Annotated in this window: 102 protein-coding genes and 1 riboswitch (2 of these 103 running past the window's edge); of the genes, 38 read left to right on the top strand and 64 right to left on the bottom strand. The window is 62.3% G+C overall.

The window, feature by feature from the left end; genetic code table 11:
* Positions 1-172, bottom strand: the 5' portion of a protein-coding gene (locus ACX3P1_RS05270) for a CopG family ribbon-helix-helix protein (protein ID WP_459078496.1). Its footprint begins 89 nt before the window's first position; the window shows 172 of its 261 coding nt (coding positions 1-172); its start codon is at positions 170-172; the stop codon falls past the left edge of the window.
* Between the two features lie 155 nt (positions 173-327).
* Between ACX3P1_RS05270 and dnaE the strand changes: the two genes are divergently transcribed.
* Together dnaE and ACX3P1_RS05260 are read left to right on the top strand one after the other, a co-directional pair.
* The gene (dnaE, locus tag ACX3P1_RS05265) at positions 328-3,855 is read left to right on the top strand and encodes a DNA polymerase III subunit alpha (protein ID WP_459078495.1); all 3,528 of its coding nucleotides are present in this window, start codon (positions 328-330) and stop codon (positions 3,853-3,855) included.
* Between the two features lie 63 nt (positions 3,856-3,918).
* The gene (locus ACX3P1_RS05260) at positions 3,919-4,725 is read left to right on the top strand and encodes a potassium channel family protein (RefSeq protein ID WP_459078567.1); all 807 of its coding nucleotides are present in this window, start codon (positions 3,919-3,921) and stop codon (positions 4,723-4,725) included.
* Positions 4,726-4,772: 47 nt separating this feature from the next.
* On the opposite strand, the gene ACX3P1_RS05255 is transcribed toward ACX3P1_RS05260, so the two are convergent.
* Positions 4,773-5,648, bottom strand: a complete 876-nt coding sequence (locus tag ACX3P1_RS05255) for a DMT family transporter (protein ID WP_459078494.1) — start codon at positions 5,646-5,648, stop codon at positions 4,773-4,775.
* Positions 5,649-5,734: 86 nt separating this feature from the next.
* Entirely contained in the window at positions 5,735-7,087 is a 1,353-nt protein-coding gene (locus tag ACX3P1_RS05250; RefSeq protein ID WP_459078493.1) for a DNA polymerase IV, read from the bottom strand.
* 77 nt (positions 7,088-7,164) lie between these two features.
* Between ACX3P1_RS05250 and ACX3P1_RS05245 the strand changes: the two genes are divergently transcribed.
* A complete protein-coding gene (locus tag ACX3P1_RS05245; protein WP_459078492.1) occupies positions 7,165-7,740 on the top strand; it encodes a GNAT family N-acetyltransferase in 576 nt (191 codons plus the stop codon).
* A 4-nt stretch (positions 7,741-7,744) separates the two neighbouring features.
* Here ACX3P1_RS05245 and ACX3P1_RS05240 read toward each other — a convergent pair whose 3' ends face one another.
* Both ACX3P1_RS05240 and ACX3P1_RS05235 read right to left on the bottom strand, forming a co-directional pair.
* The gene (locus ACX3P1_RS05240) at positions 7,745-8,398 is read right to left on the bottom strand and encodes a hypothetical protein (RefSeq protein ID WP_459078491.1); all 654 of its coding nucleotides are present in this window, start codon (positions 8,396-8,398) and stop codon (positions 7,745-7,747) included.
* Positions 8,395-8,694 carry a DUF3572 domain-containing protein gene (locus ACX3P1_RS05235; protein WP_459078490.1) on the bottom strand — a complete coding sequence of 100 codons (300 nt, stop codon included), beginning with the start codon at positions 8,692-8,694 and terminating at the stop codon, positions 8,395-8,397. Before ACX3P1_RS05235 ends, ACX3P1_RS05240 begins: the two co-directional genes overlap by 4 nt.
* 238 nt (positions 8,695-8,932) lie before the next feature.
* Here ACX3P1_RS05235 and ACX3P1_RS05230 point away from each other — a divergent pair, with 238 nt between their 5' ends.
* Both ACX3P1_RS05230 and ACX3P1_RS05225 read left to right on the top strand, forming a co-directional pair.
* Positions 8,933-9,289, top strand: coding sequence for a response regulator (locus ACX3P1_RS05230; RefSeq protein ID WP_459078566.1), 357 nt, complete (start codon positions 8,933-8,935; stop codon positions 9,287-9,289).
* A 33-nt stretch (positions 9,290-9,322) separates the two neighbouring features.
* Entirely contained in the window at positions 9,323-10,696 is a 1,374-nt protein-coding gene (locus ACX3P1_RS05225; RefSeq protein WP_459078489.1) for a PleD family two-component system response regulator, read from the top strand.
* A 511-nt stretch (positions 10,697-11,207) separates the two neighbouring features.
* Here the strand turns inward: ACX3P1_RS05225 and rpmG are convergent.
* Both rpmG and ACX3P1_RS05215 read right to left on the bottom strand, forming a co-directional pair.
* Positions 11,208-11,375 (bottom strand): 50S ribosomal protein L33, encoded by a 168-nt coding sequence (rpmG, locus tag ACX3P1_RS05220; RefSeq protein ID WP_080919382.1) that lies wholly within the window; start codon positions 11,373-11,375, stop codon positions 11,208-11,210.
* A 137-nt stretch (positions 11,376-11,512) separates the two neighbouring features.
* A complete protein-coding gene (locus tag ACX3P1_RS05215; RefSeq protein ID WP_459078565.1) occupies positions 11,513-13,372 on the bottom strand; it encodes an LTA synthase family protein in 1,860 nt (619 codons plus the stop codon).
* A 308-nt stretch (positions 13,373-13,680) separates the two neighbouring features.
* Between ACX3P1_RS05215 and fabD the strand changes: the two genes are divergently transcribed.
* The 4 genes from fabD (at position 13,681) to fabF (ending at position 17,157) form a co-directional block, all read left to right on the top strand.
* Positions 13,681-14,622, top strand: a complete 942-nt coding sequence (gene fabD, locus ACX3P1_RS05210) for an ACP S-malonyltransferase (RefSeq protein WP_459078488.1) — start codon at positions 13,681-13,683, stop codon at positions 14,620-14,622.
* A gap of 54 nt (positions 14,623-14,676) precedes the next feature.
* Positions 14,677-15,414, top strand: a complete 738-nt coding sequence (fabG, locus tag ACX3P1_RS05205; protein WP_459078487.1) for a 3-oxoacyl-[acyl-carrier-protein] reductase — start codon at positions 14,677-14,679, stop codon at positions 15,412-15,414.
* A 213-nt stretch (positions 15,415-15,627) separates the two neighbouring features.
* Positions 15,628-15,864: an acyl carrier protein gene (locus ACX3P1_RS05200; RefSeq protein WP_378222279.1), complete on the top strand. Its 237-nt coding sequence runs from the start codon at positions 15,628-15,630 to the stop codon at positions 15,862-15,864.
* A 30-nt stretch (positions 15,865-15,894) separates the two neighbouring features.
* On the top strand, positions 15,895-17,157 hold the full coding sequence (gene fabF, locus ACX3P1_RS05195; protein ID WP_459078486.1) for a beta-ketoacyl-ACP synthase II: 1,263 nt from the start codon (positions 15,895-15,897) through the stop codon (positions 17,155-17,157).
* Here the strand turns inward: fabF and ACX3P1_RS05190 are convergent.
* Positions 17,145-17,429, bottom strand: coding sequence for a hypothetical protein (locus ACX3P1_RS05190; RefSeq protein WP_459078485.1), 285 nt, complete (start codon positions 17,427-17,429; stop codon positions 17,145-17,147). The two genes, fabF and ACX3P1_RS05190, sit on opposite strands and share 13 nt — an antisense overlap.
* Between ACX3P1_RS05190 and mltG the strand changes: the two genes are divergently transcribed.
* The 3 genes from mltG to gmk are packed head-to-tail and all read left to right on the top strand — an operon-like array spanning position 17,428 to position 20,012.
* The gene (mltG, locus tag ACX3P1_RS05185) at positions 17,428-18,465 is read left to right on the top strand and encodes an endolytic transglycosylase MltG (protein WP_459078484.1); all 1,038 of its coding nucleotides are present in this window, start codon (positions 17,428-17,430) and stop codon (positions 18,463-18,465) included. The genes ACX3P1_RS05190 and mltG overlap by 2 nt on opposite strands.
* Positions 18,462-19,352 (top strand): YicC/YloC family endoribonuclease, encoded by an 891-nt coding sequence (locus ACX3P1_RS05180; protein ID WP_459078483.1) that lies wholly within the window; start codon positions 18,462-18,464, stop codon positions 19,350-19,352. The genes mltG and ACX3P1_RS05180 overlap by 4 nt, the downstream gene beginning before the upstream one ends.
* A gap of 3 nt (positions 19,353-19,355) precedes the next feature.
* The gene (gene gmk / locus ACX3P1_RS05175; RefSeq protein WP_459078482.1) at positions 19,356-20,012 is read left to right on the top strand and encodes a guanylate kinase; all 657 of its coding nucleotides are present in this window, start codon (positions 19,356-19,358) and stop codon (positions 20,010-20,012) included.
* An 11-nt stretch (positions 20,013-20,023) separates the two neighbouring features.
* Here the strand turns inward: gmk and ACX3P1_RS05170 are convergent, their stop codons facing one another.
* The 6 genes from ACX3P1_RS05170 to ACX3P1_RS05145 all read right to left on the bottom strand — a co-directional run bounded on the left by ACX3P1_RS05170 (position 20,024) and on the right by ACX3P1_RS05145 (position 27,426).
* Positions 20,024-20,809: a TSUP family transporter gene (locus ACX3P1_RS05170; RefSeq protein ID WP_459078481.1), complete on the bottom strand. Its 786-nt coding sequence runs from the start codon at positions 20,807-20,809 to the stop codon at positions 20,024-20,026.
* Between the two features lie 86 nt (positions 20,810-20,895).
* Positions 20,896-22,518: an ABC transporter ATP-binding protein gene (locus ACX3P1_RS05165; protein WP_459078480.1), complete on the bottom strand. Its 1,623-nt coding sequence runs from the start codon at positions 22,516-22,518 to the stop codon at positions 20,896-20,898.
* A complete protein-coding gene (locus ACX3P1_RS05160; protein WP_459078479.1) occupies positions 22,515-23,384 on the bottom strand; it encodes an ABC transporter permease in 870 nt (289 codons plus the stop codon). Before ACX3P1_RS05160 ends, ACX3P1_RS05165 begins: the two co-directional genes overlap by 4 nt.
* Positions 23,381-24,328 (bottom strand): ABC transporter permease, encoded by a 948-nt coding sequence (locus ACX3P1_RS05155; protein ID WP_459078478.1) that lies wholly within the window; start codon positions 24,326-24,328, stop codon positions 23,381-23,383. The genes ACX3P1_RS05160 and ACX3P1_RS05155 overlap by 4 nt, the downstream gene beginning before the upstream one ends.
* A gap of 229 nt (positions 24,329-24,557) precedes the next feature.
* A complete protein-coding gene (locus ACX3P1_RS05150) occupies positions 24,558-26,036 on the bottom strand; it encodes an ABC transporter substrate-binding protein (protein ID WP_459078477.1) in 1,479 nt (492 codons plus the stop codon).
* A gap of 112 nt (positions 26,037-26,148) precedes the next feature.
* Positions 26,149-27,426: an acetylornithine deacetylase/succinyl-diaminopimelate desuccinylase family protein gene (locus ACX3P1_RS05145; protein WP_459078476.1), complete on the bottom strand. Its 1,278-nt coding sequence runs from the start codon at positions 27,424-27,426 to the stop codon at positions 26,149-26,151.
* Between the two features lie 213 nt (positions 27,427-27,639).
* On the opposite strand from ACX3P1_RS05145, the gene ACX3P1_RS05140 reads away from it, so the two are divergent.
* From ACX3P1_RS05140 to ACX3P1_RS05125, 4 genes are all read left to right on the top strand, one after another.
* On the top strand, positions 27,640-28,071 hold the full coding sequence (locus ACX3P1_RS05140; RefSeq protein ID WP_459078475.1) for a L,D-transpeptidase: 432 nt from the start codon (positions 27,640-27,642) through the stop codon (positions 28,069-28,071).
* A gap of 150 nt (positions 28,072-28,221) precedes the next feature.
* A complete protein-coding gene (locus ACX3P1_RS05135; protein ID WP_459078474.1) occupies positions 28,222-31,071 on the top strand; it encodes a molybdopterin oxidoreductase family protein in 2,850 nt (949 codons plus the stop codon).
* Positions 31,068-31,832, top strand: coding sequence for a 4Fe-4S dicluster domain-containing protein (locus ACX3P1_RS05130; RefSeq protein WP_459078473.1), 765 nt, complete (start codon positions 31,068-31,070; stop codon positions 31,830-31,832). Before ACX3P1_RS05135 ends, ACX3P1_RS05130 begins: the two co-directional genes overlap by 4 nt.
* A 2-nt stretch (positions 31,833-31,834) precedes the next feature.
* Entirely contained in the window at positions 31,835-32,761 is a 927-nt protein-coding gene (locus ACX3P1_RS05125; protein ID WP_459078472.1) for a dimethyl sulfoxide reductase anchor subunit family protein, read from the top strand.
* Here ACX3P1_RS05125 and ACX3P1_RS05120 read toward each other — a convergent pair.
* From ACX3P1_RS05120 to ACX3P1_RS05090, 7 genes are all read right to left on the bottom strand, one after another.
* The gene (locus ACX3P1_RS05120; RefSeq protein WP_459078471.1) at positions 32,758-32,943 is read right to left on the bottom strand and encodes a hypothetical protein; all 186 of its coding nucleotides are present in this window, start codon (positions 32,941-32,943) and stop codon (positions 32,758-32,760) included. The genes ACX3P1_RS05125 and ACX3P1_RS05120 overlap by 4 nt on opposite strands.
* A gap of 127 nt (positions 32,944-33,070) precedes the next feature.
* Positions 33,071-34,039 carry a lipid A biosynthesis lauroyl acyltransferase gene (locus ACX3P1_RS05115; RefSeq protein ID WP_459078470.1) on the bottom strand — a complete coding sequence of 323 codons (969 nt, stop codon included), beginning with the start codon at positions 34,037-34,039 and terminating at the stop codon, positions 33,071-33,073.
* Between the two features lie 11 nt (positions 34,040-34,050).
* Entirely contained in the window at positions 34,051-35,079 is a 1,029-nt protein-coding gene (locus ACX3P1_RS05110) for a zinc-binding dehydrogenase (RefSeq protein WP_459078469.1), read from the bottom strand.
* A 39-nt stretch (positions 35,080-35,118) separates the two neighbouring features.
* Positions 35,119-36,390 (bottom strand): beta-ketoacyl-ACP synthase, encoded by a 1,272-nt coding sequence (locus ACX3P1_RS05105; protein ID WP_459078468.1) that lies wholly within the window; start codon positions 36,388-36,390, stop codon positions 35,119-35,121.
* Positions 36,391-36,402: 12 nt separating this feature from the next.
* A complete protein-coding gene (locus ACX3P1_RS05100; RefSeq protein ID WP_459078467.1) occupies positions 36,403-37,587 on the bottom strand; it encodes a beta-ketoacyl-ACP synthase in 1,185 nt (394 codons plus the stop codon).
* A 58-nt stretch (positions 37,588-37,645) separates the two neighbouring features.
* Positions 37,646-37,927, bottom strand: coding sequence for an acyl carrier protein (locus tag ACX3P1_RS05095; RefSeq protein WP_459078466.1), 282 nt, complete (start codon positions 37,925-37,927; stop codon positions 37,646-37,648).
* Between the two features lie 155 nt (positions 37,928-38,082).
* The gene (locus ACX3P1_RS05090) at positions 38,083-38,631 is read right to left on the bottom strand and encodes a histidine phosphatase family protein (protein ID WP_459078465.1); all 549 of its coding nucleotides are present in this window, start codon (positions 38,629-38,631) and stop codon (positions 38,083-38,085) included.
* A gap of 293 nt (positions 38,632-38,924) precedes the next feature.
* Here ACX3P1_RS05090 and ACX3P1_RS05085 point away from each other — a divergent pair, with 293 nt between their 5' ends.
* Complete coding sequence (locus ACX3P1_RS05085; protein WP_459078464.1) at positions 38,925-40,382, top strand: NAD-dependent succinate-semialdehyde dehydrogenase; 1,458 nt, start codon at positions 38,925-38,927, stop codon at positions 40,380-40,382.
* A gap of 23 nt (positions 40,383-40,405) precedes the next feature.
* Complete coding sequence (locus ACX3P1_RS05080) at positions 40,406-41,422, top strand: aldose epimerase family protein (RefSeq protein ID WP_459078463.1); 1,017 nt, start codon at positions 40,406-40,408, stop codon at positions 41,420-41,422.
* 19 nt (positions 41,423-41,441) lie between these two features.
* On the opposite strand, the gene ACX3P1_RS05075 is transcribed toward ACX3P1_RS05080, so the two are convergent.
* Positions 41,442-42,362: a sugar kinase gene (locus tag ACX3P1_RS05075; protein ID WP_459078462.1), complete on the bottom strand. Its 921-nt coding sequence runs from the start codon at positions 42,360-42,362 to the stop codon at positions 41,442-41,444.
* 301 nt (positions 42,363-42,663) lie between these two features.
* Here ACX3P1_RS05075 and ACX3P1_RS05070 point away from each other — a divergent pair, with 301 nt between their 5' ends.
* Entirely contained in the window at positions 42,664-42,954 is a 291-nt protein-coding gene (locus ACX3P1_RS05070; RefSeq protein ID WP_459078564.1) for a FixH family protein, read from the top strand.
* 194 nt (positions 42,955-43,148) lie between these two features.
* Here ACX3P1_RS05070 and ACX3P1_RS05065 read toward each other — a convergent pair whose 3' ends face one another.
* Positions 43,149-43,601: an Lrp/AsnC ligand binding domain-containing protein gene (locus tag ACX3P1_RS05065; RefSeq protein ID WP_459078461.1), complete on the bottom strand. Its 453-nt coding sequence runs from the start codon at positions 43,599-43,601 to the stop codon at positions 43,149-43,151.
* A 158-nt stretch (positions 43,602-43,759) separates the two neighbouring features.
* On the opposite strand from ACX3P1_RS05065, the gene putA reads away from it, so the two are divergent.
* A complete protein-coding gene (gene putA / locus ACX3P1_RS05060; protein ID WP_459078460.1) occupies positions 43,760-47,371 on the top strand; it encodes a bifunctional proline dehydrogenase/L-glutamate gamma-semialdehyde dehydrogenase PutA in 3,612 nt (1,203 codons plus the stop codon).
* 32 nt (positions 47,372-47,403) lie between these two features.
* Here the strand turns inward: putA and ACX3P1_RS05055 are convergent, their stop codons facing one another.
* From ACX3P1_RS05055 to ACX3P1_RS05040, 4 genes are all read right to left on the bottom strand, one after another.
* Positions 47,404-48,207, bottom strand: a complete 804-nt coding sequence (locus ACX3P1_RS05055) for a DUF72 domain-containing protein (protein WP_459078459.1) — start codon at positions 48,205-48,207, stop codon at positions 47,404-47,406.
* A gap of 27 nt (positions 48,208-48,234) precedes the next feature.
* Complete coding sequence (locus ACX3P1_RS05050; protein WP_459078458.1) at positions 48,235-48,768, bottom strand: hypothetical protein; 534 nt, start codon at positions 48,766-48,768, stop codon at positions 48,235-48,237.
* A gap of 395 nt (positions 48,769-49,163) precedes the next feature.
* Entirely contained in the window at positions 49,164-52,085 is a 2,922-nt protein-coding gene (gene uvrA, locus ACX3P1_RS05045) for an excinuclease ABC subunit UvrA (protein ID WP_459078457.1), read from the bottom strand.
* Between the two features lie 704 nt (positions 52,086-52,789).
* Entirely contained in the window at positions 52,790-53,071 is a 282-nt protein-coding gene (locus ACX3P1_RS05040) for a hypothetical protein (protein WP_459078456.1), read from the bottom strand.
* A gap of 198 nt (positions 53,072-53,269) precedes the next feature.
* Between ACX3P1_RS05040 and ssb the strand changes: the two genes are divergently transcribed.
* Entirely contained in the window at positions 53,270-53,779 is a 510-nt protein-coding gene (gene ssb / locus ACX3P1_RS05035; protein ID WP_459078455.1) for a single-stranded DNA-binding protein, read from the top strand.
* Positions 53,780-54,275: 496 nt separating this feature from the next.
* Here ssb and ACX3P1_RS05030 read toward each other — a convergent pair whose 3' ends face one another.
* The 4 genes from ACX3P1_RS05030 to ACX3P1_RS05015 are packed head-to-tail and all read right to left on the bottom strand — an operon-like array spanning position 54,276 to position 60,999.
* On the bottom strand, positions 54,276-56,720 hold the full coding sequence (locus ACX3P1_RS05030) for a GcvT family protein (RefSeq protein WP_459078454.1): 2,445 nt from the start codon (positions 56,718-56,720) through the stop codon (positions 54,276-54,278).
* Between the two features lie 38 nt (positions 56,721-56,758).
* Complete coding sequence (locus tag ACX3P1_RS05025; protein ID WP_459078453.1) at positions 56,759-57,940, bottom strand: pyridoxal phosphate-dependent aminotransferase; 1,182 nt, start codon at positions 57,938-57,940, stop codon at positions 56,759-56,761.
* Positions 57,941-57,943: 3 nt separating this feature from the next.
* Positions 57,944-60,397 (bottom strand): GcvT family protein, encoded by a 2,454-nt coding sequence (locus ACX3P1_RS05020; protein ID WP_459078452.1) that lies wholly within the window; start codon positions 60,395-60,397, stop codon positions 57,944-57,946.
* A 20-nt stretch (positions 60,398-60,417) separates the two neighbouring features.
* Positions 60,418-60,999, bottom strand: a complete 582-nt coding sequence (locus tag ACX3P1_RS05015; protein ID WP_459078451.1) for a helix-turn-helix domain-containing protein — start codon at positions 60,997-60,999, stop codon at positions 60,418-60,420.
* A gap of 188 nt (positions 61,000-61,187) precedes the next feature.
* On the opposite strand from ACX3P1_RS05015, the gene ACX3P1_RS05010 reads away from it, so the two are divergent.
* Complete coding sequence (locus tag ACX3P1_RS05010) at positions 61,188-61,898, top strand: nitroreductase (protein WP_459078450.1); 711 nt, start codon at positions 61,188-61,190, stop codon at positions 61,896-61,898.
* 139 nt (positions 61,899-62,037) lie between these two features.
* Here ACX3P1_RS05010 and soxG read toward each other — a convergent pair whose 3' ends face one another.
* From soxG to ACX3P1_RS04985, 5 genes are read right to left on the bottom strand one after another with little or no spacing between them, the layout of a single operon-like run.
* On the bottom strand, positions 62,038-62,634 hold the full coding sequence (gene soxG, locus ACX3P1_RS05005) for a sarcosine oxidase subunit gamma family protein (protein WP_459078449.1): 597 nt from the start codon (positions 62,632-62,634) through the stop codon (positions 62,038-62,040).
* Positions 62,627-65,620: a sarcosine oxidase subunit alpha family protein gene (locus tag ACX3P1_RS05000; RefSeq protein WP_459078448.1), complete on the bottom strand. Its 2,994-nt coding sequence runs from the start codon at positions 65,618-65,620 to the stop codon at positions 62,627-62,629. The genes soxG and ACX3P1_RS05000 overlap by 8 nt, the downstream gene beginning before the upstream one ends.
* Positions 65,617-65,913 carry a sarcosine oxidase subunit delta family protein gene (locus ACX3P1_RS04995; RefSeq protein WP_459078447.1) on the bottom strand — a complete coding sequence of 99 codons (297 nt, stop codon included), beginning with the start codon at positions 65,911-65,913 and terminating at the stop codon, positions 65,617-65,619. The genes ACX3P1_RS05000 and ACX3P1_RS04995 overlap by 4 nt, the downstream gene beginning before the upstream one ends.
* 11 nt (positions 65,914-65,924) lie before the next feature.
* On the bottom strand, positions 65,925-67,184 hold the full coding sequence (locus ACX3P1_RS04990) for a sarcosine oxidase subunit beta family protein (protein ID WP_459078446.1): 1,260 nt from the start codon (positions 67,182-67,184) through the stop codon (positions 65,925-65,927).
* A 34-nt stretch (positions 67,185-67,218) separates the two neighbouring features.
* Positions 67,219-67,368 carry a hypothetical protein gene (locus ACX3P1_RS04985; protein ID WP_459078445.1) on the bottom strand — a complete coding sequence of 50 codons (150 nt, stop codon included), beginning with the start codon at positions 67,366-67,368 and terminating at the stop codon, positions 67,219-67,221.
* Here ACX3P1_RS04985 and ACX3P1_RS04980 point away from each other — a divergent pair.
* From ACX3P1_RS04980 to ACX3P1_RS04950, 7 genes are all read left to right on the top strand, one after another.
* The gene (locus ACX3P1_RS04980) at positions 67,367-69,856 is read left to right on the top strand and encodes a mechanosensitive ion channel domain-containing protein (RefSeq protein WP_459078444.1); all 2,490 of its coding nucleotides are present in this window, start codon (positions 67,367-67,369) and stop codon (positions 69,854-69,856) included. The two genes, ACX3P1_RS04985 and ACX3P1_RS04980, sit on opposite strands and share 2 nt — an antisense overlap.
* A gap of 165 nt (positions 69,857-70,021) precedes the next feature.
* Positions 70,022-70,285, top strand: a complete 264-nt coding sequence (locus ACX3P1_RS04975; RefSeq protein WP_459078443.1) for a hypothetical protein — start codon at positions 70,022-70,024, stop codon at positions 70,283-70,285.
* Positions 70,286-70,476: 191 nt separating this feature from the next.
* Complete coding sequence (locus tag ACX3P1_RS04970; protein ID WP_459078442.1) at positions 70,477-71,913, top strand: UbiA family prenyltransferase; 1,437 nt, start codon at positions 70,477-70,479, stop codon at positions 71,911-71,913.
* Positions 71,910-73,265 carry an FAD-binding oxidoreductase gene (locus ACX3P1_RS04965; protein WP_459078441.1) on the top strand — a complete coding sequence of 452 codons (1,356 nt, stop codon included), beginning with the start codon at positions 71,910-71,912 and terminating at the stop codon, positions 73,263-73,265. Before ACX3P1_RS04970 ends, ACX3P1_RS04965 begins: the two co-directional genes overlap by 4 nt.
* A 108-nt stretch (positions 73,266-73,373) precedes the next feature.
* A complete protein-coding gene (locus tag ACX3P1_RS04960; RefSeq protein WP_459078440.1) occupies positions 73,374-73,808 on the top strand; it encodes an EamA family transporter in 435 nt (144 codons plus the stop codon).
* Positions 73,805-74,812: an NAD-dependent epimerase/dehydratase family protein gene (locus tag ACX3P1_RS04955; RefSeq protein WP_459078439.1), complete on the top strand. Its 1,008-nt coding sequence runs from the start codon at positions 73,805-73,807 to the stop codon at positions 74,810-74,812. Before ACX3P1_RS04960 ends, ACX3P1_RS04955 begins: the two co-directional genes overlap by 4 nt.
* A gap of 82 nt (positions 74,813-74,894) precedes the next feature.
* A complete protein-coding gene (locus ACX3P1_RS04950) occupies positions 74,895-76,295 on the top strand; it encodes an aspartate aminotransferase family protein (RefSeq protein WP_459078563.1) in 1,401 nt (466 codons plus the stop codon).
* Between the two features lie 46 nt (positions 76,296-76,341).
* Here ACX3P1_RS04950 and ACX3P1_RS04945 read toward each other — a convergent pair whose 3' ends face one another.
* A complete protein-coding gene (locus ACX3P1_RS04945) occupies positions 76,342-78,105 on the bottom strand; it encodes a hypothetical protein (RefSeq protein WP_459078438.1) in 1,764 nt (587 codons plus the stop codon).
* A 212-nt stretch (positions 78,106-78,317) separates the two neighbouring features.
* Here ACX3P1_RS04945 and ACX3P1_RS04940 point away from each other — a divergent pair, with 212 nt between their 5' ends.
* Entirely contained in the window at positions 78,318-80,879 is a 2,562-nt protein-coding gene (locus tag ACX3P1_RS04940; RefSeq protein WP_459078437.1) for a GcvT family protein, read from the top strand.
* Between the two features lie 84 nt (positions 80,880-80,963).
* On the opposite strand, the gene ACX3P1_RS04935 is transcribed toward ACX3P1_RS04940, so the two are convergent.
* The 3 genes from ACX3P1_RS04935 to ACX3P1_RS04925 all read right to left on the bottom strand — a co-directional run bounded on the left by ACX3P1_RS04935 (position 80,964) and on the right by ACX3P1_RS04925 (position 82,808).
* A complete protein-coding gene (locus tag ACX3P1_RS04935; protein WP_459078562.1) occupies positions 80,964-81,902 on the bottom strand; it encodes a GlxA family transcriptional regulator in 939 nt (312 codons plus the stop codon).
* A 321-nt stretch (positions 81,903-82,223) separates the two neighbouring features.
* On the bottom strand, positions 82,224-82,358 hold the full coding sequence (locus ACX3P1_RS04930) for a hypothetical protein (protein ID WP_459078436.1): 135 nt from the start codon (positions 82,356-82,358) through the stop codon (positions 82,224-82,226).
* Between the two features lie 264 nt (positions 82,359-82,622).
* A complete protein-coding gene (locus ACX3P1_RS04925; protein ID WP_459078435.1) occupies positions 82,623-82,808 on the bottom strand; it encodes a hypothetical protein in 186 nt (61 codons plus the stop codon).
* Between the two features lie 150 nt (positions 82,809-82,958).
* On the opposite strand from ACX3P1_RS04925, the gene ACX3P1_RS04920 reads away from it, so the two are divergent.
* Complete coding sequence (locus ACX3P1_RS04920; protein WP_459078434.1) at positions 82,959-83,858, top strand: LysR substrate-binding domain-containing protein; 900 nt, start codon at positions 82,959-82,961, stop codon at positions 83,856-83,858.
* 44 nt (positions 83,859-83,902) lie between these two features.
* Here ACX3P1_RS04920 and ACX3P1_RS04915 read toward each other — a convergent pair whose 3' ends face one another.
* From ACX3P1_RS04915 to ACX3P1_RS04880, 8 genes are all read right to left on the bottom strand, one after another.
* Positions 83,903-85,984 carry an ASKHA domain-containing protein gene (locus tag ACX3P1_RS04915; RefSeq protein WP_459078433.1) on the bottom strand — a complete coding sequence of 694 codons (2,082 nt, stop codon included), beginning with the start codon at positions 85,982-85,984 and terminating at the stop codon, positions 83,903-83,905.
* Positions 85,985-86,075: 91 nt separating this feature from the next.
* Positions 86,076-87,044, bottom strand: a complete 969-nt coding sequence (locus ACX3P1_RS04910; RefSeq protein WP_459078432.1) for a methyltetrahydrofolate cobalamin methyltransferase — start codon at positions 87,042-87,044, stop codon at positions 86,076-86,078.
* A gap of 78 nt (positions 87,045-87,122) precedes the next feature.
* Positions 87,123-88,214 (bottom strand): methylenetetrahydrofolate reductase, encoded by a 1,092-nt coding sequence (locus tag ACX3P1_RS04905; protein WP_459078431.1) that lies wholly within the window; start codon positions 88,212-88,214, stop codon positions 87,123-87,125.
* Positions 88,211-88,816 carry a methylenetetrahydrofolate reductase C-terminal domain-containing protein gene (locus tag ACX3P1_RS04900; protein ID WP_459078561.1) on the bottom strand — a complete coding sequence of 202 codons (606 nt, stop codon included), beginning with the start codon at positions 88,814-88,816 and terminating at the stop codon, positions 88,211-88,213. Before ACX3P1_RS04900 ends, ACX3P1_RS04905 begins: the two co-directional genes overlap by 4 nt.
* Positions 88,817-88,868: 52 nt before the next feature.
* The gene (locus ACX3P1_RS04895) at positions 88,869-89,171 is read right to left on the bottom strand and encodes a virulence factor (protein WP_459078430.1); all 303 of its coding nucleotides are present in this window, start codon (positions 89,169-89,171) and stop codon (positions 88,869-88,871) included.
* A 131-nt stretch (positions 89,172-89,302) separates the two neighbouring features.
* Positions 89,303-90,085: a formyl transferase gene (locus tag ACX3P1_RS04890; RefSeq protein WP_459078429.1), complete on the bottom strand. Its 783-nt coding sequence runs from the start codon at positions 90,083-90,085 to the stop codon at positions 89,303-89,305.
* Between the two features lie 80 nt (positions 90,086-90,165).
* Positions 90,166-90,762 carry a DUF4893 domain-containing protein gene (locus ACX3P1_RS04885; protein WP_459078428.1) on the bottom strand — a complete coding sequence of 199 codons (597 nt, stop codon included), beginning with the start codon at positions 90,760-90,762 and terminating at the stop codon, positions 90,166-90,168.
* A 79-nt stretch (positions 90,763-90,841) separates the two neighbouring features.
* On the bottom strand, positions 90,842-91,495 hold the full coding sequence (locus ACX3P1_RS04880) for a DUF1638 domain-containing protein (RefSeq protein WP_459078427.1): 654 nt from the start codon (positions 91,493-91,495) through the stop codon (positions 90,842-90,844).
* A 63-nt stretch (positions 91,496-91,558) separates the two neighbouring features.
* Here ACX3P1_RS04880 and ACX3P1_RS04875 point away from each other — a divergent pair, with 63 nt between their 5' ends.
* Positions 91,559-91,714, top strand: a complete 156-nt coding sequence (locus tag ACX3P1_RS04875; protein ID WP_459078426.1) for an entericidin domain-containing protein — start codon at positions 91,559-91,561, stop codon at positions 91,712-91,714.
* 74 nt (positions 91,715-91,788) lie between these two features.
* Here the strand turns inward: ACX3P1_RS04875 and ACX3P1_RS04870 are convergent, their stop codons facing one another.
* Positions 91,789-92,487, bottom strand: a complete 699-nt coding sequence (locus tag ACX3P1_RS04870; protein WP_459078425.1) for a corrinoid protein — start codon at positions 92,485-92,487, stop codon at positions 91,789-91,791.
* A 256-nt stretch (positions 92,488-92,743) separates the two neighbouring features.
* On the opposite strand from ACX3P1_RS04870, the gene ACX3P1_RS04865 reads away from it, so the two are divergent.
* The 3 genes from ACX3P1_RS04865 (at position 92,744) to ACX3P1_RS04855 (ending at position 95,939) form a co-directional block, all read left to right on the top strand.
* Positions 92,744-94,318 carry a trimethylamine methyltransferase family protein gene (locus ACX3P1_RS04865; protein WP_459078424.1) on the top strand — a complete coding sequence of 525 codons (1,575 nt, stop codon included), beginning with the start codon at positions 92,744-92,746 and terminating at the stop codon, positions 94,316-94,318.
* A gap of 106 nt (positions 94,319-94,424) precedes the next feature.
* Positions 94,425-95,108 carry a hypothetical protein gene (locus ACX3P1_RS04860; RefSeq protein WP_459078423.1) on the top strand — a complete coding sequence of 228 codons (684 nt, stop codon included), beginning with the start codon at positions 94,425-94,427 and terminating at the stop codon, positions 95,106-95,108.
* Between the two features lie 93 nt (positions 95,109-95,201).
* Complete coding sequence (locus ACX3P1_RS04855) at positions 95,202-95,939, top strand: dienelactone hydrolase family protein (protein WP_459078422.1); 738 nt, start codon at positions 95,202-95,204, stop codon at positions 95,937-95,939.
* Here the strand turns inward: ACX3P1_RS04855 and cobT are convergent, their stop codons facing one another.
* Genes cobT through cbiE form a run of 7 tightly spaced genes read right to left on the bottom strand, consistent with a single transcriptional unit; the run spans position 95,940 to position 102,220 of the window.
* On the bottom strand, positions 95,940-96,950 hold the full coding sequence (gene cobT, locus ACX3P1_RS04850) for a nicotinate-nucleotide--dimethylbenzimidazole phosphoribosyltransferase (protein WP_459078421.1): 1,011 nt from the start codon (positions 96,948-96,950) through the stop codon (positions 95,940-95,942).
* Between the two features lie 24 nt (positions 96,951-96,974).
* Complete coding sequence (locus ACX3P1_RS04845; RefSeq protein WP_459078420.1) at positions 96,975-97,739, bottom strand: adenosylcobinamide-GDP ribazoletransferase; 765 nt, start codon at positions 97,737-97,739, stop codon at positions 96,975-96,977.
* 3 nt (positions 97,740-97,742) lie between these two features.
* Positions 97,743-99,056 carry a cobyrinate a,c-diamide synthase gene (locus tag ACX3P1_RS04840; protein ID WP_459078419.1) on the bottom strand — a complete coding sequence of 438 codons (1,314 nt, stop codon included), beginning with the start codon at positions 99,054-99,056 and terminating at the stop codon, positions 97,743-97,745.
* Entirely contained in the window at positions 99,053-99,850 is a 798-nt protein-coding gene (cobA, locus tag ACX3P1_RS04835; RefSeq protein ID WP_459078418.1) for a uroporphyrinogen-III C-methyltransferase, read from the bottom strand. Before cobA ends, ACX3P1_RS04840 begins: the two co-directional genes overlap by 4 nt.
* On the bottom strand, positions 99,847-100,611 hold the full coding sequence (gene cobM, locus ACX3P1_RS04830) for a precorrin-4 C(11)-methyltransferase (RefSeq protein WP_459078417.1): 765 nt from the start codon (positions 100,609-100,611) through the stop codon (positions 99,847-99,849). The genes cobA and cobM overlap by 4 nt, the downstream gene beginning before the upstream one ends.
* Positions 100,608-100,994 (bottom strand): cobalamin biosynthesis protein, encoded by a 387-nt coding sequence (locus ACX3P1_RS04825; protein WP_459078416.1) that lies wholly within the window; start codon positions 100,992-100,994, stop codon positions 100,608-100,610. The genes cobM and ACX3P1_RS04825 overlap by 4 nt, the downstream gene beginning before the upstream one ends.
* Positions 100,991-102,220 carry a precorrin-6y C5,15-methyltransferase (decarboxylating) subunit CbiE gene (gene cbiE, locus ACX3P1_RS04820; protein WP_459078415.1) on the bottom strand — a complete coding sequence of 410 codons (1,230 nt, stop codon included), beginning with the start codon at positions 102,218-102,220 and terminating at the stop codon, positions 100,991-100,993. Before cbiE ends, ACX3P1_RS04825 begins: the two co-directional genes overlap by 4 nt.
* A 1-nt stretch (position 102,221) precedes the next feature.
* On the opposite strand from cbiE, the gene ACX3P1_RS04815 reads away from it, so the two are divergent.
* On the top strand, positions 102,222-102,983 hold the full coding sequence (locus tag ACX3P1_RS04815) for a cobalt-precorrin-6A reductase (RefSeq protein WP_459078560.1): 762 nt from the start codon (positions 102,222-102,224) through the stop codon (positions 102,981-102,983).
* Here the strand turns inward: ACX3P1_RS04815 and ACX3P1_RS04810 are convergent.
* From ACX3P1_RS04810 to ACX3P1_RS04775, 8 genes are all read right to left on the bottom strand, one after another.
* On the bottom strand, positions 102,947-103,711 hold the full coding sequence (locus ACX3P1_RS04810) for a precorrin-3B C(17)-methyltransferase (RefSeq protein ID WP_459078414.1): 765 nt from the start codon (positions 103,709-103,711) through the stop codon (positions 102,947-102,949). The two genes, ACX3P1_RS04815 and ACX3P1_RS04810, sit on opposite strands and share 37 nt — an antisense overlap.
* Positions 103,708-104,472 carry a precorrin-2 C(20)-methyltransferase gene (locus ACX3P1_RS04805; protein ID WP_459078413.1) on the bottom strand — a complete coding sequence of 255 codons (765 nt, stop codon included), beginning with the start codon at positions 104,470-104,472 and terminating at the stop codon, positions 103,708-103,710. Before ACX3P1_RS04805 ends, ACX3P1_RS04810 begins: the two co-directional genes overlap by 4 nt.
* Positions 104,469-105,101 (bottom strand): precorrin-8X methylmutase, encoded by a 633-nt coding sequence (locus ACX3P1_RS04800; protein WP_459078412.1) that lies wholly within the window; start codon positions 105,099-105,101, stop codon positions 104,469-104,471. Before ACX3P1_RS04800 ends, ACX3P1_RS04805 begins: the two co-directional genes overlap by 4 nt.
* Before the next feature lie 2 nt (positions 105,102-105,103).
* On the bottom strand, positions 105,104-106,405 hold the full coding sequence (gene cobG, locus ACX3P1_RS04795; protein WP_459078411.1) for a precorrin-3B synthase: 1,302 nt from the start codon (positions 106,403-106,405) through the stop codon (positions 105,104-105,106).
* Entirely contained in the window at positions 106,402-109,749 is a 3,348-nt protein-coding gene (gene cobN / locus ACX3P1_RS04790; protein ID WP_459078410.1) for a cobaltochelatase subunit CobN, read from the bottom strand. The genes cobG and cobN overlap by 4 nt, the downstream gene beginning before the upstream one ends.
* A gap of 18 nt (positions 109,750-109,767) precedes the next feature.
* The gene (gene cobW / locus ACX3P1_RS04785) at positions 109,768-110,799 is read right to left on the bottom strand and encodes a cobalamin biosynthesis protein CobW (RefSeq protein WP_459078409.1); all 1,032 of its coding nucleotides are present in this window, start codon (positions 110,797-110,799) and stop codon (positions 109,768-109,770) included.
* A 2-nt stretch (positions 110,800-110,801) separates the two neighbouring features.
* The gene (locus tag ACX3P1_RS04780) at positions 110,802-111,227 is read right to left on the bottom strand and encodes a DUF1636 family protein (RefSeq protein ID WP_459078408.1); all 426 of its coding nucleotides are present in this window, start codon (positions 111,225-111,227) and stop codon (positions 110,802-110,804) included.
* Positions 111,228-111,251: 24 nt separating this feature from the next.
* Positions 111,252-111,453: riboswitch (cobalamin riboswitch) on the bottom strand.
* Between the two features lie 2 nt (positions 111,454-111,455).
* Positions 111,456-112,682: a winged helix-turn-helix domain-containing protein gene (locus tag ACX3P1_RS04775; RefSeq protein ID WP_459078407.1), complete on the bottom strand. Its 1,227-nt coding sequence runs from the start codon at positions 112,680-112,682 to the stop codon at positions 111,456-111,458.
* 320 nt (positions 112,683-113,002) lie between these two features.
* Here ACX3P1_RS04775 and ACX3P1_RS04770 point away from each other — a divergent pair, with 320 nt between their 5' ends.
* A complete protein-coding gene (locus ACX3P1_RS04770; protein WP_459078406.1) occupies positions 113,003-113,368 on the top strand; it encodes an NADH-quinone oxidoreductase subunit A in 366 nt (121 codons plus the stop codon).
* On the top strand, positions 113,359-113,476 hold the 5' portion of the coding sequence (locus tag ACX3P1_RS04765; protein WP_459078405.1) for a NuoB/complex I 20 kDa subunit family protein. 464 nt of this gene lie beyond the right edge of the window; the window shows 118 of its 582 coding nt (coding positions 1-118); the start codon lies at positions 113,359-113,361; the stop codon falls past the right edge of the window. Before ACX3P1_RS04770 ends, ACX3P1_RS04765 begins: the two co-directional genes overlap by 10 nt.

Here is a 113,476-nt window from a genome sequence, read left to right as displayed (position 1 = left end):
CTTGCAAACCTCGCTTGATGCCTTCAATGATTTCGAGTTCGCGCTCGACATAGGCGGAAACGGCCTCGGCCGCGAGGAAGGATTTGCTGCGCCTTGTACCATACGCCAACTGGCCGAGCTTTTCATTGAGTTCGGTACTGACGCGGATGGTGACGGTGGTGCTTGCGGCCATGGTGACGCCTTGTGTTGGTTTGTGTACATGTTAACACATCGGGTGTTGATCTAAAAGCCTGTGGTTGCGTGTGGTTTTCGACTGGACTGGCAAGGTCCGGTCCGGGACAGTACATTCGATCAATCCACGAGTCCTTTTCGAACGGCGCGCACATCATGGCAGACCAGAAACTTCCGCGCGACCCGCTCCGGCGCGAGGCGATGCAACAGGCGGCCCGGCCGGAAGCGCCGGCGCGCCCGTTCATCCACCTGCGCGTCCATTCGGCCTATTCGCTGCTTGAAGGCGCGCTTCAACTTCCCAAGGTCGTCGCCCATGCGGTGAAAGACGAGGCCCCGGCCATCGCCGTCACCGACACCAATAATTTGTTCGGCGCGCTGGAATTCGCGCAGAAGGCGGTCAAGGAAGGCATCCAGCCGCTTATCGGATGCCAGGTCGATCTCGCCTTTTCAGGCGAAAACAGCGATGGCCAGCGCGACCGGCGCAGGCAGGGGCCGGAGATGCGTCCTGTCGTCCTGATCGCGGCAACCGGAACGGGGTATGCCAATCTGGTGCGCATGGTCAGCCGGGTTTATCTGGAGACACCGCCGGGCGAGCCGGTGCATCTGACCACCGAGATGATGGCCGGGAATTGCGACGGGCTGATCTGCCTGACCGGCGGGCCGCGCGGGCCTATCGGCAACGCAATCCGGGAGGATCGCCGCGATCTTGCGGAAGCCCGGCTCCTTGCCCTGAAGGAACTGTTCGGCGACGGGCTCTATGTCGAACTGGAACGGGTCGGCGTTTACGACCGCAGCATCGAACAGGTTTCGATCGATCTTGCCTATGCCCATGAGCTGCCGCTGGTCGCCACCAATGAAGCGTTTTTCTCCGCGCGCGAAGATTATGAGGCGCATGATGCTCTGATCGCCATTGCCGAAGGCTCGGTTGTCGCCGCCGACAACCGCCGCCGCCTGTCGCCGGATAATTTTTTGAAAAGCCAGGCGGAAATGGCGAAACTGTTCGCCGATCTGCCGGAAGCCATCGACAACACGGTCGAGATTGCGCTGCGCTGTTCCTATTATCCGCAAACCCGTGCGCCGATCCTGCCGCGCTTTACCGGCGGCGACATTGCCGACGCGGATGCTGCGCTGAAGGCCGAGGCCGAGGAGCTTTCCCGGCAGGCGTGGGAAGGGTTGGAGGCGCGACTTGCCGTGCACGGACCGACCGCCGGCCATACGGTCGAGCAATATAAAGAGCGGCTTGCCTTCGAACTCGGCATCATCGAGCGCATGCAGTTCCCCGGCTACTTTCTCATCGTCGCCGACTTCATCAAATGGGCCAAGGCGCAGGGGATTCCCGTGGGACCGGGGCGTGGTTCGGGCGCGGGTTCGCTGGTCGCCTATGCGCTGACCATCACCGACATCGATCCGCTGCGTTTCTCGCTGCTGTTCGAGCGCTTCCTCAATCCCGAGCGCGTGTCGATGCCCGACTTCGACATCGATTTCTGCCAGGACCGGCGTGAAGAAGTGATCCGCTACGTGCAGGGGCGCTACGGGCGCGACCAGGTCGGCCAGATCATAACCTTCGGTACGCTGCAGGCGCGCGCGGTGCTGCGCGACGTCGGCCGAGTGTTGCAAATGCCCTACGGCCAGGTCGACCGGCTGTGCAAGATGGTGCCGCAGAACCCGGCGCATCCGGTGTCGCTAGGCCAGGCCATCGAGGGCGAGCCGCGCTTTGCCGAGGAAGCCGAGAAAGAGCCGATCGTGCAGACGCTGCTCGACATGGCGCAGAAGCTGGAAGGGCTCTACCGCCACGCTTCCACGCACGCGGCCGGCATCGTCATCGGCGACCGGCCATTGTCCGATCTGGTGCCGATGTATCGCGACCAGCGCTCGGACATGCCGGTCACGCAGTTCAACATGAAATATGTCGAGCAGGCCGGGCTGGTTAAATTCGACTTTCTCGGCCTGAAGACGCTTACCGTTCTGGACAAGGCGGTGAAATTGATCGCCCGGCGCGGCATCGAGATCGACCTGGCGCACATTCCGCTGGATGACGAGAAGACCTACGCCATGCTGTCGCGCGGCGAAGTGGTCGGCGTGTTCCAAGTGGAAAGTGCGGGCATGCGCAAGGCGCTGCTCGGCATGAAGCCCGACTGCATCGAGGACATCATCGCGCTGGTCGCGCTCTACCGGCCGGGGCCGATGGAGAATATTCCCACCTACAACGCCAGAAAACACGGCGAGGAGGAACTGGCCTCCATCCACCCCAAGATCGATCATCTGGTGAAGGAGACGCAGGGCGTCATCGTCTATCAGGAACAGGTGATGCAGATCGCGCAGGAGCTTTCCGGCTATTCGCTGGGCGAGGCCGATCTCCTGCGCCGCGCCATGGGCAAGAAGATCCGCGCCGAGATGGACAAGCAGCGCGAGCGCTTTGTCACCGGTGCGGTGGAGCGCGGCGTCGGCAAGCCGCAGGCCGATTTCATCTTCGACCTTCTGGCGAAGTTCGCCGACTACGGCTTCAACAAGTCGCATGCCGCCGCCTATGCGGTCGTTTCCTACCAGACGGCGTATCTGAAGGCGCATTACCCGGTCGAATTCCTGGCGGCGTCGATGACGCTCGACATGGGCAACACCGACAAGCTGGCCGATTTCCGCCAGGATGCATTACGCCTCGGCATCGACGTGGTCGCGCCGTCGGTAACGAGCAGTTTTCGCGCCTTTGAGGTCGGCGAGAACCGTATTTTCTACTCGTTGGCCGCCCTCAAGGGTGTCGGCGATGCGGCGGTCGAGCATATTGTTGAAAAGCGCAAGGACGGGCCGTTCAAGAGCCTGGCGGATTTCTGTGAACGGATCGATCCGAAGATTGTCGGAAAGCGCGTCTTCGAAAGCCTGATTACGGCCGGCGCGCTCGATTGCTTCGGCCATGATCGCGCATCGATGATGGCGGGCGTCGAACGGATGATGGGGCTTGGCGCGCTGGCGCAGCAGAACGCGGCTTCCGGGCAGGCGGACATTTTCGGCTCGTCGCTCGGCAGCCAATCGCAGGCGCTCAACCTGCCGGCGGTCGATGCGTGGCTGGCCGCGGACCGCCTGCACCGCGAGTTTCAGGTCGTCGGCTTCTATCTTTCGGCGCATCCGCTCGATGAATACAAGGACGCGCTCCAGAAGATGCGGGTGCAGAACTGGGGCGAGTTTTCCGCCGCCGTCAAGCGCGGCGCTTCGGCCGGCCGGTTGGCAGGAACAGTGACTTCGAAGCAGGAGCGCAAGACGCGTACCGGCAACAAGATGGGCGTCGTGACGTTTTCCGACACGACCGGTCAGTACGAGGCGGTGCTGTTTTCCGAAGCGCTTGCCCAGTATCGCGACCTGCTCGAAGCAGGCAGGTCCGTGGTCATCACCGTGGCGGCAGAAGATCGGCCGGAAGGCGTCAATCTGCGCATCAACGGCGTGCAGTCTCTGGAAGAGGAGGCAAGCCGGATACAGACTGCGTTGCGCATTTTCGTGCGCGATGCAGCCCCGCTCGGCACGCTTTCGGGGCAGTTGGCGGCAAAGGGCGAGGGGCAGGTAAGCATCATCGTGCTCAAGGACGCCAATCAGGGCGAGGTGGAGATCGAATTGCCCAACCGCTACCGCATCTCGCCGCAGATCGCCTCGGCCATGCGCGCGGTGCCGGGGGTCGTGGAAGTGGAACTGGTGTGACCGGGCTTGCCGCCTGCATCGGTTCCACTGGACGGCAGCCGTCGCGAACGCTATCGCCATGACATGAAGGCAGACAAAAAGAGCGACGAACAGCAGGATATTTCAGCCATTGCGCGGCTGCGCGATAGACTGCGCAAGCTCTATCACGGCAACAGCCCGGCTGCGTTTCGGTTTCGGCTGGCGATGGTCGCCATCGATATCGCCATCATCGCCTTCTTCATCGCCACCCCGATGCTTCAGGAAACACGGACATTCCTGTGGCTGGATTATTCCGTCGCCGCCCTCGTCGCGGCCGACATGATCGCCCGGCTTCTCGCTTCGACCGATATGCCCCGCTTGACGCGGCAGCCGACCTTTCTCGTCGATTTCTTCATCTTGCTGACGCTTTTGTTTCCGACCGCGCTCGCCAATTTCGGCTTCCTGCGCATTTTGCGGCTATGGTCGTTGTCGCGCAGCGGCGCCTTGTGGCGGCATCTGGAAATGCGCTCCTTGAAGGCATGGCGCGAGACAAGCCATGCTGTCGTAAACCTGTTGACCTTCCTGTTGGTCATCACCGGTTTTGTCTACACGTTCTTCTTCCGCGACGGTTCCGGCCTGGCGGGCTATGTCGACGCCTTTTACTTCACCGTGGCGACAGTTACGACGACCGGTTTCGGCGACATCGTCCTGCCGGGGATCGCCGGCAAGCTGACGGCGATCGTCACCATGATTATCGGCATTTCGCTGTTCGTGCGGCTGGCGCAGTCCATTTTCCGGCCGGTAAAGGTGTTTTTTCCGTGCCCGGAGTGCGGGCTGCAGCGGCATGAACCGGATGCGGTTCACTGCAAGGCCTGCGGCCACCTTCTGAACATACCCGACAACAACGACTGATTTTTTTCCCTTATCCGAAAACCGGCATCCACTTTTCGGTCCGACGCTTAAACCGCTTCCACCGCAGCGCGCTTGCGCCGCTGGATGTTGAGAAGATTGCCCATGAGAATAAGCATGGCGCCAGCGGCGGTCAGCATATCGACCTGTTCGCTGTAGACGAGCCAGCCAAGCAGCGCCGACAGCGGCACGCGCAGGAAATCCATGGGCGAAATCAATGTCGCATCGGCATAGGTCAACGCCCTGGCCAGGCAGAAATGCGATGACATGCCGGTAAAGGCGATCACGAAAATCCACGGCCAAAGTTCAAGCGGCGGATTGCGCCATTCGTAGAGCGCGGGAACAAGGCCAAGCAACGACTGGATGACCAGCATCCAGAAGATGATGCGCACCACGCTCTCGGTGCGCGTCATCGATTTTACCATGACCATCGAAATGCCGAAGCAGACGGCGGCGGCCAGCACCATGAACTCGCCGGAACTCAATCCGGCGGCGCCGGGCCGTACGATGACGATGACGCCGACCAGGCCCAGCATGATCGATGCCAGCCGCGCCCGGCTCAGTTTTTCGCCGAGGAAGCCGACAGCCAGCACGGCGGTCCAGATCGGTGTCGTGAATTCGATGGAAATCAGCACCGCCAGCGGTATCAGGGTGAGTGCATAAAGCCACAGACCTTGCCCTATGTAATGCGCGACGTTGCGCCCGACATGCATCCACGGGCGGGCCGAGCGCATGGCGGACAAGCCGCCGCTGGCCAGTACCAGCGGCATGAGGATGACGAGGCCGATCAGCGAACGCAGTTCCAGCACCTGGAAGACGTTCAGCACGTCGGTCGTTTCACGGCCGGCGACGGTCATCGTTAGAAACGAGGCGATCGAAAGCGCCATCCAGAAGGCGGCTTTGAGCATGGAGGGGGTAGGTGTCATGAGCGCTATCTCGCAGGCGCGGCCACGCCCGGCAATCGCTAGACGCTTCAATCGACTGGACCACGGATGAAACCTGTGGAGAGGGCCTAGTTCCGCTCCCAGGGATGCTGGATTTCGGGGCCATCCTCTTCGTCGGGGCGGGAAGGGCGGCCGCGATGGCCCTTGCCGAACGTATAGCCGGTTTCCACCGCCTTGCCGCCGAACTTGCCCCGCAGCACGTCGATCGCGCCTTCGGCCATGGCCCGCTTGCGCGCCTGCACGTCGACCAGATCGGGCGGATCGGCTTTTTCGGAGTCCGACAGGTCGCTGACGCCGATGCCGAGGAGACGGTACTTGGTCCCGTCGAGTTCCTTGCCCATCAGGTGCAGGCCGGTCTGGAAAATGCGATCCGCAAGGCGGGTGGGATCGTCCAGTTGGCGATTACGGGTGCGCGTCTTGAAATCCTGCGTTTTCAGTTTCAGCACGACAGTGCGCCCGGCGAGGCCGGCTTTCTTCAACCGGGCCGAGACCTTTTCCGAGAGCGCCCGCAGCACAGGCACGAGGTCATCCGCGCTGGCCAGATCGGTGTCGAACGTGGTTTCGGCCGAGACGCTTTTGGAATCGCGCTCGGAAATGACGCGGCGATTGTCCTGGCCGCGTGACAGGCTATAAAGCCGCTCGCCCATCGTACCGTAGCACCGCAGCAGATCGCTACGCTCCATGCGCTGCAATTGGCCGATGCTGCGGATGCCATCGCGTTCGAGCGTGGCGGAAAATGCTTTGCCCACGCCCCAGATCATGGTCACCGGCTGTTCCGCCAGAAAGCCCACCGCTTCGGCTTCGCCAATGACGGAAAAGCCGCGCGGCTTGCGAAAATCCGACGCGATCTTGGCCAGGAATTTGCAATAGGAAAGGCCGGCCGACACGGTGATGCCGATTTCCTTCTCCACGGCGATCACGAAGCGGGCCAGCACCAGCGCCGGCGGCAGGCCATGCAACCGCTCGGTGCCGGCTAGGTCCAGGAAGGCTTCGTCGATGGAGATCGGCTCGACCAGTGGGGTCAGCGCCTGCATCATGGCGCGCACTTCGCGCCCGACACGGACGTATTTTTCCATGTCCGGCTTGATGACGATGGCTTCCGGGCAGGCTTCGAGCGCCTTGAACATCGGCATGGCCGAACGCACGCCCTGGATGCGGGCGATATAGCAGGCGGTCGAAACCACGCCGCGCTTGCCGCCGCCGATGATGACGGGCTTGTCCTTCAGCGCCGGGTTGTCGCGCTTTTCCACGGCGGCATAAAAGGCGTCGCAGTCGATATGGGCGATGTGCAACCGGTAAAGTTCGGGGTGCCTTGTCAGACGCGGGCTGCCGCACCGGTCGCAACGCCCGACCACGCCGCGCTGAAGGGTCAGGCAGTCGCGGCAAAAACCGTGATCGGGAGCGTTGACAGGCGCGGCCATAATCTGCGAACATAAAGAGAACGATGGCAATCCTACGTTAGTTCGTGTCGGGCGACAAGGCGGGGCAGGAGGAACCTGTGACCATAACGATCGCGCCGGTGACGGGCGGGCTATGGCCCGATTTCGAGGATTTGTTCGGCAAGCAGGGGGCTTGCTATGGCTGCTGGTGCACGCATTTCAGGCTGCCTCCGGCGGTGCGCCGCGAAAATGATCGTCAGCGCAACAGGGACCACATCAAGGCGCGTATCGAATCCGGCCCGCCGCCCGGCCTGCTTGCCTTCGACGACGAGAATGCCGTCGGATGGATGCAGATCGGCCCGCGCGCGGACGTGCCCGAATGGAACAATGCGGGCAGGGGTTCAGCACCTCTCGATGCAGCCGAGGCGCTGGATCCGGCCGTGTGGGCGATTTCGTGCTTTTTCATCCGCTCGAAGGCGCGGGGCAAGGGGTTGACGCATCGCCTGGTCGAGGGCGGCGTCGCATTCGCGCGCGAAAATGGCGCGCGATTTGTCGAGGCCTGCCCCATGGATTTATCCAGGGATTCGCGCTCGATCGGCTTGTTCGTCGGCTCCTCGCGGGTGTTTGAACGGGCCGGCTTCGAGCGGATGGTGGAGCGCAAGGCAGGCCGGCCGCTGATGCGGCTGGTGCTTTGACGACTCAGACGCCGAGCGCCTGCGCGATCTTGGGTGCGGCCTCGCGCCAGTCGTGGACGGAAACGATGTCGTCGGGAAGCGGCGGCAGGAACTGGCGCAGCGAATTGTCCGCCATCAGGTGGAAGAGGTGCGCATCTTCGACAGACTGGCGTGCCGAGATGAGGTTTGAGGGCTGGTCGTCGACAAAGGCGACGGGCCGCCCCTTGCTGCCGCGCAGTTTCGCGACCGCCGGTCCCTTGGCCATCTCGGTGGTCAGCAGGGGGTAGTTGAGGCCGAGGGCGTCGAGATGGGCGCGGCGCGTGGCGCGGTGGCGGTGGAACATCGCCGTCAAAAGCACGATCTCGACATGCTCGCCAAGCTTGGCCAATGCGTCGGCGGCACCATCCGTTATGTCTTGCCATTCGGCCTGCCCATCGAAAAACTCGTCGAGCAAGGCCCCTACCTCTTTCTGCTCGATCAGCCTTCGGCTTTCCTGTTCGGCGATGTTGCCGGTGAGGCGAAACGAATTGATCGTCAGGCAGAAGCCGCGGGCCTGAAGAAACCGCGGAAACGGGCGGATGAACTCCAGCACGACGTCATCGACGTCGAGCACGAGCAGCGGGCGGTCGTCCGCCGCCAGTTCCTCGATCTGGCGGGCTGTCTCGGGATCGTCGCTCATGTCGAGTACTCGTTGTTGTCGTCGCCGGTGGGCAGCGCGCGCAGCGCCTTGCCGACGGCGGCTGGGGGGGTGCCGGTCTCCTCGGCGAAGCGCATCAGCGTCGGCTCATGGGCGAGGATGAATTGCAGGACGCCGGCCAGAAAGCCGGGTTCGCGGGCTGCCTGTCTTATCGAACCGGCCTCGATGCCGGTAATCGCCAGGAAGCGCGGCAGCAATTCCGGGTCGGACGCGACAAATCCGAGCGCGTTGACGGCGAGCGCCTCGGCTTCTTCACGCATTGACGTTGTGTTTGCCATTGTTACCTTTGGGAGAGGCCATCGAATTCGGTCCCGGAGTAGCGCCAAGCACGGCGGGCGGCAAGCCAAGTCTGTCGTCAATTTGTCGATACGCCGCTTTCGACCATAGGGGTTTCCGTTTCGTCAATCATCTTGACGTATGGTTACAACCGGGTTTGGTCCGCTCTGGAAGGAAATTCATGGCGGCTGCGGTCCACACGTAGCGGGCCGGAACGGGAAGATAATGCCAAAAAAGGTTATGATCGTCGAAGACAACGAGCTTAACATGAAGCTCTTTCGCGACCTCATAGAGGCCAGCGGGTATGAAACCGTGCGTACGCGCAACGGCCTCGAGGCGCTCGATCTGGCGCGCCTGCACAAGCCCGACCTCATTCTCATGGACATTCAGCTTCCGGAGGTCTCTGGGCTCGAGGTGACGAAATGGCTGAAGGAGGACGACGAACTCCGTGTCATCCCGGTCATCGCCGTGACCGCCTTTGCCATGAAAGGCGACGAGGAGCGCATTCGTCAGGGCGGCTGCGAGGCCTATATCTCCAAGCCGATCTCCGTGCCGCGCTTTATCGAAACCATCAAGTCCTATCTGGGCGACGCATGATGCCTGCGCGATGCCGCTCTGGAGATTGTTGACATGACAGCCCGCATTCTTGTCGTGGATGATATTCCTGCCAATGTGAGGCTGCTCGAAGCCCGGCTGCTGTCGGAGTATTTCGAGGTGCTGACCGCTTCCAACGGGCCGGATGCCATCGAAACCTGCGAGAACGGCAAGGTCGATGTCGTGCTGCTCGACGTCATGATGCCCGGCATGGATGGGTTCGAGGTCTGCAAGCGCCTCAAGAGCGATCCGGCCACGTCGCATATTCCCGTGGTGATGATTACCGCGCTCGACCAGGTTTCGGACCGGGTGCGTGGCCTTGAAGCAGGCGCAGACGATTTTTTGACAAAGCCTGTCAACGATTTGCAACTGATGACGCGGGTCAAGAGCCTGGTCCGGCTGAAAATGCTGACCGACGAGTTGCGCCTGCGTGCCTCGACCACGCGCGATATCGGCATCGAGGAACTGCTGAGCCGGACTTTCACGTCGGCGGACACCATTCCGAAAGTGCTTTTGATCGACGAGCGGCGCTCTTCGTTCGAGCGCGTTCAGAAAATGCTGCGCACCATTGCGGAGATTGATGTCTGCACGGACCCGCATGTGGGCTTTTTCCAGGCGGCGGAAACGCCGTATGATTGCATCATCGTGTCGACGGCATTCGCGGAGTTCGATCCGCTCCGGCTTTGCTCTCAACTACGGTCGCTGGACCGCACCCGCTTCCTGCCGATCATTCTGCTGGCCGATGTGGGCGAGGACCAGCGCATCATCCGCGGCCTCGAACTCGGTATCAACGACTATCTCACCCGGCCTATCGACCAGCACGAACTGACGGCCAGGCTGCGCACGCAGGTCCGCCGCAAGCGCTACAACGACCAATTGCGCGCCAGCGTCACGCAAACCATCGAGATGGCGGTGACGGACGGGCTGACCGGCCTTCACAACCGCCGCTATCTGGACAGCCATCTGCAGACGCTGTTCGACCGCGCCATGACGCGGCGGCGTCCCTTGTCGATCATGATAACGGATCTGGACCGCTTCAAGTCCGTCAACGACACGCACGGCCATGATGGCGGTGACGACGTGCTGCGCGAATTCGCCCGGCGGCTGCGCAAGAACGTGCGCGGCATCGATCTCGCCTGCCGCTTCGGCGGCGAGGAATTCGTCGTCGTGATGCCCGACACCGAGGGTTTAGTGGCCGAGAAAGTGGCCGAACGCATCCGCGCCGAGATCGCGCAACTGCCCTTTGCCATCGGCCATGATGGAAAGACGGTGGAGGTCACGGTCAGCGTCGGCGTGTCGTCGATCCTGAAGGGGCCGGACACGGTCGAAGCGCTGATGAAGCGCGCCGACCTCGCGCTCTACGAGGCCAAGAGCGGCGGCCGCAACCGGGTTGTCGCCAAGGCAGCCTGATCGGTGTCGAGACCGGCGACAGTCGCGGCTCGAACTCAAAACCGGGCTTTGCACCGGTTCAAATGCTCCATGAAAGCCACGCCGTGCATCGCCAAGCCTGTGGGCCTGACGGCGCCCGGGACGAATTCTCCTGTGTTCGGATAGGGTTAGGAATTTACCTTAATCCCATCGAATCGATGGCCGTAGTTAAGAAACCGTTGATTTCCATTAGCGGTTGCGCAAGTGTCCTGTTCAGACAGGCGCCGGCGCGTGGGAATTGCTGGACGCCTGAAAGCATACCCCATGATGCTCAGGTCCGCCGCATCTCCTGGGTCCGTGGGGTCGGCCGGCCGACGCTGGCACATAGTGGCCTCCTCGTACCGCTGCCAACCGTTGGCCGGCCCCCTTTTACTCCGAAAATGGAGCCCCATTCCGAATCGATCGGGGTGGGGTTTCTTTTTGTGCGGGCAGATCGGGACAAACAAAAAGGCCGCCCAATGGACGGCCTTTTGTCTCGAACGAGAAAACCAGATTACTTGATCTTGGTTTCCTTGAATTCGACGTGCTTCCTGGCGACCGGATCGTATTTGCGAAACGACAGCTTGTCCGTCTTGGTGCGGCTGTTCTTGCTGGTCACGTAAAAGAAACCGGTGTCGGCGGTCGACAGAAGCTTGATCTTGATATTTGCGGCTTTGGCCATGTTACTCGTCCGTCATTTGTCGTGAGGTTCGCGCCGCTTGAGCACGGCAAAACGTCCGGGCGCGGGAAACTTGGCGCGACACATAAAGGACACGCCCGGAAAGTCAAGCCCGCTAGGGATGTGCCTGCCTGCCGTTTTCAGCTTGTATGCGCTACCAACTTGTTGACCGTCTCCGGGAAGAAGTCCGGCGCGGTGCGACGCTTGCCGAACATGATGTCGTATTGCAGGAAGCGGAAATCGCGGATCGACGGGTCGATCTCCTTTTGCTGCGCCCAGTCGGGCGTCGCATCGCCCTGGGCCGACAGCAGGAGGTTGCGGTCGATGACGTGGTAGCGCTCGTTCAGCGCGCCCAGGAAACCCGTATAGTAGGGATGCGTTATGCCGGCCGTGTTCAAAACATGGAGCGGCAGGAAGGCCGGGCTGATGGCGCCCACATCCTTCACCGGGCCGGTCTTGTTCGACCACAGCACCAGCGGCGTCTCGTGGTGCTGGCGCATCAGGTCGGGCTTCTCCTTGCGCGGCGCGACATTGTCTTTGAGGAAGCCTGTCTCGACGTAAACCGGCCCCAGCGGCGGCAGATGGTCGCCGAAAAAGGCAATGACGGTCGGGCGTTCGCGCTTTTTTGCCCAGTCGAGAAGCCGTTGCAGGCCGCGGTCCGCGTCGGCGGCGCCCTCGGCATAGCTTTGAAGCGAAGCGCGCGCCCAGTCGCTCGTCTGCGCCTGCACGTCATGGCTCGGATCGGGATAGCGATTCGGCTCGTAGGGGCCGTGATTTTGCAGGCTGACCGCAAAGAAGAAGAACGGATCGTCGGTCGCATCCGCCTCGCGGATGATCTCGTCGGTCATCGCGGCATCGGAGGCAAGGGGGCCGCGTTTTTGCATCGGCGGCAGGTTTTCTTCCGACCCGAAACTATCGAAGCCGAAGTCGGCATAGACGGGCGTGCGGTTCCAGAACCAGTTCGTGCCGGGATGAATGGCGCGCGTGGCATAGCCCTCGCTCTTGAGGAAGGTCGCCATCGACGGGATCGGCGCGCGCACATATTGCTGGTAGGGAATGCTGCCGGCCGGCAAGAAGGCATTGGAGAAGCCGGTCAGCGCCTCGAACTCGATGTTGGCCGTCATGCCGCCGAATTCGGGCGAAAAGACCGAGCCGGCGCGCAGCGCCCGAACCGTGGGAATGGGATCGGGCGTGATCGTCACGTTGGGCAGGCTGGTCGGATCCCAGAAGGATTCGCTCATGACGACGATGATGTCGGGCTTTTCGGCAGGCACGGAGGCTGCCGCCTCCGGCCTTGCGATCGCGGCAAGCGCCTTGTCGGAATAGCCTGCCGGGGCCGAGACATGCGCCATCGGCACGTTGAGCGCGAAGGCCAGCGCGAAACCGTTGGAATTGTAATTTTCCTTCTGGTCCCACATCATCGGGATGATCTGGAGCCGGTCGCGCGTCCAGGAAAACGTCGCATAGTCCATGATCGAGACGAAGAAGGCGAGCAGCGGCAGGGTAAGCACGAGCCGCGCCATCCGCCCCTTGTACGTCAGTGCCGGCATCCGGCTGCGCCACAAGCGCCAGGCAAATACCAGCAGCGCAAGAAATAGGACGACGCCGACACCCATGGCAATGCCGGCCAAGGGCCGCTCGCGCACCAGAAGCGGCAACAGTTCGACGATCTGGCGGGCGTAGAGGAAGTCGGTGGGGTAGAGCGGGTCGCCCAGATAGAGCGACTTCTGATGACCGATAAAGGCCAGAACCAGGGTAAGCGGGGCTACGGCGACAAGGCTCTGGTATTTGCGGCCAAGAATGGCATCCAGCCCGATGAGGACGAGGGTGAATACGATGATGGTGGTCCAGGCCGGCTTGAAGGGCTGCAGGAAAAAGCCGACCGTACCGGCCAGATCGCCCCGGAATATGAGTTCGATCGTGAAAACCAGGACGGCGGACGCCGCAAGCGAGGCGAGACCGTATCGCACGGCGCACCAGACTCCTGCGCCACGTGACATGGCGTCGATATCTTTGGCATGGCTGGACGCGGTTGCGCCCGTACCTGCGATATTCTTTGCCAACTCAAACACTCCCCGATACGTAAAGGCGTCATCCAAACGTCATCGCACTGTCACAATCACCTAAAGTCTTTGTCCAAAATGGGAAGAGCCGGCAAACAAATCGTGTGCGGTTTTAATCATGAGTGATCGCTGAAAAGGTGCATGAAACCGGAAGGTTGGCGGCTGCCGGAACGGCCTTGCGGCTTGACTTGTGCCGCGTCTCTGCGCAACAGGCACCTTGAACATGAGAACACGGGGACAGGGGCATGGCCGTAGCATTCACGTTTCCGGGGCAGGGCAGCCAGGCCGTCGGCATGGGCAAGGACCTTGCGGACGCCTTTCCGGTAGCGCGCGCCGTATTTCAGGAAGTCGACGATGCGCTCGGTGAAAATCTGTCGAAGCTGATCTGGGAAGGGCCGGAAGAGACGCTGACGCTGACAGCCAATGCGCAGCCGGCGCTGATGGCGGTTTCGCTGGCGGCCATCCGGGCGCTCGAATCGCGCGGATTGGCGCTGAAGGACAAGGTGGCTTATGTCGCCGGCCATTCGCTGGGCGAATATTCGGCGCTGGCTGCCGCCGGCTTCGTGTCCGTGGCCGACGCGGCGCGGCTGCTTCGCATTCGCGGCAATGCCATGCAGGCCGCGGTGCCGGCCGGCGAGGGCGCCATGGCGGCGATCATCGGCCTTGAGCAGGCCGATGTGGAAGCCGCCTGTACCGAAGCGGCAAAAGACTCGGTCTGCCAGATCGCCAACGACAATGGCGGCGGGCAATTGGTGATTTCCGGAGCAAAGGCGGCGGTCGAACTGGCAGCCCGGCTGTGTACGGAAAAGGGCGCCAAGCGCGCGCTGATGCTCCAAGTGTCGGCCCCGTTCCACTCCGCCCTGATGGCTCCCGCCGCCGAGGTGATGCGCGAGGCGCTGGCCGGCGTGACGAAGAACGCGCCCATCGTGCCGGTTGTCGCCAATGTGTCGGTAGCCCCGTCCAGCGACCCCGAGCAAATTGCCCGGCAGTTGGTCGAACAGGTGACGGGACGCGTGCGCTGGCGCGAAACGGTGGAGTGGTTCGGCGTCAATGGCGTCGATACGCTGTATGAAGTCGGCGCGGGCAAGGTTTTGTCCGGCCTGGCGCGGCGGATCAATCGCGAACTTGCGCTCGGGGCGGTCAACGGGCCGGCCGACATCGATGCGGTGTTGGCAGCTTTCGCCTGACCGCATAAGTTCGACCTCGCCCCGTGTGAAGGGTGTGCTCTCGAGGAGAAGAGAATGTTCGACCTGACCGGCCGCAAGGCTCTCGTCACCGGCGCTTCGGGCGGCATAGGCGAAGCGATCGCGCGGATCCTGCATGCGCAGGGCGCAACCGTCGGCCTGCATGGCACGCGCGTTGAGAAGCTCGAGGCGCTGGCGTCCGAACTGGGGGAGCGGGTCAAGCTTTTCCCTGCGGACCTTTCCGACCGCGACGCGGTCAAGGCGCTCGGCCAGAAGGCGGAAGCCGATCTGGAAGGGGTCGATATCCTCGTCAACAATGCCGGCATCACCAAGGACGGCCTGTTCGTGCGCATGTCCGATGCCGATTGGGATTCGGTCCTCGAAGTGGATTTGACGGCTGTTTTCCGGCTTACCCGCGAACTGACGCATCCGATGATGCGCCGCCGCCACGGCCGCATCATCAACATTACCTCGGTCGTCGGCGTCACCGGCAATCCGGGCCAGACGAATTATTGCGCCGCCAAGGCCGGCATGATCGGCTTTTCCAAATCGCTGGCGCAGGAGATCGCCACCCGCAACATCACCGTCAACTGCGTCGCGCCCGGCTTTATCGAATCGGCGATGACCGACAAGCTGAACGACAAGCAGAAAGAGGCGATTATGGCCGCTATTCCGACGCGGCGCATGGGCACCAGCGCCGAAGTCGCATCGGCGGTTGCCTACCTGGCCTCGAACGAGGCCGGCTACGTCACCGGGCAGACTCTGCACGTCAATGGCGGCATGGCGATGATCTGACGCATGAGAAGCTGACGCATGGGAATTTGACGGATGGGGAAAAGCCGCCATTTGGCGTTGGACCTCTCCCGATAATCGTGTATTCGGCGCTTGCCCTAGCGGTTCTGCCAAGGAACCGTGTCCGTTGCGTTCGGGCAGGAATTATCTTTCAGCTTGATTAGCGGCATTCGGCCCGCTAACGAAGACAGACAAACAAAAGACGAGGATGCCCACATGAGTGACACCGCAGAGCGCGTCAAGAAGATCGTTATCGAGCATCTCGGCGTCGATGCCGAGAAGGTGACGGATCAGGCGAGCTTCATCGACGATTTGGGCGCGGACAGCCTCGACACGGTCGAACTCGTCATGGCCTTCGAAGAAGAATTCGGCGTCGAGATCCCGGACGATGCGGCCGAGACCATCCTGACGGTTGGCGATGCCGTGAAGTTCATCGACAAGGCTTCGGCGTAAAGCTTTCCGCATTTATCGGGAGGACCTGCGATGAGGCGTGTCGTCGTCACAGGCCTTGGTCTGATTTCGCCTTTTGGAATGGGCTTCGAGCATAGCTGGAAGCAGTTACTGACGGGCCGAAGTGCTGCCAAAATCGTGACCGAGTTTCGGGTGGACGATCTTGCATGCAAGATCGCCCACGTCATTCCTCGTGGTGACGGCAGCGACGGCACGTTCAATCCCGAGGCGTTCCTTGAGCCCAAGGAATTGCGCAAGATCGGCGACTTCATCCTGTACGGGATCGCGGCCGCCGACGAAGCGTTGAAGGATTCCGGGTGGGAACCGACGACCGAGGTCGAGCGCTGCTCCACCGGCGTCATGATCGGTTCGGGTATCGGCGGCCTTGAAGGCATCGCGGAAAATGCGCTGATCCTGCACGAGCGCGGGCCGCGCCGTATCAGCCCTTTCTTCATTCCGGGCAATATCATCAATCTCGTTTCCGGCCAGGTTTCGATCCGGCATGGGCTGAAAGGCCCAAATCATGCCGTCGTCACCGCGTGTTCCACCGGCGCGCATGCGATCGGCGACGCCGCCCGGCTGATCATCTTCGGCGACGCGGACGTGATGCTGGCGGGCGGGGCGGAATCTCCGGTAACGCGGCTTTCGCTGGCGGGCTTTGCCGCCTGCCGGGCGCTGTCCACGGAACGCAACGATACGCCGGAAAAAGCGTCGCGGCCCTATGACCGCGACCGCGACGGTTTCGTCATGGGCGAGGGTGCCGGCGTCGTGGTGCTCGAAGAACTGGAACACGCCAAGGCGCGCGGCGCCAACATTTATGCCGAAGTGACGGGCTACGGCCTGACCGGCGATGCCTATCACATCACGGCACCTGCCGAGGACGGCGACGGTGCGTTCCGCTGCATGACCGCTGCGCTGAAGCGCGCTAACCTCGCACCCGCCGATGTCGACTACATCAACGCACACGGCACTTCGACCATGGCTGACACGATCGAACTCGGCGCCGTCGAAAGGCTGGTCGGCGATGCAGCCGCCAACGTGTCGATGTCCTCGACCAAGTCGTCGATCGGGCATCTGCTGGGCGCTGCCGGCGCTGCCGAATCGATTTTCTCCATCCTTTCCATCCGCGACAACATCGCTCCGGCTACCATCAATCTCGACAATCCGGAGCGCGAGACGGCGATTGATCTGGTTCCGAACAAGCCGCGCAAGCGCAAGATCGATGTCGCGCTGTCTAATTCTTTCGGGTTCGGGGGGACCAACGCATCGCTCGTTTTCCAGCGTTATAATGGTTGATCGGCTTGCCGGCTGCCGCTGCCGGTAGCGCATCTTGCCGCCATTTTTGCCATATTCGCCTCTACTGTGCCGGAGGGGATTCGTCGCTCGATCAAATTGTAGGACGCCATGAACATCACGCCGGCGAATAATGGGGAATTGGGCGAGCGGCCGGCTTCTGCCGGTCCCATCGTGCCCAAAACCGCGAACGAGGCTCTGCGCCCGGAGGCGGGGACGCCGCCGCCACCACCGAAGCGTTCGCGCGCCTCGCGCAGCCAAATCGTGGTGTTCATGAATTTCCTCGTTTCGGCGGTGATGCTGGTGATCCTGGCGGCTGGCGTCGCGGTATATTTCGGCAAGCAGGAATTCATGGAACCGGGGCCGTCTGCCACGGGCGACACGTTCCTTGTGAAACCGGCAACAGGCGTGGCGACGATCGCCGACCAACTCGAGCGGCGCAATCTGATCAGCGACGCCCGTGTTTTCCGGCTGGGCGTGCGCGCCTACGGCAATGATGGTTCCTTGAAGGCCGGCGAATACGAGATTCGACCCCACGCTTCGATGCGCGACATCATGGAATTGCTCAAGAGCGGCAAGTCGGTGCTTTATTCGCTGACCATTCCGGAAGGGCTTACCGTCGAGCAGGCATTGGAGCGTGTGGCCGATCAGGCCGCGCTGACCGGCGACATGCCGTCAGCCATCCCGCCGGAAGGCAGCCTCGCCACGGACACGCTGCGCTTCACGCGCGGGGCCACGCGCCAGCAAATGATCGACAAGCTTCTGGCCGACCAGAAAAAGCTGGTCGAGGACGTGTGGGCGCGGCGCTCGCCCGATTTGCCGATTGCCGATGTGAATGAATTCGTGACCCTGGCGTCGATCGTCGAAAAGGAAACCGGCAAGGGCGACGAGCGCTCGCGCGTGGCGGCGGTATTCCTGAACCGGCTTGCCAAGGGCATGCGGCTGCAATCGGACCCGACGATCATCTACGGTCTGTTCGGCGGCAAGGGAAAGCCGGCGGACCGACCCATCTATCAATCGGACATCGATAAGGCGACGCCCTACAATACCTACGCTATCAATGGCTTGCCGCCGACACCTATTGCCAATCCGGGGCGCGCGGCGCTGGAAGCCGTGGCCAACCCCTCCAAGACCAAGGACCTCTATTTCGTTGCCGACGGAACCGGCGGCCACGTCTTTGCCGCAACGCTGGAAGAGCACAACCAGAATGTTGCCCGCTACCGGGCGCTGCAGAAAAAGCAGGCCGACGAGGCCGCGAAAGCCGCGCAACAGCCGGCTGGCGACGAGACCGGCACGGACAGCGTGCAATGAAACTGCAGAGCATGACCGGGTTTGCACGCGCCGCCACCGAGCATGAAGGCACGGCGCTGGCCTGGGAGGTCAAATCCGTCAACGGCAAGAGCGTCGAGGTTCGCCTTCGGCTGCCGCAGGGTTTCGAGCGGCTGGAGCCGGCGGTTCGTCAGGCGGTGCAGAAGCGTTTTTCACGCGGTAATTTTCAAGCGACGCTTGCTGTCGGCCGAGCCGCTGGTGCGCAGGCGCAGCCGGTCATCAACGAAGCTTTTTTGAAAGACATTGCCGGGCTGGCGAAGCGTCTTGAGGAACAGTTCGGCGTAGCGCCGCCCACGGCCGACGGGCTGCTGGCCCTGCGCGGGGTGCTCGATATTCCCGAAGCGACCGAAACCGATGAGGCGCGTGCCGCGATAGACGCCGCCATAACGCACGTGCTCGACCAAGCGCTTTCAGGACTGGAAGAGGCTCGGAGCACCGAAGGCGAGGCGCTGCTGGCACTGCTTTGCGGCCATATCGACGCCATCGAGGCATTGACGCTGAAGGCCGAAGCCGATCCTTCGCGCGAGCCGGCGGCGATCCGGGAAAAGCTCGCCGAACAGGTGCGGCTGCTGCTGGACGCTTCGGCCAGCCTGGACGAGGGCCGGCTGCATGCGGAAGCGGCGTTCCTCGCGACCAAGGCCGATATCCGCGAGGAGATCGACCGGCTGAAGACGCATGTGGCGTCGGGCCGGGCGCTTCTGGCGGGAGGAGGCGCCATTGGCCGGAAACTCGATTTCCTGGCGCAGGAATTCAACCGTGAATCGAATACGCTGTGTTCAAAGTCGAATGCTGCCGCGATAACGGCCATCGGTCTGGAACTGAAGGCGGTCGTGGATCAGTTTCGCGAACAGGTCCAGAATCTGGAGTAACCCATGGTGGTCAAAGACGCCGGTTCCCGCATCCGCCGCCGGGGCTTGATGCTCGTGCTTTCGTCGCCATCCGGCGCCGGCAAGTCGACCATTGCGCGCAACCTGATCGAGAGCGACCAGAGCTTCGAACTGTCCGTCAGCGTGACGACCCGGCCGCGCCGCGGCAGCGAGATCGACGGCATGCACTATCATTTCCGTACGCCGCGCGAGTTCGAGATGCTGCGCGACAACGACGAATTGCTCGAGTGGGCCGAGGTCCACGGCAATTTCTACGCGACCCCGCGCGAAGCCGCCGAGAAGGCGATGGCCGAGGGCCGCGACATGCTGTTCGACATCGACTGGCAGGGCGCCAAGCAGTTGAAGGAGAAGATGCGGGGCGACATTGTCTCCATCTTCATCCTGCCGCCCTCGATGAAGGAATTGAAAGCACGCCTCAAGCGCCGCGCCGAAGACCAGGAGGCGGTGATCGAGACGCGCCTGAAGAATGCGCGGACGGAAATCGAGCACTGGACGGAATATGATTTCGTGGTGGTCAACGACGATCTCGACCGCGCTTTCGGCGAAGTCCGCTCCATCGTCAGCGCCGAGCGCTTGCGCCGCGACCGGCGACCGGGCCTGTTCGACTTCGTCTCCCGCCTGCTGGACGAAAAGACCGAATAGTATTCTCTGGCTTAAACGCCGAGCATCGAACGGAGCGGGTTGGCGGGATCGGCGAGCAGTTTTGCGGCCAGCGCTACGCATACGACCACCAGTAGCGGCTTGATAAGACGCGCTCCGTTTTTGATCGCCATATGCGCGCCGAGACGCGCGCCAAGAAACTGGGCGGCTCCCATCAGCAGGCCGATTTTCCAGGCGACGACGCCGACCGAGGCGAAGACGATAAAGCCGCCGACATTGGACGAGAAGTTCAAAAGCTTGGTATGGGCCGTCGCCTTGAGGACGCCGTAGCCGGCAAGCGACACGAAGGCCAGCATATAGAAAGAGCCGGCGCCGGGACCGAATATGCCGTCATAAAAGCCGATTGCCGGCACGATCATCAGGCCGAAGAGAAAAGGCGACAAGCGCCGCGCCCGGTCGATGTCGCCCATATTGGGCTTGATGGCGAAGTAGAGCGCAATGGCGACCAGCACGATGGGCAAAGCGGCGCTCAGGATCGCAGCCGGCACCACCGTCGCCGCCAGCGCGCCTAAAACCCCGCCGGCAAGAGCCATCAGGGCGGATGGCAATTGATGGCGCAAATCCACATGGCCTTTCGCGGCGTAGGCAAGCGTGGCCGAACCGGAGCCGAACAGCCCCTGCAACTTGTTCGTACCAAGTGCTGCGACCGGCGAGAAGCCGGCCAGCAGCAGGGCCGGCACGGTGATCAAACCGCCGCCGCCGGCGATGGAATCGACGAAGCCGGCTGCAAAGCCAGCAAGCGCAAGCATTATGACTGCTTCAGTGGCGAGATCGAACATGGCGGCTGGGGGCTTCAGATGAGACGGCAGGGATGGAGTTGGCGTTCGACCACATCGGTGCCGATTAGGCAATGCGGCTCTTGCGGTCAGCCCTGTTCCTGCAGCTTCCGTGCAAGCGCGCGGCGAAGATCGGGTGCGGCGGCGACCAGAGCGCGCGCCGCTTCGGATTTCGGGTTGTCGAGCACGTCTGCGGTTTTCCCGCTTTCGACAATGCTGCCCTCGTGCATCACCATCACCTCTTCGGTAATGGCTCGGGCGACTGTCAGGTCGTGGGTGATGAACAGATAGGCGATGCCAAGCCTGCCGTTGAGGTCGGCAAAAAGGTCGAGGATTTGCGCCCGGATCGACACGTCGAGGGCCGAAACCGGCTCGTCTGCGACCACCAGTTTCGGTCGTGTGATGATGGCGCGCGCGATCGACAGGCGCTGGCGCTGGCCGCCGGAAAATTCATGTGCATATTTGTCCATATCGTCCGGTGCGAGGCCGACTTCATGCAGCGCGTGCGCCACCATCTCGCGACGCTGCGTGCGCGACGGCTTTTGCTCCAGCAGATGAAGCGGCTCGGCCACAAGCCTTTCCGCCTTCAGGCGCGGGTCGAAGGAGCCGTAAGGGTCCTGGAATACGACCTGCATGTCGCGGCGCGCCGCTTTCAGTTCGGCCGCGCTCCGGTTGCTGATCGTCTCGCCGCGAAAGCGGATTTCGCCGGCGGTTGGCTTGTCCAGCGCCAGGATCATGCGCGCAAGCGTGGATTTTCCACAACCGGAACGCCCGACCAGAGCAACCGACTGGCCGGGCATCATCGAGAAAGAGACATCGTTGACGGCGTGAACGGGAGCGGCGCGCCGGAACAGCGACGTGTGGGCGCCGCGATAGGTCTGGCTGACTTTCTCGACATGCAGGAGAGGCGTTGCTGTATTGGCGGCGCTGACGCTGGCGCGTTGTGGCGCATGCATCGAGGCTTGCGCCAACTGCCTTGTGTAGGGGTGGACCTGCTGCGAGAGAACGCGCGCGGTTTCGCCCGCTTCCATCACCTCGCCACGGCGCAGGATGGTGATGCGGTCAGCCATTTCGGTGACGACGGCAAGGTCGTGCGAGATCAGCAGCAGGCCCATGCCATTTTCGGCAACGAGTTCGCGCAGCAGGTCGAGGATCTGCGCCTGCAGCACCACGTCGAGTGCCGTCGTGGGCTCGTCGGCGATCAGCAGTTTCGGGTTCAGCGCACAGGCAATGGCGATGACGACACGCTGGCGCTGGCCGCCGGAAAGCTCATGCGGATAACGCGACAAGGGAAATTTCTGTGCCGGCAGGCCCACCTGGTCGAGTATTTTGCGTGCACGGTCGTCGGCTTCGGCTCTGGAAACCTTGGCGTGCCAGCGGATGCCTTCGGCCACCTGCTCGCCGATGGTTTTGACCGGGTTCAGCGCCGTCATCGGCTCCTGGAACACCATGCCGATATCGTCGCCGCGCAACGCGCACATGCGGTCTTCGGTGGCCTTGAGAATATCGATGCCGTCGAAGGTGACACGGCCGTCAGCGCGCGCGCCTTGCGGCAAAAGCTGCATCACCGCCAGCGCGGTCATCGATTTGCCGGAACCCGATTCGCCGACAAGCCCCATCACCTCGCCGGGTGCGATGGCAAGGTCCACGCCTTTCAGGATGGACGTGCCGCCGATGTGGAGCGAAAGATTCTCGATTTCGAGCAGGCTCATCGTTGCCGCCTCGATTTCGGGTCGAGGATGTCGGCGAGGCCATCGCCCAGAAGATTGAGGCCGAGCACGGTGACGACGATGGCCATTCCGGGAAACAGCGCCATCCACGGCGCGACCACCATTCGCGTCTGCGCTTCAAACAGCATGCGGCCCCAACTCGACATGGGCGGCTGCGCACCTAGTCCGACATAGGACAGGCCCGCTTCCGCAAGAACGCCCAGCGCAAACTGGATGGTGCCTTGCACCAGAAGCAGCGTGGCGATGTTGGGCAGGATATGTTCCAGCGTAATCTGAGTGCTGCCCTTGCCGGCGGCACGCGCGGCAAGAATGAATTCGCGCGGCCAGATGGCAAGACCGCCGGCGCGCGCCACGCGGGCAAAGACCGGAATGTTGAAGATGCCGATGGCAATGATGGCGTTGACCGCGCCTGGCCCGAAGATCGCGGTAATCATGATCGCCGAAAGAAGGGCGGGGAAGGCGAAGACGAGGTCGTTCAAGCGCATCAGCGCTTCGTCCAGCAGGCCGCCGCGTGCCGCCGCCCACAGGCCGAGGGGCACGCCGACGCCCATGCCGATGCCGACCGCGACCAGCGCCACCGCGATGGAATTGCGCGCGCCGAGCATGATCATCGACAGGATGTCTCGCCCAAAATGGTCAGTGCCGAACCAATGGGTGAGCGAGGGCGCCTGCGTCTTGTCGGCGATCACTAGCTTGGTGATGTCGTAGGGCGTCCACAGAAACGAGACGAGCGCCATCGCCGCCACCAGCAGCGTGACGATAAAGCCCGCAAGGAACGAGCGGTTGGAAAAAGCCGTTGCAACAAGGCGGGCCCAACTGTCTTCGATCGGTCGCGTCGGTTCCGTCATTGCCGGCGTCTCAGGCGCGGATCGACGATCGCATAGGAAAGGTCGACCAAGAGATTGACGGCGATGACAGTGGCGACCAGCAGCATGACGACGCTCTCGACCACGATCAGGTCGCGCTGGGTTATCGCCTGGAACACCAGACGGCCGAGGCCGGGCAGGTAAAAGACGTTCTCGATGATGATGGTGCCGGCAAGCAGGAAGGCGAATTGCAGGCCCATGATGGTCAGCACCGGGATCATCGCGTTGCGCAGCGCGTGCCGCCAAAGCACGGTCCGGCGCGGCATGCCCTTGGCGCGGGCGGTGCGGATATAGTCCTCGTTCAGCACCTCGATCAGAGCCGAGCGGGCGACGCGCGCAAGAATTGCGGCTTGCGGCAAAGCGAGCGCGATTGCCGGCAGGAACAGCGCTTTCAGGGCCGGCCAGATGCCGGCGTTCCAGCCCGGAAAACCGCCGGCCGGAACCAGCCTGAGCCAGACCGCGAAAAGATAGATCAGCAACAGCGCGAACCAGAAATTGGGAATGGCGACACCCAGTTGGGCGGCCCCCATGGCGACGGTGTCGCCGGCATGGCCGCGCCGGCTGGCCGAATACAGGCCGACCGGAAGGGCGATTGCCGCGGCAAGCGCAAGCGCAATGAGTGCAAGCGGCAACGAAACGACGGCGCGCTCGGCAACAAGGTCGATGACGGGAACGGAATAGGTGTAGGACGTTCCGAAATCGAGAGTCAGCATGCCGCTTGCCCAGTGCAGATAGCGAACAAGGATGGGCGCGTTGAGGCCCATCTGGTTGCGCAGCATTTCCACCTGGTCGGCGCTGGCATTCATGCCCAGCATCAGGCGCGCCGGGTCGCCGGGGATGATTTCCAGCACGGCAAAGACGACCATCGAGGCGAGGATGAGCGTGGCAAGGGCGATGGCGAGACGCTGGAGGAAATAGGTGGTCATGGGTGGGGTACGGGAGTTTGCGTGCCGACCTGCTCTACGTTGCCCCCCTCTGTCCTGCCGGACATCTCCCCTGCAAGGGGGGAGATCAGGCTGTCATCTCTGCCGTTACCAACCTTCGATTCAGCAAGCAAAATCGAGAGGTCAAAGCTGCTGATCTCCCCACCTGCGGGGGAGATGCCCGGCAGGGCAGAGGGGGGCGCGACGAGGCGCAAGCTTCAAACGCCCCAGCTCAGTCCGTCCATTTTACCTTGGTGAGGTCGTTGGCCTGGATCGGTGCGTTTTCCCACAGGCCTTGCAGCTGGGCATCCCACACGCCGACCTTGGGCAGTTCGAATAGGAAGCCGGCGACCGCGTCGTCGGCCAGGATTTTCTGCGCCTGCTTCAGCAACTCGTCGCGCTTGGCCTCGTCCGACGTCAGGTTCAGCTCGGCAATTACCTTGTCGAAAGCCGGATTGTCATAGTTGAAGTAGTAATCCTTGCGCGAATAGATATCGATGTCGTTCGGCTCGGTATGCGAAACGATGGTCAGATCGTAGTCCTTTTTGGTGAAGACCTGATCGAGCCATTGCGCCCATTCGACCGGGATGATCTCCAGATCGATGCCGACCTCGCGCAATTCCGAAGCGACGATCTCGCCGCCAAGCCGGGCATAATCGGGGGGCGGCAGCTTCAAGGTGGCCTTGATGCCGTTTTCGAAGCCTGCTTCCTTCAGCAGTTCCCGGGCCTTTGCCGGGTCGTGCGGATACTCGCCTGTCAGATCGACATAGGCCTTGTTGGACGGCGCCATATGCGAGCCGATGGGCACGCCAAGTCCTCCCGACGCGCCGTCGATAATCGATTTGCGGTCGAGCGCGTAGGAAACCGCCTGCCTGACCTTGAGATTGTCGAAGGGCGGCTTCTTGTTGTTCATCGCAAGGATCGTCTCGCCTTCGGTCGAACCGATCGCCACCTTCAGATCGGGGTTTCCCTGGACCTGGGCGGCGGCATCCGGCGGGAAGAACGGGATGGCCTGCACATCGCCGGATAGAAGCGCCGTAACCTGTGCGGCGGCGTCCGGGATGATGCGGAATTCTGCCTTGTCCAGCGCTACCGGATCGCCCCAGTAATGGTCCGATTTCACGAGTGTGATCGAAGCGCCCTTGGCCCAGTTCTGGAACTTGAACGGGCCGGTGCCGATCGGCTTTTCCTTGTTGGTATCGGCCGATTCGGGCGCCACGATCACCGCGTCGCCCCAACCCATATTGTACAGGAAGGAACCTTGCGGCTGCTTCAGCGTGACCTTGACCGTCGCCGGGTCGACGACTTCGACCGTGTCGATGGCCGCAAACAGGCCTTTCTGGGCGTTGACGGAATTGTCGGCACGGGCGCGGTCGAGCGAGAATTTCACGTCATTGGCGTCGAAATCGGTGCCATCATGGAATTTCACGCCGCTATGCAGCTTGAAAGTATAGGTCTTGCCGTCGTCCGAAACGGTCCAGCTTTCGGCGAGGTCCGGCAACACTTCGCCGTTCTGGCCGATGCGGGTCAGCCCTTCGAAAACATTGGCGTAAAGCACTTCGTCGATTGCCGCGGCAGCGCCGGCCGTCGGGTCGAGATGGGGAGGCTCCAGAACGACACCCAGGACCAGATCGGTGCGTGCCGCCATCGCCGGCGAACTCGATATCAGCCCCAGAACCGAAGCTGCGAGAACGGCATTCCATATTTTCATCGATCATCTCCCGGCGATCTGGATAGTGCGCGAATAGAAGCGTGAAAACGCGGGCGAGTAAATCGCTTTGTCACGATTCTTTTGCAATGCAGCAGAAATCTACCGCGCTTGCTCAGTGCTGACCGCCGCGCAACAAAATGTCGAGGCCGATGGCCATCACCTTGGCCGATTGCACCATGTCGTCGATGCCGACCCATTCGTCAGGTCGATGGGCGAGGTCGAGGATGCCGGGACCGTAGGCGATGCAATCGTAGATGTGGCCTATGCGGGCGATGTGTTTCTGGTCGTAAGTGCCGGGCGAGATGACATATTCCGGCTCGCGGTCGAAGATTTCCATGATGCCTTGCGCCACCGCCTTGACCACCGGCGCATCGCGCTCGGTCATGGTGGGCTGCACTTCCATCAGATCGCGGATGTCGTATCGGAATTTTGGCCGCTCCCGCGTCAACCGGTCCAGGATCGAGGTTACTTCCTGCTTCACCTCCTCGATCTTCTCTTCCAGCAGAAAACGCCTGTCGATGGTCAGGCGGCACCAGTCGGGCACGTTGGGCGAGGGCAGGCCGGGTCGGAAATCGTCCGTCTGGCCGCCATGGATCGAGTTGATGTTCATGGTCGAGCGTCGCGCGCCTTCCGGCACCACGGGCATCGTCGTGCGCTTCGTGTCGAGGGCAGGAAAAAGCTCGTCCTCGAACGCTTGCAGCACCGCGCCCATGTGGCGCACGGCGTTGTCGCCGAGGAACGGCATCGAACCGTGCGCGATCTCGCCCTTGGTCTCGATCTCCGCCCACCAGACGCCGCGATGGCCAAGGCAGATGCGATCCTTGTTGAGCGGCTCGGGGATGATGACGTGATCGACCTTCGGCTTCGAAAAATAGCCGAGCCTGGCCAGATGGGCGACGCCGCCGAAGCCGCCGGATTCCTCGTCCACGGTGCCTGAGATTTCGATGGTGCCGGGGAAGTCGGGGTGGGTGTCGAGATAGGCTTCTACCGCGATGATCGAGGCGGCGAGCCCGCCCTTCATGTCGCAGGCACCGCGTCCATAGACCCTGCCGTCTTTCACCAGGCCGGCGAAAGGATCGACGGTCCAGCCATCGCCGGCCTCCACGACATCGATATGCGAGTTGAAGTGGATGCAGGGGCCGGGCGTACGGCCGTCGAAGCGGGCAACGACATTGACGCGCGGATAACGGTCGGTGTCGCCGGGCGTGCCTTCGGCGCGGATGAACTCGGTCTCAAAACCCCGGCGTTTCAACCGCGCGGCGATGTACTCCGCGCAGGGGCGATAGGCTTCTCCGGGTGGATTGATGGTGGGGAAGCGGATCAGGTCGGCGGTCAGTTCGACCAGATCGTCCCTGCGCGCTTCAATGGTTTCGAGCAGATTTGTTCTCATTGCCGGATTTGAACAGCGAATGGCGGGGCTTTGCAAGCCTGCCGCCATGGGCCAGCAAGAGCGTGTCCCGATTGCAACTGTCGCTCAAAATAGTTCAAATTTTACGTTTCCGATTGGGTGGATCCTCAACGCTTGCGTGTATTTTAAGAAAAACCCCCTCAAGGTTAAGAACAAACGAGCTTGGGTAAGTAAGGGCGATAAAAAGGGGACGTTATGAAAAAGACAGTTCTTTTTGCGGCGATGATGATGGCGCTTTCCTTCGGTGCATCGACGCCGGGATGGGCCGCAAGTCTTGTCGCGCGCATAAATGTTTCCACGCAAACGATGACGGTAAGCAAAGCGGGGCGGGTGCTCTATCAATGGCGTGTATCGACGGCCCGCAGGGGTTACGTGACGCCGCGCGGCACCTACCGGCCGCAGCGCATGCACAAGATGTGGTACTCGCGCAAATACGAGATGTCGCCGATGCCATGGTCCGTGTTCTACCATGGCGGCTACGCCATTCATGGCACCAATGCGGTGAAGCGCCTGGGTACGCCGGCCTCGCATGGTTGTGTGCGGCTTCGCACGGTCAACGCGGCGAAGTTCTATGCACTGGTCAAGGAAGTCGGTGCGGCGAACACGCGAATAATCGTCGCCAATTAAGGGCGGGTCGGAGGCAGCGCCGGGCGTTCGCCGCGACTATCATGCTGTGGCCCAAGCGTTTTCGACAACAAGTTTGCGGCCGAATGCCGTTTCGAGGCATTTCATTTCGCGGGATGCCTGATAGGACTCCTCACGGAGGAGTTTGAGCCGATGAGTCCCAGAGAGCGGGTTGCGCTTTCCGAGCCGATTGCCGACGAGGTGCGCAAGACCACGTGCTATATGTGCGCGTGCCGTTGCGGCATCAACGTCCACATCAAGGACGGCAAGATACGCTATATTGAAGGCAACCGCGACCACCCGGTGAACAAGGGGGTGCTGTGCGCCAAGGGTTCGGCCGGCATCATGCAGCACTATGCACCGGCCAGGCTCAACGCCCCGCTCAAGCGTACCGGACCGCGCGGTTCGGGAGAGTTCGTGGAAATCTCGTGGGAGGAAGCGCTTGGCATCGCCACCGGCTGGCTGGACGAGGTTCGCAAGGACGATCCCAAGAAACTCGCTTTCTTCACCGGCCGCGACCAGTCGCAATCGTTGACCGGCTTTTGGGCGCAGCAATACGGGACGCCCAATTATGCTGCCCATGGCGGTTTCTGCTCGGTCAACATGGCGGCTGCTGGCATCATGACCATCGGCGGCGCGTTTTGGGAATTCGGTGCGCCAGACTGGGACCGCACCAAGCTTTTCGTGATGTTCGGCGTGGCCGAAGACCACGATTCCAACCCGATCAAGATGGGCATTTCCAAGCTGAAACAGCGCGGCGCGCGTTTCGTCTCGGTCAATCCGGTGCGCACCGGCTATTCGGCGGTCGCCGACAACTGGATCGGCATCCGTCCCGGTACCGACGGGCTTTTGATCCTGTCGGTTGTCCATGAACTCCTGAAAGCGCGAAAGATCGACGTCGATTACCTGGTGCGTTATTCCAACGCCACCTGGCTTGTCGTCGATGCGCCGGGCACCGCCGATCATGGCCTGTTTGCGCGCGATGGCGAGGGCAAAGCGCTGGTGCACGAGACGGTGACGGAGCACATCGTGCCTGTCGGCACGAAGGGCGCGCGGGCGGCCCTTTCCGGCCGCGTTCAACTGGAAGATGGGCGGTTCGCCGTGCCGTCCTTCCAGTTGCTTGCTGAAAAATACATGGACGAGAAGTACGCGCCGGAAGCCGTCGCCACGGAGACCGGCGTCTCGGCCGAGACTATTCGCGGCCTGGCCTGCGAGATCGCGCGCGTGGCCTTTGACGAGGCGATCGTCATCGAGCAGCCCTGGACCGACACCAATGGCGAGCGCCATCAAGCCTATATCGGCAGGCCGGTATCGTTCCACGCGATGCGCGGGCTGTCCGCCCACTCCAATGGCTTTCAGACGACGCGCGCGCTGCACATGCTGCAAGTGCTGATCGGCGCGGTGGACTGCCCCGGCGGCTTCCGTTTCGAGCCGCCTTACCCCAAGCCGATTTCGGCTCACCCGACGCCGCATGGCAAGGCCGAGCATTTCGGCTCGAACAAGCCGCTATCCGGCCCGCATCTAGGTTTTCCGCGCGGACCGGAAGATCTGCTGATCGATGCCGACGGCAAGCCGGCACGCCTCGACAAGGCGTTTTCCTGGGACGCGCCCATCGCCGCGCACGGCATGATGCACATGGTCATCGCCAACGCGCATGCCGGCGATCCGTATCCGGTCGATTTGATGTTCCTCTACATGGCCAACATGGCCTGGAATTCGTCGATGAATACAGCCGGCGTCATCAAGATGCTGGAGGACAAGGACGAGGCGACCGGCGAATACCGCATTCCCAAGATCATCTATTCCGACGCCTATGCCTCGGAAATGGTGGCCTATGCCGACCTTATCCTGCCCGACACGACCTATCTCGAGCGGCACGACTGCATTTCCATGCTCGACCGGCCGATTTCCGAGCCGGACGCCGTGCAGGACGCCATTCGCTGGCCGGTGGTGGAACCGGACCGCGACGTGCGCGGCTTTCAATCAGTATTGCTCGACCTCGGTGCGCGGCTGAAGCTGCCGGGCTTCGCCGACAATCACGGCAAGGCGCTCTATAAGGATTATGCCGATTACATCGTGCGGCATGAGCGGCGGCCCGGTATCGGCCCTCTGGCCGGTTTTCGCGGCGTTAACGGTGACCGGGCGGGGCGGGGCGCCGCCAATCCGGACCAGTTGAAGCGCTATATCGAAAACGGCTCGTTCTTCTCGGCGCATATCCCGATGGAGGCGCAGTTCTTCAAGCACGCCAACCAGGCCTATCAGGACTTTGGCGTGCGCATGGGCTTCTTCGATACGCCGCAACCGGTGACGTTTCAGCTTTATCAGGAATCCCTGCAGAAATTCCGGCTGTCGGCGCAAGGGCTGCGCGAGCCGTTCGCGCCGGAAACGCACCGGCAACGTATCTTCGACGCGTTCGATCCGTTGCCGGACTGGTATGAACCGCTGGGCGAGGCGCTGGTCGATCACAAGGAATACCCGTATCACGCCATCACGCAGCGGCCGGCGGCGATGTATCATTCCTGGGGCTCGATGAATGCGTGGCTGCGGCAGATCCACACCAAGAACCCGCTCTATGTGCCGGGTCCGATCTGCGACGAACTGGGGCTTGTCGACGGCGACTGGGTATGGGTGATCTCGCACCACAGCCGCATCAAGGTCGAGGTGGCGCGCATGGAGGCGGTCAATTCGCGCACGCTGTGGACGTGGAACGCCATCGGCAAGCGCAAGGGCGCGTGGGGGCTGGATCAGGATGCGCCCGAGGCCAAAAAAGGCTTCCTGATGAATCATTTGATCCATGAACTTCTGCCGCCGAAAGGCGATGGATTACGCTGGTCCAACTCCGATCCGGTAACCGGGCAGGCGGCCTGGTACGATTTGCGCGTGCGGATCGAAAAAGCCGAAGCCGGCGAGGTGAGCGAACCGCAATTCCCGGAAATTGCCCAGCCGGGCAGGGCGGAACCGCATCCCGATGAATTGCGCTACGGGCAGGAGTGGGCGAAATGACCTTGCTCCCAGCCTTGCCGACCCCAAAGAAACTCGGCCTCGTCATAGACCTCGACGTTTGCGTCGGTTGTCATGCCTGCGTGGTATCCTGCAAGGAGTGGAACACCGGCGGCTATGGGTCGGCGCTTTCGGATCAGGACCCTTATGGCGCGGATGTTTCCGGCGCGTGGCTTAACCGCGTGCATACGTTCGAGGTGGTGCCGGAAGGCGGTGAGATCGTGGGCGAGGCGGGTGACGCGCGCATCGTGCATTTCCCCAAATCCTGCCTGCATTGCGAGGACGCACCCTGCGTTACCGTTTGTCCAACCGGAGCGTCCTACAAGCGCGCCGAAGACGGTATCGTGCTGGTGGACGAGGACATGTGCATCGGTTGCGGCCTGTGCGCCTGGGCCTGCCCCTACGGCGCGCGCGAGATGGATCTGGCCGCTGGCGTGATGAAGAAATGCACGCTGTGCATCGACCGCATCTACAACGAGACGTTCGAGGAAGTGGACCGCACGCCGTCCTGCGTCAGGACATGCCCGGCCAATGCCCGGCATTTCGGCGACTTTTCGGACCCGGGCTCTGCCGTGTCGCTCATGGTGCTGGCGCGCGGCGGCATTGACCTGATGCCGGAGCAGGGGACGAAGCCGGTCAACAAATATCTGCCGCCGCGTGCGCGGACATCGCTGGCGGCCAGTGCGCACCTGCCACTTGCTGAAAACACCGACGGCGCCAAGGGCTTTTTCGCCTGGCTCGACGGCATGCTGGACAGGATTTGAGCATGCATCCCGCTCCCTCCATCATCCTGTTCACCACGCTGTCCGGCCTTGGCTATGGGCTGGCGGCGGTGCTTGGGCTTGGTCTGCTCGATCCGTCGGCCCTGGCCACCAAGATCGCGCATGTTCTGGCGCTGGCGCTGATTTCCGGCGGGCTGCTCTCGTCGACGCTGCACCTGGGCAATCCGCAGCGCGCGTGGCGGGCGCTGTCGCAATGGCGCTCGAGCTGGCTGTCGCGCGAGGGCGTGATGGCGATCATCACCTTCGTGCCTCTGTGCATATCGGCATGGGCCTCGGTCATCGATGGCCGCTATCTGCCAACGGTCGGCATCGTCGGCACTGTGCTGTGCATGGTCACGGTCTATTGCACCGCGATGATCTACGCCTCGCTGCAGTCCGTGCAGGCATGGCACACTAAGCTGACGCCGCTTTGCTACCGGTTTTTTTCCATCGCGGGCGGTTTTCTGGCAGCCAGTTTTTTTGCCTTCTGCGGCGGTGGAAACACGATGGCAATGCCACTGCTGGCTTTGATTTTCCTGGCTGGCGCATGGGTGGCAAAAATATTCTGGCGTCGGAACATGCTGGCAATCGTGCCGTTATCGACGCCGGAAAGCGCCACGGGATTGGGCGCGATCGGCAAAGTCCGGCTGTTCGAGCGGCCGCATGTCAATGAAAACTACCTGACCCGCGAGATGGGCTTCAAGGTCGTGCGCAAACATGCCGACAAGTTGTGGAAGCTTGCCGTTGCCGCCGGTGGCTTGGTGCCGGGCCTGCTGATGCTGGCGCTGCTGCTGGCAGGAGCAAATGCCGGCCCGATGGCAGCGGTCCTTGCCGCGGTGGCGCTGGGTTTTCATATGCTGGGCATGGTGACCGAACGCTGGCTGTTCTTCGCCGAAGCGCGCCACGCCGTGATGAATTATTACGGCGGCTAGTCGCCGGCAAAATTCCGATGATCGCCTAGCGGCTTTGTCTTCGGCGTTTTCAAATGGCCGATACGCTTGGCCAATTTGCGAAGTGCCGCGAATTTTGCGCCCGCCACAGGCACAGCCTGTTCGCCCCACGGCGTCCAAAGACTGGTCGGCCTTACCGCGTCCGGTGCGATATGCCTGCCCATGGTAGCCTCCTCGCCGCCTGAACCATCCCCCAAAGGGATATGGTGATAGTGACAGAAGTTTTACGTTTTGCATCATCCTTTCGATGCAAAAAGATCAAATAGCTGCGAGGAGGGCGCTCCGGCGGGTTCAGCGCAGTTTGCGGGGGCGTCCCTTGATCTGCCAACGCTTGTGGAACCACATCCATTGGCCGGGGTCCTCGCGGACCCAGCGCTCCACCGTATCGGCAAGCATCTGCGTCGTCGCCTTGACGTCGACGCTGCCCGAAGCGTCCCGCGGCAGGTCCATCCGGCCTTCCACTTCAAGCCGGTAGCGGTTACCCGGCAGCCGGATGCAGCGGGCCGGGTAGACGTCGCAGTCATACTGGCGGGCCAGCATGCCGAGCACCGGATTGCTCTGGCACAGGCGGTTAAAGAACATCGTCTCGACGCCGCGCGTGAATTTCTGGTCGACGAGCACGCCGATATTGCCGCCTTTTTCGAGGATCGCGGCCAGCGCGAAGGAAGCGCCGGTCGACGAGGGTTGCAGATTGCCCATGTTTGCGCTGCGCATCGACTGGATATAATCGGCGAGATAGGGGTTGTTGGGCGGGCGAAACAGCGCCGTTATCTTCATGCCGAACGTTGCGGCAGCAACCGGCAAAAGTTCGAAATTGCCGAGATGGCCGGTGAACAGGATGTGCGGCTTGTCTTCGCCGGCGATGCGCAGGAAGTTTTCGGCGCCCTTGACCTCGATGCGACCGGGCACCGGCGCATCCGGGTCGTAATCGAACAATTGGTCGAGGAAAATATACTCGGCGGCAAGCCGCGCCATGTTGCCCCACATATCCAGCGCGATCGCATGGATTTCGGCGTCGGATTTTTCCGGGTAGGCCTGACGCAGATTATCCAGCGCGACGCGGTGCCGCCCGACCAGCGGCCCGATGCGGCGCGCGGCGCGGTTGACGAAGTTCAGCGCCTTGTCGGGCGGCAGACGCCGTAACACCGAAATCACGGCCATGGCAATGTATGCCACGATCCGATGGTTGAATTTTCGCAGCTTCAGGCCAAAGCCGAACTTGAAATTTCGGCGAAACGTCGTGAGAGGCCCTTGCGCCACCGTCGCCGGCCTCAGCTAACGCGCAAAATGATCTTGCCGAATACGTTGCGGCTTTCCATGCGCTTCAGCGCGTCATCGATGCCGTCGAAGCCGATCTCGGTGTCGATGACCGGCGCAACTTGCCCGGCCGCCATTTTTTGCATGGCGTTGGTCATGTTTTCCATGCGGCAGCCGAACGAGCCGAGCAGTTTTAGCTGCTGCTGGAACAGTTGCATCAGATTGACCTGCGCCGAGACGCCCGAGGTCGAGCCGCAGGTGACGAGCCGACCGCCGCGCTTCATGCACAGCATCGAGGCGGCGAAGGTGTCGGTGCCGACATGCTCGAAGACAACGTCGACGCCCTTCTTTTTCGTCAGCTTTCGCGTGACGCCCTCAAAGCGGTCCTCGCGGTAGTTGATGACGTGATCGGCACCCAGCGCCTTGGCCTTTTCGAATTTGTCGTTCGAACCGACCGTGGTGATGACGGTGCAGCCCATCTTCTTGGCCAGTTGGATCGCGGCCGAGCCGATGCCGGAACCGCCCGCGTGGACGAGGATGGTTTCGCCCGGTTGGAGCTTGGCGTTGTCGAACAGCATGTGCTCGACCGTGCCGAAGGTGACGGGCGCGACCGCAGCACCGACAGCATCGACGCCGGGAGGGGCCGGCACCAGCAGGCGGGCCGGCAGGTTTATTTTCTCTTGGGCAAAGCCGTCGAGGTGGAAGCCGTGTACGCCCGATACGTGCTCGCACAAATTGTCGCGGCCTTCGCGGCAGGCGCGGCAAAGCCCGCAGGTGCGTGCGCCATAGATGGACACCAACTGGCCGGGCAGCAGGTTTGAAACGCCGGGGCCGACCGTTTCGACCTCGCCGGAGGCTTCCGCGCCGACCACAAGCGGCAGCTTGCGCTTGGCGAAGGCCATGCCGCGCCAGCCCCAGACGTCGATATGGTTGAGCGCAACGGCCTTGATGCGCAGCGTTACCTCGCCCAGCGAGGGCGGCGGCGGTGGCGGCAGGTCCACCGTTTCCAGCCGGCGATCCTCGATGAGTTGCAGTGCGCGCATGAGCCTGACGGGTCCGTTAAGCGGGAAGGAAGGGCTCGCTTAACCGGGTTCCCGCGCCATGACAAGGCAGGTGTTCTGTCCGCCGAAGCCGAACGAGTTCGACAGAACCGTGCGGGTCGCAGCCTTGCGGCTGACATTGGGGACGACATCCAGCGCGATGGCAGGGTCGGGATTGTCGTAATTGATGGTCGGCGGGATGACGCCTTCGCGCATGGTCATCAGCGAGAACGCGGCCTCGATGGCTCCGGCCGCCGACAGCGTATGGCCGATCATGGATTTGTTCGACGACACCGGAATTTGACCGATGCGCTCCCCAAACACGGTCGACAGTGCCAGATATTCCATCTTGTCGTTTTCGGGTGTCGAGGTGCCGTGCGCGTTGATGTAGTCGATCTGATCCTGGCCCAGACCGGCATCGGCAAGGGCAGCCCTTACCGCGGCGATTGCGGGCGATGCGTCCGGCTTGGAGCGGGTGCGATGGAAGTCGTCCGCCTTTTCGCCGCAGCCGCGCAGGATGCCGAGAACGGTCGCGCCACGCGCCAAAGCGCTTTCCAGTGATTCCAGAACCAGGACTGCAGATCCTTCGGCCAGCACGAAGCCGTCACGGTCCTTCGAGAAGGGTTTTGATGCTTTTTCCGGCGCGCCTGTGCTGGTCGACAGCGCCGATAGCAGCGAAAAGCGGATCAGCGCTTCCGCCGTAGCCGAGCCGTCGGCACCGATGGACAAAGCGCGCATCGCTTCGCCGCGGCGGATAGCCTCGACGCCCAGTTGTATGGCGGTTGCGCCCGACGCGCAGGCGGTGGAGGTGGTTATTGGCAGGCCGGTTGTGCCGAATTGGTCGGCAAGGCGGTCGGCGATCGAGCCGAACTGCGCGCTTTCGAATATGTCGGATGAGTTCAGGCCGCGCGCGACTTCCAGCAGCCGGTCCAGCGCGTTTTCATTCGTGCCCTTGCCGTAGAGCGAGAACCTGTCGTGCCAATCGACTTCCATCGGTGGCGAAGCGAGAAACAGTGGCCCGTCAAAATCTTCTGGATCGATGCCGGCTTCGGTGATGGCTTCGCGTGCGGAAGTCTCGGCCAATTCATAGGTGAGGGCGCTCGCGCCCTTCGTGCTGGACGGCAGAAAGTCGACCATGCCCGACATGCGGGTGCTGAGATGGTCGACCGGAAAGCGCGTGATCGGGTGGATGCCCGATTTGCCGGCCGTCAGTGCCGCCCAGTTGGCAGCCTTGCCCACGCCGAGCGACGTCACCACGCCCATACCGGTGACGGCGACCACCGGCCTGCCCATATGGTCCTTCAGATTGGCCATGTCTTCACGCTCTCAATCGGCGGCGCGAACCAGCGCCACGCCTTCGAATTGGTGATAACCGATCGCGGTTGCCAGAACTTTTTCCGGGATGCCGGAGAATGCCGGTTCGGTGGCGTCGAAAGCCGGATACGCTGCCTTGTGATGAACGGCCAGCGCCGCCAGCGCCACGGCGAAGGGGAATTGCGCTTCCTTCATATGGCCGGTCAGGGTGGAAAAACCACGCGCAGCCAGTTGCGGGCGGGCCGCGAGCGCCGCTTTTTCTGCCGCCGTCGCTGCGTGGCCGCCGGATGCGCCGGATATGGTCAGCAATTCCTCGCCGGGCGAGAGGCGGTCGAGCAGTCCGGCAATGCTTGCATCAAGCTCGCCTTTGGCGCGTCGCGCGCGATCGGAAACGACAGGCCCGAGCTGTGCGTAAATCCGGCCCCCCCGGCGCTGGGCGTGTTCGCGCTGCTCCAGCACAAGAAATGCGCCGCCCGAGCCGGTTACGACGCCGCCGCCCTGGCTTGCCTGTCGCTGCCAGACGGATTGCCACGGATCGCGATGCAGATAGCCGCCCAGTTCATAGCCGAGCAGCATGTCGGGATGTTCGGTCTGGAACGCGCCGCCGACCAGCATGTGGGTGGACTGCCCGGAATGTATGCGCGCCACAGCGGTCTCGATGGCCGAAACGCCCGATCCTTCCTCGCCCATGAAGGTACGCGAGGAGCCGGTAACCTTGTGAACGATCGAGATGTTGCCGGCCAAAAGGTTGGAAAGCTGGGCCAGAAACAGCGTCGGCCGCAGTTCGGTCGTCAATTTCTCATTGAGCAGCAGGTCGATGTCGCTGCGTGTCTGCGATGCCGCGAGAATGTCGGCATCGACCGCCATGTCCCGCTCGCCGCCGCCTGCCGCGACCACCATGTCCATGGTGGCGCAAAGTGCCTCGTCGCCCTTGATGCCGGCATCGTCCAGCGCGAGGCCGGCGGCATAGGTGCCGAGCCTTTGCCACGTTTCCATCTGGCGCTGGTCGCCGCGCTTGGCGATCTGGAGGTTCCAGTCGATCTCTGGCAGCGGATGAACGGAATAGGGCGGAAAACGCGCCGCGTCGACCACCGGCTCAAGGCCGGGGGTGGTCAGCTTTTGCCAATGGATATCCGGGCCTTCTCCCAGCGAGGAGACAAGGCCGATGCCGGTGATGACGACGTCGCGGGGGCTCATGAGGCTTTTTGGGTCAGGGAACGCCGCCCGTCAAGGGCGGCAACCGGGCGCACCGCGCTCAGGCGGTTTTGGCGGCAATCAGGGAGTCGATCTTGGCGCACAGGTTCTTCATGACGAAATATTCGTCGGTCGATGCCTTGCCGTCGTTGACTTCCTGCGTCCACTTCTCGAGCGGCACCTTGATGCCGAACTCCTTGTCGATGGCGAAGACGATGTCGAGGAAATCGAGGCTGTCGATGCCGAGATCGTCGATGGTGTGGCTTTCGGGCGTGATCGTGTCAATGTCGATCTCGCTGGTGTCGGCGATGATTTTGGCGACTTTTTCGAATGTGGTGGACAAGGGCTTTTCCTTCGATTGCGGGCGGATTCTGTCCGCAGGTGTTTGTGGGCTGTCTAGTCGGTTTTTGCAGGCAGGAAAAGACCGAATGTTTTTGCCGCCGGCTACGCTGTGGTAGCGCAGGCAAACGGGCGAGTGGCTGGTGCTCTGGATCGTTCCTAGAAAGTCACCCGGCCAAGCGCCCTCAGCCCGTCGCCCTCGACCCCGACGATGACGGCCTCGCCCTCGCGCGGCGACACGCCCGTCAGCGCCTTGATGTTTTCCAGATGCGTGACCATGACCAGATTGCCCGAGCCGGAATAGTTGCGCACTTCGTCGAGCGTTGCCTCAATTTGCTTGGCCCGGACGGCTTCGTCCGTGCTGAGCAGATCGAGCGGTTCAAACTGTTCAGGCTCCGCCTCGAAGGCAATGCGCGCGGTGTCGAGGCTGCGGCAATAGCGGCTCGACAGCACGCGCTCGACAGGGGCCGAGCGCGCACCGAACAGGGCTCCGATCTTGCCTGCCTGCTGCTTGCCCCGTTGCGAAAGATTGCGCTGCGTCGAGCATTTGGTGATGTCGAAATTTGCCGGGTCGGTGGTGCCGTTGGTCATGGCATTGCGCAACAGGACGACGCGGCCGCCGTCGCGCAGCAGGGCCCAACCGGCATCCGTCGCGTGGGCCAGGGATGGAAGGGTCAACAAAAACAGTGCCAGAGCAAATCGAAACATTGAGAATCCTATACACCACTGCCCGAGAGGCCGGCAGCGCTCCATAGGGACCGCAAAGCAGTCAGAAAGACAAGCGAAAGGCGAACGGGGTGCCGTAACTCGATCTTCCTGGCTGGAGCTTTGATGCGCGTTTCGAGTGGATTAGCGCTGGCACAGTCGTTACATTACCGGCAGAGGTTGCTCGTCGTCGCGGCGTTGCGCTATGAGCGGTGACCCAGTGCTGCGGCTTATCGCCCGTCGCCCGAAGAATTTCCAGATAGCGCCCGGACGCGCTGAAAAACGAGGCAAAAATCATGCTCCAGAAAGCCAATCCCTTCATGCGGCAGGCAAACCTCATCAACGGTGAGTGGGTGCAGGCGGATTCGGGCCAGACCGTCGACGTGATCAACCCGGCAACGGGCCTGAAGATCGGCACCGTGCCGAAATCAGGCGCGGCCGAAACCCGCCGCGCTATCGAGGCCGCCAACACCGCATTCCTTTCGTTTCGCAAGACGTCGGCGCTGGATCGCTCCAAGATGCTGCGCAAGCTGCACGACGCCATCATGGACAACCAGGAAGCGCTGGCCGAACTGCTGACTATCGAACAGGGCAAGTCGCTGACCGAGGCACGCGGCGAGGTCGGCTCGTCGGCTGCCTACGTTCTGTGGTTCGCCGAGGAGGCGCGCCGCGCCTATGGCGATGTGGTGCCGTCGCCGTGGTCCGACCGCCGCATCCTCGTCACCCGCGAGCCCGTCGGTGTCATCGCGGCGATCACGCCGTGGAATTTCCCGTCCTCGATGCTGTCGCGCAAGATCGGCCCGGCCATTGCTGCCGGCTGCACGGCCGTCGTGAAGCCTGCTTCGCAGACACCGTATTCCGGCCTCGCCTGGGGTGCGCTTTGCGAGGAAGTCGGCATTCCGAAGGGCGTCGTCAACATCGTCACCGGCTCGGCCGGCGAGATCGGCGACGAGATCTGCGCCAACCCGCTGGTCAGGAAAATCACCTTTACCGGCTCGACCGAGGTCGGCAAGATGCTGATCGGCAAGGCGGCGGCGACCGTCAAGAAGGTGTCGATGGAATTGGGCGGCAACGCGCCGTTCCTGGTGTTCGACGACGCCGATCTCGACCGCGCCGTGACCGGGGCCATCGCTGCAAAGTACCGCAATTCCGGCCAGACCTGCGTTTGTACCAACCGCTTCTTCGTGCAGGCCGGTATCTACGACAAGTTCGTGGAAAAACTCGTCAAGGCCAGCAATGAGCTGAAGGTCGGCTCCGGGTTGGACGACGGCGTCCAGCAGGGTCCGCTGATCGACGTGAAGGCAGTGGAAAAGGTCGAGGAATTCATCGCGGACGCCACTGCCAAGGGCGGCAAGGTGGTTGCGGGCGGCAAGCGTCACAAGCTTGGCGGTTCGTTCTTCGAGCCGACCGTGATCTCCGGTGCGACGACCGACATGATGTTCATGAAGGAAGAAATCTTTGGCCCCATCGCCCCGGTGTTCAAGTTCGAGACCGAGGAAGAGGCCATCGCGCTTGCCAACGATACCGAGTTCGGCCTCGCTTCCTACTTCTACACGGGCGATCTCGGCCGTGCCTTCCGGGTCATGGAAGGCCTCAAATACGGCATGGTCGGCGTCAATGAAGGCATGATCACCACGCCGGAAGCGCCGTTCGGCGGCGTCAAGGAATCAGGCCTCGGCCGCGAGGGCGGGCATCAGGGCATCGACGATTATCTCGATACCAAGTATGTCTGCATCGGTGGCCTCGGTCTCTGATCGCGAGGCCCGCAAGGCGAGGCATGAAGGACGGAGAACTCTTCGGCACGACGCAAGCGGGCGAAGCCGTCCGCCGCTTCACGATACGGGGCGGCGGGCTTAGCGCCGATATCATCGGCTGGGGCGCGGTCCTTCAGGATTTGCGCCTCGTCGGGCATGACGCGCCGCTGGTGCTCGGCTACGACCGGCTTGAAAGCTATGAAAGCGACACCGCCTATATGGGCGCAGTGGTCGGGCGCTATGCCAACCGCATCCGGGACGGCCGCTTCACCGTTGGCGGGCAGCGGTATCAGACGGACCAGAATTTTCTCGGCAAGCATACGCTGCATGGCGGTTCGGAGGGTTTCGGCCGCCGGCCGTGGACGGTATCGCTGCACGGCCGGGATTTCGTAACTCTGACGCTGCACGACCCGGACGGAGCCATGGGTTTTCCCGGTGCGCTCGAGGTCAGTTGCACCTACCGGCTAAAGGTTCCGGGAACACTCGCCGTCGAATTCAGCGCGACAGCGGAAGAGCGGACGCTGTGCAATTTGACCCAGCATTCCTACTTCAATCTGGACGATGGCGGCGCGACAGAAATTCTCGACCACAGGCTGATGCTCAACGCGGCCGCCTATCTGCCGGTCAACGAGGAAATGGTGCCGATGGGTGTGGTGGCGCCGGTGGACGCGACGCCTTTCGATTTCAGGCAGGCCAAGACGTTGCGGTCCGATGTCGAGAATGGGGAGACCTTCGACCAGAATTTCTGCCTTGCTTCCACACGCGGCCCACTCCGGCAGGCAGCGTGGGTGCAGGGGGCTTTATCGGGCGTGGAAATGGAAGTCTGGACCACGGAACCCGGTATCCAGTTTTATGCCGGCCATGGTCTGGTCTCAGCGGGGCCGGGGTTGAACGGGATAGGGTATCGGCCGTTCTCCGGCCTTTGCCTTGAGCCGCAAATCTGGCCGGATTCACCCAATCGACCGTATTTCCCGCAAGCCACGCTGCTGCCCGGCGAAAAATATCACCACGCCACCGAATACAGGTTCCGGCTTCCCTGACTTGTCTTGGCGATTCCGATTATCCGGCAAAGGCGGCCCTTAGAACCTCGAAGGGCGCAAGCGCGCCGCGCAACTGCACTACGGCAGCGGCGACGCGGTGCGCGCGTCGGGCCGACTCAGCCGGGGCATGGCCGGCAAGCCGGGCTGCCAGATAACCGCCGTTGAAGGAATCGCCGGCGCCGGTCGTATCCACCAGTGCGGCAACATGGGTCGCAGGCACGGTTTCGGCCTGGCCTTGCGCGACGACCAGCGCCGGGTTTTCACCGTCCTTGACGACAATTTCGCCGACAGAACGGCCGAGCCGAGCGGCCGTTTCGGCAGGGTTAGCATCACCGAACAGCATGTGCTCGTCGGGGAACGTCGGCAATGCAATATCGGTAACGGCCAAGGCTTCCAGAATTGCTGCCTGCGCCGCCTCAACGCTATGCCACAGCCTTGGCCGGTAGTTGGGGTCGAAGGCGACAAGCGATCCCTCGGCGCGTGCGTTACCGATCGCGGCCAGCAGGACTTTGCGCGCATCTGTGTCCAGAATTGCCAAAGTGATTCCGGAAAAATAGATAAGAGATTGATCTTCAAGGCTTTTCGCCAGTGCGCTTGGATCCGATGCAAGCTGCTTTGCCGCTGCATCGCCACGCCAATAGGTGAAGGAGCGTTCTGCGCCCGTCAGTGTAATGGCATAGAGGCCGGGCCGCGCATCGGCGATCCTAGGGCTGTCGCCGATGCCGATGCCATTGCTGGCGAAGAAGCCGATCTGGTCGCGCGAGAAAGGATCGTCGCCAAATGCCGAGACGTAAGTTGCCTGCCGGTCCTTGTTCAAAGCGGCGAGCGCCCAGAGCGTGTTGAAAGTGTCGCCTGCAAATCCCATCTTCCAACCAGCGTCACCGCTGCTGGAAAGCTCGATCATGCATTCGCCTATCGCGGCAATGCCGGTTCGTGCCATGGACTTTGCTCCCGGAATCCCGATGCGCCTGAACTGGGGGCAGGCCATTGTTTGGCCGTCCAGTCGTCGTACCAGTTGAAATGGTTGGACAAGTGACAGCGAACGTTACGCTGGACAGACCGATACTCAAGCGAAAGAAGCGGCGTTGAACTCGTTATTAAGACGTTATTTTTTCGGAGTGCTTGGTCTGGCTGGGGCGCTGGGCCTTATCCTTGCTGCCGTTTACGTGACCGGGCCTGGCAAGCAGGCAGGCCCCGACCTTTCTCTCTCGAAAGCTTCTGAGAGAGGGCTGTTCAGGGTGATGCTTTCCCCCGATCCCGGCAAGATCCGGCAAGGCCAGCTCCATTCCTGGAAGCTGACCCTGAAAACGGCAACCGGAACGCCGGTCGAATATGCGGCGATCGACGTTTCCGGCGGAATGCCAAAGCAGATCCACGGCCTGCCGACCAGCCCGCAAACGACCGGCTATCTGGGCAAAGGGCAATATCGAATAGCCGGCGTAAAGTTCACGACCGGCGGTTGGTGGCAGTTGCGGTTTGCCATATCGGCAGCCGCCGGGACGGACACGGTCGTCTTCAACGTCGTGCTCTAAGAGTCCGTTTGGAAACTCTACCCAGCCGGGCATCTGGCGCAATTTTCTGCGCTTCCGGTGCTCACGTACTGTAGTACGCTCCGCTCCGGTTCTCGAAAATCACGCCATATGCCTCGGCTGGGCGAGTTATCAAACAGACTCTACCGACAATCGCTAGCGGGAAGCGGCGACAAGCCAGTTCCAGTAGGCTAGCGCTACTTGTCCTTTACCGTCTCCATCGCCACGAAGGTCGAGGTTTGCGCGACATGGGGCAGGGCCGAAATGCGCTCGCCAAGCACCCGCCGATAGGCTGCGATGTCCGTGGTCCGCACTTTCAGCAGATAGTCGAAACTCGATGCTATCATGTGGCACTGTTCGATTTCGGTGACGGTCCGTACAGCGCGGTTGAAGGCATCGAGGGCCGCAGAACGCGTGTCGGAGAGCTTCACCTGCACGAAGGCGACATGACCTTCACCCATGCGTTCCCGGTCGACAATAGCCTGGTACCCGCGAATATAGCCCTCTTTCTCCAGCCGTCTTACCCGAGCCTGCACGGGCGTTTTCGATAGGCCCACTTGTGCGGCCAATTCAGCCATGGAAAGCCGTCCGTCGCGCGCCAGCGTGGCAAGGATGTTCCGGTCGATGCGGTCCAATTGGTCTTCTGTCATGTGTCTGGCGGTCCGAACGATCTTTAAGAGGCCTATATCTTAGGTTACCTGGCCTGCCGTGTCGATTTCTTTGGACCGACGAGATTTGTCCTCTGTGGTAGCGTGCAGCTTTCGGTCCGGCAGCCGCAGGACCGCATCAGCGAAGCTATGGGAACGCCATGTCCGCACTCGACGCGATTCGGCAGCAAATCCGCGCCAATGTACTGCCTGACGAAGACGAAGCGCTGAAGCGGCTCGTTGATGCGGCAGCCTTGTCCGGCGACGACAGGAAGGCGATTTCCGGGCGCGCCGTTAAACTCGTCGAGGCGGTGCGCGGCTCTACCGATCCGCGCCTCATGGAAGTGTTCCTGTCGGCCTACGGCCTTTCGACCAAAGAGGGCGTGGCGCTGATGTGCCTGGCCGAAGCGCTGCTGCGGGTGCCCGACGCCGAGACCATGGACGATCTGATCGCCGACAAGATAGCGCCGCACGACTGGTCGGCGCATTCGGGCGGGTCGAGTTCCATTTTCGTCAACGCCTCGACCTGGGCGCTGATGCTGACCGGGCGGGTGCTCGAGGAAGGCGAGGGCGGTATCGAGCGCACGTTGCGCTCGATGATGCGTCGTCTCGGCGAACCCGTCATCCGCAAGGCGGTCGCTGCGGCCATGCGCGAAATGGGCGAGCAGTTCGTGCTGGGCCGGTCCATCGCCGAAGCCATGAAGCGCGGCCGTTCGATGACGCAAAAGGGCTATCTCTATTCCTTCGACATGCTGGGCGAGGCGGCGCGCACCGAATCTGACGCGCTTCGCTATCTCAAGGCTTACTCGGATGCCATTTCCGCGCTTGATTCGGGCTCCAACGGCCCGGATATCCGCCAGAATCACGGCATCTCGGTAAAACTTTCGGCGCTGCATCCGCGCTACGAGGTGGCGCAGAAGGAGACGATGCTGCCGGTGATGGCGGAACGGCTGTTGTCGCTGGCGCTGGCCGCGCGCAATGCCCGCATGGGCCTCAACATCGATGCCGAGGAAGCGGACCGCCTCGATCTGTCGCTGGACGTGATCGAGCGTGTGCTGGCCGACGAGCGGCTGGCGGAATGGGACGGCTTTGGCGTCGTCGTGCAGGCCTATGGTCCGCGCGCGGCCTTCGTCATCGACTGGCTCTATGCGCTGACGAAAAAGCTGGACCGCACGATCATGGTGCGGCTGGTCAAGGGCGCGTATTGGGACACCGAAGTCAAGCGCGCACAGGTGCTGGGGCTTGAGGGCTATCCCGTATTCACGCGCAAGAACAATACCGACGTTTCCTACATTTCCTGCGCAAAAAAGCTGCTCGGCATGACCGACTGCATCTATCCGCAGTTCGCCACCCACAATGCGCATACGGTTGCCGCCATCTTGTCCATGGCCAAGGACCGCACCTCGTTCGAATTCCAGCGCCTGCACGGCATGGGCGAGGCGCTGCACGAAACGGTGCGCAAGGCGGAGGGGTCGCGCTGCCGCATTTATGCGCCTGTCGGCGCGCATTCCGACCTGCTTGCCTATCTGGTGCGCCGGTTGCTGGAAAACGGCGCCAATTCGTCCTTCGTCCACCAACTGACCGACGAGGACGTGGAGCCGAAGGAGATCGCCCGCGATCCATTCGCCATGGTGGAAAAGCAGGGGCCGGCGAGAAACCCCAATATTCCCGCACCACTCGACATTTTCGGTGAAGGCCGGCGCAATTCGAAGGGCTGGGACCTGACCGATACCGAAACGCTGGCTGCCATCGACAAGGCACGGGCCACTTTTGCGGCTCCCCATATCTGGCAGGCAAAGCCGATTACGCGGGCGCAGGGGTCGGGCGAAGCGCGCACGGTCGTCAATCCGGCGAAGCCCGGCGAGGCCGTTGGCAGCGTTATCGAGGCAAGCGCAGAGCAGGTTTCCGCTGCAACGCAGATCGCGGCAGAGGCGCAGCCGGCATGGGCGAAGCGCCCCGTTGCCGAGCGCAGCGCCATTCTGGAGCGTGCCGCCGATCTTTATGAGGCAAATGCCGTCGAATTTTTCGCGCTTGTTACCCGCGAGGCGGGAAAAAGCCTGGCCGATGGTGTTTCCGAATTGCGCGAGGCGGTCGACTTCCTGCGCTATTATGCAACGCAGGCGGTCGACTCGGAGCAGGGCACGGCGGCGCGGGGCGTGATCGCCTGCATCTCGCCATGGAATTTCCCGCTCGCCATTTTTACCGGCCAGATTGCGGCGGCGCTTGTTACCGGCAATGCGGTGATCGCCAAGCCGGCCGAGCAGACGCCGCTGATCGCCTATCGTGCCGTGGAATTGCTGCACGAGGCCGGTGTGCCGGAAGACGTCCTCCCGCTTCTTCCCGGAGACGGCCCAACCGTTGGCGGTCCGCTGGCGGCCGATCCGCGCATCGCAGGCGTCTGCTTTACCGGTTCGACCGAGGTGGCAAAGCTGATCGAAAAGCAACTCGCTGAGACCGCGGCACCCGACGCCATGTTGATTGCCGAGACGGGCGGCCTGAACGCCATGATCGTCGATTCCACCGCGCTGCCGGAACAGGCGGTGCGCGATATCCTGGCTTCGTCCTTCCAGAGTGCGGGCCAGCGCTGCTCGGCGCTGCGCGTGCTCTACGTCCAGAAGGACGTGGAAAAGAAGGTGCTGGAGATGCTGATAGGCGCGATGGAGGCGCTGAAAATCGGCGATCCGTGGCAGCTTTCCACCGATGTCGGCCCGGTCATCGATGACGAAGCGAAGGAAACGATCGAAGACTACTGCAACAGGATGTTCATGAAAGGCCGCCTGATTGCCGGCCTGAAATCCCCCGACGAAGGCCGTTTCGTTGCGCCGCAGATATTCAGGGTGGAAGGCATCGAGGACATGGAGCGCGAGGTGTTCGGCCCCGTGCTGCATGTGGCGAGTTTCGATGCCGACAAGATCGATGCGGTCATTTCGGCGATCAACCGCAAAGGTTATGGCCTGACTTTCGGGCTGCACACGCGTATCGAGGGGCGCGTACAGCATTTCGTCGACGGCATTCATGCCGGCAACATCTATGTCAATCGCAACCAGATCGGCGCCGTGGTCGGCTCGCAGCCGTTTGGCGGCGAGGGACTTTCCGGCACCGGACCGAAGGCCGGCGGGCCGCACTATCTGCGCCGTTTCCGCAAGGGCGCGGAGGCCGGCACGCACCTTGCCGAAGGGCGCAAGGTGACGGCGACGGAACTGGCTGACAATCTGCCCGATCCGGCACTGGGCGGTTGGGCGACGCAGCACGACCGGATCGCGGTTCTGCGCAAGCATTTGCGCGGCAAGGGTGCTGCCGCAATTGCCGCCGCCGCAAGCATCGATTTCGGTCAGGTCGATTTGCCGGGGCCGACCGGAGAGGCCAACACGTTGTCGCTGGTGCCGCGCGGGCGGGTGCTGTGCATGGGGCCTGACGCGAACACGCTGCTTGCCCAGACGATCCAGGCGCTGGCTGCCGGCAACGCCGTGCTGGCGGTCGCGCCGGGTGCTGCGGTCGCGTTGCAAGCGCTGACCGGCAAGGGCCTGCCGCTTGCCGCCATCGATGGTCGCCTGGACCCTGTCGAGGCGCGCTCGCTGCGCGTCGACGTGGTTGCCTTTTCCGGTACGCCAGAGGCCACGCGGACGGTGCGGAAGCTTATCGCCGAGCGCAGCGGTCCGATCGTGCCGCTGGTCACGGAGGTGTTTTATCCAGCCGCCTACGCGCATGAGCGCGGCGTCTGCGTGGACACCACCGCCGCCGGCGGCAATGCCAGTCTATTGGCTTCGGCGTAAGGATTGACGGGCGACTCTGGCTCGCGCCGTGCCTATCCGGCCCGCTTCATCAGTGCCTGCGCGCCGAAGGGCGCGCGCACCTTGCCTTCCGTGATGAAGTAGACGAACACGTCGCGCGGCTGAACCGGCGCATCCGTGGAAGGATCGGCGCGCGGCAGGTCGGTGGGTGCCTTGCCCTGCGCCCATGTTTTTGCGCGCTCGGCCCATTCATCCAGCCGCTTCGGCTCATAACAATCCGGTTTGTCGTCCTTGCCGGTTTGCAGCCGCGCATAGACGAAATCGCCGGTGATATCGGCGATCGCCGGATATTTGTGGTGGTCGGCATACACGATCGCCACCTTGTGCTTGCGGGCAAGGGCTGCAAATTCCGGTACGACGAAGCTGTTATTGCGGACCTCGACCGCGTGGCGCAATTTCACGCCGTCCTGCTTTTCCGGCAGAAGTTTCAGGAACGCCTCAAAATCATCCGGGTCGAATTTTTTGGTCGGCATGAATTGCCACAGGATCGGCCCGAGCTTTTCGCCAAGTGCCGCGACGCCGGATTCCAGGAACCGCGTCATCGATTCGCCGGCCTCTCCGAGCACGCGGCGGTTAGTGACGAAACGATTGCCTTTCAGTGCAAAAACAAAACCTTCAGGCGATTCATTGGCCCATTTGACGAAGGTCGGTTCCTTGAAACTCGAATAGTAGGTGCCGTTGACCTCGATGGTCGGCACCTGGCGCGAGGCGTATTGAAGCTGTTTCGTCTTGGCCAGTTTTTCAGGGTAGAACGAAGTATCCCAAGGCTCGAACGTCCAGCCGCCCATGCCTGCGCGGATTTTCCCCGATGTGGTCATCAAAGCCTCTTGATACACTCTTGGTGTCTATTCTTCTTTTGCAACTAAGTTGGTCTTCTGGACTACAGCATCGTTCCCAAACATCCTCATGTCGGCAACAATAGAGGCGAATTGCTCGGATGCCGCGAACGCATCGAGGTTATTACGAACGTTTTGGTCAATTTTGGCGCGCTGGGCAGGAGAGATCTTTTCCATTGCCCCAGAGAAAAGTGCAGCCTTCTCTCGAATGAGATCGAGAAGCCCTGCCGGAATAGTAACGGTTTGCGGTTTCAACAAGCCTTGCCTGACGTGAATTTTGGTGCCTAGCCAAGTGGTCTCGCCCTTCTGAATCATTCCGAAGAGCATAAATCGACCCATTTTAGCAAAGGTCATCAGTGTGTGTTCCGAGCCTACGACGTCAAGCGTAACGCCTCCCAAGAGGAAACGATTGGTGTTAGCGGGAAGATCACGAATGTTAGTCGATTCGACTTCGTCGAAGATCAAAAGATGCTGCTCGAATGAAGCCGGGTGCGGCACGCTATCAGTCAGAAACTCACGCCAGCGCGCCTCCGCGCGGTCCATGAGCGTATGCTGCTCCGAACTGTAGGAAGCTGTCTTGTTCCTTCCTCTGGCGAACCTCAAGACACGCCATGATACCGATACACAAAACTTCAACATCCATTCGTCGTAAGCGATCAGATGGTTGCCTGCGAGCCATGGGTGAAACGCCTTCGTCGCGAACGCGGTTTCATAGCGGCTAAAGCGGCCCTCGCAACTAATACATAGCCACGGAAATTTCAGCCCATCCTGCACGCGCCTGTTAATATTCTCGGTATCCCGAATGTGCCCAGTTCCAGACCGCTTGCGTAACCAGCGATATACGAAGGCCGGGAGAACATGACTTTCTTGCAGTTCTGCAACGCGCCCGCAGAACGCGCAAATGCTGGGTTTATTGCCGCTCCTTTTGTGCGACCCACTCACTCCGCCGCTTCTCTCTTGCTGCCCGGCCTTCTCTCCAAAAGCTCCTTGAGGAAGTGGCCGGTGTAGCTGCGTTTTTCGCGAACGATGTCTTCCGGCGTGCCGGACGCCACCAGTTCGCCGCCGCCGTCGCCGCCTTCGGGGCCGAGATCGAGCACCCAGTCGGCGGTTTTGATCACCTCGAGATTATGCTCGATGACGACGACCGTGTTGCCCTGGTCGACCAGTTCGTGCAGCACCTCCAGGAGCTTGGCGACATCGTGGAAATGCAGGCCGGTGGTCGGCTCGTCGAGGATGTAGAGCGTCTTGCCGGTCGCCTTGCGCGACAGTTCCTTGGCCAGTTTGATGCGCTGCGCCTCGCCGCCCGACAGCGTCGTCGCCTGCTGGCCGACCTTGATGTAGCCGAGACCGACCTGCTTCAACGTTTCCAGTTTGTCGCGCACGCCGGGAACGGCGGCGAAGAAATCGACGCCTTCCTCGACCGTCATGTCGAGAACGTCGGCGATGGACTTGCCTTTGAACAACACGTCCAGCGTTTCGCGGTTGTAGCGCTTGCCGTGGCAGACGTCGCAGGTGACGTAGACGTCGGGCAGGAAGTGCATCTCGATCTTGATGACGCCGTCGCCCTGGCACGCCTCGCAGCGGCCGCCCTTGACGTTGAACGAGAAGCGGCCGGGCTGATAGCCGCGCGCCTTGGCTTCCGGCAGGCCGGCGAACCAGTCGCGGATCGGCGTGAACGCGCCGGTATAGGTGGCCGGGTTGGAGCGCGGGGTGCGGCCGATGGGCGATTGGTCGATATCGATGACCTTGTCGAGGAATTCGAGACCCTCGATGCGGTCATGCTCGGCCGGGTGTTCGCGCGAGCCCATGATGCGGCGCGAGGCCGCCTTGAACAGGGTTTCGATCAGAAAGGTGGATTTGCCGCCGCCGGAAACGCCAGTGATGGCGGTGAAGGTTCCGACCGGGATTTCGGCCGTGACATTTTTCAAATTGTTGCCACGCGCGCCGACCACCTTGATGCGCCGGTTCTTTTTCGCCTCGCGCCGTATGCCAGGTGTCGCCACCTCCAGTTCGCCCGACAGATATTTGCCGGTGATCGAATTGGGATTGGCCATGACCTGCTGCGGCGTGCCTTCGGCGATGATGCGGCCGCCATGGATGCCGGCGGCGGGGCCGATATCGACGACATAGTCGGCGTGCAGGATCGCGTCCTCGTCATGCTCGACGACGATCACCGTATTGCCGATATCGCGCAGATGTTTCAGCGTATCGAGCAGGCGGGCATTGTCGCGCTGGTGCAGGCCGATGGACGGTTCATCCAGCACGTAGAGCACTCCGGTCAGGCCGGAGCCGATCTGCGAGGCAAGCCGGATGCGCTGGCTCTCGCCACCGGAAAGCGTGCCGGAGTTCCGGGCAAGGGTCAGATAGTCGAGGCCGACATCGTTCAAAAAGCGCAGCCGTTCGCGGATTTCCTTGAGCACGCGCACCGCGATTTCGTTCTGCTTGTCGTTGAGCGCGGCAGGCAGGTCGGCAAACCACTGGTTGGCATTGCGGATCGACTGTTCCGTCACCTCGCCGATGTGCTTTCCGCCGATCTTCACGGCCAAAGCCTCGGGCTTCAGGCGATAACCCTTGCATGCGGGGCAGGGCGTCGCCGCCATGAAGCGCTCGATCTCCTCGCGCATCCAGGCGGATTCGGTTTCTTTCCAACGCCGTTCGAGGTTGGGGATCACACCCTCGAACGTCTTGGTCGTCTTGTAGGAACGCAGGCCGTCATCATACTGGAACGGAATCTCGACCGCGCCGGTGCCATGCAGGACGGCGTGCTTGGCCTCGTCGTCGAGGTCCTTGAATTTGTCGGCCAGTTTGAAGCCATAGACCTTGCCGAGCGCCTCCAGCGTCTGCGCGTAATAGGGCGAAGTCGATTTCGCCCATGGACTGACGGCGCCGGCGCGCAGCGAGACATTGTCGTCGGGCACTATCAGGTTCGCATCGACGGCGCGCTGGCTACCCAGACCGTCGCAGGTCGGGCAGGCACCGAATGGGTTGTTGAAGGAGAACAGCCGCGGCTCGATCTCCGGGATGGTGAACCCGGATACCGGGCAGGCGAATTTTTCGGAAAACAGAATGCGCTCATGCGTCTCGTTCTTCGATTTGTTGACCGAATCCTCGCCGGTCTGGCTGGCATCGAGCGGCTTGTCGGCAAATTCCGCGACACACAGTCCCTCTGCCAATTTCAGCGCCGTTTCGATGGAATCGGCCAGCCGCGTCGCGAGATCGCCACGCACGACGATGCGGTCGACCACCACGTCGAGATCGTGCTTGTATTTCTTGTCCAGCGCCGGCACGTCGGCGATTTCATAGAAGACGCCGTCGACCTTGACGCGCTGAAAGCCCTTCTTCTGAAGCTCCAGCAACTCCTTGCGATACTCGCCTTTGCGGCCGCGCACGATGGGCGCGAGGATGAACAGCCGCGTGCCTTCCTCCACCGCGAGTACGCGATCGACCATCTGCGAAACCGTCTGGCTCTCGATCGGCAGGCCGGTGGCCGGCGAATAGGGGACGCCGACGCGCGCGAACAGCAGGCGCATGTAGTCGTAGATTTCGGTGACGGTGCCGACCGTCGAGCGCGGGTTTTTCGAGGTGGTCTTCTGCTCGATGGAGATGGCGGGCGACAGGCCGTCGATCTGGTCGACATCCGGCTTCTGCATCATCTCCAGAAACTGGCGCGCATAGGCAGACAGGCTCTCGACATAGCGCCGCTGGCCTTCCGCATAGATCGTATCGAAAGCGAGCGACGATTTGCCGGACCCCGACACGCCGGTCATGACAATCAGAGAGTCACGCGGCAGGTCGATGTCGATGTTCTTCAGATTGTGTTCGCGCGCCCCGCGAATGGACAGATATTTATGGTCGGCCATCGCCGGTCGCCGCCTCAGGTCTGGAATTCATGGATCGGCGGGCTGCCGCCATCCCCTCATGTAGGTATATTCGCCGCCGCGTCGAGAGGCGCAGAACTTGCCACCCGCGTTTAAGCGTCTTTCGGGCCGGCGGGCAAGCATAAAGAACAAAGACTGAACAGGTTCCTGACAAATCTGGCAGGAGCCCGCCTTTCAGTTCCGCTTGCGATCACTTTTTCCATTTCGGGCATTCAAGGGTTGACGCTAACGGGAGAGGAGAGCACGATCTGGGCGTCAAGGAAGCATGTTGCCGTTGCGTGGCCTGGGAAGAAGGGCCCTCTGCGAGGCGCCGCAGATTGGCGGATGTGTGCTTCTAGCGACTGTGTTGAACGGACAGAAGGAGCGAGGCATGACTCCACCGGATAGTCCCAACAGGCTCCGCTGATGCCGGAGCCGCGGCAAATATTGCTGACAGGCTGACGTTCCTTGGCCTTCGTGCAATTTGCCGAACCCCCGAAAATCAGAGACTGCAGTCGGATCGACGGCTGACGCCGCGAAGCATCCGAATTACAAAGCCGGTAAAACCCTCCCGGCGAAAGTGGCTAGACGTCACAAAGGCCCCGGCCGTTCTGTGAAAGCAGCGGCGGGGCCGATTTGCATGGGGCTGCCGTGCGTGGACGCTGTCGGCTTAAGACGGCGTGTTGCGCCGGTCGGTTGCAAGCGCCTTAATGACGCGGGGACGATAGCGAACCGGCCCCGATATCCACAGTAATGCTGCCGCCTATTCGAACGTCCATATCGCCGATCTTGAACTGGTTGGGCGAGGCGTTGCGGTCTTGACCATCCGGTTCGGCAGGAAGGGGTCTGACGATGCTGTAGTCGCCACCAACGCCGGGAAGCGCGCTTTTTGCCGGGGTTTGGGGCGCGCCTCCGGCAAACGCCAGAGGGGCGGCGACGGCAGCGCAGGCCAAGGTGGCCAGATATAAGGAGAAGCGGTTCTGGAACATCTGGCGATCATACAGGGCCAGCGCGGAAACGGCTAGGCGGGACGCATTCCGATCCCAAGCTTGACATGAAAGGCGCGTCGATATAGAACATATAGAGAACAAAAACCTTGTGGGAAAAGAAGTGTCAGGGGCGGCGCAGTTATCCGCCAGCCTGTAAGGTGCGGTGAAGTTGGTTTCGGATGAGCGCGGAGAAGGTTTATGGCGGGTAGCGTCAACAAGGTCATTTTAGTGGGAAATCTGGGCGCGGACCCGGAGATTCGCCGGCTGAATTCCGGCGACGCGGTCGTCAATCTGCGCATCGCGACGTCGGAAAGCTGGCGCGACAAGAATTCCGGTGAGCGCAAGGAAAAGACCGAGTGGCACCAGGTCGTCATTTTCAACGACAATCTGGCCAAGGTCGCCGAGCAGTATCTGAAGAAGGGCATGAAAGTGTACCTTGAGGGCGCCCTGCAGACGCGCAAGTGGGAAAAGGACGGCGTGGAGCGATACTCGACGGAAGTGGTGCTGCAGAAATTCCGTGGTGAGCTGCAGATGCTCGATTCGCGAGGTCAGGGCGGCGAAGGTGGTCAGGTCGGTGGCTATTCGGGTGGCGACAGCAGCCGCGGCTCCGATTTCGGCCAGTCAGGTCCGAGCGACAATTCCAATCGTGGCGGCGGCAGGAGCGGCGGTGGCGGCTCGCGGGATCTGGACGACGAAATTCCGTTTTGAGAGGTGGTCACGCGCCGTTGTAAACTGGGATGATTTTTCTTCTAAAAGGCACGGAAACGGTGCCTTCAGGCTGCTGACAAACCGTTGGCGAACCCATGCCCGTCGGCCTTGTGCCGAGGATTTGCTTTCGTGAAGTTGTAGAGCCTTTTCCGTGCCCTTACGGGAGTGTCGGCAGATCCTCGGCGCAAGGCCGAGGATGACGCCAGGTGAACAGATGCCTTTGTCAATGAACTGAAGGCACTGGAAACAGTACCTTTTTCGTTGCGCGCTTACTGCTGAGCGGAAGCATCAAACTCGATCCACGAAAAGCCGTTCCTTGAAGAATGGCGCTACAGCGCGTCGCATCTGAATGGATTTATGCGGTGCGCTTCAAGCACTTGTTTCGATGCATGTCGTTGCCCTGAAACCGGTTCCCACTTTCGGGCGACATGCATTCGCGGGAAGACCGGTCGTTGAAGACCGGTCTTCCCCGAAATGCTGGCGGCAGTCGAAAAAACTAAGCCCGCACCCGCTCGCTTTTGGGATCATACATCGGCTTGAGCGAGGCTTCGGCCTCAAAACGCTCGCCGGCGATTTCGATCTCGTAGCTGGAGCCGAGAATATCGGCTTCGCTTTCGCCCTTGCAGGGCACATAGGCCATGCCGATCGCACCGCCGAGATGGTGGCCGTAATTGCCGGACGTGACACTGCCGACGATCTTTCCGTCGCGCAGCAGCGCCTCGTTGTGGAACAGCAGCGGTTCCGGGTCGGTCAGGCGGAACTGCACCATGCGCCGGTCTAGGCCGGCTTCCTTCTTGCGCAGCACGGCGTCGCGGCCGATGAAGTCGCCCTTGCCGGTTTTTACGGCAAAGCCGAGGCCGGCTTCCAGCACGTGGTCCTCGTCGGTGATATCGTGTCCGAAATGGCGGAACGCCTTTTCGATACGGCAGGAATCCAGCGTATGCAGGCCGCAGAGCTTCAGGTCGAAGGCGCGCCCGGCTTCCTCCAGCGCCTCGAAGACGTGGGCTGTCTGGTCGGTCGATACATAGAGTTCCCAGCCGAGTTCACCGACATAAGTGACGCGGTGGGCGCGGGCCAGTCCCATGCCGATCTCGATATTCTGGAATGTGCCGAAAGGGTTGTTCTCGTTGGAAAAATCGTTCGGGCTGACCTTCTGGATCAGCTCGCGCGAGCGCGGCCCCATCAGGCACAGCACGGATTCGGACGCCGTCACCTCGGTGATGACGACGAATTCGTCACGCACATGCTTGCGCAACCAGGCAAGGTCGCGCTGCAGCGTCGCGCCGGGCACGACGGCGAAGAAGGCGGTTGGCGACAGGCGGGAAATGGTCAGGTCGCTTTCGATGCCGGCCCGCGCATTCAGCATCTGGGTGTAGACGATCTTTCCGGGTGCGACATCGAGATCGTTGGCGCAAAGGCGCTGCAGGAAGGCGAGCGCGTCGCGCCCCTCGATCCTGATCTTGCCGAAGGAGGTCATGTCGAACAGGCCGACATTATTGCGCACGGCCAGATGTTCCTCGCGCTGGTTGTCGAACCAGTTCTGCCGTTTCCACGAATAGCGGTATTCGCGTTCCTGACCTTCCTTTGCGAACCAGTTGGCGCGCTCCCAGCCTGCGGTTTCGCCGAAGACCGCGCCGCGCGCCTTCAGGTGTTCATGCAGGGGTGAGCGGCGTACGCCGCGCGCGGTGGCCGGCTGGCGGTAGGGGAAATGGTCGGCGTAGAGCAGGCCGAGCGTTTCTTTCGAGCGCTGGAAAAGATAGGAGCGGTTCGCCTGGAATGGCTGCACACGCCGTATGTCCACGTCCCACAGGTCGAAGGGCGGCTCGCCGTCTTGCATCCATTGCGCCAACGCCATGCCCGAACCGCCGGAGGACTGGATGCCGATGGAATTGAACCCGCACGCCACCCAGAAATTGCCGAGTTGCGGCGCTTCACCCAGATAATAGCGGTCGTCCGGCGTAAAGCTTTCGGGACCGTTGAAGAAGGTATGGATGCCGGCATCGGCCAGCAGCGGCATGCGCTTCACCGCCTTTTCGAGGATCGGCTCGAAATGGTTAAAGTCTTCCGGCAACTGGTCGAAGCAGAAATCCTCTGAAATGCCCTGCATGCCCCACGGCTTGGCGACAGGCTCGAACGCGCCGAGCAGGATTTTGCCGGCATCTTCCTTGTAGTAGGCGCATTCGTCGGGCACGCGCAGCACGGGCAGCCGGCCAAGGTTGGGAATGGCCTCGGTGACGATGTAAAAATGCTCGCAGGCATGCAGCGGCACCGGTACGCCGACAGACGCGCCGAGGTCGCGCGCCCACATGCCGGCGCAGTTGACGATGTGCTCGCACTCGATCGTGTGCATCTCGCCGTTCATGACGACGGTTACGCCGCTGACCTTGCCCTTCTGCTGGTGGATTTTAGTGACCTTGGCCTGCTCGAATATCTTTGCGCCGCGCTGGCGCGCGCCCTTGGCCAATGCCAGCGTGATGTTGGCGGGGTCGCCCTGGCCGTCCTTGGGGATGAAGACCGCGCCTTGCACGTCGGAGACTTCGAGGTGCGGGTAGCGGCTCTTCACTTCTGCCGGCGATATTTCCTCGATATCGACGCCGTAAGCCCGCGCCATCGACGCGCCGCGATAGAGTTCTTCCTTGCGGTCCTGCGTCAGCGCGACGGAGATCGAGCCGCATTGGCGCATGCCGGTGGCGACGCCGGTTTCCTCTTCCAGCTTGGCGTAGAGTTCGGCGGTGTATTTCGCCAGCCGCGTCATGTTGGCCGTTGCGCGCAACTGGCCGATCAGGCCGGCTGCATGCCATGTCGTGCCGCTGGTCAGTTGCTTTCGTTCCAGCAGGACGATGTCTGTCCACCCGAGTTTCGCAAGGTGATAGGCGACGGAGCAGCCGGATACGCCGCCGCCGATGATGACGACGCGTGCCTTGGTGGGAAGTTCAGCCATTTTTGTCCCTGAAATCGTGTTTGTTTAGCTTAAAAAACTCATGCGGCCTTACGGCGATAGGCCGAGGCGAAGCGGCGCAGCCGTGCCGCCGCCTCCTTCAATACGGCTTCGGGCTGGCACAGGCTGATGCGGATATGGCCAGCGGCGGCGGCGCCGAAGCTGGAGCCCGGCATCACGCCGACCTGCTCCGCATCGAGAAAGCCGAAGGCAAATTTTTCGTCGTCCGGCTCAATGGCGCTGACATCGAGCATGACATACATACCGCCTTCCGAGCCGCGCACGATAACGTCGTTCATGCCGCGCACGGCATCGAGGAACAGGGTGCGACGGCCGGCGTAGCGTTCCGCGATTTCCCTGACGCCATAGGCGTTTTCCAGCGTCTCGACGGCGGCGCGGGAGACGAAATCCGGAAGGCCGTAGGTGCTGACCAGATTGAGGTCGATCAGCAACCGGACGAGGTCCGCCGGGGCGGTCAGCCAGCCGATGCGCCAGCCGGTCATGCCGTGGCTCTTGGACATGGAGTTGATGACCAGCGTGCGTTCGCTCATGCCGGGCAGGGCGCGGGGCGACGAATGTTTTCTGCCGCCCAGTGTCCAGTAAACCTCGTCGGACAAAAGCCACAAATCGTGCTCGCGGCAGATTTCCGCGATGCCTTCGAGCGCCTGGTGCGAATAGATGGCGCCGGTCGGGTTGTTCGGCGTATTGATCAGCATGGCGCGCGTGTTGGGCTGTACCGCCGCCTGAATTGCCTTGGCATCCGGCTGGAACCCGTTTTCCGCGCGTGTCTCGACCACCGTAAAGGTGGCGCCGGCTGCCCGGAACGTACCGGGATAAGTCGCGTAGTAGGGCGCGACCACAATGGCATGGTCGCCCGGATCGAGTACGGCCTGCACGGCGGCGTAAAGAGCCGCCTGGCCGCCGGGGGTTGCGATTATCTCGTCCACACGGGTCTCGACGCCCGTGCTTTGGGTCGAGATTTTCGCCATGGCTTCACGCAATGGCTGAATGCCGGAAAGCTGCGTATAGTGGTGGTAGCCGGCGCGGACCGCCGTGACGCAGGCCTCGACCGTCTCGTTGGGCGTATGAAAATCATGGTCGCCGACGGACAGCATGATGATGGGTTCGCCTGCATGCTTGCGCGCGATGGCGGCCATATGTACTTCCCAGCCGTCCTTGCCAGAGGGTTCGATGCCGGAAATGCGCGATGATGGTCTGGGCATGCTTTACGCTCTCAGTCTTTCGTTTTTCGGATCCCAGAGCGGTTCGTCCTTCTGGACGATGGCCTTGAAACGGTCGCCGAAGATTTCGATCTCGATCTCGGTGCCGGCCTCGCTCAGGTCCGGCCGGATCATGCCCAGCGCAATCGACTTGTCCACACGGTGGCCAAAGCCTCCTGACAGGGTTTCGCCGACGATTTTGCCGTCATGCCACAGCGTGGCCATGTAGGGCGCGTCGCAGTCGCCGGGGTTTTCGACGACCAGGGTGACGAAGCGCTTTGTCACGCCCTGCTGCTTTTCGCTGGCGAGTGCCGCCTTGCCGCGAAACGCCGGCTTTTCCCATTTGACGAAGCGTTCCATGCCGCCCTGCAGAATGGTGTAGTCGGTGGAAAGGTCCTGTTTCCAGGCGCGGTAGCCTTTTTCCAAGCGCAGCGAATCCAGCGCGAACATGCCGAACGGCTTCAAGCCGTGTTTTTGGCCTGCCTGCCACACCGCGTCGAAGATCGTGGCGGTGTCCTCGACCTTGCTGTGGATTTCCCAGCCGAGTTCGCCGGCGAAGGACACGCGCACCAATTGGCACCAACGCCCGGCGATCTGCGCCGACTGATGCGAAAGCCATGGCAGCGACAGGTCCGCGTCGGTCAGTTCAGCCAGGATTTTTCGCGTGTTCGGTCCGGTAAGGATCTGGCAGGAAAACTCCTCCGTCTTGTTTTGCAGAGTCATTTCCGTGCCCTGCGGCAGATGGCTTTTAAGCCACTCGAAGTCGTGCAACTCGGCAGACGCCGCCGTGATCAGGAAGAACAGATTCTCGTCCAGCGCCATGATCGACATTTCGGTGACGATGCGGCCCTTGTCGTCGGCAAAATAGGCGAGGCCCATGCGTCCGGGCTTCGGCACGATGCCGGTGATCTGTTGCGACAGCCATTCACGCGCGCCTTCGCCCTCGAGCCGGTAGCGCGAGAAGCCGGGCAGGTCGAGGATGCCGGCGGCGTCGCGCACGGCCAGGCATTCTTCGCGGATTCTTTTTTCCCATGGGCCTGAGCGGGCGAACGTCTGGGTCGATTCTTCGGAGACATCGTCGCCGGGTTGGGCGTACCAGTTGGCGCGTTCCCAGCCATTAGCGACGCCGAACTGCGCGCCAAGCGCTTCGATCCGGTCATGGATCGCCGATAGTTTCTGGCTGCGCCCTTCCGGCCATGTGCGGCGCGGAAACTGGATGACATATTCATTGCCATAAACTTCCTTGCCCTTGGCGACGCAGTAGGCGGGGTCGGAAGCAAAGGCGGTGAAGCGGCGCGGGTCGCAGGACCACATGTCCCATTCGGTCTGGCCTTGCGTGATCCATTCGGCCAGCACCTTGCCAGCGCCGCCGGCCTGCGCGATGCCGAAGGTGAAGACGCATGCCTCGAACGCGTTGGGCACGCCGGGCATAGGACCGATCAGCGGGTTGCCGTCCGGCGTGTAGGGGATCGGTCCGTTGATGACCTTGGATAGGCCGGCGGTGCCGAGGATCGGCACGCGGGCGACCGCGTCGTTGAGATAGGATTCCAGCCGTTCTAGATCGTCGGGGTAAAGCTGGAAGGAAAAGTCGGCCGGCATCGGATCGTCGGCGGTGTTCCAATGCGCGCGGCAGTTCTTCTCGTATGGCCCGAGATTCATGCCATTCTTTTCCTGCCGCAAATAGTAGGAGGTGTCGACGTCGCGCAGCAGCGGCAGTTTCTTGCCGGCCTCTCTCGACCATGCGGCAAGTTCGGGGATTTCCTCGAACAGGATATATTGGTGGCTCATCACCATCATCGGCACGTCGCGGCCGAACATCTTTCCGACTTCGGCCGCGCGGTAGCCGGCCGCGTTGACGACGATCTCGCAGCGGATTTCGCCCTTTTCGGTCTCCACCACCCACTCGTCGTTTTCCCGGCGCACGCCGGTGACAGGGCAAAAGCGGATGATCTTTGCGCCGAGGTCGCGTGCGCCCTTGGCCAGCGCCTGCGTCAACTGCGCGGGGTCGATGTCGCCGTCATTGGGATCGTAAAGTGCACCGGCGAGGTCGTGCGTTTCCAGGAAGGGGTAGCGGCTCTTGACCTCGTCGGGGCCGATGACCTCGATATCCATGCCCTGATAGAGGCCCATGCCCTTGGCGCGCTCGAATTCGCGCATGCGCTCCCTGGTATGGGCAAGGCGCAGCGAGCCGGTGACATGATAATTCATCGGATAGCCGACCGCTTCCGAAAGGTCGCGATAAAGTTCGGTGGAATAGCGCTGCATGTTCATCAGCGACCAGGATGTCGAGAAGGTCGGGACGTTGCCGGCGGCGTGCCAGGTGGAGCCGGAGGTCAGCTCGTTCTTTTCCAGAAGCACGCAGTCGCTCCAGCCCGCCTTGGCGAGGTGATAAAGCGACGATGTGCCGACAGCGCCGCCGCCGATGATGACCACGCGGGCCCGTGCCGGTAATTCGGCCATTTTCTGCTCTCCCAAACTTTTCAATAAACGGGTGGTGAAACCACCCAGATAACCACGGCCGGCACCGTTCCAGGATTGCGCCAGCGATGCGTCTTTTTCTCGAAACTGAAACTGTCGCCGGGCTCCAGACGGTGCCAGATGCCATCGATCTCGATCTCGAAGGTACCGGCCACGACGTAGCCCGCCTCTTCGGTGGGGCGCAGCGCGCGCGCCTTCGATTCCGCACCTGGCGCGAAGACGGAACGCAGCATCTCGAAACTGCCGCCAAGATCGGGAGACAGCAGTTCTTCCACCAGCCCCGTCTCGCTCGTGCCCAGCGAGCGCCGCCGGCCTGAGCGCACGATGACGCCACGCTCGCGCTCTTCGGGAACTTCATGGCTGAAGAACAGGCTGACCGGCACTTCGAACAGCGAGGCCAGGGCGCTGAGGTCGCCAAGCGAGGGGGTCGACAGGCCACGCTCGATCTGGCTGACCCAGCCGACCGAACGGCCGAGCTTCAGCGCGATCTCAGCCAGCTTCAGGCCGCGCGCCTTGCGCAGCGTGCGGATATCGGCTGCGAGCACCTGTTCGCCATTACCCAGCTTCGAGGGGGAGGCAGTCATGCCCAACGCAAGCGGCTCCATGAAAAATGCGTTACGAATTTCATGTGATGCGGTTTTCGTGAAAAAATCAAGTCGTTTTTCATGATCTTGCCAAGATTTGCTTGCGATATTTTGACAGTTTGTGCAAAGCCTCTGCCGTGAACGGCTGCGGGGGACAGGCGTTCGATATCCTTGCTATAGGTTCTCCCATGCTGGCACCGGAAAACGTTCCCCCGATTCTCGATGATACGACGATTGTCGACGAGGCTATCGTCTCGCGCCGTTCCGTGCGCGCCTTCCTGCCGGATCCGGTCGAGGATGACGCCATTCGGGCCATTCTTGAAGTGGCGGCGCGGGCGCCCTCGGGCACCAACATGCAGCCTTGGCGTGCCTATGTGACTAAGGGCGCGGTCAAGCAGCGCATCAGCGACGCTATCCTGAGTTCAGGCATTCGTGCCGAAAAGGCCGAGTGGGACGAGTATAAATACTATCCAGACCAATTTTTTGATCCCTATCAGGCGCGGCGGCGCGCCAACGGGTTCGGGCTCTACGGTGCGCTCGGCATCGGCCGGCGCGAAGTCGCCAAGATGCGCGCGCAGCACGACCGCAATTTCGTGTTCTTCGACGCGCCGGTCGGCATGATCTTCACCATCGACCGCCGCCTGAACAAGGGCTCGTGGATCGACTATGGCATGTTCCTGCAGAACATAATGATCGCGGCGCGGGCGAGGGGGCTTCATACCTGCCCGCAGGCGGCCTTTGCGCCTTACCATCGGCAGATAAGGCCCATTCTTGAAATTTCCGACGAGGAAATCGTCGTCTGCGGCTTGGCGCTGGGCTACGAGGATACGTCGAAGCCGGAGAACAGTTTTCGGACCGAGCGTGAGCCATTGGAGACGTGGGTGACGTTTTCGGAGTGAAGGGAATAGGGAATAGGGAATAGGGAATAGGGAATAGGGTTGTTGTTGTCCGACGCCCCGTCAATCCTACTCGCTACTCGCTACTCGCTACTCGCTACTCGCTACTCGCTACTCGCTACTCGCTACTCGCTACTCGCTACTACTGCACCTCGTAGCCGACCTCTTCCGATGCGTGGCACAATGTCTTCCAGAACGACCGTGCAAACGACCTGAAGACATAGAGATCGAACTGGTCCGCGCCGGTGCGCTGGATCTGCGCGAAGATGTCATGGTGCATGGTCGAGCGGCCGGAACCGATCGGGAAGGCCGGCAGCGAAAAGTCGATGGCGAAGAATTTCGCCAGTACCCATGTGGCTTTCGGGCCGGCAATGCGGATTGCCGTGCGGCCATGCGAAAGGTCCGTCACCGTGCCGATGGCAGGCGTCACTTTCTTCGCAAAAGCGTCAGTCAGCCCTTCCACCTCGTCGACCACGGTGAATTTGCCCGGTGCGACGCCGAAAGCTGCCTTGGTCTCTTCCGCCACACCTCCCCCGGCCCCGTCCGGCAGGGCCAGGCCGGCAACGGTCCGGATGAGCGCGATCAGTTGCTTTTCCGAACCCGGCCATGCGGCGAGCTGAACGATGGAGCCGGGCTGCGTTTCGGAAAGCGTTACGCCGACGCCGGCTTCGAAATTACCATGTGAGCCCGGCCTGAAAATCGGCTCAAGCGGCGACTGGCGCTCAACCTGATTAGCCATGCATGCGGCTCCCTTCTGGATCGAAGAAGTGGTTGCTGACGATTTCCACCGGTCCGAATCGCTTGCGCAGCGGGTCGGAAACGAAGGCGCGCGTGCCGCGCCGTGCCGTGCCGCCCTTGACCAGCGCCAAGGCGATATATTTGCCCAGCGCCGGCGAATAGCAGCAGGCGGTGATGTGGCCGATGGAACCGTGCGGGTTCTGTTCGTCCAGTTCCTCGACGATATGCGATCCGCCATTGAGCGGGCGATTGTCCAGCGAGACGATGCCGACGAGTTGGAGCCGGTCGGAGGCGACGAGCCCTTCGCGGTCCATCATCGCCGAACCGATGAACGGCTTTTTCTTCGACAGCATCCAATCCAGATGCAGGTCGCGCGCTGTCGAGCGCCCGTCGATCTCCGCGCCGGTGACGTGGCCTTTTTCGATGCGCATCGTGCCAAGCGCCTCAAGCCCGTAGGGAACCAGTCCGAACGGCTTTCCCGCCTCGATCAGCGCTTTCCAGACATGGGTGCCATGACCCGCGCCGCAATAGACTTCGAAGGCCATTTCGCCGGAGAAGGAAAGGCGGCAGATCATCACCGGCACATCGGCGATTGTGCCATGGACGATGCCCATGAAGGGTAGGGCGGCATTGTCGACGGCGGTGCCGGTCACGCAGGAAGCAAGGATTTCCCGCGCCTTCGGACCGCCTATGGCGCTGCCGGCCCATTGGTCGGTGACGGAGGTGATGGTTACCTTCAGTTCCGGCCAGATCACGTCCAGAAAATATTCCAGATGCTGCATGACCTTGCCGGCATTGGCCGTGGTGGTGGTCATCAGGAAGTCCTGATCGCCCAGTCGCCATGTCGTACCGTCGTCGAAGGCGAGGCCGTCCTCGCGCAGCATCAGGCCATAGCGCGCCTTGCCGACGGGAAGGGTGGAGAACAGGTTGGTGTAGACGCGGTCGAGCAGTTCGGCAGCGTCCGGCCCCTGCACCGCGATCTTGCCCAGCGTCGAAACATCGACGATGCCGGCCGTTTCGCGCGTCGCCTTGGCCTCGCGGACATAGGCCTGTTCGACCGTTTCGCCGGCATGACCATAGATCATGGGGCGATACCACAGGCCGGCGGAATAGAGCGTCGCGCCATTCTCGACATGCCAGTCGTGCATCGGCGTCAGCCGATCCGGCTTCAAATCGCCGTAGCGTTCCGCGGCCAGCGAGCCTAGCGACACCGCTGAAAAGGGCGGGCGGAAGCGTGTCGTGCCGACATCCGGAATAGGCTTGCCCAGTGCTTCGGCCATGATGGCAAGACCGGGAATATTCGAGGTCTTGCCCTGGTCGGTCGCCATGCCGAGCGTGGTGTAGCGCTTCAGGTGCTCGACAGAGACGAAACCTTCGCGGTGGGCAAGGCGCACATCCTCGGCGGTCACGTCATGCTGGAAATCGACAAAGCTCTTTCCGTCTGCCCGGATCTCGAAAATCGGGGCAGGGTTCGGGTCGTAAGGGCGGGCATCGACCGGAGGCAGGTCGATAGGCCCGCTTGCGACGCCGGCGGCGGACAAGCCTGCTTCATGGCCTTCCGAGATGGCCTCGGCCGTTGAAAAGCTGCCGGTGAAGGCCCCCGCGCCGATCCAGCCCTGCGTCGGTTCGGGCGGCAGGAAGGCTTGCCGCTCTGCGCTCCATTCGGCCCTCGCGCCCGCCTGGCTCGCCAGATGGATGGTCGGCGACCAGCCGCCCGACATCAGCAGGCAGTCGGCATGGATCGAACGTGCTTCGCCCGACAGCGTTGCGGTCGCGGCATCGAAACGCTGCACCTTGATGCCGGAGAGCGCCTTGCCACCTTCGGTCGCGACGACGGCTTGGCCGGCGAGAATTTCTATTCCCGCTTCCTGCGCCAGCGTGCGCGCCGCGCTCGAGGGTTCGGACCGGACATCGACAAGGGCGACGATCTGCGCGCCGGCCTTTTTCAGCGCTGCGGCCGCGCGATAGGCGCTGTCATTGTTGGTGAAGAGGGCGATCTTTTCGCCCGGCAGCACGCCGAATTCGTTGGCGTAGCGCAAGGCGGCATCGGCCAGCATGACGCCCGGACGGTCGTTTCCCGGAAACACTAGCGGCCGCTCGAAAGAGCCCGTGGCCAGAACAACCTTTTTTGCGCGGATCGTCCAATAGCGGTGGCGAGGCTCGCCCTTGGCGGATTCCTGCTTGTGGTCGCCGACCCGCTGCAGCGCGGCCATCGTGTTGCCGTCGTAATAGCCCCACACCGTGGTGCGCGGCAGCAAGCGGACGTTTCCCAACTCTGCGAGCTGCTCGGCTGCCTGCGCCGCCCATTCGGCGGCCGGCATGGCGTCGATCGTCTCGCCGGACCAGTTTGCCGAACCGCCGAAGCGGGGGCCAAGTTCGGCGAGAATGACTTTCGCGCCGTTTTCGCCGGCAGCCTTGGCGGCCTTCAGGCCGGCCGGGCCGGAGCCGACGACCAGTACGTCACAGAAGGCGTTCATGCGCTCGAAACGCGCCTTGTCGCCTTCCGCCCCCGCCCGGCCCAGGCCAGCGGCGCGGCGGATGAATTTTTCGCAAAACATCCAGAAGCGCGTGCCTTTCAGCGGTCCGATCACCGGTCCCATGAACGTCTTGTAGTAAAAGCCCGCCGACAAAAGCTTGCCGCCTAGCTGGTTGATGGCGTTGACATCCCAGGCCAGCGAGGGGAAGCGATTCTGGCTGACGACGGTCAGCCCGTCGTAAATTTCGATCATGGTGGCGGGAATGTTCGGCTCGCGCGCCTCACCGCGTAAAATGGTCACCAGCGCATTGGGTTCGTCGACGCCGGCGGTCAGCACGCCGCGCGGCCGGTGGTATTTGAACGAGCGGCCGAACAGCGAGACGCCGTTGGCGAGCATGGCGGACGCCAGCGTGTCTCCGGCATGGCCGGTATAGGGCGTGCCGTCGAACGTAAAGCGGATGGTCTTCAGGCGGTCGATATGGCCGCCGGTTGCGGTGCGGCGGGCGCTCATGCCTTTCCTCCGCGCCGGTGTGCGGCTGTGTGCTGCATGTCCTCACGCACCGAGGTCTCGTTGGAAATCACATGGGTCAGCGTGTTGCGCACGACGCGAATGTGGGTTCGGCATCCGCCGGAATGCTGCCATATCTCGTTGTGGTCGCCGGCCGGGTTCAGCCGGTCGTAGACATATTCGTTCCACGCATCGAGGTTTTGCGAGGCAGGTTGTGGGCGTTCGCGGTTGCCATCGCCCTGATAGGTGAATTCGATAACGTCGCGCGGACCGCAATAGGGGCAGGTAATGAGCATAATTTGATCCGTCAGTGCAGCCTTGGCGTTGCGCCCTGGCCCTTCTCGTCGATGAGGATACCGCGATGGAAACGGTCGAGCGTGAAGGCCGCGTTGAGCGCATGTGGCTCGTCCCTGGCGATGGTGTGGGCAAAGCACCAGCCGGACGCCGGCGTCGCCTTGAAGCCGCCATAGCACCAGCCGCAGTTGAGATACATGCCGGGCAGGGGGCCGGTGGTGATGATCGGCGAGCCGTCCATCGACATATCGCAGACGCCACCCCATGAGCGCAACAGGCGCACGCCGGACAGGCCGGGGAAAAGCGCGAGCATTTCGCTCATCACCTCGTCCACGATGGGGAGATTTCCACGCTGAGCGTAGGAGTTGTAGCCGTCGATGTCGCCGCCATAAACCAGCCCGCCCTTGTCGGACTGGTTCATGTAGAAATGACCCATGCCGAAGGTCACCACGGTGCCCAGGAACGGTTTCAGCGATTCCGTGACGAAGGCCTGAAGCACGTGGCTTTCGATCGGCATCGTATCGATGCCGGCAAGCTGCATGACGCGCCCGGTCGAGCCGGCAACCGCAACCGCCACTTTCTTGGCCCGGATTTCGCCGCGCGTGGTGGTGACGCCGATGACGCGGTCGCCATCGCGCAGGAAGCCTGTGACTTCGCAATTTTCCAAAATATCGACGCCGCGACGGTCGGCACCGCGCGCATAGCCCCAGGCGACGGCATCGTGGCGGGCGGTTCCGGCTCGCGGCTGCATCAGCCCGCCATAGACGGGAAAGCGCGCCGCATCCGAAATATCGAGTGCCGGAATAAGCCGCTTGATTTCCGCGGGCGTCATCAGTTCCGCATCGACGCCCTGATGGCGCATCGAATTACCGCGCCTTGCATAGTCGTCCAACTGCGCCGGCGTGTGGGCGATGTTGAGGCAGCCGCGCTGCGAGAACATGACATTGTAGTTGAGGTCGTGGGAGAGGCCCTCCCATAGCTTCATGGAGTGTTCGTAGAACCGCGTATTGGGTGGCAGAAGATAGTTGGAGCGGATCGTCACCGTGTTGCGGCCGACATTACCGGAACCCAGCCAGCCCTTTTCCAGCACCGCAACATTGGTGATGCCGTGTTCCTTGGCCAGATAGTAGGCCGTCGAAAGGCCATGCCCGCCGCCTCCGACGACGATGACGTCATAGGATGGCTTCGGGGTCGGCTTACGCCAGGCCGGCTTCCAGTCCTTGTTGCCGTTCAGCGCGTTTTTAAGGAGCGAAAAGGCCGAATATTCCGCCATGCTTATTGTCTTCCAGTTAGGGCGAGAGCGCAGACTATAGAGCAGGCGATAGCGCGAAGGCGACTAAAGCGCCATGGCTTTTCGATGGACCGACTTCATGATCGGCTGCTTGCTCCATGCCGTCGCCGTCTCTATCACTGACGGCTCGGGCCATCATGGCATCCACGAGCAGCGCGTCAATCATGCCCCAGCGTCTCTATCGATTTGTTCTGGTTTTCGCGCTCACGGTTTTGGCGCTGCTGCCGCTCGCTGCCTCGGCCCAGCAACTGGCTCCGGCATCCGCCGGGCTGATCGCCGATCAGCAGACGGTCTTGCAGCAGATCACGGCCAAGACCGACGACCTGGAAAAGAAAACGCAGCAAAACAGCCAGGACGATGCTGTGCTGGTGGACATTCGGCTGCAATTGGAGGGACTGTCGCAGCGTGCGCTGGAAAGCGCCTTGGCTTTTCGCTCGCGCACCGCCGAAATCAACAAGCGGCTCAATGCGCTCGGCCCTGCGCCAGCTGCGGATCAACCCGCAGAAGCCGACACCGTCGCCAGTGAGCGTAATGCGCTGACGGCTGAAAAGGCCGAAATCAATGCCGTGATCAAGACGGCGCAGGCCCTGTCGATCCGGATCAACGGATTGCTGGAACAGATTTCCACGACCCGCAGCAATCTGTTCCGAAGCCTGCTGACCAAGCGCTACACGCTTGCCGATACGTTCAGCGGCAAGGTTTTTGACGATGCCAAGACCGATGCTTCCCGCTTTTACGGGGCGATTTCGTCGTGGCTGGTCTTTGCCTTCAAGTTCAAGTTGCAGGCCGTGCTTGCCGCGACCCTGATGGCGCTTGGCCTGGCGACGGTGATGCTGGTTGGCGGGCGTCGCGTGTTCGGCCGCTTGCTGTCGGCTCCCTCGGCCGAACAGGATCCGTCCTATCTCAGCAAGCTTTCCATGGCGTTCTGGTCGACGTTATTGCCAACGGCCGCGCTTGTGGTTTTTCTAGCGTCCGCCATCTTCTTCTTTAATTTCTACAATGTCTTGCGGGGCGACATTGGAGTCTTTTTGAACGCGCTCGCGGCGGTTGTCGCTATCGTGTTCTGCGTCAACAGGCTCGCCAATGCAGCGCTTTCGCCAAATCTTCCGAACTGGCGGTTGATACCGGTGGAATCCACGCCCGCTCGCTGGCTGGTGCGGCTGGCCACGGCGATGGCGCTGGTCATCGGCATCAACGGCTTCCTTTCTATCGTCAACGAGCAGATCAGATCGCCACTGTCGCTGACGATCGCCCGCAGCTTCCTTGCGACCGTCGTTTTTGGCGTGATCCTGATCCTGATGGCGTTGGTGCGCCCGTTTCGGTCCCACGAGGGGGTGTGGAAACCGTGGCCGGCATGGTTGCGCTACAGCGCTCTCGCCATCGGCCTGTTTACGATCGGCGCGGCGTTGCTCGGCTATATCGGGCTTGCGATTTTCGTTTCGTTGCAGGTGGTCGTGACGGGAACGATCCTGCTGACCGCCTATATCGGCTTTCTTTCGGCCCGCGCGCTCGGCGCGGAGGGCGGTTTCGGTCAATCTTCCATCGGCCGCTGGCTGACCGAGAAGGGAAAGGTCGAGGAAACCACGCTCGATCAACTGGGGCTTGCCGTCAGCATCGCGCTGAACCTGATGATCGTCGTCGTGTTCCTACCGCTGATCCTCTTGATGTGGGGATTTCGACCGGGCGATATTCAGGCGTGGAGCTACAAGCTGGCCACTGGCCTGACCATCGGCTCGGCCACCATCTCCGTCACGGGTATTCTCAGCGGCATCGTCGTTTTCGTCATCGGTTATTTCCTGACGCGCTGGTTCCAGGGGTGGCTGGACGGATCGGTGATGGCGCGGGGCAAGGTCGATACCGGCGTGCGCAATTCAATCCGGCTGGCCGTCGGCTATGCGGGCGTGGCGATTGCCGCACTTGTCGGGATTTCAGCGGCGGGCATCGACCTGTCCAACCTCGCTTTGGTGGCGGGCGCGCTTTCGCTTGGTATCGGCTTTGGCCTGCAGAACGTCGTCTCCAACTTTGTCTCCGGCCTTATCCTCCTGGCCGAACGACCTTTCAAGGTAGGTGACTGGATCGTCGCCGGCGACGTGTCGGGCACGGTCAAGAAGATCAGCGTTCGCGCGACCGAGATCGAGACATTCCAGCGCCAGTCGGTGATCCTTCCCAACTCCAACCTTATCAACAACGCGGTCGGCAACTGGACCCATCGCAACAAACTGGGCCGGACCGAGATCAAGGTCGGGGTTGCCTATGGCTCGGATGTCAGGCGCGTGCATGAGCTGCTGCTTGAAATCGCGCGTGGGCATCCGCTGGTGCTGAAGAACCCCGAGCCGTTCGTCTCGTTTTCCAATTTTGGGACGGCGGCGCTGGAGTTTGAAATTCGTGTGTTTCTCGCCGACATCACGAACGGCAGCGGGGTCCAGAACGATATCCGTTTTGCCATTGTGGAGATTTTTGCGCAGGAAGGCATAGAGATTCCATCGACGCCAAGAGCCGTCGTCGAGGGCAGGCATCTCGATCCATGGCCCGGCGACGACGACAAGTCGGAAATGGAGGCCGCCGAGTCGGAGAAGGCGAAAGCCGAGGCAGAAGCTGCCGAGAGGCTGAAACCCGGCCGCAAGCGCAAGAGCCGCAAGCCGGACCCCGCCTGATCGGTGGTTTTACGTCCTTCCGGCTTTAATTGTGGCCCGTTTTTCAATTGTGGCATGAATGCGGCATTCAGTTGCCGTTCAGCTTCCATCCTCTATAAGCTGCGATATGAAAGGCGAAAATGCCTTGTGAATTGCAACAGAGGCGGTGGAAGCACCGGGAACGCCATGCGGAAATTTTTCCACGTAGCCAGCGCTCTTCTTTCTTCAGTTGCCTGTGCCAATGCGGCCAGTGCCGTCAACAACGATACCGAAACACATACGCTCGTGGTGACCGAGGGCGGCAGCCGGTCGGAACTGGCCCTGGCCGGCGGCGAAACCGTCGATTTTTGCCCCAAGGGCTGCTTCGTTACCTTGCCCAATGGCGACCTGACCCCGCTGACGGGTTCGGAAACCGTTGAGATTTCTGGCGGTGTTGCCCACATAAAGTAACGCTTGAGCGCATTTTCGGGATATTTTCCCGGCTTTTTACCGTTCGTCATAAGCCTTGCTTAACGATGGCGCGGAAAATACCGTCCGCTGCCCTGCTTATACCCTGCATTTAACCTTCGGTTGCCTGTTCGCAGCTAGGTTTCTTGCCACCGCACCGCAAGTTGGTGCCGGTTAAGGCAGGGCAGGGGCGAATGGACGCGCGGCCAGACAGGAATGCAGCACCGCTTGTAGTCGATCTCGATGGCACGTTGATTGCCACGGATCTGCTGTGGGAAGGGCTGTTTGCCCTGCTCAAGAAAAACCCGCTCTATATTTTTCTAGTTCCGTTCTGGCTTGCCCGTGGCCCAGCCCATCTGAAGCTGGCCATTGCCAGCCGGATCGAGATCGATGCGGCGAACTTGCCTTATCGCGCCGACCTGCTGGCGCGGCTGCAAGCGGATCATGCCGCCGGGCGCAGGATCGTCCTGGCCACCGGCACGCCGCGAAAATTCGCCGACGCGATTGCCCTTCATCTGGGGATTTTCGATGCGGTTCTGGCAACCGACGGCCCCGACAACCTGACCTCGACCAGAAAACGCGCGGCATTGGTGGCAGCCTATGGCGACGGCGGCTTCGACTATGCCGGCAACAGCCGCCACGACGTTGCCGTGTTCGACGCGGCCCGCGCAGCACTCGTCGTTGCGCCGGATCGCCAGGCGGCGCGCTGGCAGGCCGAGCACGGAAGCGAGATCATGCCGGCGCCGAAGGTGACGTTGAAAACCGTCTGCAAGATGCTGCGCGTGCATCAATGGACGAAGAACGTGCTGATTGCCGTGCCGATGGTGCTGAGCCATGAATATCTGAACCCGGCGTTGATCGTGCAATGCGTGCTGGCATTCGTTTCGTTCAGTGCAGTCGCGTCCGCCATCTATATCGTCAACGATTTTTTCGACCTGGCGCTCGATCGGCAGCATCCGACCAAGCGCAATCGCCCCTTTGCCAGCGGCGTGCTGTCGATCCCGTTCGGCCTTGCCGCGGCTGGCGTGTTGCTGGTCGTCGGCATCGGTGCCGGATTGCTCGTGTCGTGGCCGTTCATGGGCGTTCTTGTCGGCTATATCGTCATCACCACTGCTTATTCGCTGGCGCTCAAGCGCATGCTTCTGATCGACGTGCTGACGCTTGCCGGCCTCTACACAGTGCGGGTGATTGCGGGCGCGGCGGCCACGGGGGTTGGCGTGTCGTTCTGGCTGCTGGCGTTCTCGATGTTCTTCTTCCTGTCGCTGGCGCTGGTGAAACGGTATGTGGAACTGGGCTCGCCGAGCCTGACACCGGGCGAACGCATCGCCGGGCGCGGTTACCGCTGCGAGGACCGCGACGTCGTCGCACAGGCGGGCATGGCGTCGGCGTTTTCCTCGGCACTGGTGCTGGCGCTTTACATGAACAGCGAGGCGGTGCGCGAACTCTATCCGCATCCGTGGATGGTGTGGCCGCTGGCGCCCATCGTGCTCTACATGACGATACGCGTGTGGATTCTTGCCCGCCGTGGAGAGATGCACGACGATCCAGTTGTGTTCATCATCAGCGACTGGCGCAGCCAGATCGTTGTCTTGATAGGGGCCGTGCTGCTGGTCGCCGGAGGCTGGGGATGAAGCCCAGTGCCTATGGGAGCTTCGGGCTTGCAACGCCGCCCGCGTCGAAATCCATCGGCGTTACCGAGGCCATCGCGCTGCTGAAAAGCGAAAAGGCGGCAAACGCCTCGCTGCTGGCCTATGGCAACGGCCGCTCCTACGGCGATTCCTGCCAGAACTATGGTGGTGCGGTGGTGGACATGCGGCCGTTCAACCGTATTCGTTCCTTCGATGTGGAAAGCGGCGTGATCGAGGCGGATGCCGGCGCTCTGCTGGCGGACATCATCGCCTACGCCGCGCCGCACGGGTTCTTCCCGGCGGTCGTGCCGGGCACGCAGTTCGTGACGCTTGGCGGTGCCATCGCCAACGATATTCATGGCAAGAACCACCATCGGCGCGGCACGTTCGGCTGTCATGTCGAGGCGCTGACGCTGCTTCGGTCGGACGGCCACGAATACCGTTGCTCGGCCACCAGCAATCCAAACCTGTTTGCGGCGACCATCGGCGGCATGGGGCTTACGGGCCTCGTCCTGTCCGCATCGATCCGGCTGATGCAGGTGGCATCACTGGATGTCGTCGAGAAGGTGACGCCATTCGGCAGTCTGGCTGGGTTCTTCGAGCTTGCCGGCATGGCCGATCAGTCGAATGAATACGCGGTTGCCTGGATCGACCAACTGGCACGCGGCAGCCATCGCGGGCGCGGACTGATGTTCACCGGCAACCATTCCGAGCACGGTTCGCATACTGCAACACGCCCCGGAGGCCGTTTGTCGGTGCCGTTCCAGCCGCCCTTCACCGTGCTCAATCGCCCATTTCTTGGCGCCTTCAACGCGGCCTATCGCTGGAAGAAGGGCCGCTCGCCCGCCCCACGCCAAGCGGGCTATCAGGGCTTCTTCTTTCCGCTTGATGGCGTGCGTGACTGGAACCGCCTCTATGGACCGAACGGGCTTTACCAGCATCAAAGCGTCGTGCCGGAGGACGTGGCGCGCGATGCCGTTCCGACGCTGCTCGCGGCGGCGGAACGGGCAGGGCAGTGTTCGTTCCTCACCGTTTTGAAGCGTTTCGGGGCTATCCGCTCGCCCGGACTGCTGTCCTTTCCGCGCGCCGGCTATACGCTGACACTGGATTTCCCCAACCGGGGCGGCGCAACGCTCAAGCTGCTCGACGAACTCGACCGGATTACCGTCGAGGCGGGCGGCGCGGTCAACCCTTACAAGGATGCGCGCATGAGCGCCGAAACTCTTGCCGCTTCGTTTCCGGAGTGGGAGCGGCTGGAGGCGCTGCGCGACCCCGCATTCCTCTCGGCCTTCTGGGCGCGGACGGCAGGGCAATTGGCGTCGCGGCGGAACGAGATGGCGGTGGCTGCGGAATGACTGTCAATCTGAAGCCTATTCTACCGGAGTAGCTCAAAGTCTTTCTACCGGATTCACGGAATGTTTCTCGACCCATGATAGCGATGCTCAACAGGTGGGCAGACAACAATGAAATATATCGTCTTTATCCTCTTCACGGTCATGACCAATGCTGCAGCGCAATTGATGCTCAAGCAGGGCATGATGACGCTCGGGCCGATTTCGTTCGAGGGAACCAACCCGTTCGTCAAAGTGCTGCAGATCGTGTTCAGCCCGTGGGTGTTCCTGGGCCTGTGCACCTTCGTCATTTCGATGGCGTCGCATCTTTACGTGCTATCGAAAGTCGAGCTTTCGTTCGCCTATCCGTTTCTCAGCCTCGCCTATGTCGCGGTCGCGGTGTTCGCCTATTTCATCTTCCGCGAAGATCTGAACGGCTGGCGTATCGCCGGCATCGCCTTCATTTGCGTGGGAACCGTGCTGATCGCCCAGAGCGGCCGAGAGCATGGGGCGCAGGCGGCATCGCTTTCCCCTGACACCAACATTACCCGCGAGATCGTTCGATGAGACATGTTATCTTTGGCGGTGACGGCTTTGTCGGTCATCACCTTGCTCCCAAGCTGGTAGCCGATGGTGAGGAGGTGATCGTCGCCGACATCGTCAAGAGCAAGTTTCCGCATTACCGCTCCGTGCGCCATGTCCATTGCGACGTCACCGATCCGGCTTCGGTTGCCGCGGTGGGGCTCAAGGCCGACGACATGGTCTATAATCTGTCGGCCAAGATGCTGTCGCCGATCCAGGTCCGGGCCAAGCGCCACGAATTCTTCTTTCCGGTGAATTTTCATGGCACCGAGCACATCATCCAGGCCATGGACAAGGTGGGTGCGCAAAAGCTCGTCCATTTTACCACGGACATGATCTACGGCCACACCTTCACCTATCCGATGACGGAAGAACATCCGGTTGCGCCGCTTGGCGAATATGGCTGGTCGAAGCAGAAGACTGAGGAACTGGCGGCCGAATGGCGCAAGCGCGGCATGGCGATTTCGCTGTTTCGCCCACGCCTTATCATCGGTCCCGGCCGGCTCGGCATCCTCGAAAAGCTGTTCAAGCTGATCGACTGGAATTTGCCGGTGCCGATGATCGGGTCGGGCAAAAACCCGTACCAGTTCATTTCCGTGTTCGATTGCGCCGAAGCCTGTCGCGCGGCATGGAAGGCCGGGGTGCCGAACGAGGCGTATAATCTCGGTTCGCTCAATCCGCCGCCGGTCCGGAAATTGCTCGGTGACCTTATTCGCCACGCCGGGTCGAAATCGCTCCTCATCCCGACGCCCGGCTGGGCGGTCAAGCGCACCCTCGACCTGCTCGATGCCATGAACATGCCGATCATGGACCCGGAGCAATATCTGATCGCCGACGAGAAATGCGTGCTCGACGTCTCCAAGGCCGAGCGGCAGCTCGGCTGGGTGCCGCAGCATCGCGACGAGGACATGCTGATCGCGGCCTATAGCGAATACCGTGAAAAGAAGAGTGGACACGCGGTTGCGACCGCTCACGTGCCTGCGGAATAGGGAAGAAAAAATGACCGTCATGACCAGGCCTGAACAGAAAACCGCCCGCGCCGTTGCCAATGCGCCCGCCCTTTCGCCGGCGATGACGCCCAAACCCGACCTGATCGGCGTCGAGCAGGCCAAGGCGATGGACGTTGCGCGGATGACCGACCTGTTCAAGGCGCATATCAATCCCGGTCAGTTGCACTTCATGAAATTGCTGGGCTTCCACAAGATCAAGATCGAACGTGCCGAAGGCATGTTCTATGTCGACCAGAACGGGCGCAAGATTCTCGACTTTTTTGGCGGCTTCGGCTCGCTGGCGTTCGGCCACAACCATCCGCGTATTCTGGAGGCGCGCCGGAAATTTCAAGACGAGAAGCGGCAGGAAATCGCCATCGCCTTCATGTCGCAATATGCGGCGGCGCTCGCTCATAATCTTGCGGCCTGTTCGCCCGGCGATCTCGACATGGTGTTCTTGGGCTCGTCCGGTTCTGAAGCCATGGAAGCGGCGGTAAAACTTGCCGAGCGTGCAGCGGGGGCTAAGCGGCCCAAGATCGTCTATGCCGAGAATTCTTTTCATGGCAAGACCAAGGGCGTTCTGGCGATCACCGACGGGTCGCTTTATCGCGGCGAGTTCGCGCTCACCGACAATGTGGTCAAGGTGCCGTTTGCCGACATCGAGGCAGTCGAGCGCGCTTTCCGCTCCGATCCGGAGATCGGCTCGATCGTGCTTGAAACCATTCAGGGCGGCGGCGGCGTCATCCAGGCACCGGCCGAATACTGGCAGAAGCTTCGCGCTCTCTGCGACGAGCATGGCGTGCTGTGGGTGGCCGACGAAGTGCAGTGCGGCTATGGGCGCTCAGGCCGTTTCTACGCGTTCGAGCATTTCGGCGTCGTGCCCGACATCACAGCGCTCGCCAAATCGCTTGGCGGCGGCAAGGCGGCTGTCGGCGCCATGATCGCGCGGCGCGAGGTCTATATGAAGGCCTATGGCACGCCGAAGACGGCGATGATCCATGCGCAGGCGACCTTCGGCGGCATGGGCGAGGCCTGCGTCACCGCCATAGAAGGCTTGAACGTCCTGTACGACGAAGGCCTGATCGACAACGCCGCCTCGACCGGCGACTATTTGCTGACGCGGCTGCAGGCGTTGCAGGAAAAATATCCGAAGATCATCAAGGACGTTCGCGGCCAGGGTTTTATGATCGGGCTGGAATTCCACGATTTCTCGCAGACCCTACCGATGGTGCTGCGGCCCATCGTCAGCGTACTCGACGACAAGCTCAAGGGATCGCTGTCCGGTTTCGTCGGCGCGCTGCTGTTGCGCGACTACGACGTGCTGGTCGCCTTCACCGAATATAATCGCAATGTTATCCGGCTAGAGCCGCCGCTGATCTGCCGGCGCGAGCATGTCGATCAATTCATCGAGGCTTTGGACAGTCTGCTGTCGCGCGGCATCGTTGCGATCGTCAAGGATTTCGTGAAAAGCCAGATGCGATAAGCTTCTCGCCACGGCAGGCAGGAAAAGCCGGGTTCGCCCGGCTTTTTTATTGGCTGGCCGAGACTGGGCCGAGTGCCGCCTCGAATTTCGGATTGATGAAGGCGTCGTAGCACGCATCCAGCTTGATGCGGCGATGCTTGGCCAGGCCTTGCTGGTACATCTCGTAGAGCATCGCATTGGCCGTGGTTGGCGGGCAGGTTGGATACAGCACTAGATCCGTATTTGCGACGGCGTTTTCTTCCAGCGAGCCGGGCGTCGGCACTGCGCGCATCGGGTCAGCGCCGATCGCGACATAGAGCGGTGCCGACCGATCCATCAGCCACGGAAACGGGTTGACGAAATTCAGCGACATGATGGTTTCGAAGTGGATGCCGGCTTTGGCCTCCAGCGCCCGGATCGAATCGATGGCGGTGTCGACGGTGCTCAAATAAGTGATCTGGAAGTCGAAATCGGAATAGAGCACCGGAGTGGGCAATTCCTGCGCCGCGACCAGACTTTCATAGGCGCCGCGAAGTTTCGGGTACAGACGCAGCATGTCTTCGGTTCGCCGCGCGACTTCGGGGCGCATGTCGACGGCGCCCAGCGTCTTCAGGTTGCGCTGTTCCAGCGGTTCATTCTTGATCGCGCCGATATAGGTGCGTGCCGCGCGCTCGACGACGCGCTCGGCCGGCGGCAGCGCAGTTGCGGCGACGAGCCCCATGATCGAGAGCACCAATACCGGGCGGCCGGCCAATTCTCCCGTCTTGAGAAAGACCGACAAAAGCACCGGCCACAGGAAGATGAACGCCTGACTGCCGGTGTTTTGAGATTCGAATAAAATGCCCGCGAAGATAACCACGAGCAGCTTGAAACCATCATGCGAGAGGAGGGTGATCAACGCATCGAAGCGCGATACCGGGCTGCCAGCGGCAAAACCGGCTGCCCAATTTTGCCGGTCCGACCAGAGAAGCAGGAGGGCCAGGCTGCCCGCCGCCGCCACCGTGCCGAAGTTCAGGGACGTGGCTTGCAGAAAACGCGGCAGCAACGTTCCGCTGTTCATGGCGACAAGGCTCAAAATGTCGAAAATATACTGGCTGACCATTCCGTCTTTAAGTTCGATGGCTGCAAGGACGACGATGAAGGCCAGCGCGCACAGGATGGCGTGTTTCAACGTCACCCTTCCCGAAACCAGCGCATAGGCGGCAATGATGCCGCCGGCGACGAAGCCAGTGATCTTCAGGAAGAATAGGACGGTCATGGTGGTGACGACAAGGGCCGTCAGCAGGCGGCGGTCGCGTACGAAAAACAATGCGGCAACCAGGATGTAGAGTACCTGACAGGCCTGACGGTTATAGATGCCAAACGCGTCGGAACCCGGAAAGGGGTAGAATTCCCGCGTATTGAAGGGCAGCAGCGCAAAAATCAGGAATGGCACCAGAAGCGCAAAGGCCGTTCCACGCGAGCGCTGGTCCACGTGCCAGACGACGAGCCCCATCAGCGGTGCCGTCACGGCCAGCAGCGACCAGTGCGCAAGCAGCACCGGTTGCCCGTTCGGGAAAATCGCGAGCCAGCCCGCGAAGAGATAATAGCCGAGCGGACCGACAGGTGTGAAAAAGTCGATGATCGGGACCTGGCCGTCGAAGATCCGGTTGGCGGCGTCGTAGTAAATGAAGACGTCCCAATACATCGGCCCGATCGGCAGGACGAGCTGCAGCGCTAGCAGGATGCAGACGAAGGAAAATGCGGCCAGAAGCAGCGCCAGCGGCGATTTGGACAGGCTGGACAAGCGAGAGGGGCCGGCTGCTTCAGGCTTTTCGAATGTCGAACTCATAGCGGTTTCGCGGATCGCATCGGAAGTGGAATGCAGAACATCCCTCCGATTATCAGCAAAAGCCGATGATTTCGTTAAGTCGGTGCGGGGGGAAGGTTAAGCGGCCTTACAGGGTCCAAGTCGCGCCGCATATCCAGCGTGTCGCAAACAAGCTTTAATCGCGTCGCGGCGCTCTGTAGTGTGCGCGAAATCCCACCTCGGAGTAGCAGAAAATGGCAGAGTTTCCGGCAAAGGCGAAGGTCGTCATTATCGGTCTGGGCGGTATCGTGGGGGCATCGATCGCCCATCACCTGATCGAACGCGGATGGGACGATATCGTCGGCATCGACAAGTCCGGAATCCCGACCGATATCGGCTCGACGGCGCATGCTTCCGATTTCTGCTATGCCACCAGCCATGACTTCCTGTCCTGCTGGACGACGCATTACTCCATCGAATTTTTCGACAAGATGGGCCATTACGCGCGTGTCGGCGGCCTTGAGGTCGCGCGCGTCGGCGACGATGCGCGTATGGACGAGATCAAGCGCAAGGTGGCGTCGGGCAAGGCGTTCGGGACGCGCGCACGGCTGATCGAGCCGGCCGAGATCAAGGAGAAGTTTCCGCTGATCGAAGAGGATATGGTGCAGGGCGGGCTATGGGACCCGGACGCCGGCCTCGTCATTCCACGTTCGCAGACGGTTGCCGGCAAGCTGGTCGACCTGGGGGAGGCGTCGGGCAAGCTTACGGCCTTCGCCAATACGTCAGCCAAGTCACTGATCATCGAAAACGGCCGCATCAAGGGTGTGGTGACGACGCGCGGCACCATCATGGCCGACCATGTGGTGGTTTGTGCCGGCATCTGGGGCCGGCTGATCGCCGAAATGGCCGGCGAGGATCTGCCTGTCATGCCGATCGACCATCCGCTGACCTTCTTCGGGCCGTACAATGAATTTGCCGGCACCGGCAAGGAGATCGGCTGGCCGCTGCTGCGCGATCAGGGCAACTCGGCCTATATGCGCGACACCGGCGACCCCAAGACCGCCGAGGGCGGGCAGATCGAGTGGGGCTATTACGAGGAAACCAACCCGCGCCTTTGCCACCCGCGCGACATTCTGGAGAAGGATCAGGCGCGCCTGTCGCCGTCGCAGCGCGACCTCGACATGGAACAGATCATGACGCCGCTGGAGCGCGCCATGGAACTGACGCCGATCCTGGGCGAGCTGGGCTATAATGAGAGCCATTCCTTCAACGGCCTGTTGCAGGTGACAAGCGATGGCGGCCCATCCATGGGCGAGAGCCAGAAGGTCCGGGGGCTTTGGTATGCCGTCGGCATCTGGGTCAAGGACGGTCCCGGCATGGGCAAGCTCATCGCCGACTGGATGACGGACGGCCGCACGCCCATCGACCATCACGCCATCGATTTTGCGCGCTTCAACCCGCACCAGATGACCGAGCAGCACATCTGGGACCGCTGCACGGAAACCGCCATGAAGGTTTACAACCCGGCGGTGCATCCGCGCGAACCCTTTTCCAAGGGCCGCGACATCCGCCGCTCGCCCTTCTACGAGCGCGAGAAGGAACTCGGCGGCTATTTCATGGAACTGGGCGGCTGGGAGCGCGCCCACGGCTATGCCGCCAACGAGCATCTGCTTGAAAAATACGGCAACCGCGTGCCGGTGCGCGAAAACGAATGGGACAACCGACATTTTTGGCGCGTCTCCAACGCCGAGCATCTCGCCCTGAGCGAGGATTGCGGCATCATCAACCTGTCGCATTTCGCGATCGTCGACGTCGAAGGGCCGGACCATGTGGCGCTGATGGAATGGCTGTGCGCGGCCAAGATCGGCGGCGACAACATGATCGGCAAGGGCATCTACACCCACTTCCTCGACGAGGAAGGCATGGTGCGCGCCGATTTGACCGTGATCCGCATGGCGGATCGTTGCCGGGTCATCGACGGCGCGGACGCGGGCCCGCGCGATTTCCACTACATCCGCCGGGCGGCGGCCGACAGGGGCTTCGACGTTACGGTTACTGACGTGACTGAAAAATACATCACCATCGGCATATGGGGGCCGAACGCCCGCCAGACATTGCAGAAGGTCGTAGAAAATCCCGAAGGCCTGTCGCTGGAGAATTTCCCGTTTGCCGCGATCAAGCCGGTCCGTATAGGCGGCAAGGACGTCACCGCTTTCCGCCTCTCTTATGTCGGCGAGCAGGGCTGGGAACTGCACATGCGCTACGAGGACGGTTTGGCCGTCTGGGACGCGTTGCGCTCGACCGGCGTCATGGCCGTCGGCGTCGAGACCTACGCCAACAGCCGCCGCATGGAGAAAAGCCTGCGCCTCCAGAACGCCGATTTGTTGACCGAATACAATCTCTACGAGGCCGATCTTGCCCGACCGAAGGTCAAGGAAGCCGATTTTTGCGGCAAGGCGAAGCATCTGGAATATCGAGCCCGCGAGCACCAGCCTACCATGCTCTGCACCCTGGTCATGACCGACAATGTCGATGCCAAGGGTGTCGCGCGCTACCCGGTCGGCATCATGCCGGTCATGGACCCGGCAACGGGCGAGACATTGGTGGATGAACTCGGCCGCCCGTCGTACACGAGTTCTGTCGCCTACGGCCCGACCGTCGGCAAGAACATAGCGCTGGCTTACCTACCCTGGGCTTACTGCCAGGAAGGCAAGAAGCTGACGGTCGAATATTTTGGCGAGACCTATCCGGTCGAGGTTGCCGGCGTCGGCTACAAGCCGCTTTACGACCCGGAGAACCTCAAGCCGCGAAGCTGATATCGGCAGCGGTACGGCCCGGCCATCTGACAAAGTCGGCTGGCCGGCCGCAACTGCGGCCACTTCCGTAGCCGTCCACGCAGCTTAGGCTACCAGCAACTGCTTCCTGTCGACGCGCTCCTGCTGGGGGGAACGCGCATAGAGTTCGCGGTAGCATTTGGAAAAATGCGACGCCGAAACGAAGCCGCAGGCTACCGCCACTTCGACGACAGGCATGGACGACTGGATCAGCAGGTGGCGGGCGCGGTCGAGCCTAATTTCCAGATAGTAGCGGGCGGGCGACCTGCCCATTTCCGTGCGGAACAGCCGCTCGATCTGGCGCCGCGACAAATCCACATGATCGGCGATCTCGATCAGGGATAAAGGTTCGGACAAATTCGCTTCCATCAGTTCGATGATGGTCAGCACCTTGGAATTCTGGACGCCCAGGCGCGCGCGTAATGGCAGGCGCTGGCGGTCGGTGGGGCTGCGCACGCGGTCGGTCAGCACCTGCTCGCAGACCCGATTGACGAGGCTCTCGTCGAAATCGTCGCCGATCAGCTTCAACATCATATCGAGCGCTGCGGTGCCGCCGGCGCAGGTATAGATGTTCTGGTCGACCTCAAACAGATCGGCGAACACGTTTGCCTTGGGAAAGGCCTCCGAGAACCCCGGCAGGTTTTCCCAGTGGATGGCGCAGCGCTTGTTGGACAACAGGCCGGCCGCCGCCAGGATGTGCGCGCCGGTGCAGAGGCCGCCGATGGCGACGCCGCGATTGTATTCCTCGCGCAGCCACGCGAAAGCGGACTTGTTATGGTATCTTTCAACATCGATGCCGCTGCAGACAATGGCCATCGAGGGCCTGTCGATGCCGGACATCTTCCTGCGCTCGTCCTCAAGGGAGGTATCCACGGCGCATTCCACACCGTTGGATGCACGAACCGGCAATCCGTCGATGCTTGTGAGGCGCCAGCGATACGCCTCGTAGCCGAGCATCCGGTTTGCCGAGCGCAGGGGGTCGAGCGCCGTCGCAAAAGCGATCATGGTGAAGTCGGGTACGAGAAAGAAAACGAGCGATCTTTTGACTGATTGCTTTGCGACGTTCACGGAAATCTCCCACCGCGACGATGGCGCGAACAGAACGTCGCGATCAGTATAGCGTCATCAGGAAAAACGTTTCCTGTCAATATGCTACGCTGGCCCCGGAAGATTAAATTGCGACATGGGTCGCAGATGGGCAATCGCAGATCAAAGTATAGTTGCGCTGCTCGTGATCCGGTTGAGGCGAGCGAAAGCGCCGCTTTGGCAAAACCGAAGCGGCGCTCAAGTCAGATGTGTAGAACGTTGCCTGGAGGACAGGCTGGATCAGGCCACGAAGCCAAGGCGGGCAGCCGCGACCGCACCGGTCTGGCCGGGCATGGTGTTGGCAAGGCGCTGGCGCTCGAGCGCCGTCGTCAGGTTCATTTCGCGGCGGGTAAACAGGCGGCTAAAGAACTTCATCTCAATCTCCATTCGGTTTGCTTAGACGGGTCGCCTTCGCTTAATGGAGTGGGGCAGCTCGTTTGCTGGATGCGCATATAGGCGTGTGTGGACGAAAAGTAGATCGCAAAAACGAAGCGCTAGATATGAAAAGCGACAGAAGACCGGGACTTGGTCACTGTTGCGCTACGCTTCCCAGGATCGTCCACCCGGCAAAGGCATTTTACGTCTTTGCCAGGTGGCCTGCCGCGCTATGTCGGCAGGCCAATCGATCAGTTCTCAGCGTTAGCGCGCTCCCGCGCAGGGGTCGAGGGTGAGGCTGTTGCGGGTGAGGCAATCGGCGACTTCGGGCCAGCCAATGTCTTTTTGCAGTTCCGGCGGCAGCGAACGGATGCTGCGTTCGGTGAGGTAGCGGGCGCGGGCAGCGCTATAACGGGTAGCGATCTGGCCGATGGATGACAAGATAGACATAGCCTTCTCCTTCCATGGTTGCCGGGCATTTCCGGCGTCGACCTACGGGACGATCCCGTACTCTTGGAATTGACTATCAGCCCGAAATGCTGTTCAATCAAACGAAATGGAATGATCTTTTGAATCAGAAAAATTGAAAGCGACTTCCCGATGAACGCCCCACTCAATCACCCTTTGCCACTGCTTGACCTCGACGTTTTGCGCACCTTTGTGGCCATCGCCGAAACCGGCAGTTTCACCACCGCCGCCAATGCGGTGTTTCGCACTCCGTCAGCCGTTTCGATGCAGATCAAGAAGCTGGAGGATATCCTTGGCCGCTCCGTATTTTCCCGCGATGCCCGGTCGGTGGCGCTGACGACGGACGGTGAAATGCTGCTCGGTTATGCACGCAGGCTTTTGGCGATCAACCGGGAGGCCGTGGCCAAATTCATCGTTCCCGACATGATCGGCGTCGTGCGGTTGGGCTCGCCGGACGATTACGGCGAACGCGTGTTGCCGCATGTGCTCAAGCGGTTCGCCCAGTCCCACCCGTCTATCGCGGTGGACGTCACCATCGACCAGAGCGTCAATCTTCGGCGGCGCATGGACGACAGGGCGCTGGACATCACGCTGCTGACCAATTCCTACAAGACCAGCGCGATTGGCGCGGAAGTGCTGCTCACCGAGCCGATCGTGTGGGCCGGCGCAAAGGGTGGCTGCGCCTATATGCGCGAGCCCTTGCCGGTGTCGATGTGGGAAGAGGGCTGCGTCTGGCGGGCAGGGGCGCTGGATGCGCTTGGCCGTGAAGGCCGCAATTACCGGGTGGCCTATATGAGTTCGCACACGGCGGGCCAGCGCGCCGCCATCATGGCCGACCTTGCGGTCGCGCCGCTGCCGAAATCCTTCCTTGGCAACGATATGGTCGAACTCGGCTCAAAAGACGGCTTGCCTTCCATCGGCAACTACAATCTGGCCATGGTAGTATCGCCCGACGCCAGCGCACCCGTGAATGCCGTCGCTGATCACATTCGAACGACGTTCGATGTGTTCAGGGAAACGGGAAAGTTCTGACCGTGGACTATGCATCGCCTCGGTAGCAAGGCGATGCGTATGGTCTAATCGCGGCTGCGTCGCGCCGCGCGTTCTTCCCGAGAGCGGCGGCGCGGCGCGGCGTCACCGGCGGCGGCAGCCGCGATGCTCTCGGCCGAATCCATCTGCCGGGGCGGCAGCTTGACCGCTTTCGACAGGTGGGGGAACGCATCGACCTTGTTGGGAAGCGCCATGGCGTCGATGAAGATCTGCTGGAAATGCGGCTCAAGTGCCGTCTCGATCTTCTCGATGCGATGAACCTCGTCCTCGATCTCGCGGCGATGTTCGCGGTTGAGCAGGGCCATGAGCGCACCGGTGCCGGAAGCGTTGCCGACGGCCTTGACCTCGGCCAGGTCGCAATCGGGGATCAGGCCCAGCACCATGGCGTATTTTGGATCGATGAACGAGCCGAATGCGCCGGCGAAGCGGATCATGTCGACGTGGTCGACGCCCTGTTTTTCCATCAATAGCTTGACGCCGGCATAGAGTGCCGCCTTGGCGAGCTGGATCGCGCGCACGTCGCGCTGGGTGATGACCAGGCGCGGTTCGCCGTCGCGCAGCAGGTAGGAGAAGGTGCGGCCGTCCTGGAATACGCGCGGCGAGCGCGCACCAAGGTCGCCATTGATGACGCCGTCTTCGGAGATGATGCCCGACAGGTACATTTCGGCCACCACTTCAATGATGGCGGAGCCGCAGATGCCGGTGACGCCGACCGCTTTTGCAGCCTCATCGAAGCCTGCTTCGTCGGACCATAGTTCGACGCCGATGACCCGGAATTTCGGCTCCAGCGTTTCCGGGTCGATGCGCACGCGCTCGATGGCGCCCGGTGCGGCGCGCTGGCCGCCGGAAATCTCGGCCCCCTCGAACGCTGGGCCGGTCGGCGAGGAAGCCGCAACCACCCGCGCGCGGTTGCCGAGGATGATTTCGGCATTGGTGCCGACATCGACCAGCAGCATCATCTTGTCCTGACGGTAGGGGCCTTCGGCAAGCGTGGCGCCTGCGGCATCCGCGCCGACATGGCCGGCAATGCAAGGCAGCGTGTAGAGCCGCGCGCCGCGGTTGATGTCGATGTCGATGTCGTGCGCCCAGTATTGCAACGCGCCCGATACAGCGAGCGCGAAGGGCGCCTGGCCGAGCTCGGTCGGATCGATGCCGAGGAACAGATGGTGCATGATCGGGTTGGCGACGAATACGGCGTCCAGAATGTCGTGGCGGTCGACGCCACCTTCCTCGCAGACCTTGCCGATCAATTCATTGACCGCCTGGCGCACGGCAATCGTCATGGCTTCGCGGCCGTCCGGGTTCATCATCACGTAGGACACGCGGCTCATCAGATCTTCGCCGAAGCGGATCTGCGGATTGGACGTGCCCGAAGACCCGACGATGCGGCCTGACAACAGCGACACCAGATGCATGGCGATGGTGGTCGAGCCGATGTCGCAGGCGATGCCATAGGCCTCGTTCTTCAGGCCCGGCCACATGGAAATGATGAACGGGCGCGAAACGTCCATGTCGCGATGGATGGCGACGGTGACGCCCCAATTTCCTTTGCGAAGGATGCCCTGCACCTGCGGGATCAGATGGGGGGCAATCAGCGGGTCCTTCCAACCCCAGTCCTTTTCCAAAACCAGCTTCAGGCGGTCGAGGTCACCCAGCGGCTTGTGCATGTCGGGCTCTTCCAGTTCGACATAGCAAAGCTGGATGGCGGGGTTGCGCTCGATATGGCGGTCGCTAGCGGCCTTGCGCACCACCTGCGCGTTGATGACGGTGTCTTGCGGCACGTCGATGACAAGATCGCCCTGAACCGTTGCCGAGCAGGACAGACGGCGGCCGTCGGGCAGGCCGCGAATGTGTTCGTAGCGCTCCTCCTTCGGGCCTTTTGGCGAAATGTGGTCGAGCGAGGAGACGATCTGGTGCTTGGCGAAATTGCCTTCCTGCACTTCGATCTGGCAGCGCCCACAGGTGGCGCGACCGCCGCAGACGCTTTCGACATAGACGCCGAGCTGGCGGGCCGCATCCAGCAGCGGCGTGCCGATGGGGAAGCGGCCCCGCTTGCCGGAAGGCATGAACAGCACCAACGGGTCGGTCAATTTTGGCTGCGTGTTCATTATACTTCACTTTCCGGCCAGTGCAGGTTGGCCGCTCTCGATTCTACCCTTCTCCGGTCTTTTGAAGGGAGAAGGCGATACTTCGTGCTACCTAACCTCGGCCCATCCGGGCTTCGCGTCCGCCGCGGCGGCGTCCACCGCCGGCGGCACCGTCGCCCGGCGCATTGACGGCGACCTGCGGCGGGGCGGCGTGTTCGCCGGGCTTGTAATCCTTGTAGATCTTGATCCAGTTCGTGCAGTCCTTGTCGGTGCCGGCGAGCACATTGGCGGCGCGCACGGCTTCCATTTCCTGCGGACGGACCGGGTTCATGATCGCGCTGGTCATGCCGGCGCCGATGACCATCGGGATGAAGCCGGCATTGATGCCGTGGCGATGCGGCAGGCCGAACGAAATGTTGGACAGGCCGCACGTGGTGTTGACCTTGAGTTCTTCGCGAAGCCGGCGCAGCAGCGCAAAAACCTGCCGGCCCGCGTCGCCCAGCGCGCCGATCGGCATGACCAGCGGGTCGACGACCACGTCGTGCGCGGGGATGCCGAAATCGGCGCAACGCTCGACGATCTTCTTGGCGACGGCGAAACGTACGTCGGGGTCCATGGAAATGCCGGTCTCGTCGTTGGAGATGGCGACGACCGGCACATTGTACTTCTTGATAAGCGGCAGGATGGCCTCGAGTTTTTCTTCCTCGCCGGTGACGGAATTGACCAGCGGGCGGCCCTTGGCGACCTTCAGCGCCGCCTCGATGGCCGCCGACACCGAACTGTCGATGGACAGCGGCAGGTCGACCAGGTTCTGGACGATTTCCAGCGTCTGAACCAGCAGGCCAGGCTCCGTTTCATTCGGATTGACGGAGGTGACGCCCGCATTGATGTCGAGCATGGTCGCGCCGCACGCGGCCTGCTGCAGTGCGTCCCGGATGACTGTCTCGAAATTGCCAGCCTGCATCTCGGCCGCAAGCTTCTTGCGACCCGTCGGATTGATGCGCTCACCGATCACGCAAAAGGGCTGATCGAAGCCGATGACGATCTCACGGGTCGCCGAGGCGACGATGGTGCGGGTCATGAATTTCTCCATTAAGATATAAAGGGTTCTTTATATCGTTATCTGTTTTCTATCAAGCGTTTGGTTGCCGTCATCCGGTCAATGCGCGGTCTTCACCATATCCACCTGCGTTTCGGTAATGTCTTCGTTCAATATCTGGTCGAGCCGGTCCGAAACCATCTGGTCGTCGCTTCGCGCCTCGCGCTTCCAGGGCCGACGACCCTTCAGCACGCCCGATTCGTCGACGATCTCGGCCACATACTCCTCTTGGCGATAGGCCATCACATGGATACCCGAGACACCGGGGATTTCCTTCACCTCGTCGATGATGTCGATGCAGAGCTGCTTGCCTTCCTTCTTCTGGTCCTGCGCGCCTTCCAGCCGCTTGATGACAGCGTCGGGAATATGGATGCCCGGCACGTTGCCCCGGATCCACTTCGCCGTCTTGGCCGAAGCCAGCGGACCGACGCCGCACAGGATGAAGACCTTATCCGTGTAGCCGAGGTCGCGTACATTTTGCATATAGGTGCGAAACATCGGTACGTCGAAACAGTATTGGCTTTGCACGAATTGCGCGCCGGCGGCGATCTTCTTGCCGAGCCGGTGCGGGCGGAAATCGTAGGGCGGTGCGAAGGGATTGATGGCTGCACCCAAAAACAACTGCGGCGGCGTCGTCAGCTTGCGACCCGACAGGAATTTGCCGTTGTCGCGCATGATGCGGACGGTTTCGAGCAGGGACATGCAGTCGAGGTCGAACACCGGCTTGGCGCCGGGCTGGTCGCCCGCCTGCACGCCGTCACCGGTCAGGCAAAGCATGTTGGCGACGCCCATGGCGGCCCCACCCAACACGTCGCCCTGGATGGCGATGCGGTTCTTGTCGCGGCAGGCGATCTGCATGATCGGCGCATAGCCCATGCGGGTCAAAAGGGCGCAGATGCCCACGGACGACATATGGCAATTCGCACCCGAAGCATCGACCGCGTTGATGGCGTCGACCCAGCCTTCGAATATCTTGGCGCGGTTATAAACGTCTTCGGGATCGGCGCTGTCGGGCGGATTGAGTTCGGTCGTCACCGCGAATTCGCCGCGCCGCAATATGCGTTCCAGCCGCCCGCGCGACGTGTGGCCGGGCAGGGGCTCCAGCGGCAGGTCGATGCCGGCCGGGTTTTCGTCGCGCTGGCGCCCGATCATGCCGATGCCCCGTTGTTGATTGATGCGGCCTTGGCGGTTTCACGGGCGGCAGCGGCCTGAGCGGTCACCCGAAGCCAGGCCGATGTTTCACGCAACGACTGGTCGACCGGTTTCTGGACGTCGAGAATCTTGTCGCCATGCACCATCTGCCGGGAACCTTCCCATGCCTTGACCCAGACGCAGGGCATGCCCGGTTCCACTTCGCAATGACCGTTGGCGCGGACACCACCGCAGGGGCCGTTGCGTAACTGCTTGGGGCAGTTCATCGGGCATGACATGCCGGTCGAGGACAGGACGCACTGGCCGCACATGCGGCAGTCGAACATGAAGCCTTTCACGCGCTTCTCGATGAATTTGATCGGTGCTTCGACGCGGCCATAGCCGATGCCCTTCCACAGGGGATGCAGCATCAGGAAGGCGTCGGCGAACTTGGCATAAAACCATTCGAGCAGCCGCGAATGCCGCACCGACCAGAGCCGCACCGCAAACGAACGCTGCACGCGCCGCTGCGGCGAAACGTCGGCCGGCTTATAGGCGCTTTTCGGCGCCGTCTTCTTGACCATGGTTGCCTGCGTCACCCCTGCCGGGGCCGGGGGCACCATGGTGTTTGAAGCTGTTGCCGGTCCGGCGGCCGTGGTCGATGCCGGCTGGTTTTCAGACATTTTCCTTGCCGCCTGCCTTGGCGAGAGCGATCAGTCGCTCCCGGTCGAATTTTTCTTCGAGGTGCGCCGCCGCCTTGTCCGCCTCGGCCTCTAGCTCATCGCTGACAGGCACCGGATCGGCCTTGCGCCACTCGGACAAATAGTCGCCGGACTCGGCCGAGCCACTGCGCATAGCGGCCATGTCGATGGCTTCGGTGAAGCGCAGCGACAGTTCGCGCTTGGCGGTCTGCCGGCCTCTTTTCACAATGACTTGGGCAGGAATATCGCGCCAGTAAACGACGATCAGATCGGCCATGAATTGTACTCCTCGTAGTTTCGAGCATTGCTGCATGCGTTGTCGGACTGCTTGTTATGGGACGACGCGCGCGCCTTCAAAAGCGACAGATGCGGATGTCGCAAAAAGAAAGATCGCGAGTAAGGGGTTTTCTACCAGACGCCACGCCGGAATCCGGCCCAGAGATAGAACCAGACGGTCGGGTGAAACCATTGTTTCGAAGGTAATTTGGGGTCGAATGGCGAGAGCTTTCCGGCCAGCGCATCCGCAACCGCCTCGACACAAATTGCGCGCGAAAAGGCTGCCTGCCGCAGCGCGTAGCTTGAAATCGTATCGCCCGGTTGCGGCGTTCCCCGCGCCTGGCGCAACACAGCACCCGTATCGACGCCGGAATCGACGAGATGGACCGTCGTGCCGAAATTTTCCGCGTCATTGGAGGCCAATGCCCAATAGCCGCCGTTCATGCCGCGATATTTTGGCGTGATCCCGGCGTGGTAATTGAGCACAGGGCAGAGAATTTCGGAGAGGATGTCCTTGGACATCAGGCGGCACCCGGCCAGCAACACGACGTCCGGCCGGATTTTCGCAATCGCCTCTAGGCAGGCGCGCGAATTGGCTGACGGGACGTGGATGACCGACTGATCGGCCGAGGGTTCGATGCGCAGATTTTCCTCGCGGATCATTTTTTGCATATGGCCGGTGAAGAATCGCTTGCCCAATCGCGTCAGCAGCATGGTTCCAAGCTGCCCGGCAGCCGAAACCCAGCCCTGCCGGCGGGCGCGCCGCATCAGCAGGTGCTTTTTCGATTCAGGCTGTTCGAGGATCACGTCGATCGGACCGAAACGGTCCGCAAGCGCGTTGACGATGGCCCAGATATGCAAGCCGCCTTCGGTGACGACCACGATCGGGGCGTGCGATTCAATCGTTGAAGCCATGGCTCGACCTTGTTGTCGGCGCAGGGTCTGCCGCGCGCACTCGCCAATATCCTGTGCTTGACCCGGTTAAGCCTTGGTGTTCAGCGCTTGAACTCAAGAATGTCGAGGTTGGATTCATAGTATGGCGCGGGGAATTCGATGCGCCACGCATCCGGGCCGTTGCGGAAAGCGTAGCCGACCTGATCGGTCTTGGGGCCGCTGCCATAGGGTTCCACAGGATCGCCCGCGACGTAGAAGGAGCCGAGATAGATCGAACGTTTTTCGCCATCGTCGTAGAAGAGCCCGGTGGTGCGCTGCGAGCCGCTGGTCTTTTTCAGGAACCAGCCGGAGCCGTCGTCCGTAACCTTGCATTTGAACCAGCCATAGATGACCAGAGCACCGAAATCGCCACCGACCTTGATGGTGCGGCAGCGCCAGTTGCCGGTTAGGTCCCAGTTGCCGGTTAGATTAGTGTCCGAAAACGCCACCAGCGGCCTGGCGAGCAGATCGTCCAGTTGCTTCACCTCAGCCGGATCGCCAGCCCTGGCTTCCTTGAGCGCTGCCTTGCGCGTCTCGCCATACTGATCGAGCCGGGTTTTATCAGCCGGCGTGATGAGCTTTTGCACCACCCCATCCGCCAGGGCGGCCGATGCGCCAATCGCCAAAACGGCCGCGAGGCCTATCGTGCGAAAATTCATCCAGTCCCCCGTTTTTGGCCTGCAACGGGAAGCATACGGGGTTTGGGCGTCATAGCCAACGGCCGGGCAGGATACAGGTCTATTTGGCCCGAGCAGCAATTCGTGCGGCATGCGCGAGTCCGGCCGGCAGGTCGCCATAACCGGTGGGGCGGCGCTCATAGACAAGGCCGAGCATTTTTGCGGCGCTTTCAGCTACCTTGTCGAGTTCCGGATCGTCGGTCTGGGCAAGGTAGATCAGCTTTTCATAATTGCCGAAATAGTCCTGGATAAGCTCCGGATGCTTGTCCAGCCCGAGCGGCTTCATGAAGAAGGCATCGAACTGGCGGCACAGGAAGTCGGTCATGTAGAACGACATCATGTCGTCGTCGGCCAGTTTCCGGTAGGCTTCCATGCCTTGGTAGAAGGCAAAGCAGTGCGGGCCGGGCATGCGCTCGACATCGTGTTTCTCGCAGACCCGGTCGAGATAGCCGCCCGTGCCGCAATCGGCATAGCCGACGAAGATATGCTCGTAGCCTTCAGCCTTGGCGTCGGTGATGGCCTTGTCCATGGCCGGCGCGATCCGGTCGGGATAAAAGTGGAACTCGGCGGGCAGGCAGGTGAGTTCGAGGTGATCGAGCTTGAGTTCCTGCTTCACCGCCAGGATTTCGCGCGCCAGCATGCCGCAGGCGATGACCAGAAGCCGCTCGGGCTTTCCGGCCTTGTCGGCGTCGGTGATTTTAAGCGCGTGTTCCATGGAACAAGTTCAACGTTCTGCCGTTTGTGGAAGCGCATTCATTCATGAGAGGGAAGGCCAGTCATGACACTATCCAGATATGCATCCATCGTCGCCATTGCCAGCCTGTTGGTCGTGACCGGCTGCGCCAACACCATCCGCGGTGTCGGCAAGGACGCGGCAAATACGGTCAACGCCACGCAGAACGCCGGCAACAACGTCGCCAACGCTACGGAGTAATTACTTGCAGGCTTCCCACTTAACCGTGGCGTGGTCAGCCGAAGGGCCGCTCGAAAGGGCGGCCCTCTCGTTGTTCAGGCGTTGGCGAGAAGGTTGTGCTTGCGCTTCATGAAGTCCTTGGCCGTCTCGACCGCCACGGCCGCATCGCGGCAATAGGCATCGGCGCCGACAGCCTTGCCGAACTCTTCGTTGAGCGGCGCGCCGCCGACCATGACGACGTAATCGTCGCGGATGCCCTTTTCCTTCATCGTGTCGATCACGACCTTCATGTAAGGCATGGTAGTGGTCAAAAGCGCCGACATGCCCAGGATGTCGGGCTGGTGCTCTTCGATGGCGGCGAGATATTTCTCGACCGAGTTGTTGATGCCGAGATCGATGATGTCGAAGCCCGCACCTTCCATCATCATGCCGACAAGGTTCTTGCCGATGTCGTGGATATCGCCCTTGACGGTGCCGATGACCATCTTGCCCTGCTTCGGTGCGCCGGTGGCTGCAAGCAGCGGGCGCAGGATGAACATGCCGGCCTTCATGGCGTTGGCGGACAGCAGCACTTCCGGCACGAACAGGATACCGTCGCGGAAATCCTCGCCGACGATGCGCATGCCCTCGACCAGGGCCTCGGTCAGGACCTTGTAGGGTATCCAGCCGCGCTCCAGCAGGATGTTGGTGCCTTCCTCGATTTCCTCCTTCAACCCGTCATAAAGGTCGTCGTGCATCTGCTGCACGAGTTCGTCGTCGGAAAGCTCGGACAGAATGATCTCGTCGTCGGCCATGTTTATCCAGCTCCAAATGCCAAGCGATCAGCCGCAGGGCTAATACGTTGGACAATACCTATCCCGTGGGGGGTGTCTATCCATAGCTGATTTGCGACTTCCGGCAAAAAGAAAGCGACTGGAAATCAATCGGATTCCTTGTCGATTTTGCGACAGGCGTTGGCGCTGGCTGGCCGTTTCGATTAGGGTGCATGACTACGATCCGGCGGGAAGCCGCAATATGAGCGGCCGGAAACGTTTTCAAGGAAGAACGATCATGAGCGAACACGCGGCAGTTGACCAGGAAGCGTCGAATACGCGACGCGGGCGTGCAGCCAGCGGCGGCGCGGCGGCGCGGCGCGCGGCGCGTTCCGGCGGCGGCCCCGGCACCCAGCTCACCTATATCAAGCGCAACATCAAGGTTTACGATGTGCTGGACGAGGAAGGTCTGGCGCTGATCGAGAAGAATACGGACATTGTTCTCGAAGAGACCGGCATCATCTTCCGCGACGACGAAGAAGCGCTGAAGCTCTGGAAAGAAGCCGGCGCCGACGTAAAGGGCGAGCGCGTGCACTTTCCGAAAGGCTTGTGCCGGTCGCTCCTGAAGACCGCGCCCTCCGTTTACACGCAGCATGCGCGAAACAGCGAGCGCTCCGTGCAGATCGGCGGCAACGCCACCGTATTCGCGCCGGTCTATGGTCCGCCCTTCGTGCGCGATCTCGACGGCAACCGCCGTTATGCGACGATCGAGGATTTCCGCAATTTCGTGAAGCTTGCCTATATGGCGCCGTCGATCCACCATTCGGGCGGAACGGTGTGCGAGCCTGTCGACGTGCCGGTCAACAAGCGCCATCTCGACATGATCTATTCGCACATCAAGTATTCCGACAAGCCGTTCATGGGCTCGGTCACAGCGCCGGAGCGCGCGGAAGATACGATCGCGATGGCCAAGATCCTGTTCGGCGACGATTTCGTCGAGAACAACACGGTGCTGACCTCGCTCATCAACGCCAACTCGCCGATGGTATTCGACGAAACCATGCTGGGCGCGCTGAAAGTCTATGCGCGCCACAACCAGGCCTGCATCGTAACCCCGTTCATCCTGGCCGGCGCGATGAGCCCGGTGACGGTGGCCGGCACGCTGACGCAGGTCCTGGCCGAAGTGTTGGCCGGCGCTTCCTTCACCCAGTTGATCAAGCCGGGCGCGCCGGTGCTGTTCGGCACTTTCGCATCGTCCATTTCGATGCAGTCGGGTGCGCCGACCTTCGGTACGCCGGAGCCGTCGCTGGTGTCTTACGGCGCAGCGCAGCTTGCGCGCCGTGTCGGCCTGCCGTTCCGCACCGGCGGTTCGCTGTGCGCCTCCAAGGTCGAGGATGCGCAGGCCGCTTATGAGAGCGCCAACACGCTGAATTCGACCATTCTGGCCGGCACCAACTTCGTGCTGCATGCGGCAGGTTGGCTCGAAGGCGGCCTCGCCTCCAGCTACGACAAGTTCATGATGGACATCGACCAACTCGGCATGACGCAGAAATTCGCCGAGGGCGTGGATCTTTCCGAAAACGGCCAGGCGATGGACGCTATCCGCCAGGTCGGGCCGGGCAGCCATTATCTCGGCTGCGACCACACGCAGGCGAACTTCCAGACAGCCTTCTACCGCTCGTCCATTGCCGACAACAATTCGTTCGAGCAATGGCTGGCCGAGGGCGAAAAGACCGCGCCGCAGCGCGCCAACATCCTGGCTCGCCATTGGCTGGAGACATACGAAGCGCCGTTCCTCGATCCGGGCATCGACGACGGCTTGAAGGACTTCATCGCAAGGAAGAAGGAGTCCATGCCCGACGCCTTCACTTGAAAGGAGCCCGATACAGGCCGGGCTAAAGTGGCCAACATCATTCACAAGGAAGTCTGGCGGAGCGCGTTCTCCGACCCCGACAAGAAGCAGCGTTGACCTTGACGCCATGAGCCCCGGCCGCGCTCTCCTTGCCGAAATTGCGGCCGGCCTTGCTGAAAATGGGCTGATCGCTCGCGGCGGCTTTGTTTTTGACGCCAACGACGAGCCGCCGCCCGGTCCTTCCGGCTCGCCGGCAAAGTCCGTCCTGCTGGTTGGGCAGGCGGGCGGCTCGTCCTGGCCTCATTTTTCGCGCTGGCGCGAGGGACAGTCTCCCGACCTGAAAAATCCTCTCGATAGGTGGTCGCGCGAGGTGATCGGGGCCGTCGCGACGGAGACGGGCGCGCGGGCGGTCGGCCCCAATGACCAGCCCTATCTCCCGTTCCAGCAATGGGCGATGCGGGCCGAGGGCCTGAAACCCTCGCCACTTGGTATCCTCATGCACCCCGAATACGGGCTGTGGCATGCCTATCGCGGCGCGTTGCTGTTCGATATCGCGTTCGATTTTCCTGTTAAGAGCGCGAATCATCTTTGCGACGCATGTGTCGGAAAACCTTGCCTGAAAGCCTGTCCTGTCGATGCATATTCGGTGGGCGGCTTCGCCTATGAACGATGCCTGTCGCTTGTACGTGGCGCAAACGGTCACGCCTGCCGCACGGGCGGATGCCTCGACCGCAATGCCTGCCCCTATGGCACCGCGTATCGCTATCCGGCGGACATGCAGGCATTTCACATGGCGGCTTTCTCACGGTAACATCCCGCACGAAATGTTGAAGCGCAGCCTCCCGGACTGGCTTGCACCGGGCCAATACACGGGTATCTATCGCCTGAAACAGCGGAGGGCGGCATGCCGAAGAAAGAAATCGAGATCAAGACGGACGACGGCATGGCCAAGGCCGGCCTCTTTCGGCCTGCCAACGATGTTTCCGCCGGCGCGGGTGTTATTTTCTACATGGATGCCTTCGGCCCGCGCCCGGCGCTCGACGGGATGGCGGAGCGGCTGGCCGGAGAAGGCTATGTCGTGCTGGTGCCGGATCTCTTCTATCGCAATGCGCCCTATGGCCCCTTCGACGCCAGGACTGCATTTGCCGTAGATCCGACCGCTACACAGCTTCGCGGCATGCTGGCCGGCACAACGCAGGCGATGACACAGGCCGACACCGGGGCGTTTCTAGACGCACTGGATCGGGAAGGCGCGACCGGCCCCATCGGCGCGGTCGGCTACTGCATGGGCGGGGCGCGTGCGCTGAACGCCGCCGCCGCCTTTCCGGATCGTATCGGGGCCGCCGCCAGTTTTCATGGCGGCAATCTCGCCAGCGACCCGGGTGACAGCCCCTATCACAATGCCGCACGGATCAAGGCGCGGGTCTATGTCGGCAGCGCTGGCATCGACAAGAGCTTCCCGCCCGAGCAATCCGCACGTCTGGCCGAAGCATTTCGAACGGCGGAAGTCGACCACATCATCGAGAACTATGTCGGCATGGCGCATGGCTGGTGCGTGCCGGACCACAGCGTCTATGACGAGGCCGGCGCGGAGCGCCATTGGAAGCGGCTCACCGGCTTTTTCGCCGAAGCGCTGGCGTAACTACTTCTCCGACACACCAGCCTCGGCGAAACTCGCCATGCGCGCATGGCATTCCAGCGCCGAGCGCACGATGTTGACGGCCAGGCAGGCTCCCGAGCCTTCACCAAGCCGCATGCCGAGATCGAGCAGCGGCGGCAGGTTGAGCACTTCAAGCAGGCGGCGGTGGCCGGCTTCCGCCGATACATGCGCGGCCAGCGTATGGGCAAGGCCGGAAGGATGCAACTTGGCCAGCGGTGCGACGGCTGCCGAACAGACGAAGCCGTCGAGCAATACCGGGATGCCGTGATGGCGCGCGGCAAGCGTCGCGCCCAAAATGGCGGCAAGTTCGCGCCCACCCAGTGCCGCGGCAACCGCCAGTGGATCGGAAAGCGCTCCGGCATGGCGCTTCAGCCCGGTCTCAATGGCCGAAACCTTCCGGTTGAGGCCTGCGTCGTCGACGCCGGTGCCGCGCCCGGTCCATTGCTGCGCGCCGCCGCCGAACAGGGCGGCTGAAATCGCGGCGGCGGGCGTCGTGTTGCCGATGCCCATCTCGCCGAAACAGACCAGATCGAGATCCGCGTTCACCGCGTCATAGCCGACCGATACGGCAGCAAGGAATGCATCGGTTTCCATTGCCGGGGTTTGCGTGAAATCGCCGGTCGGGTGGTCAAGATCGAGCGGGATGACGGCAAGTTCCGCGCCGGCGATCCGGGCCAACTGGTTGATGGCGGCCCCGCCGCCTGCAAAATTCGCGACCATCTGCACCGTCACTTCCGACGGAAAGGCCGAAACACCTTGCGCGGTGACGCCATGGTTGCCGGCGAACACGAATACCTTGACGCGGTCCAGTTTCGGTATGGCCCGGCCCTGCCAGCGCGCCAGCCATGAAGCGATCTCTTCCAGTCTGCCAAGGCTGCCTTGCGGCTTGGTCAATGTGTCCTGGCGGCTTCTGGCGGAAGCCGCCATTTTCTCGTCGCCAGCCGGGAGGTCGAGGCAGGCCGTGCGCAATTCTTCGAGCGATTTGAAGGGCATGGGACAAAAATCTCCAACAATGAGTCAGGAAAGAAAAATGGAAGCGACAAGCAGGATGACGATCTCGCTCAGTTGCTGAAGTGCGCCGACCGTATCGCCGGTGTGGCCGCCGACCTGTTTCAGGCAGATCAGGCGAAAGCCGAAGGAGAGCGCGATTAACAGGACAAGGGCGGTGATCGCGCCGCTTATGCCCAGAAAGAAAAGCGCTGCCGCACCGAGAACTGCGCCAACGCCGGCGACCTTGAGCGAGACCGTTCCCGCACCGGCCGACAAGCCATCGGCGCGGGCAGGCGGCAGCAGGTGCATGAACGCGCCGGCCAACCCGCGCGAGGCCATATGCGCGGCTATGAGGGAGCAAACAACAGCCGTGACACTGCCGAATTCCGAGAGCGCGCTCCAGCGGATCAGCAGCGAGAGGCCGAGCGCCACCGCGCCATACGCGCCGATGCGGCTGTCGCGCATGATCTCCAGCTTTTGTTCCCGCGACTTCCCGCCGCCGAACCCGTCGGCAACATCCGACAGGCCGTCTTCATGCAGGCAGCCGGTGGCGAGCGCCATCGAGGCCAGCGTCAGAGCGGCGGACGGCGCGGCAGCGAGGCCGCAATAAGTCGCAACAGTGTAGATCGCGCCACCGATGAGCGCGACCGCCAAACCGGCAATGGGGGCCGCCCAGATCGCCTGCGCCAGCGTGCGGCCGCGAAAATTGATGATGGGCAAGGGCAGGCGCGTGAAGAAGACAAGGCTGAGCGCGATGTCGGCAAGTGCTTGGCGGGGGCTTGGCTGGTTCATCGTTCAGGCCTTCGCGATGGCGTGGAAGAATGCGCCGCTGACATGGCCGCGCCGGTAGCCGGAGGTGCCGAGCGGGTTGCCCTGTCCATCGGAAAGGTCGGCGAGCGGGTCGTCATTGCCGGGGGGAATCATGCGCGCATAGTGGAATTCATGGCCGCGCACCTGCGTGCCTCGAACGCCCAGCGGGCAGTCGGCGAGCAACCGAGCCTGCCGATAGCCGAGGTTCATCTTGCGCTTGGAGAAACTAGTGGAATGGCTGAGCAGGCCGAGCATCCGGTGGTTCTCGCCGGCCGCATCTTCCAGCGTCTCGCCCAGAACCATGAAGCCGCCGCACTCGCCATGGACGGGTTTTGCTTCAGCGAATTTTTGCATGCCGGCGCGGAAATTATGCGCGGCGGCCAGTTTTTCGGCATGAAGCTCGGGATAGCCGCCCGGTATCCAGCAGACGTCGCAATCCATGCGCGGCGCTTCATCGGCCAGCGGCGAGAACGGCACGACTTCGACACCGGCCGCGCGCCAATGCGCGGCGACATGCGGGTAGAGGAAAGTGAACGCGGCGTCCTGCGCCAATGCGATGCGCTGGCCGGGCGGCTGCAGGGCATCGTCAAAGCCGCCTTCGACAGGCGCGAGCGGAGCCGCCAGGCGCATCACCGCGTCGAGATCGATGGAAGCCTCGACCATATCCGCCATGCGGTCGATGAAGTTCACCAGGTCGGTATGCTCGCTGGCCTGAACGAGCCCGAGATGCCGTTCCGGCATGGAAAGCGTCGGGTCGCGCAGGATCGCGCCGACCACCGGCAGGCCAAGCGCCTCGACGGCGTCGGTGCAAAGCTTTTTGTGGCGTTCGCTGCCAAGTCGGTTGAGCACTACGCCCGCCATCCGCACGTCCGGATGGTAGGTCGCGAAGCCTTTTGCGACGGCGGCGACCGTCGTGGACTGGCCCGATACGTCCAGAACCAGCAGCACCGGGACGCCGTAAAGGGCAGCGAGATCGGCAGCCGCGCCGGTGCGGCCGGGCGTTGACGGGATGCCGTCGAACAGGCCCATGGCGCTTTCGAGCACGATGAATTCCGCATCGTCGGACGCCTGCGACGCAAGCCCGTTGAGCAGGCTCGGCGTCATCGCCCAACTGTCCAGATTGACACCGGGAAGGCCGGTCGCGGCAGCATGGAAGCCGGGGTCAATGTAGTCCGGGCCGGATTTCGCGCCGCGCACGCGGATGCCGCGCCGCGAAAGCGCGCGCAATATGCCGATGGTGACGCTGGTTTTTCCGGAGCCGGAGCGCGGCGCGCCGATGATGATCGCTTTTGCGGTCATGATTTTTGCGCCAGTTCGGCCCGCATCGCGACAATGCCGCCGACGACGATCAAGGCGGGGGAAACCACGTTTTCCCGCTCCGCCGCTTCCGCCAGCGTGCCTAGCGTGGCGACGATTGTGCGTTCGCCGGGCAGGGTGGCGTTTTCGATCAGGGCCGCCGGTGTGTCTGCCGCCAGCCCGCCGGCGCGCAGATCTGCGATTGTCGCTGCCATGTGGGTCAGGCCCATATAGATGATGAGCGGGTGGCCGGTGCCGGCAAGGGCTGCCCAATCGGGCCGGTCGTCGGACACGGCGGCGAAGCCGGTTGCCAGGATCACCGCGCCGTTGACGCCACGCATGGTGGCGGGAATGCCGGCGGATGTAAGCCCCCCGAAGGCGGACGTGATGCCGGGCAGCACGCGGTAGGGAATGTCGTTTTCAACCAGCGCCAGCGCCTCTTCGCCGCCGCGCCCGAAGACGTAAGGGTGCCCTCCCTTGAGGCGCACCACCTTGCGGCCTTCCTTCGCCAGCTTGACCAGCAGGGCGTTGATGTCGCGTTGCGGGATCGACAGCCGGCCGCCACGCTTGCCGACATGGAATTTCTCGGCCTGTTCAGCCACCGCGACGATTTCGGGCGACACCAGCGCGTCGTGCACCAGCGCATCGGTTTGCGCAAGCGCGCTCAGCACGTCTAGCGTCAAAAGGCTCGGGTCACCCGGACCGGCACCGGCCAGCCAGACATGGCCCGGCTCCAGTGTGCGAAGCGGAGCGTTGAGGCGGGCGAGAGCACCGGCAAGGGCTGTGGTTGCGCTCATAATCCGTCCCGTCCGCGAAAGCGGCGCTGGTAGAAAGCGTCGTAGAGTGAGCTTTCCGCAAATTCCTGCGCGGCCAGAGCGCGCCCGACGAAGATGACCGCGGTGCGCTCCATCGGGTCGGCCGCCAGTTGCGCTTCGATTGTCTCCAGCGTGCCGGTCAGCACGCGCTCGTCGGGCCAGGAGGCGCGAAACACGATGGCGACGGGGCAATCCGCACCGTAAAGCGGGCTGAGTTCGGCGACGACACGGTCGATGGCATGGATGGCCAGATGTATGGCCAGGGTAGCACCCGTGCGGCCGAACGCGGCCAGCGTCTCGCCCGGCGGCATTTTCGAGGCGCGGCCGGAAACACGGGTGAGCACCAGGCTCTGCGCCAGTTCGGGAATGGTCAGTTCGCGGCGAAGGGCGGCGGCAGCGGCGGCGAAAGCAGGGACGCCCGGCGTCAGCGTGTAGGCGATGCCGTGTTTTTCCAGCCGGCGGATTTGCTCGGCAACGGCGCTCCACACCGAAAGATCTCCGGAATGTAGCCGCGCGACATCGTGGCCTTGTTCATGTGCGGCCAGATAGGCTGCCTCGATCTCATCGAGGGATAGCGGTGCGGTGTCGATAAGTTTGGTGCCCGGCGAACAATGCTGGAGCAGTTCGGGCGATACGATCGAACCCGCATAGAGGCAGACCGGACAATCGGCGAGCAGCCTTGCCCCGCGCAGGGTTATGAGGTCGGGAGCGCCCGGGCCGGCACCGATGAAATGGACAGTCATGCGTGGGCTCCGTTCGTCGCTATGGCGCAGGTTACGCCGCCCACCGCCACGCGCGATCCGAGCAGTTCCGCGTGTTGCCCTGCGGCGGCAAGGGCTGCGGTTTCCGACACGGATGGCGAGCCTGTGGCTGCGAGAGAATGCTCCGAGCGGGTGAGCGCGCGCAGCGACACGGCCCGTAATGCGGCTCTGTCAACCAGAAGAACAGGCAAGCGAAGCGCTTGCCCAACCGCCGTGATGGCGACCTCGGCCTGCTTGAAATGGGCGGTGGCAAGTGCGGAAAGGTCTGCCGTCGATAGGCCGTGTTCCGCGAGGGCCGCGTCGATGGCGGCGCGCACGTCATTCGCGCCGACGCCCTTTTTGCAGCCGATGCCTGCAACGATCATGGCTTGACCCAACTCCATTGCGTGACGGGCATGGCGGGCCGCCAAGCCAGCATGCTGCCGACGGGCGACGCGCGCGAAATGGAAAGGCGCGTCAGCTCGCCGCCAAGGCTGGCACGGCGGGCCAGCAGTAGCGCTTCCATTTCCAGCGTTACTCCGTTGGCGACCAGACGCCCGCCGGTGGTTAGGGCGCGAATGGCCGTGTCCAGAACCTCGGTGTCGGTCCCGCCGCCGCCGATGAAAATCGTGTCGGGCTGTTCCAGGCCGGTAAGCGCTTGCGGGGCAGTGCCCTCGATAATCGCGAGGCCGGGAACGCCGCAGGCAGCGGCATTGCGGCGGATGCGGGCGGCGCGGTCGGTATCGGCCTCGATGGCGATGGCGCGCATCGACGGGTGCGCCAGCATCCATTCGATGGAGATCGAGCCGGAACCCGCGCCGATATCCCACAGCAATTCGCCGCGACGCGGTGCAAGGGCGGAAAGCGTGACGGTGCGGATTTCGCGCTTGGTGATCTGGCCGTCATGCTCGAACAGATGATCGGCCAGGCCGACTGTCAGCGGCAGGATTCTCGCGTCTAATTCTGATTCAAGTTCGAGTGCCAAGATATTGAGCGGATTGATATTTTCGATGGTTAAGGAATCGGCGCGCGCGGTGCTGATGCGCTCTTCCGGGCTTCCGAGTGCCTCAAGCACCGTCAGCTTCGAGGGGCCGAAACCTGTTTCGGTCAGAAGTTTCGCGATTGCCTTCGGCGCATCGGCATCGGAGGTCAGCGCGAGAATGCGGGTTTTAGCGTGAAGCAGTGGGCGGATCAGGTCGATCGGCTTGCCGTGCAGTGAAATGGTCTCGACGTCTTGTAGCGCCCAGCCAAGCCGTGCTGCGGCAAGCGAAAAGCTCGACGGTGCGGGAATGACATGCATTTCGCTGACCGGCACCTTGCGCGCCAGCGTGACGCCGACGCCATGCAGGAACGGATCGCCGGACGCCAGCACGCAGACCTTATTCCCGGCAAGCGCCAGCACATCGCGCATTTCCGCATCGAAAGGGGTCAGCCACGGGGTGAGCACTCCCTTGGCAAGGGAGTGGGTCAGTTCGAGGTGGCGCTTGCCGCCGAAGACGAATTCGGCTTCAGCGATCCGCCGCTTGGCCTCATCGCCCAGACCCGCTACACCGTCCTCGCCGATGCCGATGATGCTTAGCCAGGCGGCGCGTGATTGATGTTCAGCAGGCATGATGACCCACCGCATTCTGATCCTCGGCGGAACCACGGAAGCAAGGCAACTGGCCGCCAAGCTTGCTGCCAGCTACTCCGTGACGCTGTCCTTGGCCGGCCGCACTGAAAATCCCGTCGCGCAGGGCGCGCCGACGCGCGTCGGCGGTTTTGGCGGGGTAGACGGGCTGGTCGCCTATCTGGCCGGAGAAAAAATCGACCTGCTGGTCGATGCCACGCATCCTTACGCGGCGTGCATTTCGGCCAATGCCGCTGACGCCGCGCACAAGGCCGGCGTGCCGATCCTGGCACTGCGCCGTCCCGGTTGGGAACAGGGCGCGGGCGACCGCTGGATTCTTGCGGACGACGTTGCCGGCGCAGTCGCTGCGTTGGGCACGGAGCCCAAAAGAGTTTTTCTCGCGCTTGGCCGGCAGGAAGTTGCGGCTTTCGAGGCCGCACCCCAGCACCATTATCTTGTGCGCAGCGTCGATCCGGTAACGCCGCCGCTGGCTGTTCCCAGTGCTGCCTATGTTCTGGCGCGCGGGCCGTTTCCTGAAGCGGAGGAACGCGCGCTGCTGGTCGATCACCGGATCGATGTCATGGTTTCCAAGAATAGCGGCGGGCTCGCCACCTATGGCAAGATCGCGGCCGCGCGGGCGCTGGGCATCGAGGTGATCATGGTTCGACGGCCGACCCTGCCGGTGGTCCCTTCGGCTGAAACCGTCGAGGCGCTGATCGGAATGATCGATCATTGCCTCGCCCCGGTGGCCGAGCGCGGTGTGTAGACCAAAGCCGGCTTGTCGCCGCGCTTGATGATGCGGGTTTCCGGCGAGCCGATGATGATGCAGGTCGCCATGTCGGCTTTGGCAGCGTCGGCATCCGCCAGCAGAAAGGTCTCGATGCGCTCGTCGGGGCGGCCGGCGGCGCGGCCGAAGATGACGGGCGTGGTTCCGGGCAGGATCGCGGTCAGGCATTCGAAGGCTCGGCCAAGCTGCCAAGGGCGCGCCTTGCTGATCGGGTTATAGAGCGCGATGACGAAGCCCGCGCCCGCCGCCGCCAGCAGGCGCAGTTCGATCAAGTCCCACGGCTTCAGATTATCGGACAGCGAAATCGCGCAGAAATCATGGCCGAGCGGCGCGCCGATGCGCGCAGCGACGGCCAGCATGGCAGTGATGCCCGGGATGAAGGAAAGCTCGATGGCGCGCCATTCGGCCGGGCCGGCCTCGATCGCCTCGCATATCGCCGCCGACATGGCGAACACGCCGGGATCGCCGCCGGAAACGACGGCGACGCGGTGGCCCTGCGATGCCTTGACCAGCGCGTCCTTGGCGCGGGCCAGTTCCTCCCGGTTGTCGGAAGCGACACGGGTCTGGTCGGCGCGCAGGTCTAGCCGGTCGACATAGGGCGTGTAGCCATAGAAGAACTCGGCCTCAGCGACAGCCTGCGTGGCCTCGGGCGTGATCTGGCTGGCGTTGCCCGGTCCAAGGCCGATGACGGTGAGACGCCCGCTCATAGCACCATCCCAGAAGCGAGTTCGCCCGGACGATTCACCCAGCCGGCCACCAATATGATGGTGAAATAGGGGGCCTTGTCGTCGGTCTTGTCGGTCATCTTCATGGAAGCGCCGTTGGCCATGGTGCCGCGCTCGACATAGACGGCCTTTTCCAGCTTGCCGGATGCTCGCAGCGCGCGCCTGATTTTCGGCAGATTACGGCCGACCTTCATGATGACGGCGGCGTCGGTGTCGGACAGGCGGCGAGTCAGTTCGGCTTCGCTCATCGTGCCGGGCAGCACCGTCAGCACGTCGTCGCCTTGCACGATGGGCTGGCTGGTCGCCGACCAGCAGCCGGACATGGCGGTCACGCCGGGGATGACCTCGGTCGGGAAACGGTGTGCCAGCCGCACATGCAGGTGCATGTAGGAGCCATAGAAAAGCGGGTCGCCCTCGGACAGCACGGCAACGGTGCGGCCGGCATCGAGATGGGCCGCGACGGCGGCGGCCGACTGCTCGTAGAAGGCCAGGATCTGCGCCTTGTAGTCGTCGTGATCCTTGTCGATCTCGGTGGTGACCGGATAGTAGAGCGGCAGTTCGACAATTCCGGGCTTCATATGGCCATGGACGATGGCGCGGGCATTGCCATTGGCGTTGCGCTTGGCGAAGTGGGCTACGACATCGGCCTCGGCCAGCGCGCGCACCGCCTTCAGCGTCAGCAGTTCGGGATCGCCGGGGCCGGTGCCGACGCCGATCAGGCGGCCTTGTGCTGATGTGGTCATAGGCCGGGCCTCGCCAGTGCGTTGAGGGCGGCGGCGGTCATGGCGCTGCCGCCAAGCCGGCCGCGAACGATGGCGTAGGGAACGCCATAGGAATTTTCGGCCAACGCATCCTTGGATTCGGCGGCACCGACGAAGCCGACCGGCATGCCGATGATGGCGGCGGGTTTCGGCGCGCCGTCGCGCCGTTTCTCCAGCAGGTAAAACAGCGCGGTCGGCGCGTTGCCGATGGCGACGACCGCCCCCTCCATGCGCTCGCCCCACAGGTCGATTGCGGCGGCGGAGCGGGTATTGCCGATTTCCTTGGCCAGTTGCGCCGTGCTCGGGTGGCGTAGAGTGCAGATCACCTCGTTTCCAGCGGGCAGGCGGGCAGCGGTGACGCCGCGCGCGACCATCTCGGCATCGCAAAAGATCGGCGCGCCGGCCAGCAAGGCGGCACGGGCAGCGGCGACGAAATTTTCCGAGAATACGAAGTGTTGAGCCGCCTCGACCAGGCCGCAGGCGTGGATCATGCGGACGGCAACATCGGCCTCGGCTTCCGAAAAGCGCGAAAGATCGGCCTCGGAACGGATGATGGCGAAGGAGCGCTCATAGATCGCCGTGCCGTCGTGGATATAGTCGTAGGCGGCCATTTTCAATCCTGTCGGTATGCTTGAGCGATGCCCGAAATGCCGAGCCGTGCAAGGCCGGCGGCTACGGATTCGCCCGGTTGGTGAGCAGCGCGCATTACCATTGCAACGCGGCCGATGCCATGTGCCGCGTCATAGCGTGGCCTGTAACCGACAGGAAGGCTTTTTGCCGTTCCGTCCACGACAAGGCCGGCTCCCTTTTCATCGCCGACCAGGGTCAGGGTCGCAGGGGCAGGGTGCGCGCATCCCTTGGCGCAGCCGGAGATGTGCAGCGTAAAGGACGGGTCGAACAATTCGGCAAGTTTTCCCGCGATTTCATCGGCGATTTCGCGCGTGGCGATCAGGCCCGAGGCGCAGGCTGGCGCACCGGGGCATGCCGCGATTTTCGCGCGCGGGTCGGTGGAACTGGTGACGAAGCCGAGTTCGGCGGCGCGCGCTTGCAGCTTTTGGTAGGCATCTTTGGAAAGCTTTGGAAAAAGCAGCGCACGCTGCGGCGCAAGGCGGATTTCCGTTGCGCCGAGGGCGCTGGCCTCGCGGGCAAGCGCGATGATTTTTTTTGCGATCATCGATCCGAAGGGCAGGCCAATGCCGACGGCAAAAGCGTCATCGGCGAGAGGAAAGATGGCGACGGGTGAACGGTTTTCGCGAAGGACCGCTAGAGCGGCGGGCGTGATGTCCAGCAAATCCTTGGCGCGGCCTTCGAGGCCCAATGTGGCAATCGCTTGCAGGATGGAAAGGACGGCGCTCGGCGCTTCGGGGGTGTTCATCGAACGGATCAGCTTGGCAGTCATCGCGCTGCCGGCGATGGCGAGGCGCCACATGACCTCGCCGTCTTGGCGCTGCGCGGTCAGTCGTATATCGGCAAGGATGTCATCCATCGTCAACCGGCCGCCGCCGTCGATCACGACGGAGACTTTCGGCCCTAGACGCGAGGAGAGGCCGGTATCCGCAATCGTTTTGCGGATCGCTTGCGCCAGGGGGCGCGGGTCGGCGATCTCGTCCGGATCAAGCCCGGCCAGCGGGCCGGTTTCCACCGGTACGCCGGTGCGGACCGGGATACCGAGCGCGTCCACTTCCAACTCCAATTGCTGGGCGCTTTCCTCCGTCAGGCCGCGTATCTGAAGGCTGCCGCGCGCGGTGATTTCCATGATGCCGTTGCCGTGGCGCTGTGCCGCTTCACACAGGTCGATCAATTCATTCGGGGCGAGCCCGTCGGTTGCGGGATTGAGGCGAACCAGCAAACCGTCGCCAGTCTTCATTGGTGCGGACAGGGCCGGGCATGCGCCGCGCCGGGTGAAGGCGTTCATTCCACCGCCTCCACTTCGTTGGGCGTTGTCGCTTCGGCAATGAGGGCGGCGAGGTCGTCGTCGATGGAATTGCGCAGCGGGTGCCACAGGCCGCGCCGCCGGGCCGACAGGAAACGCTCGGCAATGAATTTCGCGGTCGCCGGGTTTTCGCGCAGGATGAAGGCCCGCACCTCCCGGTCGCCGACATAGGCGTCATGCAAGGCCTCGATGAGTTCGCCTTGAATGGCGTTCGTCGTCTCGGCAAAGCCGACGAGGCGGTCGACCGTTTCGGCGAATTCGGAAGCGCCGCGCGGACCGTGCCGCATCTGACCGTCGATGAAGCGCTTGTTGACGGCGCGTGCTCGCACGACACGCGAAACGGCTTGAGAAATCGAGCGGGGGCGGGGGCGTTGCGGGTCGGTGGTGTCTAGCACGATGACGTCGGCATTTTTGCCAAGTGCTGCCAGCGCCGCCGAAAAGCCGCCGATGAAGGCGACGTCGGCGGAACCTTCCAGAATGTCGCGGCCGGGGTCGTCGCCGGTGTGGACGAGGAGGTCGGCCTCGGCGATGCGTTCAGCGAACGCGCCCGGCATGGAAATACCTTCGCCGTTTGCGCCGCCATAGGCGTGCGACGCGGCTGCGAGATAGGCCTGGCCGATTTCTTCGCGGGTGCTCCAGTCGCCGCTGGACAGAAGGTCTTCGACGCCCGCGCCATAGGTGCCGGGCGACGAACCGAAAATGCGCGGGCTGATTCTTCCGGCGGCGCGGGTTTCGGCGGCGAGCGGGTTTTCCGAATCGTCCTCGTCGCGGGTGGCGACGGCATTAGCGGCAGCGTCGATCAGCGCGATCTGCATCGGGAACATGTCGCGGAACAGGCCGGAAATTCGCCAGGTAACGTCGATGCGCGGACGTCCAAGCAAAGCGGGCGGCAACACCTCGATGCCGGTGACGCGGCCGGTGGCGGCATCCCATTGCGGGCGGCATCCCATCAGCGCCAGGCCTTGCGCGATTTCCTCGCCGCCGGTGCGCAGCGACGCCGAGCCCCACAGGTCGATGACCAGCGAGCGCGGGTAATCGCCATGCGCCTGCATGTAGCTGAGCACGATTTCGTCGCTCTCCGCCTTGCCGATGTCGAACGCCGTGGGCGTCGGCATGGTGCGCGGGTCGGCGGTGAACAGATTGCGCCCGGTCGGCAGCACGTCGGTACGGCCACGCGCCGGCGCACCCGCCGGGCCGGCGGCGATGTGCTTGCCGTCGAGCGTGGCGATCAGCGCGTCTTTCTCGGAGGCAGTGCTCTGGCGGCGCAAGGGATCGGCCTCGTCTTCGGGCGAGCGGCCGTAAATATGCAACCCGTCTTTGATGGCGAAATCCTTCAGGTCGCACAGCCAGGCATCGATGCGGCGCAGGGCTTCGTCGGGCGCATCGGTTTTCGCGACGCCCGCTTCCTTGGCGAGGTTGGTTTGCGCGGCGGTTTCGACGATCAGCTTGGCCAGCAGGTCGCGGCGGCGGCGGTCGAGGCCGTCGGCTTGCGCATACTCGTCCACCAAGCGCTCGAGCTTCTGCTGGTTTTCGTCCAGTCCGGCTTCCATCAGCGGCGGCGGCAGGTGCCCGAGCGTCACGGCCGAGATGCGGCGCTTGGCCTGTGCTGCCTCGCCCGGATTGGAAACGATGAAGGGATAGACGACGGGGAGCGAGCCGGTGACGATCTCGGGAAAGCAATTTTCGCTCATGGCGACCGTCTTGCCGGGTAGCCATTCCAGCGTGCCATGCGCACCGACATGGACGATGGCATGGACGCCAAGCACCCTTCGCAGCCACAGGCCGAAGGCGAGCAGTTCATGGCGCGGCGGCAGCGTCGGGTCGTGATAGTCGGCGCGGCGGTCGGCGGAGCGTCCACGATCGGGAGCCAGTGTTACGGTGACATTGCCGAAGGTGGCGGCGCGGAAGGGTATTTGGGGGTGGGTCGTGTTCAGTTTTCCCCAAGCTGCCTCGACGGCCTCGCATGCGGCGGCGGGCAGTTCTTCGGACAAGGCAAAATAGTCGGAGGTGCTCAAACCGTGGCTGTCGCGCACCAGCAGTTCCAGCAGCGCGCGAGGCGATTGCGGAATCGCTTCAACGGCATAGCCGTGGTCTTTCATGTCGTGCAGCATGGCTAGAACGCTGGAAGGCACATCGAGGCCGACCGCGTAGCCGGTGCGGCCGGGCGCGCTTGGATAGTCGGGGATGAGGATCGCAAGTTTGCGTTCAACTCGCGGTGTGCGTTGCAGGCGGATGAAGGTTTTTATGCGCTCCGCAACCTGCGTGACGCGATCCGGTTCGGGACGATTGGCGAGCGCGCGCAGCCCGAGCGCCGGATCGGTGTCCATCTCGCCCTTGAACGAGATCGCGCCGGCCAGGATACGGCCGTCAAGTTCGGGCAGGACCACGTGCATGGCGAGATCGGCGGGGGCGAGGCCGCGCTGGTTTTCTTGCCAGATATCGCGGCGCGTCGTTGCCACGATTACCTGGAATACCGGCACGCCGGCGCGGTCGAACAGCGTCTGGCTGCCCGGTTCAGCACCCGAGGCGAAGGCCGTGGCGGCGACGATGGCAGAGGGGTTCAGCGTGGTAAGAGCGGTTTCGACGACGGCAAGCGAGGCCGGGTCCTTCAGGCTGGAGACGAAGATGGGAACAGGCGTCATGCCGCGCTGCCGGAGCGCTTCGGTCAAGGAATCGATGGGGGCGATATCGGCCGCTTGCAGCATGGAGCGATAGAAGAGAATGGGAACGACGGCGGCCGTTTTGTTCTCGATGCAAGGCGCTTCGACGACGCCTCTGCCCGGCTCGTAATAGCCTGCCTTAGGCACGGTGACCGGGTCGGCGGCGGAAATGTCTGTTCCGGCCAGTTGCGCTAGGCGATGCACCAGGGCTGCCATGTTGGCGGAGCCGCCTTCGCGAAAATAGTCGAGCAGCGCGTCGAGCTCGGTGCGGGGCAGGGTGGAGGCCTCGATCAGCCGCAAGTCCTCGTCGCGGCATTCGCCGGGCAGCAGCGCCAGTTTAATGCCGCGAGCGCGCGCGATGGAGGCAAGCTGGTCGCAGCCGTAGCGCCACCAGTCATAGCCGCCAAGAATACGGACAAGGATGACTTTTGCATGCTGCGCAACGCTGTCGATCCACAAATCGACGGACATGGGATGGCGCAAATCGCGCAAGGGCGCGAGCCGCATCGACGGCAAGCGCTGCGCGTCGGCCTGCCATGCAGCCGCCAGACCGGCCAGATCACTATCGGTGAAGGACAGCGCCACCACATCCGCCGGCGTCTGCCGCAGATCGACAGGCTCGGCGAGATCGTCGAGCGAGGCGGAAGTGGTGGTCAGGATGTGCATCGTGAGCCAGTGTTGCGGTCAGCCGATCAATATTTTCTCAATGGCCGGACGATTGAGCCCCTTCAGGCCGATGACTACCAGGCGCGAGCGGCGGTCGTCTTCGGCCGTCCAGGCGCGGTCGTAATAGTGGGTGACGCGGGGGCCGACCGCTTGCAGCAAAAGCCGCATCGGCTTGGCCGACACTTCAACGAAGCCCTTCACACGCAGCACGTTTTCCTGTTCGGCGGTGGCGGCGACGCGCTTGGCGAGGTCGTCGGGGTTCGCGATCGAGGGGATGTCGATGATGATCGAATCGAAATCGTCGTGCTCATGGCCGCCCATGCCGTCGTGATGGCTCCAGCGGTTTTCGATGTCGTCTTCGACGGCGAGGCCGAGGCCGAGCAGCACCGACGGATCGACCTTGCCTTGCGAGACCGGCAGGGTTTTGACGGCGCGGGCACGGCTCTTGGCGATGATGTCGTTGGCGCGCGCCATGGCGGCATCGTCCATGAGATCGCTCTTGGACAGGATGATGAGATCGGCGCAGGCGACCTGATCCTCGAACACTTCCTCGACCGGATCGTCATGGTCGAGCGTCGGGTCGGCGGCGCGCTGGGCGGCCAGCGCATCCATGTCGGAAGCGACCTGACCGGCGGCAAGGGCCGCTCCGTCGACCACGGCGATGACGCCATCGACCGTGACGCGGCTTTTGACCGCCGGCCACTGGAACGCCTGGACCAGCGGTTTGGGCAGGGCAAGGCCGGACGTTTCGATCAGGATGTGATCGACAGGAGGTTGGAGTGACAGGATACGGTCGAGCGCGGGCACGAAGTCGTCGGCGACGGTGCAGCAGATGCAGCCATTCGCGAGTTCGACGATGTTTTCTTCCGGACAGGTGTCGATGCCGCAGCCTTTAAGAATTTCGCCGTCGACGCCGATGTCTCCAAATTCGTTGACGATGAGGGCCAGCCGCTTGCCGCTGGAGTTCTCCAGCAAATGGCGAACCAGCGTGGTTTTTCCCGAACCGAGAAAGCCGGTGATGACGGTGCAGGGAACACGGGATGCGGTCATGGTCAGTCCTTCAGCGTGGCAAGGGGAGGGATGCGCGCGACAAGGCCGCGCTTCAGCGAATCGGGGCGGCCGCGCCAGGGGATGAGACCGTCGCTGGACGTGGCGAAGAGTTTTGCGCCGGCGACGAGATCGGGGCCGCTGGTTACGGTCAGGTCGCCGAAAACATAGCTCCAGCAGCCGTCGCGCAGGATGGCTGCGCTGAGGCGGCGCTTGCAGTTGCCAAGGCATTCGACGGTGCGGATATGGATGTTTTCGTCGATAGCGGCGCGGCGTGTATTTTCCGCCAACGTCTCGCCTGCGCTGGGACGGGCATCCGAGCCGGTTTCGTCGCGGCACGATGAACAGACGATGATCGTCGCCTCGATACCGGATAGAATATCGGCGGACTCAGCCGGAAAATTGCCGTTCTGGTTCAAGACCTGCTCCATGCCCGGAAACCCGCCAGGCTATCGGATTATTTCTCGCAGACGGCAGGTCTCCTGGCTCGCGGGTCATCGCCTTGGCCGCCTTCCCAGGAAAATCCCAGTGGCATTCGGCCTTGGCTCGTCGCTTACAGTTGCGGGGACAGCCGCGGATTTGCGACTTTCGTCGCGCACCGCATTCCCTCTTCGCTCCTCCCTGTGAAAAGAGGAGACCGTCTGGAGCGGATTTAGGCGTTAGTGAGAGGCCGTGTCAACGTGTCGATGCGACAGCGCGATGTCGGCCAGCGCCGGTCCGAGATCGCCGGCCGGCGTGATTTCGATATGTTCAAGGCCGAGCCAGCCCTGCATCTGCTTCAGTTCCTCGAAAAGATGGGCGGCGGCGTCTGTGGGTGCGGTCGCTTCGGCGTAGGCGGCGTGGACGCGCAGCACGCTTGCCGGGCGGTCGGCCTTGAGGTCGACGCGGGCAGCGATTTTATCGCCGAGCAGGAAAGGCAGCACATAGTAGCCATATTGGCGCTTTTCGGCCGGCGTGTAGATTTCGATCCGGTAGCGGAAGTCGAACAGGCTTTCGGCGCGCGAGCGCTCGAACACCAGCGGATCGAAAGGCGCGAGCATGGCGCGCGCCTCGACTCGGCGCGGCATGCGGGCGTCCTTGTGCAGAAAAGCCGGCTTGTTCCAGCCTTCGACGCGGACGGGCAGAATTTCGCCTTCATCGACCAGTTCTTCCAGCCTGCCCTTCATGTCGGCGGGAGAAAGGCGAAAATAATCGCGTAAACAGTTGGCGGTGGCGATGCCGTGCGCGCGGGCCGATATGCGCAGCAGTTCGCGGTGGGCGTCGGCGGGCGAAGGCGTGGGCAGATCCAGAACCGCCTGCGGCAGCACGCGTTCGGGCAGGTCGTAAAATCGCTTGAAGCCGCGCCGATAGGCGGTGGTGATGCGGCCGGCCCAGAACAGCCATTCGAAGGCGTGCTTAGCCTCGCTCCAACCCCACCAGCCGCCGGAACCTTTCTGGCCGTCAAGCTCGGATGCGGCAATCGGCCCGCGCGCCACGATTTCGCGAAAAATGTCTTCTATATAGGCGGCGCGTTCGCGGCCGAATTTGGCGAGGCCGCCATACATGCCGTCGCCGCGCTCCGCCCGCGCCATGCGCCAGCGCATCAATGGCCAGGTTTCGACCGGAAGGTAGGAAGCTTCGTGCGCCCAATACTCGAAGACTGCACGTTTTCGTGAAATGGCAGCATTGTCGAGCAGCGAAAGCGGGTAGGGGCCGAGCCTGGAATAAAGCGGCATGTAGTGCGCGCGGATCACGGCGCTGACGGAATCGATCTGCAACAGGCCGGTCCGCGACAAAACGCGCGAAAAATGCCGGCGGTCCGGCGTGCCGGCTGGCCGCGTGTCACAGAAGCCTTGTGCAGCAAGCGCTATGCGGCGCGCGAGCCGGAGCGATATGTTTTCCTTCATGCCGGTTCCGGGCAATCCTTGAGCTTGGGGGCGGTGATTCCACGCATGGTAACAGGCATCCGGTACAGGAATGTCAGGAGATAAAAGTGGAGTAAGAAAAGAAGGAAATCAAACGCGCGCCAATCGGGCCAGTTTACCCACCGACGCCATTCCGATACCGTATTTTGAACAAGGTTTGACTTGCTTCGCCCTGAGTGCTGCGCTAACCCTCGCCGCGTTGCAGCATAGGCTCTAAACCGGTTCAGCACGCGCGTCGCGTTTCCGTGTTCGAGAATGGTGCTATAGATCAAGGCGGATTGGCCGCATCGGGAAGTTGGAGCATGAACGCCCTTATCAGTTCATACCTGCCCATCGTCATTTTCATCGGCGTGGCGCTGGTTGTCGGTCTGGCCTTGCTGGCCGTACCGTTCATGGTGGCCTTCCGCAGCCCCGATCCGGAAAAGCTTTCGGCCTATGAATGCGGCTTCAATTCGTTCGACGATGCCCGCATGAAGTTCGACGTCCGCTTTTACCTGGTGTCGATCCTGTTCATCATCTTCGATCTTGAGGTGGCCTTCCTGTTTCCGTGGGCGGTCTCCTTTAGCGAGATTGGCATGCTCGGCTTCTGGTCGATGATGGTGTTTTTGGGCGTGCTGACCATCGGCTTCGCCTATGAGTGGAAAAAGGGAGCGCTGGAATGGGATTGAACGACAGTTCCGGCACGCTGGTCGCGCCGCGTCCCAAGGGTATTCTCGATCCGAACACCGGCAAGCCGGTCGGCGCGGACGATCCGTTTTTCCTGGGCATCAACGACG

Source organism: Mesorhizobium sp. A623, assembly GCF_054489405.1.
This window is presented reverse-complemented; position numbering and strand designations above follow the sequence as displayed.

Coding starts and splice junctions, on each gene's coding strand:
- dnaE (WP_459078495.1), top strand. CDS start 328: ATGGCAGACCAGAAACTTCCGCGCGACCCGCTCCGGCGCGAGGCGATG.
- ACX3P1_RS05260 (WP_459078567.1), top strand. CDS start 3,919: ATGAAGGCAGACAAAAAGAGCGACGAACAGCAGGATATTTCAGCCATT.
- ACX3P1_RS05255 (WP_459078494.1), bottom strand. CDS start 5,648: ATGACACCTACCCCCTCCATGCTCAAAGCCGCCTTCTGGATGGCGCTT.
- ACX3P1_RS05250 (WP_459078493.1), bottom strand. CDS start 7,087: ATGGCCGCGCCTGTCAACGCTCCCGATCACGGTTTTTGCCGCGACTGC.
- ACX3P1_RS05240 (WP_459078491.1), bottom strand. CDS start 8,398: ATGAGCGACGATCCCGAGACAGCCCGCCAGATCGAGGAACTGGCGGCG.
- ACX3P1_RS05235 (WP_459078490.1), bottom strand. CDS start 8,694: ATGGCAAACACAACGTCAATGCGTGAAGAAGCCGAGGCGCTCGCCGTC.
- ACX3P1_RS05230 (WP_459078566.1), top strand. CDS start 8,933: ATGATCGTCGAAGACAACGAGCTTAACATGAAGCTCTTTCGCGACCTC.
- ACX3P1_RS05225 (WP_459078489.1), top strand. CDS start 9,323: ATGACAGCCCGCATTCTTGTCGTGGATGATATTCCTGCCAATGTGAGG.
- rpmG (WP_080919382.1), bottom strand. CDS start 11,375: ATGGCCAAAGCCGCAAATATCAAGATCAAGCTTCTGTCGACCGCCGAC.
- ACX3P1_RS05215 (WP_459078565.1), bottom strand. CDS start 13,372: ATGTCACGTGGCGCAGGAGTCTGGTGCGCCGTGCGATACGGTCTCGCC.
- fabD (WP_459078488.1), top strand. CDS start 13,681: ATGGCCGTAGCATTCACGTTTCCGGGGCAGGGCAGCCAGGCCGTCGGC.
- fabG (WP_459078487.1), top strand. CDS start 14,677: ATGTTCGACCTGACCGGCCGCAAGGCTCTCGTCACCGGCGCTTCGGGC.
- ACX3P1_RS05200 (WP_378222279.1), top strand. CDS start 15,628: ATGAGTGACACCGCAGAGCGCGTCAAGAAGATCGTTATCGAGCATCTC.
- fabF (WP_459078486.1), top strand. CDS start 15,895: ATGAGGCGTGTCGTCGTCACAGGCCTTGGTCTGATTTCGCCTTTTGGA.
- mltG (WP_459078484.1), top strand. CDS start 17,428: ATGAATTTCCTCGTTTCGGCGGTGATGCTGGTGATCCTGGCGGCTGGC.
- ACX3P1_RS05190 (WP_459078485.1), bottom strand. CDS start 17,429: ATGAACACCACGATTTGGCTGCGCGAGGCGCGCGAACGCTTCGGTGGT.
- ACX3P1_RS05180 (WP_459078483.1), top strand. CDS start 18,462: ATGAAACTGCAGAGCATGACCGGGTTTGCACGCGCCGCCACCGAGCAT.
- gmk (WP_459078482.1), top strand. CDS start 19,356: ATGGTGGTCAAAGACGCCGGTTCCCGCATCCGCCGCCGGGGCTTGATG.
- ACX3P1_RS05170 (WP_459078481.1), bottom strand. CDS start 20,809: ATGTTCGATCTCGCCACTGAAGCAGTCATAATGCTTGCGCTTGCTGGC.
- ACX3P1_RS05165 (WP_459078480.1), bottom strand. CDS start 22,518: ATGAGCCTGCTCGAAATCGAGAATCTTTCGCTCCACATCGGCGGCACG.
- ACX3P1_RS05160 (WP_459078479.1), bottom strand. CDS start 23,384: ATGACGGAACCGACGCGACCGATCGAAGACAGTTGGGCCCGCCTTGTT.
- ACX3P1_RS05155 (WP_459078478.1), bottom strand. CDS start 24,328: ATGACCACCTATTTCCTCCAGCGTCTCGCCATCGCCCTTGCCACGCTC.
- ACX3P1_RS05150 (WP_459078477.1), bottom strand. CDS start 26,036: ATGAAAATATGGAATGCCGTTCTCGCAGCTTCGGTTCTGGGGCTGATA.
- ACX3P1_RS05145 (WP_459078476.1), bottom strand. CDS start 27,426: ATGAGAACAAATCTGCTCGAAACCATTGAAGCGCGCAGGGACGATCTG.
- ACX3P1_RS05140 (WP_459078475.1), top strand. CDS start 27,640: ATGAAAAAGACAGTTCTTTTTGCGGCGATGATGATGGCGCTTTCCTTC.
- ACX3P1_RS05135 (WP_459078474.1), top strand. CDS start 28,222: ATGAGTCCCAGAGAGCGGGTTGCGCTTTCCGAGCCGATTGCCGACGAG.
- ACX3P1_RS05130 (WP_459078473.1), top strand. CDS start 31,068: ATGACCTTGCTCCCAGCCTTGCCGACCCCAAAGAAACTCGGCCTCGTC.
- ACX3P1_RS05125 (WP_459078472.1), top strand. CDS start 31,835: ATGCATCCCGCTCCCTCCATCATCCTGTTCACCACGCTGTCCGGCCTT.
- ACX3P1_RS05120 (WP_459078471.1), bottom strand. CDS start 32,943: ATGGGCAGGCATATCGCACCGGACGCGGTAAGGCCGACCAGTCTTTGG.
- ACX3P1_RS05110 (WP_459078469.1), bottom strand. CDS start 35,079: ATGCGCGCACTGCAACTCATCGAGGATCGCCGGCTGGAAACGGTGGAC.
- ACX3P1_RS05105 (WP_459078468.1), bottom strand. CDS start 36,390: ATGGCCAATCTGAAGGACCATATGGGCAGGCCGGTGGTCGCCGTCACC.
- ACX3P1_RS05100 (WP_459078467.1), bottom strand. CDS start 37,587: ATGAGCCCCCGCGACGTCGTCATCACCGGCATCGGCCTTGTCTCCTCG.
- ACX3P1_RS05090 (WP_459078465.1), bottom strand. CDS start 38,631: ATGTTTCGATTTGCTCTGGCACTGTTTTTGTTGACCCTTCCATCCCTG.
- ACX3P1_RS05085 (WP_459078464.1), top strand. CDS start 38,925: ATGCTCCAGAAAGCCAATCCCTTCATGCGGCAGGCAAACCTCATCAAC.
- ACX3P1_RS05080 (WP_459078463.1), top strand. CDS start 40,406: ATGAAGGACGGAGAACTCTTCGGCACGACGCAAGCGGGCGAAGCCGTC.
- ACX3P1_RS05075 (WP_459078462.1), bottom strand. CDS start 42,362: ATGGCACGAACCGGCATTGCCGCGATAGGCGAATGCATGATCGAGCTT.
- ACX3P1_RS05070 (WP_459078564.1), top strand. CDS start 42,664: ATGCTTTCCCCCGATCCCGGCAAGATCCGGCAAGGCCAGCTCCATTCC.
- ACX3P1_RS05065 (WP_459078461.1), bottom strand. CDS start 43,601: ATGACAGAAGACCAATTGGACCGCATCGACCGGAACATCCTTGCCACG.
- putA (WP_459078460.1), top strand. CDS start 43,760: ATGTCCGCACTCGACGCGATTCGGCAGCAAATCCGCGCCAATGTACTG.
- ACX3P1_RS05055 (WP_459078459.1), bottom strand. CDS start 48,207: ATGACCACATCGGGGAAAATCCGCGCAGGCATGGGCGGCTGGACGTTC.
- ACX3P1_RS05050 (WP_459078458.1), bottom strand. CDS start 48,768: ATGGACCGCGCGGAGGCGCGCTGGCGTGAGTTTCTGACTGATAGCGTG.
- uvrA (WP_459078457.1), bottom strand. CDS start 52,085: ATGGCCGACCATAAATATCTGTCCATTCGCGGGGCGCGCGAACACAAT.
- ACX3P1_RS05040 (WP_459078456.1), bottom strand. CDS start 53,071: ATGTTCCAGAACCGCTTCTCCTTATATCTGGCCACCTTGGCCTGCGCT.
- ssb (WP_459078455.1), top strand. CDS start 53,270: ATGGCGGGTAGCGTCAACAAGGTCATTTTAGTGGGAAATCTGGGCGCG.
- ACX3P1_RS05030 (WP_459078454.1), bottom strand. CDS start 56,720: ATGGCTGAACTTCCCACCAAGGCACGCGTCGTCATCATCGGCGGCGGC.
- ACX3P1_RS05025 (WP_459078453.1), bottom strand. CDS start 57,940: ATGCCCAGACCATCATCGCGCATTTCCGGCATCGAACCCTCTGGCAAG.
- ACX3P1_RS05020 (WP_459078452.1), bottom strand. CDS start 60,397: ATGGCCGAATTACCGGCACGGGCCCGCGTGGTCATCATCGGCGGCGGC.
- ACX3P1_RS05015 (WP_459078451.1), bottom strand. CDS start 60,999: ATGACTGCCTCCCCCTCGAAGCTGGGTAATGGCGAACAGGTGCTCGCA.
- ACX3P1_RS05010 (WP_459078450.1), top strand. CDS start 61,188: ATGCTGGCACCGGAAAACGTTCCCCCGATTCTCGATGATACGACGATT.
- soxG (WP_459078449.1), bottom strand. CDS start 62,634: ATGGCTAATCAGGTTGAGCGCCAGTCGCCGCTTGAGCCGATTTTCAGG.
- ACX3P1_RS05000 (WP_459078448.1), bottom strand. CDS start 65,620: ATGAGCGCCCGCCGCACCGCAACCGGCGGCCATATCGACCGCCTGAAG.
- ACX3P1_RS04995 (WP_459078447.1), bottom strand. CDS start 65,913: ATGCTCATTACCTGCCCCTATTGCGGTCCGCGCGACGTTATCGAATTC.
- ACX3P1_RS04990 (WP_459078446.1), bottom strand. CDS start 67,184: ATGGCGGAATATTCGGCCTTTTCGCTCCTTAAAAACGCGCTGAACGGC.
- ACX3P1_RS04980 (WP_459078444.1), top strand. CDS start 67,367: ATGCCCCAGCGTCTCTATCGATTTGTTCTGGTTTTCGCGCTCACGGTT.
- ACX3P1_RS04985 (WP_459078445.1), bottom strand. CDS start 67,368: ATGATTGACGCGCTGCTCGTGGATGCCATGATGGCCCGAGCCGTCAGT.
- ACX3P1_RS04975 (WP_459078443.1), top strand. CDS start 70,022: ATGCGGAAATTTTTCCACGTAGCCAGCGCTCTTCTTTCTTCAGTTGCC.
- ACX3P1_RS04970 (WP_459078442.1), top strand. CDS start 70,477: ATGGACGCGCGGCCAGACAGGAATGCAGCACCGCTTGTAGTCGATCTC.
- ACX3P1_RS04965 (WP_459078441.1), top strand. CDS start 71,910: ATGAAGCCCAGTGCCTATGGGAGCTTCGGGCTTGCAACGCCGCCCGCG.
- ACX3P1_RS04960 (WP_459078440.1), top strand. CDS start 73,374: ATGAAATATATCGTCTTTATCCTCTTCACGGTCATGACCAATGCTGCA.
- ACX3P1_RS04955 (WP_459078439.1), top strand. CDS start 73,805: ATGAGACATGTTATCTTTGGCGGTGACGGCTTTGTCGGTCATCACCTT.
- ACX3P1_RS04950 (WP_459078563.1), top strand. CDS start 74,895: ATGACGCCCAAACCCGACCTGATCGGCGTCGAGCAGGCCAAGGCGATG.
- ACX3P1_RS04945 (WP_459078438.1), bottom strand. CDS start 78,105: ATGAGTTCGACATTCGAAAAGCCTGAAGCAGCCGGCCCCTCTCGCTTG.
- ACX3P1_RS04940 (WP_459078437.1), top strand. CDS start 78,318: ATGGCAGAGTTTCCGGCAAAGGCGAAGGTCGTCATTATCGGTCTGGGC.
- ACX3P1_RS04935 (WP_459078562.1), bottom strand. CDS start 81,902: ATGATCGCTTTTGCGACGGCGCTCGACCCCCTGCGCTCGGCAAACCGG.
- ACX3P1_RS04930 (WP_459078436.1), bottom strand. CDS start 82,358: ATGAAGTTCTTTAGCCGCCTGTTTACCCGCCGCGAAATGAACCTGACG.
- ACX3P1_RS04925 (WP_459078435.1), bottom strand. CDS start 82,808: ATGTCTATCTTGTCATCCATCGGCCAGATCGCTACCCGTTATAGCGCT.
- ACX3P1_RS04920 (WP_459078434.1), top strand. CDS start 82,959: ATGAACGCCCCACTCAATCACCCTTTGCCACTGCTTGACCTCGACGTT.
- ACX3P1_RS04915 (WP_459078433.1), bottom strand. CDS start 85,984: ATGAACACGCAGCCAAAATTGACCGACCCGTTGGTGCTGTTCATGCCT.
- ACX3P1_RS04910 (WP_459078432.1), bottom strand. CDS start 87,044: ATGACCCGCACCATCGTCGCCTCGGCGACCCGTGAGATCGTCATCGGC.
- ACX3P1_RS04905 (WP_459078431.1), bottom strand. CDS start 88,214: ATGATCGGGCGCCAGCGCGACGAAAACCCGGCCGGCATCGACCTGCCG.
- ACX3P1_RS04900 (WP_459078561.1), bottom strand. CDS start 88,816: ATGGTGCCCCCGGCCCCGGCAGGGGTGACGCAGGCAACCATGGTCAAG.
- ACX3P1_RS04895 (WP_459078430.1), bottom strand. CDS start 89,171: ATGGCCGATCTGATCGTCGTTTACTGGCGCGATATTCCTGCCCAAGTC.
- ACX3P1_RS04890 (WP_459078429.1), bottom strand. CDS start 90,085: ATGGCTTCAACGATTGAATCGCACGCCCCGATCGTGGTCGTCACCGAA.
- ACX3P1_RS04885 (WP_459078428.1), bottom strand. CDS start 90,762: ATGAATTTTCGCACGATAGGCCTCGCGGCCGTTTTGGCGATTGGCGCA.
- ACX3P1_RS04880 (WP_459078427.1), bottom strand. CDS start 91,495: ATGGAACACGCGCTTAAAATCACCGACGCCGACAAGGCCGGAAAGCCC.
- ACX3P1_RS04875 (WP_459078426.1), top strand. CDS start 91,559: ATGACACTATCCAGATATGCATCCATCGTCGCCATTGCCAGCCTGTTG.
- ACX3P1_RS04870 (WP_459078425.1), bottom strand. CDS start 92,487: ATGGCCGACGACGAGATCATTCTGTCCGAGCTTTCCGACGACGAACTC.
- ACX3P1_RS04865 (WP_459078424.1), top strand. CDS start 92,744: ATGAGCGAACACGCGGCAGTTGACCAGGAAGCGTCGAATACGCGACGC.
- ACX3P1_RS04860 (WP_459078423.1), top strand. CDS start 94,425: ATGAGCCCCGGCCGCGCTCTCCTTGCCGAAATTGCGGCCGGCCTTGCT.
- ACX3P1_RS04855 (WP_459078422.1), top strand. CDS start 95,202: ATGCCGAAGAAAGAAATCGAGATCAAGACGGACGACGGCATGGCCAAG.
- cobT (WP_459078421.1), bottom strand. CDS start 96,950: ATGCCCTTCAAATCGCTCGAAGAATTGCGCACGGCCTGCCTCGACCTC.
- ACX3P1_RS04845 (WP_459078420.1), bottom strand. CDS start 97,739: ATGAACCAGCCAAGCCCCCGCCAAGCACTTGCCGACATCGCGCTCAGC.
- ACX3P1_RS04840 (WP_459078419.1), bottom strand. CDS start 99,056: ATGACCGCAAAAGCGATCATCATCGGCGCGCCGCGCTCCGGCTCCGGA.
- cobA (WP_459078418.1), bottom strand. CDS start 99,850: ATGAGCGCAACCACAGCCCTTGCCGGTGCTCTCGCCCGCCTCAACGCT.
- cobM (WP_459078417.1), bottom strand. CDS start 100,611: ATGACTGTCCATTTCATCGGTGCCGGCCCGGGCGCTCCCGACCTCATA.
- ACX3P1_RS04825 (WP_459078416.1), bottom strand. CDS start 100,994: ATGATCGTTGCAGGCATCGGCTGCAAAAAGGGCGTCGGCGCGAATGAC.
- cbiE (WP_459078415.1), bottom strand. CDS start 102,220: ATGCCTGCTGAACATCAATCACGCGCCGCCTGGCTAAGCATCATCGGC.
- ACX3P1_RS04815 (WP_459078560.1), top strand. CDS start 102,222: ATGACCCACCGCATTCTGATCCTCGGCGGAACCACGGAAGCAAGGCAA.
- ACX3P1_RS04810 (WP_459078414.1), bottom strand. CDS start 103,711: ATGAGCGGGCGTCTCACCGTCATCGGCCTTGGACCGGGCAACGCCAGC.
- ACX3P1_RS04805 (WP_459078413.1), bottom strand. CDS start 104,472: ATGACCACATCAGCACAAGGCCGCCTGATCGGCGTCGGCACCGGCCCC.
- ACX3P1_RS04800 (WP_459078412.1), bottom strand. CDS start 105,101: ATGGCCGCCTACGACTATATCCACGACGGCACGGCGATCTATGAGCGC.
- cobG (WP_459078411.1), bottom strand. CDS start 106,405: ATGAACGCCTTCACCCGGCGCGGCGCATGCCCGGCCCTGTCCGCACCA.
- cobN (WP_459078410.1), bottom strand. CDS start 109,749: ATGCACATCCTGACCACCACTTCCGCCTCGCTCGACGATCTCGCCGAG.
- cobW (WP_459078409.1), bottom strand. CDS start 110,799: ATGACCGCATCCCGTGTTCCCTGCACCGTCATCACCGGCTTTCTCGGT.
- ACX3P1_RS04780 (WP_459078408.1), bottom strand. CDS start 111,227: ATGGAGCAGGTCTTGAACCAGAACGGCAATTTTCCGGCTGAGTCCGCC.
- ACX3P1_RS04775 (WP_459078407.1), bottom strand. CDS start 112,682: ATGAAGGAAAACATATCGCTCCGGCTCGCGCGCCGCATAGCGCTTGCT.
- ACX3P1_RS04770 (WP_459078406.1), top strand. CDS start 113,003: ATGAACGCCCTTATCAGTTCATACCTGCCCATCGTCATTTTCATCGGC.